Annotated in this window: 84 protein-coding genes and 2 pseudogenes (1 of these 86 running past the window's edge); 34 read left to right on the top strand and 52 right to left on the bottom strand. The window is 60.2% G+C overall.

What is annotated here, in order from left to right; translation table 11 throughout:
- Window positions 1-850 carry the final stretch of a pyruvate:ferredoxin (flavodoxin) oxidoreductase gene (nifJ, locus tag HB376_RS17330; RefSeq protein ID WP_213764894.1) on the top strand. The gene continues 2,741 nt to the left of window position 1, outside the view, so only the last 850 of its 3,591 coding nucleotides appear in the window; its start codon lies off the left edge, out of view; its stop codon occupies window positions 848-850.
- 73 nt (window positions 851-923) lie between these two features.
- Here nifJ and atpC read toward each other — a convergent pair whose 3' ends face one another.
- Together atpC and atpG are read right to left on the bottom strand one after the other, a co-directional pair.
- Window positions 924-1,358 (bottom strand): ATP synthase F1 subunit epsilon, encoded by a 435-nt coding sequence (atpC, locus tag HB376_RS17325; protein ID WP_213764893.1) that lies wholly within the window; start codon window positions 1,356-1,358, stop codon window positions 924-926.
- A 12-nt stretch (window positions 1,359-1,370) separates the two neighbouring features.
- Window positions 1,371-2,240: an ATP synthase F1 subunit gamma gene (gene atpG, locus HB376_RS17320; protein ID WP_213764986.1), complete on the bottom strand. Its 870-nt coding sequence runs from the start codon at window positions 2,238-2,240 to the stop codon at window positions 1,371-1,373.
- Window positions 2,241-2,683: 443 nt separating this feature from the next.
- On the opposite strand from atpG, the gene HB376_RS17315 reads away from it, so the two are divergent.
- Both HB376_RS17315 and HB376_RS17310 read left to right on the top strand, forming a co-directional pair.
- Window positions 2,684-2,977, top strand: coding sequence for a hypothetical protein (locus HB376_RS17315; RefSeq protein WP_213764892.1), 294 nt, complete (start codon window positions 2,684-2,686; stop codon window positions 2,975-2,977).
- A gap of 325 nt (window positions 2,978-3,302) precedes the next feature.
- A complete protein-coding gene (locus HB376_RS17310) occupies window positions 3,303-3,500 on the top strand; it encodes a DUF3562 domain-containing protein (protein ID WP_213764891.1) in 198 nt (65 codons plus the stop codon).
- Window positions 3,501-3,539: 39 nt separating this feature from the next.
- Here the strand turns inward: HB376_RS17310 and HB376_RS41730 are convergent, their stop codons facing one another.
- Window positions 3,540-3,665 (bottom strand): PEP-utilizing enzyme, encoded by a 126-nt coding sequence (locus HB376_RS41730; protein WP_213764890.1) that lies wholly within the window; start codon window positions 3,663-3,665, stop codon window positions 3,540-3,542.
- An 892-nt stretch (window positions 3,666-4,557) separates the two neighbouring features.
- Here HB376_RS41730 and HB376_RS17300 point away from each other — a divergent pair.
- Window positions 4,558-4,773 carry a hypothetical protein gene (locus tag HB376_RS17300; RefSeq protein WP_213764889.1) on the top strand — a complete coding sequence of 72 codons (216 nt, stop codon included), beginning with the start codon at window positions 4,558-4,560 and terminating at the stop codon, window positions 4,771-4,773.
- Window positions 4,774-4,843: 70 nt separating this feature from the next.
- The gene (locus tag HB376_RS17295) at window positions 4,844-6,226 is read left to right on the top strand and encodes an NAD-dependent succinate-semialdehyde dehydrogenase (protein WP_213764888.1); all 1,383 of its coding nucleotides are present in this window, start codon (window positions 4,844-4,846) and stop codon (window positions 6,224-6,226) included.
- A 16-nt stretch (window positions 6,227-6,242) separates the two neighbouring features.
- Here HB376_RS17295 and HB376_RS17290 read toward each other — a convergent pair whose 3' ends face one another.
- The 18 genes from HB376_RS17290 to HB376_RS17205 form a co-directional block, all read right to left on the bottom strand.
- Window positions 6,243-8,471 (bottom strand): copper-translocating P-type ATPase, encoded by a 2,229-nt coding sequence (locus HB376_RS17290; protein ID WP_255631401.1) that lies wholly within the window; start codon window positions 8,469-8,471, stop codon window positions 6,243-6,245.
- Between the two features lie 88 nt (window positions 8,472-8,559).
- On the bottom strand, window positions 8,560-9,960 hold the full coding sequence (zwf, locus tag HB376_RS17285; RefSeq protein ID WP_213764887.1) for a glucose-6-phosphate dehydrogenase: 1,401 nt from the start codon (window positions 9,958-9,960) through the stop codon (window positions 8,560-8,562).
- 339 nt (window positions 9,961-10,299) lie between these two features.
- The gene (gene hypE / locus HB376_RS17280) at window positions 10,300-11,358 is read right to left on the bottom strand and encodes a hydrogenase expression/formation protein HypE (RefSeq protein ID WP_213764886.1); all 1,059 of its coding nucleotides are present in this window, start codon (window positions 11,356-11,358) and stop codon (window positions 10,300-10,302) included.
- 47 nt (window positions 11,359-11,405) lie between these two features.
- Window positions 11,406-12,545 carry a hydrogenase formation protein HypD gene (hypD, locus tag HB376_RS17275; RefSeq protein WP_213764885.1) on the bottom strand — a complete coding sequence of 380 codons (1,140 nt, stop codon included), beginning with the start codon at window positions 12,543-12,545 and terminating at the stop codon, window positions 11,406-11,408.
- Window positions 12,542-12,757 carry a HypC/HybG/HupF family hydrogenase formation chaperone gene (locus HB376_RS17270; RefSeq protein WP_213764884.1) on the bottom strand — a complete coding sequence of 72 codons (216 nt, stop codon included), beginning with the start codon at window positions 12,755-12,757 and terminating at the stop codon, window positions 12,542-12,544. Before HB376_RS17270 ends, hypD begins: the two co-directional genes overlap by 4 nt.
- Window positions 12,748-13,908, bottom strand: a complete 1,161-nt coding sequence (locus HB376_RS17265; RefSeq protein ID WP_213764883.1) for a carbamoyltransferase HypF — start codon at window positions 13,906-13,908, stop codon at window positions 12,748-12,750. The genes HB376_RS17270 and HB376_RS17265 overlap by 10 nt, the downstream gene beginning before the upstream one ends.
- The gene (hypB, locus tag HB376_RS17260) at window positions 13,905-14,861 is read right to left on the bottom strand and encodes a hydrogenase nickel incorporation protein HypB (protein ID WP_213764882.1); all 957 of its coding nucleotides are present in this window, start codon (window positions 14,859-14,861) and stop codon (window positions 13,905-13,907) included. Before hypB ends, HB376_RS17265 begins: the two co-directional genes overlap by 4 nt.
- Window positions 14,862-14,879: 18 nt before the next feature.
- Window positions 14,880-15,227: a hydrogenase maturation nickel metallochaperone HypA gene (locus HB376_RS17255; RefSeq protein ID WP_213764881.1), complete on the bottom strand. Its 348-nt coding sequence runs from the start codon at window positions 15,225-15,227 to the stop codon at window positions 14,880-14,882.
- Entirely contained in the window at window positions 15,220-15,714 is a 495-nt protein-coding gene (locus HB376_RS17250; RefSeq protein ID WP_213764880.1) for a hydrogenase maturation protease, read from the bottom strand. Before HB376_RS17250 ends, HB376_RS17255 begins: the two co-directional genes overlap by 8 nt.
- Entirely contained in the window at window positions 15,711-17,225 is a 1,515-nt protein-coding gene (locus HB376_RS17245; RefSeq protein WP_213764879.1) for a Ni/Fe hydrogenase subunit alpha, read from the bottom strand. The genes HB376_RS17250 and HB376_RS17245 overlap by 4 nt, the downstream gene beginning before the upstream one ends.
- A 19-nt stretch (window positions 17,226-17,244) precedes the next feature.
- Window positions 17,245-17,832, bottom strand: coding sequence for an NADP oxidoreductase (locus tag HB376_RS17240; protein WP_255631400.1), 588 nt, complete (start codon window positions 17,830-17,832; stop codon window positions 17,245-17,247).
- Window positions 17,829-18,551: a 2Fe-2S iron-sulfur cluster-binding protein gene (locus HB376_RS17235; protein WP_213764878.1), complete on the bottom strand. Its 723-nt coding sequence runs from the start codon at window positions 18,549-18,551 to the stop codon at window positions 17,829-17,831. Before HB376_RS17235 ends, HB376_RS17240 begins: the two co-directional genes overlap by 4 nt.
- Window positions 18,548-20,371: an NAD(P)H-dependent oxidoreductase subunit E gene (locus HB376_RS17230; RefSeq protein WP_213764877.1), complete on the bottom strand. Its 1,824-nt coding sequence runs from the start codon at window positions 20,369-20,371 to the stop codon at window positions 18,548-18,550. The genes HB376_RS17235 and HB376_RS17230 overlap by 4 nt, the downstream gene beginning before the upstream one ends.
- Before the next feature lie 169 nt (window positions 20,372-20,540).
- Window positions 20,541-21,575 carry a zinc-dependent alcohol dehydrogenase gene (locus HB376_RS17225; RefSeq protein WP_213764876.1) on the bottom strand — a complete coding sequence of 345 codons (1,035 nt, stop codon included), beginning with the start codon at window positions 21,573-21,575 and terminating at the stop codon, window positions 20,541-20,543.
- Between the two features lie 33 nt (window positions 21,576-21,608).
- A complete protein-coding gene (locus HB376_RS17220) occupies window positions 21,609-23,060 on the bottom strand; it encodes an NAD(P)(+) transhydrogenase (Re/Si-specific) subunit beta (RefSeq protein WP_213764875.1) in 1,452 nt (483 codons plus the stop codon).
- A 10-nt stretch (window positions 23,061-23,070) separates the two neighbouring features.
- Entirely contained in the window at window positions 23,071-23,433 is a 363-nt protein-coding gene (locus tag HB376_RS17215; RefSeq protein WP_213764874.1) for an NAD(P) transhydrogenase subunit alpha, read from the bottom strand.
- A 28-nt stretch (window positions 23,434-23,461) separates the two neighbouring features.
- The gene (locus HB376_RS17210) at window positions 23,462-24,643 is read right to left on the bottom strand and encodes an NAD(P) transhydrogenase subunit alpha (protein WP_213764873.1); all 1,182 of its coding nucleotides are present in this window, start codon (window positions 24,641-24,643) and stop codon (window positions 23,462-23,464) included.
- Window positions 24,644-24,672: 29 nt separating this feature from the next.
- On the bottom strand, window positions 24,673-26,055 hold the full coding sequence (locus HB376_RS17205; protein ID WP_213764872.1) for an NAD-dependent succinate-semialdehyde dehydrogenase: 1,383 nt from the start codon (window positions 26,053-26,055) through the stop codon (window positions 24,673-24,675).
- Between the two features lie 1,216 nt (window positions 26,056-27,271).
- On the opposite strand from HB376_RS17205, the gene HB376_RS17200 reads away from it, so the two are divergent.
- The 3 genes and pseudogenes from HB376_RS17200 to HB376_RS17190 all read left to right on the top strand — a co-directional run.
- On the top strand, window positions 27,272-27,502 hold the full coding sequence (locus HB376_RS17200; RefSeq protein WP_255631399.1) for a hypothetical protein: 231 nt from the start codon (window positions 27,272-27,274) through the stop codon (window positions 27,500-27,502).
- A gap of 77 nt (window positions 27,503-27,579) precedes the next feature.
- Window positions 27,580-28,212 (top strand): annotated as a pseudogene (locus HB376_RS17195) (H-NS family nucleoid-associated regulatory protein); the annotation flags it as partial.
- Window positions 28,213-28,562: 350 nt separating this feature from the next.
- Window positions 28,563-28,664 (top strand): annotated as a pseudogene (locus HB376_RS17190) (IS6 family transposase); the annotation flags it as partial.
- A 30-nt stretch (window positions 28,665-28,694) separates the two neighbouring features.
- Here HB376_RS17190 and HB376_RS17185 read toward each other — a convergent pair.
- From HB376_RS17185 to HB376_RS17175, 3 genes are all read right to left on the bottom strand, one after another.
- Complete coding sequence (locus HB376_RS17185) at window positions 28,695-29,498, bottom strand: enoyl-CoA hydratase (protein ID WP_213764869.1); 804 nt, start codon at window positions 29,496-29,498, stop codon at window positions 28,695-28,697.
- Window positions 29,499-29,509: 11 nt separating this feature from the next.
- Window positions 29,510-31,153 carry an acyl-CoA synthetase gene (locus HB376_RS17180; protein WP_213764868.1) on the bottom strand — a complete coding sequence of 548 codons (1,644 nt, stop codon included), beginning with the start codon at window positions 31,151-31,153 and terminating at the stop codon, window positions 29,510-29,512.
- Window positions 31,154-31,346: 193 nt separating this feature from the next.
- On the bottom strand, window positions 31,347-32,483 hold the full coding sequence (locus HB376_RS17175; RefSeq protein ID WP_213764867.1) for an NAD(P)/FAD-dependent oxidoreductase: 1,137 nt from the start codon (window positions 32,481-32,483) through the stop codon (window positions 31,347-31,349).
- Between the two features lie 571 nt (window positions 32,484-33,054).
- Between HB376_RS17175 and HB376_RS17170 the strand changes: the two genes are divergently transcribed.
- Window positions 33,055-34,269 (top strand): O-antigen ligase family protein, encoded by a 1,215-nt coding sequence (locus HB376_RS17170; protein WP_213764866.1) that lies wholly within the window; start codon window positions 33,055-33,057, stop codon window positions 34,267-34,269.
- Between the two features lie 43 nt (window positions 34,270-34,312).
- Here HB376_RS17170 and HB376_RS17165 read toward each other — a convergent pair whose 3' ends face one another.
- On the bottom strand, window positions 34,313-35,209 hold the full coding sequence (locus HB376_RS17165) for a LysR family transcriptional regulator (protein WP_213764865.1): 897 nt from the start codon (window positions 35,207-35,209) through the stop codon (window positions 34,313-34,315).
- A gap of 90 nt (window positions 35,210-35,299) precedes the next feature.
- Here HB376_RS17165 and HB376_RS17160 point away from each other — a divergent pair, with 90 nt between their 5' ends.
- The 6 genes from HB376_RS17160 (at window position 35,300) to HB376_RS17135 (ending at window position 42,908) form a co-directional block, all read left to right on the top strand.
- Window positions 35,300-36,259: an SDR family oxidoreductase gene (locus HB376_RS17160; RefSeq protein ID WP_213764864.1), complete on the top strand. Its 960-nt coding sequence runs from the start codon at window positions 35,300-35,302 to the stop codon at window positions 36,257-36,259.
- A gap of 1,583 nt (window positions 36,260-37,842) precedes the next feature.
- Window positions 37,843-40,209: an ATP-binding protein gene (locus HB376_RS17155; RefSeq protein WP_213764863.1), complete on the top strand. Its 2,367-nt coding sequence runs from the start codon at window positions 37,843-37,845 to the stop codon at window positions 40,207-40,209.
- Window positions 40,210-40,264: 55 nt separating this feature from the next.
- Entirely contained in the window at window positions 40,265-40,987 is a 723-nt protein-coding gene (locus HB376_RS17150; protein WP_213764862.1) for a methyl-accepting chemotaxis protein, read from the top strand.
- 8 nt (window positions 40,988-40,995) lie between these two features.
- Window positions 40,996-41,535, top strand: a complete 540-nt coding sequence (locus HB376_RS17145) for a hypothetical protein (protein ID WP_213764861.1) — start codon at window positions 40,996-40,998, stop codon at window positions 41,533-41,535.
- Window positions 41,536-41,565: 30 nt separating this feature from the next.
- Window positions 41,566-42,525 carry a chemotaxis protein CheX gene (locus HB376_RS17140; RefSeq protein ID WP_213764983.1) on the top strand — a complete coding sequence of 320 codons (960 nt, stop codon included), beginning with the start codon at window positions 41,566-41,568 and terminating at the stop codon, window positions 42,523-42,525.
- A gap of 17 nt (window positions 42,526-42,542) precedes the next feature.
- Complete coding sequence (locus HB376_RS17135; RefSeq protein ID WP_213764860.1) at window positions 42,543-42,908, top strand: response regulator; 366 nt, start codon at window positions 42,543-42,545, stop codon at window positions 42,906-42,908.
- 19 nt (window positions 42,909-42,927) lie between these two features.
- Here HB376_RS17135 and HB376_RS17130 read toward each other — a convergent pair whose 3' ends face one another.
- On the bottom strand, window positions 42,928-43,581 hold the full coding sequence (locus HB376_RS17130; RefSeq protein WP_213764859.1) for a glutathione S-transferase family protein: 654 nt from the start codon (window positions 43,579-43,581) through the stop codon (window positions 42,928-42,930).
- 219 nt (window positions 43,582-43,800) lie between these two features.
- On the opposite strand from HB376_RS17130, the gene phaZ reads away from it, so the two are divergent.
- A complete protein-coding gene (gene phaZ / locus HB376_RS17125) occupies window positions 43,801-45,132 on the top strand; it encodes a polyhydroxyalkanoate depolymerase (protein WP_213764858.1) in 1,332 nt (443 codons plus the stop codon).
- A 34-nt stretch (window positions 45,133-45,166) separates the two neighbouring features.
- Here the strand turns inward: phaZ and HB376_RS17120 are convergent, their stop codons facing one another.
- Window positions 45,167-45,613 carry a cupin domain-containing protein gene (locus tag HB376_RS17120; protein WP_213764857.1) on the bottom strand — a complete coding sequence of 149 codons (447 nt, stop codon included), beginning with the start codon at window positions 45,611-45,613 and terminating at the stop codon, window positions 45,167-45,169.
- Window positions 45,614-45,933: 320 nt separating this feature from the next.
- Between HB376_RS17120 and HB376_RS17115 the strand changes: the two genes are divergently transcribed.
- The 6 genes from HB376_RS17115 to HB376_RS17090 all read left to right on the top strand — a co-directional run bounded on the left by HB376_RS17115 (window position 45,934) and on the right by HB376_RS17090 (window position 51,503).
- Window positions 45,934-46,218, top strand: a complete 285-nt coding sequence (locus HB376_RS17115) for a hypothetical protein (RefSeq protein ID WP_213764856.1) — start codon at window positions 45,934-45,936, stop codon at window positions 46,216-46,218.
- Window positions 46,219-46,395: 177 nt separating this feature from the next.
- Entirely contained in the window at window positions 46,396-47,238 is an 843-nt protein-coding gene (locus HB376_RS17110; RefSeq protein ID WP_213764855.1) for an oxidoreductase, read from the top strand.
- A gap of 383 nt (window positions 47,239-47,621) precedes the next feature.
- Entirely contained in the window at window positions 47,622-48,203 is a 582-nt protein-coding gene (locus HB376_RS17105) for a sigma-70 family RNA polymerase sigma factor (protein ID WP_213764854.1), read from the top strand.
- Window positions 48,204-48,215: 12 nt separating this feature from the next.
- The gene (locus tag HB376_RS17100) at window positions 48,216-48,548 is read left to right on the top strand and encodes a hypothetical protein (protein ID WP_255631398.1); all 333 of its coding nucleotides are present in this window, start codon (window positions 48,216-48,218) and stop codon (window positions 48,546-48,548) included.
- Entirely contained in the window at window positions 48,545-48,841 is a 297-nt protein-coding gene (locus HB376_RS17095) for a ferredoxin family protein (protein WP_213764853.1), read from the top strand. The genes HB376_RS17100 and HB376_RS17095 overlap by 4 nt, the downstream gene beginning before the upstream one ends.
- Before the next feature lie 409 nt (window positions 48,842-49,250).
- Entirely contained in the window at window positions 49,251-51,503 is a 2,253-nt protein-coding gene (locus tag HB376_RS17090; protein ID WP_213764852.1) for an NADP-dependent isocitrate dehydrogenase, read from the top strand.
- Between the two features lie 190 nt (window positions 51,504-51,693).
- Here HB376_RS17090 and HB376_RS17085 read toward each other — a convergent pair whose 3' ends face one another.
- Window positions 51,694-52,389 (bottom strand): mobilization protein, encoded by a 696-nt coding sequence (locus HB376_RS17085; RefSeq protein WP_213764851.1) that lies wholly within the window; start codon window positions 52,387-52,389, stop codon window positions 51,694-51,696.
- A 465-nt stretch (window positions 52,390-52,854) separates the two neighbouring features.
- Between HB376_RS17085 and HB376_RS17080 the strand changes: the two genes are divergently transcribed.
- Window positions 52,855-54,609 (top strand): GGDEF domain-containing protein, encoded by a 1,755-nt coding sequence (locus HB376_RS17080; protein WP_213764850.1) that lies wholly within the window; start codon window positions 52,855-52,857, stop codon window positions 54,607-54,609.
- A gap of 65 nt (window positions 54,610-54,674) precedes the next feature.
- Here the strand turns inward: HB376_RS17080 and HB376_RS17075 are convergent, their stop codons facing one another.
- Window positions 54,675-55,598 (bottom strand): LysR substrate-binding domain-containing protein, encoded by a 924-nt coding sequence (locus tag HB376_RS17075; RefSeq protein WP_213764849.1) that lies wholly within the window; start codon window positions 55,596-55,598, stop codon window positions 54,675-54,677.
- A gap of 118 nt (window positions 55,599-55,716) precedes the next feature.
- Between HB376_RS17075 and HB376_RS17070 the strand changes: the two genes are divergently transcribed.
- Together HB376_RS17070 and HB376_RS17065 are read left to right on the top strand one after the other, a co-directional pair.
- The gene (locus HB376_RS17070; RefSeq protein WP_213764848.1) at window positions 55,717-56,370 is read left to right on the top strand and encodes a DsbA family protein; all 654 of its coding nucleotides are present in this window, start codon (window positions 55,717-55,719) and stop codon (window positions 56,368-56,370) included.
- Window positions 56,371-56,415: 45 nt separating this feature from the next.
- A complete protein-coding gene (locus HB376_RS17065; protein ID WP_213764847.1) occupies window positions 56,416-57,630 on the top strand; it encodes an MFS transporter in 1,215 nt (404 codons plus the stop codon).
- 274 nt (window positions 57,631-57,904) lie between these two features.
- Here the strand turns inward: HB376_RS17065 and HB376_RS17060 are convergent, their stop codons facing one another.
- The 4 genes from HB376_RS17060 to HB376_RS17045 form a co-directional block, all read right to left on the bottom strand.
- Window positions 57,905-58,450, bottom strand: coding sequence for a glutathione peroxidase (locus tag HB376_RS17060; RefSeq protein ID WP_213764846.1), 546 nt, complete (start codon window positions 58,448-58,450; stop codon window positions 57,905-57,907).
- A 116-nt stretch (window positions 58,451-58,566) separates the two neighbouring features.
- Window positions 58,567-58,857 carry a hypothetical protein gene (locus HB376_RS17055; protein ID WP_213764845.1) on the bottom strand — a complete coding sequence of 97 codons (291 nt, stop codon included), beginning with the start codon at window positions 58,855-58,857 and terminating at the stop codon, window positions 58,567-58,569.
- Between the two features lie 364 nt (window positions 58,858-59,221).
- On the bottom strand, window positions 59,222-59,560 hold the full coding sequence (locus HB376_RS17050) for a serine hydrolase domain-containing protein (protein ID WP_255631397.1): 339 nt from the start codon (window positions 59,558-59,560) through the stop codon (window positions 59,222-59,224).
- A 330-nt stretch (window positions 59,561-59,890) separates the two neighbouring features.
- On the bottom strand, window positions 59,891-60,595 hold the full coding sequence (locus HB376_RS17045; protein ID WP_213764844.1) for a WHG domain-containing protein: 705 nt from the start codon (window positions 60,593-60,595) through the stop codon (window positions 59,891-59,893).
- Between the two features lie 97 nt (window positions 60,596-60,692).
- Here HB376_RS17045 and HB376_RS17040 point away from each other — a divergent pair, with 97 nt between their 5' ends.
- Window positions 60,693-61,268 carry an NnrU family protein gene (locus tag HB376_RS17040; protein ID WP_213764843.1) on the top strand — a complete coding sequence of 192 codons (576 nt, stop codon included), beginning with the start codon at window positions 60,693-60,695 and terminating at the stop codon, window positions 61,266-61,268.
- A 230-nt stretch (window positions 61,269-61,498) separates the two neighbouring features.
- On the opposite strand, the gene HB376_RS17035 is transcribed toward HB376_RS17040, so the two are convergent.
- Window positions 61,499-62,803, bottom strand: coding sequence for an MFS transporter (locus tag HB376_RS17035; RefSeq protein WP_213764842.1), 1,305 nt, complete (start codon window positions 62,801-62,803; stop codon window positions 61,499-61,501).
- A gap of 73 nt (window positions 62,804-62,876) precedes the next feature.
- On the bottom strand, window positions 62,877-64,256 hold the full coding sequence (locus HB376_RS17030; RefSeq protein ID WP_213764841.1) for an SAF domain-containing protein: 1,380 nt from the start codon (window positions 64,254-64,256) through the stop codon (window positions 62,877-62,879).
- A gap of 162 nt (window positions 64,257-64,418) precedes the next feature.
- On the opposite strand from HB376_RS17030, the gene HB376_RS17025 reads away from it, so the two are divergent.
- Entirely contained in the window at window positions 64,419-65,315 is an 897-nt protein-coding gene (locus HB376_RS17025; RefSeq protein ID WP_213764840.1) for a LysR family transcriptional regulator, read from the top strand.
- A 47-nt stretch (window positions 65,316-65,362) separates the two neighbouring features.
- Here HB376_RS17025 and HB376_RS17020 read toward each other — a convergent pair whose 3' ends face one another.
- Window positions 65,363-66,769, bottom strand: a complete 1,407-nt coding sequence (locus tag HB376_RS17020; protein ID WP_213764839.1) for a phosphatidylserine/phosphatidylglycerophosphate/cardiolipin synthase family protein — start codon at window positions 66,767-66,769, stop codon at window positions 65,363-65,365.
- Between the two features lie 475 nt (window positions 66,770-67,244).
- On the opposite strand from HB376_RS17020, the gene HB376_RS17015 reads away from it, so the two are divergent.
- Window positions 67,245-68,162 carry a flagellar brake protein gene (locus HB376_RS17015; RefSeq protein ID WP_255631396.1) on the top strand — a complete coding sequence of 306 codons (918 nt, stop codon included), beginning with the start codon at window positions 67,245-67,247 and terminating at the stop codon, window positions 68,160-68,162.
- A 150-nt stretch (window positions 68,163-68,312) separates the two neighbouring features.
- Window positions 68,313-68,927 carry an HAD family phosphatase gene (locus HB376_RS17010; RefSeq protein WP_213764837.1) on the top strand — a complete coding sequence of 205 codons (615 nt, stop codon included), beginning with the start codon at window positions 68,313-68,315 and terminating at the stop codon, window positions 68,925-68,927.
- A gap of 176 nt (window positions 68,928-69,103) precedes the next feature.
- Here the strand turns inward: HB376_RS17010 and HB376_RS17005 are convergent, their stop codons facing one another.
- On the bottom strand, window positions 69,104-69,961 hold the full coding sequence (locus HB376_RS17005; protein ID WP_213764836.1) for a LysR family transcriptional regulator: 858 nt from the start codon (window positions 69,959-69,961) through the stop codon (window positions 69,104-69,106).
- Between HB376_RS17005 and HB376_RS17000 the strand changes: the two genes are divergently transcribed.
- The 3 genes from HB376_RS17000 to HB376_RS16990 all read left to right on the top strand — a co-directional run bounded on the left by HB376_RS17000 (window position 69,897) and on the right by HB376_RS16990 (window position 72,236).
- The gene (locus HB376_RS17000; protein ID WP_346730510.1) at window positions 69,897-70,967 is read left to right on the top strand and encodes an NAD(P)-dependent oxidoreductase; all 1,071 of its coding nucleotides are present in this window, start codon (window positions 69,897-69,899) and stop codon (window positions 70,965-70,967) included. The genes HB376_RS17005 and HB376_RS17000 overlap by 65 nt on opposite strands.
- 21 nt (window positions 70,968-70,988) lie before the next feature.
- Window positions 70,989-71,213, top strand: a complete 225-nt coding sequence (locus HB376_RS16995; protein WP_213764835.1) for a hypothetical protein — start codon at window positions 70,989-70,991, stop codon at window positions 71,211-71,213.
- Between the two features lie 72 nt (window positions 71,214-71,285).
- Window positions 71,286-72,236, top strand: a complete 951-nt coding sequence (locus HB376_RS16990) for an alpha/beta fold hydrolase (RefSeq protein WP_213764834.1) — start codon at window positions 71,286-71,288, stop codon at window positions 72,234-72,236.
- A gap of 5 nt (window positions 72,237-72,241) precedes the next feature.
- On the opposite strand, the gene HB376_RS16985 is transcribed toward HB376_RS16990, so the two are convergent.
- The 15 genes from HB376_RS16985 to HB376_RS16915 form a co-directional block, all read right to left on the bottom strand.
- Window positions 72,242-72,769, bottom strand: a complete 528-nt coding sequence (locus HB376_RS16985) for a GAF domain-containing protein (protein ID WP_255631395.1) — start codon at window positions 72,767-72,769, stop codon at window positions 72,242-72,244.
- 86 nt (window positions 72,770-72,855) lie between these two features.
- Window positions 72,856-75,318, bottom strand: coding sequence for a penicillin acylase family protein (locus tag HB376_RS16980; RefSeq protein ID WP_213764833.1), 2,463 nt, complete (start codon window positions 75,316-75,318; stop codon window positions 72,856-72,858).
- A 17-nt stretch (window positions 75,319-75,335) separates the two neighbouring features.
- Window positions 75,336-76,103: an ATP-binding cassette domain-containing protein gene (locus tag HB376_RS16975; RefSeq protein ID WP_255631408.1), complete on the bottom strand. Its 768-nt coding sequence runs from the start codon at window positions 76,101-76,103 to the stop codon at window positions 75,336-75,338.
- Window positions 76,104-76,180: 77 nt separating this feature from the next.
- A complete protein-coding gene (locus HB376_RS16970; RefSeq protein ID WP_213764831.1) occupies window positions 76,181-77,869 on the bottom strand; it encodes a cyclic peptide export ABC transporter in 1,689 nt (562 codons plus the stop codon).
- 195 nt (window positions 77,870-78,064) lie between these two features.
- The gene (fhuB, locus tag HB376_RS16965) at window positions 78,065-80,095 is read right to left on the bottom strand and encodes a Fe(3+)-hydroxamate ABC transporter permease FhuB (RefSeq protein WP_213764830.1); all 2,031 of its coding nucleotides are present in this window, start codon (window positions 80,093-80,095) and stop codon (window positions 78,065-78,067) included.
- Window positions 80,092-81,033, bottom strand: coding sequence for an iron-siderophore ABC transporter substrate-binding protein (locus HB376_RS16960; RefSeq protein WP_213764829.1), 942 nt, complete (start codon window positions 81,031-81,033; stop codon window positions 80,092-80,094). The genes fhuB and HB376_RS16960 overlap by 4 nt, the downstream gene beginning before the upstream one ends.
- Entirely contained in the window at window positions 81,030-88,775 is a 7,746-nt protein-coding gene (locus HB376_RS16955; protein WP_213764828.1) for a non-ribosomal peptide synthetase, read from the bottom strand. Before HB376_RS16955 ends, HB376_RS16960 begins: the two co-directional genes overlap by 4 nt.
- A gap of 61 nt (window positions 88,776-88,836) precedes the next feature.
- Window positions 88,837-91,101, bottom strand: coding sequence for a TonB-dependent siderophore receptor (locus tag HB376_RS16950; RefSeq protein ID WP_213764827.1), 2,265 nt, complete (start codon window positions 91,099-91,101; stop codon window positions 88,837-88,839).
- Window positions 91,102-91,254: 153 nt separating this feature from the next.
- Window positions 91,255-91,509, bottom strand: coding sequence for a phosphopantetheine-binding protein (locus tag HB376_RS16945; RefSeq protein ID WP_213764826.1), 255 nt, complete (start codon window positions 91,507-91,509; stop codon window positions 91,255-91,257).
- A gap of 48 nt (window positions 91,510-91,557) precedes the next feature.
- A complete protein-coding gene (locus HB376_RS16940) occupies window positions 91,558-92,565 on the bottom strand; it encodes a TauD/TfdA family dioxygenase (RefSeq protein WP_255631394.1) in 1,008 nt (335 codons plus the stop codon).
- 28 nt (window positions 92,566-92,593) lie between these two features.
- On the bottom strand, window positions 92,594-99,271 hold the full coding sequence (locus HB376_RS16935) for a non-ribosomal peptide synthetase (RefSeq protein WP_213764824.1): 6,678 nt from the start codon (window positions 99,269-99,271) through the stop codon (window positions 92,594-92,596).
- Window positions 99,268-110,520: a non-ribosomal peptide synthetase gene (locus HB376_RS16930; RefSeq protein ID WP_213764823.1), complete on the bottom strand. Its 11,253-nt coding sequence runs from the start codon at window positions 110,518-110,520 to the stop codon at window positions 99,268-99,270. Before HB376_RS16930 ends, HB376_RS16935 begins: the two co-directional genes overlap by 4 nt.
- Before the next feature lie 223 nt (window positions 110,521-110,743).
- Window positions 110,744-112,180: a peptide synthetase gene (locus HB376_RS16925; protein WP_213764822.1), complete on the bottom strand. Its 1,437-nt coding sequence runs from the start codon at window positions 112,178-112,180 to the stop codon at window positions 110,744-110,746.
- Window positions 112,177-113,043, bottom strand: coding sequence for an alpha/beta fold hydrolase (locus HB376_RS16920; RefSeq protein WP_213764821.1), 867 nt, complete (start codon window positions 113,041-113,043; stop codon window positions 112,177-112,179). Before HB376_RS16920 ends, HB376_RS16925 begins: the two co-directional genes overlap by 4 nt.
- 12 nt (window positions 113,044-113,055) lie before the next feature.
- Window positions 113,056-113,292 carry an MbtH family NRPS accessory protein gene (locus HB376_RS16915; protein WP_213764820.1) on the bottom strand — a complete coding sequence of 79 codons (237 nt, stop codon included), beginning with the start codon at window positions 113,290-113,292 and terminating at the stop codon, window positions 113,056-113,058.
- A 394-nt stretch (window positions 113,293-113,686) separates the two neighbouring features.
- Here HB376_RS16915 and HB376_RS16910 point away from each other — a divergent pair, with 394 nt between their 5' ends.
- Entirely contained in the window at window positions 113,687-114,283 is a 597-nt protein-coding gene (locus HB376_RS16910) for a nitroreductase (protein ID WP_213764819.1), read from the top strand.
- Window positions 114,284-114,488: 205 nt separating this feature from the next.
- Entirely contained in the window at window positions 114,489-115,277 is a 789-nt protein-coding gene (locus HB376_RS16905; protein ID WP_213764818.1) for a hypothetical protein, read from the top strand.
- The last annotated feature ends 66 nt before the right edge of the window (window positions 115,278-115,343 follow it).

Raw genomic sequence — 115,343 nt, 5'->3', positions numbered from 1 at the left:
GGCGCTCGCACAAGCGATTATCGATGCGCCGCAGACGGAGGAATCAGATATCCGCGCCCAGCGCCAGCGCGTCGCTGAATTGAGGTCGAAGTTGCTCGCGCTGAAAACCGACTCCGCGCGCGATCTGCTGTCGCTGATCGATCACCTGGTTCGCCGTAGTATCTGGATCGTCGGGGGTGACGGCTGGGCCTACGATATCGACTATGGCGGTCTCGATCACGTGCTCGCGACGGGACGCAATGTGAATGTGCTCGTGCTCGACACAGAGGTCTATTCGAATACAGGTGGTCAGGCATCCAAAGCAACACCGCTCGGCGCGGTCGCCAAGTTCGCTGCCGCAGGCAAGCGCGTGGCACGCAAGGATCTGGCGCTGCAAGCGATCGCCTACGGCAATATCTACGTCGCGCAGGTGGCCATGGGTGCGAATCCTCAGCAAACGCTGCTCGCCTTTCGCGAGGCGGAAGCTTACGATGGCCCGTCCATGATTCTCGCTTACAGCCATTGCATCGCGCATGGCATTGACATGCGCCATGGTATGAAACAGCAAGAGCTTGCTGTCGCGAGCGGCTTCTGGCCTCTCTTGCGCTTTAACCCGGCGCTACGTGCCGTTGGGCAAAATCCTTTCTGCCTTGATTCACCCCGTCCGGCTATTCCCCTGCGGGACTATGCTTACAACGAAATCCGCTATAGCGGCCTGTCGAAGTCGGACCCGGATGAAGCGCGCGTACTGCTCGATGCTGCCCAGCGTGACGTGACGGCGAAGTATCGTGAGTACGAGTTGCTGTCCGAACTCGACGGTGCGCGGTTCTATCCAAAAGCTCAGGGCGCTCAGAGCAAACGTATTCCATGAGGGGATGTACACCGTTTCATGTTGGCGAATAGGGTGCTGCACCTATTCGCCAACAGTGCAGCCGTCACCGCACTCAACGAGTATTCTCGTGCAGGGCCAACAGAAAGAACCTTCTCAGTTCGTCCATCAGTTCCGATTTAGCCGCGGCGAAATCGAATTCTCCTCGGCTCTCGCCTGCGAACTGGTCGCGAAGTTCGCTTGCTTTAGCTCTCGCTTCATCTGCCTGTGCAGAATCAAGTTCCGGCGTGCGAATTGCATGGTCAGCCAGCACGATGACCGAGTCCCGCAACACTTCCAGCACGCCTCCTGCGACAAAAACATGCTGATCTTCAGCCGCCCCAGGCTGACGGATCTTTATAACCCCTGGTCGAATGCGCGTCATCAGGGACGCGTGGCCGGGATAAATGCCCAATTCACCTACCTCGCCCGGCAATACAACGAAAGTAGAGTCGCCTGTAAAAAGCAATTCTTCGACACTAAGAATGTCGACCCGCAAGAGATGGTCCATATTTACCTTGGCTTAAACGGCCGATGCGCCATTGACGATGTCACATAGCTCGGTGGTGATCGCCGCCTGGCGGGTCCTGTTATAAACGCGAACCAGGTTCTTGAGCATGCGGTCGGCATTGTCGGTCGCCGCTTGCATCGCCAGCATTCGGGCGCACTGCTCGCAGGCATTATTCTCGGCAACCGCCTGGTAGATGAATGATTCGACGTAGCGCAGCAGCAAGGTGTCGACCACGGGCTTGGGGTCCGGCTCGTAGATATACTCGGGCAAGGGCTCCGGCGGCCCGTCACGATTCGCCAGGAGCTCGTCTAGCGGCAGAACCTTCTCGAGCTTAGGCTCATAAGACAGGGCACTGGAAAGGTGGTTATACGCAATGTAGACTTCGTCCAGCTGTGCGTTGAGAAATCCGCTGAGCGGCACGGTAATCGTGCCGAAGAACGCATCAAAGTGCAGCTCCGCGGTCAATACGCCGGTACGCGCTACAACGTTGGCGCCATGACGATGCAATGGGCCGATACCCCGGGACCCGATCACGCTCACCTCGACCTTCACTCCCGCCTTTTGCCACTCGTCCAACGCCTCCGAGCACTTGAGCAGCAAGCGATTGTTTAGCGGCCCGCATAAACCCCGGTCGGTACTGACAACAATCAGGCCGACCCGGGCAACCGGCATGCGTCGAGCGAGGAAAGCCGACATGTAGTCCGGTTTGTCTTCGTGAAGACGTATTGCTATGGCGCGAATACGCTCCGCATACGGCCGGAACACGCGCGCGCGTCGCTGCGCTTTAGCCATTTTTGTACGCGCCATCATTTCCATCGCGCGGGTAATCTTGCGCGTATTGGTAACGCTCTTGATCTTTGATCGAATTTCTCGAATTTGCATAAGCCCGTCCTTTTGCGATGTCGTGATTTGCATTCGACTCGCGAGCGCAAGGCTTAACCAAGCACCGGTCACGAATTCGAGCTGCTGGTTCGCCGGTAGGTAACATGCTCCTCGCTGTCTTGCCGGCCGGTAATATCCAGAACAGCGGTAAGGCAATCGTCGGGGAAGCAAGGAGTGAAGCTGAGTGGCCGTGTTCCGCCCGTGTTTCGCGTTACTCCCACCGAAAGAGTGCTGACAGCATAGGCCGGCCAGTCTTGCGCACTATTTGATCCATATCAAACAGACATGGATGGCAACTACTGGACTAATGTTTTCCCCATTACGATGCATTCATACATCGTGCTAAGCGGTGCGTTAAGTCCGCTTTAAACCAAGCGCCTTAAAGAGGTTTGGTCGGCAGGGTCCCCCAACCGAATAACCCAACGGCACCGCCACGATAGAACATGCAAATACAATCCTCTCCGGAACTAAAGACGGGTGCTCACCATCATGCACCGCATCGGCGGCATGACCGTCCCGTCGATGCCTTCTACATCTGGATCTATTTCGCAGTGGTCTACTGTGCGGTCCAATATTTAACCCACCATTTTGTGGGCTTTGACGATCTGCGTGGACTAGCCCTGGGCGCTGCGGTGGTGTACTTTTCCGCCTATCTCATGGACCTCATTGCGAAAAAGCTGGGGCCGCCTTTCGCGCCGGCTTCGGCCATAACCAAAACTAAAGGCGAGCCGGGGTAAGTCGCGGGGCTAACGCATTCGGTTTGCAACCCGCCTGCCCTTCTCCCTTCCCCCTGCTCCGAACGACGCTATCTCTCTAGTGGCGGAGCAAAATTCCGGGTGAACGCCATTGTTCATTGGCATTCATGCCCGCGCTATTTCTCGAACAGATCTGCCTTGATCTGAGTCAACGGCGGCTCGTACAAAAATGCTAGTTTGAATTGTGCACGCGACACTTCGCGAAGCGCCGATCCAGACGAAGAACTCTTTGCTTTTGCGATCACCTCGTCATTCGTTTTTGGAAAATTCAGCTTTTCCCCTACTGCTTCCGAACGAGGAAATCAAAGTGAATAGACCCAGCGATGAGAGAGTTGTTGAGCAGATAGCCGAAGAAACGCATACATCGGTGCTAGCCGTCTCGAAGATGTATGAGGACACGATGGCCTCCTATCGAGATGGAGCACGCGTCCTTGACTATATGTCGCTTTTGGCAGCAAAAAGGGTTCGCGCAAACTTGAAGTCGCTACCCGCGAAGCGCCTTTGATAGAAGGGATTGTCGGACGATAAACCCAAGCGCAGATGCTTAAACCGTGGCTGAAGTTCCAGCGCGGTAACCGACGAGGCAATCCTTGCCAGGCTGCCGTGCAACAACCGCGGCGTGCGCCGTTCGCGAACCGCGTTGCGTAGCAAGCCACTGGCTAATTCCCACGCGGCTTTATCGCCCAATCACGTTGATCTGAGTAGATTCCGAGTCTTTCGCTTTGCCACGTCGAAAGCTATCCTGTAGTGAATTTTCAGGCGTTACCTTTTAGGCGCAATCGCATCTTCGATCAGAACGTTACTGGTCGCGTGGCAGCATCATCCACGAACGTGCCCTGCAAATGCTTAAGCTGCTAACGACTTAGGTGCCAGGCTCGGTGAAGCCCTTATTAAAGGCAAAACTCATGTACAGCCGATCCATATGAACCCGGACAGCAGCGGGCGCGTGTTGCCGAAACCCGGGCTGCTCCCGGTCGAATCGGGCGGTCGAGCCACGCGATACCTAGCCGCGGGCATGGATAGGTGGGCCACAATTTCAACCTGCTTTGTCGTGCTGTGGTCTTTAGTCGAACTTCCATGGGAAATAGATAGCGGAACGAGCGTTGAACAGTCTTCCGCGCTATTGACCTCGAAGCTCCTGTTTGTTGCGCTCGCTGTTCTTTCCTTTAAGGGAATTATCCTGGCGAGATATGCTCTTGCATTTCTGTGTCTGGTTAGCGTAGCCGTGATCGCGGTTGCAGTGTCATCCGAATACGCTCACTCACGTTCCCTTGCTTTTCTCTCGGCTATAGAACTCGCTGGAAAATTAGGCGTTTTTATAGCGGTTGCTTCTCAGCTCTGCGCTAAAACCCGTCGAGCGACTACCGACTCAAGCCTGTGACGGCCCGAAGTCAGCATCGAAGCCCGTCTCTCGTTTCATGGCGCCGATTGACTGTGCACGATGTTCGCGCCGGCTATTCCATTCTCCGTCGCAGTAAGAGCCATCAACTATCGCCCAGTGATAAAAATTGTATTTGATTAACGTCGTTCCCAATTGGCCGTAGCCAGCAAAGGAGTCTCCCATGACAACGCAAACATTTCTTGAGTCATTGCTTTCGCTTCCGCCCGGAGCGGAGGTAAGCGAAGGCGATCTTGCCAGCATGGTGGACCAGGAATTCGCACGTCTTTCTTCGAGCGTGCCGGCTCAAGACACGATGAGAGCCGGCGAAATGGCGCGTCGTCGCAGGAACAGACGGCTAGAGGCACGTTCATCCGCTCCGCCCGATACGGCGGACTGAAATTCAATTTTTCAAGTCGAGCGAAACTTGCTTTCGCTTCGATAGCCATCCTTACCAATGAGAGCCGGTCATGTCCTATCAAAGCGTGAACCCGTATGACGGTACGATTCTGAAAACATTCGAAGAGTTTGACAATAAGCGGCTTGAAATAGCAATCGAGCACGCACAAGCTTGCTTTGAAACCTGGCGGCATACCAGTTTCTACGAACGAGCGGCAATTGTCGCAAGAGCCGCAGCGCTGATGCGCGCGCGGGTCTATGAGTTTGCCCGGCCGGTAACCCTCGAGATGGGTAAGCTGGTCGCACAGGCTCGAGGTGAGGTGGAGCTGAGTGCAGATATCCTCGACTACTACGCGAGGAACGCGGAGTCGTTCCTGGCACCCCGGGTCCTGCAACCGCTCACAGGGGAAGCGCAAGTCGAAAGCAGCCCATTAGGCGTGCTCTTCGGCGTACAACCGTGGAATTTTCCGTACTATCAACTCGCACGCTTTGCCGCACCGAATCTGATGGCCGGTAATGTAGTGATGGTAAAGCACGCCGGCTGCGTGCCCCAGTGCGCCATCGCTTTCGAGCAGCTATGGCTTGACGCAGGTGCACCGGCAGGCGCCTATACCAACCTTCTGATTTCCTATGACCAGGTCAATCAGGTAATCGATGATCCGCGGATCAAGGGCGTAGCGTTGACTGGGAGTGTGGACGCCGGAAGAGTGGTGGCCGCCCGGGCTGGGATGAACCTCAAGAAGTCGACAATGGAACTGGGCGGCAGCGACGCATTCATCGTGCTCGAAGATGCGGACCTGGAAAAGACGGTCAAATGGGCTGTGTGGGGCAAGATGAACAACATGGGCCAGTGCTGCGTAGCTGCCAAGCGCTTTATCGTTGTCGAGGAAGTAGCGGGCCACTTTCTGCACAGGTTTCAAACGGCGCTTGAGGCGCTCAGGCCGGGCGACCCGATGGATCCCGTGACGACGCTGGGTCCGCTGTCGACCGAATCGGCTCTCGTCAAACTCCTCGATCAGGTAGAACAAGCGGTTGCTCACGGTGCGAAGCTCGTCATGGGCGGCAAGCGTCTTGATCGTCCAGGCGCATTCATGCAGCCCACGATTCTCACCCATATCCGGCCAGACAATCCCGCATTCCGCGATGAGTTTTTCGGACCGGTCGCCCTGCTTTTCACCGTAAAAAACGAAGACGAAGCGGTGGCGCTCGCCAACGATTCAGACTTCGGTCTTGGCGGTTCGGTCTTCACAAGGGATATCGCACGGGGCAAGCGCATGGCGAGCCGCATCGACACCGGCATGGTGTTTGTCAACCAACCGACCTGGACGACACCGGAGTTGCCGTTCGGTGGCGTCAAGCACTCAGGTTACGGCCGAGAACTGTCCGAGATGGGCATTCAGGAGTTCGTGAACAAGAAGCTGGTCAGGGTCGCTGACATCAATGCACCGGTGTAGGCGTCAATATGTGAAGTCAGGTTGGCGCGCCGTGGAACCTGACCGCCTTGAGGCGTAGGGCATTTCCGATTACCGACACGGAACTGAATGCCATGGCGGCACTTGCGATAACAGGGCTTAGCAGGATGCCTGACCACGGATAAAGAACGCCCGCCGCGATCGGTATCCCGATCAAGTTGTAGGCGAAGGCAAAGAACAGGTTTTGCCGGATGTTCTTCATCGTGGCGACGCTCAACTGCCTTGCGGTTGCGATACCCCGCAGGTCGCCTTTGACAAGGACGATGCGCGCACTATTCATCGCCACATCCGTTCCTGTCCCCATTGCTATGCCAACATTGGCTTGCGCCAGGGCCGGCGCATCGTTCACACCGTCTCCAGCCATCGCGACGACATGTCCTTGCTCCTGCAACTCTTGCACATACTTATGTTTGTCTTGCGGAAGCACCTCGGCTTTCACGCCGTCCAGAGCCAAAACCTTCGCAACGGCGTTAGCGGTCATCGCATTGTCGCCCGTTAGCATGATTATCTTGATTCCGGACGCTCTAAGCTGCTTGACTGCCTCGGGCGTCGTGGCTTTGACGGGATCCGACACACCAAGGTAGCCAGCTAGCTTGCTGTCGACCGAAAGATACATAACCATAACCGTTTGCGCGTCTGTCAGCAGTCGTTCCACGCCTGCTCTCGCGGCTAAGCAATCGACTTTCGCGTCATCCATCAGCCGCGCGTTACCGAGCAAGACGCTATGGCCATCGATCGTCCCGCTTATACCTTTGCCGGTCACGGAATTGAAGTCGGACACGGAGGGAAGCGTGACATTCCGTTCGCGCGCCTCACTGACAATAGCTTGCGCCAGCGGATGTTCGCTCTGCCCCTCGAGGCCGCCTGAATAAGCGAGCAGCAAAGTTTCGGTGAATCCGTCAAGCGCGATGACTGCACGCACCCGTGGCCGACCCTCCGTCAACGTCCCGGTTTTATCGACCAGCAGGGTATCCACCTTTTCCATCAGCTCCAGCGCTTGCGCATCTTTGATAAGGACACCTTGTTTCGCCCCTCGTCCGACACCCACGATGATCGAAACTGGCGTAGCCAGGCCGAGCGCGCACGGACACGCGATAATGAGTACGCTGATAGCCACGACAAGAGCGTTTCCGAGCACCGGCTGCGGTCCGAAGAGCATCCAGACCACGAACGAAACGGCCGCGACCACCAGCACCGCCGTGACGAACCATCCCGAAACCTCGTCGGCAATCTTCTGAATGGGCGCGCGAGAGCGCCCGGCCTCGGAGACCAATTGAACGATTCTCGCGAGCAGGGTCTCGCTCCCGACCTTCTCGGCCTTCATCAGAAAGGATCCGGTCTGATTCACGGTCGCCCCTGTGACGTTGCTGCCGGTTACCTTCTCTACCGGGATCGGTTCCCCGGAAATCATGGATTCATCGACGCTCGATCGCCCTTCCAAGACCACGCCATCGACAGGAATTTTTGAGCCGGGTTTGACGCGCAGAGTGTCACCCACGACAACCATCTCGAGCGCAACGGTTTCTTCCGTACCGTCGACGCGCACTCTATCCGCCGTTTGTGGCGCCAGCTTCAACAAGTCCTGTATCGCGCCGGTGGTCCGCGAGCGCGCACGCAGTTCAAGCACCTGCCCTAGCAAAATAAGCGCCACGATTACGGAAGAAGCTTCGAAATACGAAGGCAGTTCACCCCCGCGTCGAAACGCATCGGGAACACTGGCAGGAAAGAACAAGACGAAAAGACTGAAGAAATACGCTGCCCCAACCCCTATGGCGATAAGGCTGAACATGTTCAACTGCCACGTGGCGAAGGATCTCCATCCCCGCGCGAGGAACGGCCATCCAGCCCATAGAACGACCGGTGTCGCCAGCAAGCCCTGCAAGCATTGCGACCACGAGACGGACAGGAGATGCGGAAGCTTGAACGCTTGCGCCATGCGATTGATCGCGTCGTTCGGATCCGGAAGCCCGACGTCATGTCCCATGGTCAGCCACAGCAGGGGCACCGAGAAGACCACCGCCATCCAGAAGCGGCGAGTCATATCCCTAAGCTCAATAGAAGACTGCTCCGTCAAGACGGGGGCAACCAACTCCAGCGTCATGCCGCAGATCGGGCACGCGCCGGGGTTCGGCAACCTTATCTGGGGATGCATGGCGCAGGTGTAGACCGCTGCGGGCTTTGGCCCATAGGCGGGCGCGGCGGATACTGCTGGGGCGACAGACTTCATGGCTCACTCCGATAGCTAAACCTGCGATTCGTGTACACGCTGCCTAGCGTATCACCGTGGAATCGCCGTTGCCGGTGTGAAAGCCACATCATCCGGCATCGCCCTCGTTCGTGGCGTTCGCAACCGGGCTATGCCAGCCGCCATCACGCGAGATAAGCTGTTCGCTTTCTGCCGGTCCCCAGCTCGACGATTCGTAGTACCTGATTGGAACGGTGTTCCCAAGAATGGGGGCAACGGTGCGCCAGGCTGCCTCAATGCTGTCATAGCGAGCGAATAGCGACGCGTCCCCCAGAATCGCGTCGCCAAACAAGCGTTCGTATGGGGCCATTTCGCCGCCAGGATGACGATGTGCGAGGAGTTCCACCGTTTCGCCTGCCATGACCTCGCCAGGGACCTTGACGCGCGCGCCCACCGAGATCAGCACGTCGGGGCTGATCCGGAAGCGGAAGTAGTTTGATTGGCCCGATGCCGCGGTATCGAAGACTGCGTGCGACGGCGATTTAAGTTTCACCATGATCTCGGTACCGGTCACGGGCAAGTGTTTGCCGGCCCGAATATAGAACGGCACGCCGGCCCACCGTTCGTTCTCGATATGCAGACGCAACGCAACGAAGGTCTCAACCTGGGAATCAGGGGCGACACCGGGCTCATCCCGGTATCCACGGAACTGTCCTCGCACTGTCTCGTCCACAGAGATTGGCCGCATCGCCTCGAATACGCTCAGTTTCGCATCGCGCATTGCATCGGGATGATCGGCGACCGGGGGCTCGGCCGCCAGCAATGAAACCACTTGCAGCAAATGATTCTGCACGACATCCCGGATAGCCCCGACGCCTTCGTACATACTCCCACGGCCTTGTACCCCGAATGACTCGGCCATGGTGACCTGAACGCTCGCTACATAGCGACGATTCCATACCGGTTCAACGAGCGCATTCGCAAAGCGGAAGTACAACAAGTTCTGGATCGGTTCCTTGCCCAGGTAATGATCGACGCGGAACACGGCCGATGGCGCGAAGGATTTCATGAGCAACGCGTTCAGGGCCTGTGCCGAAGCGAGATCGCTCCCAAACGGTTTTTCAACCATCACGCGGGCATTTTTGGCGCAGCCCGACCGGGACAGGCCATCTACCACGACCCCGAATATTTCCGGGGGAAGGGCAAGATAGTACAAGGGCTGTCCGGAGTTGCCCAAGGCCTCGCGCAAGTGCCGATAGGTCTGCTCGTCGCGGCAGTCGCCTACGACGTATTGCAGTCGGGAAGCGAGTTTTTCGAAAGCCGCAGCGTCCAGCGTGGCGTGCTTTTCGATGCTGTCTCGCGCCCGCGCGATGAAACGATCGTTGTCCCATGGCGATCTGCCTACGCCAATTATCGGCATGTCGAGGCGACCATGTCGAATCATGGCTTGTAACGCCGGGAAGATCTGCTTGTATGCCAGATCGCCGGTAGCGCCGAAAAAAACAAATGCGTCCGACCGGGGTGCGACCATCTCAAGCCCCTGCTTTCGGGGTCGATCTTTCCGGATGGCCTTCGAATTCGTTTCGCATGACTGATAATATTTTGTCAGAAAACAATGCTTCACCGCGCGAGGTAAACCGCTCGAAGAGCGCAGCGTTCAATCCAGTCATTCCTGCTTGCATCGTGAATCTCCGTGGAGGTCAGTTGAAACAAACGAGAGCGTTTTTCATCTCTGCATCTCGCGTTGTTTGTTTCGATGGACGCCGACTTGGAACGCAATCGCATCATCATCGACTTTGATGATAGTCGTCACCTGGTCGACTGTGCAGGCTCGGAAACTACTCACTTTCTGGTGGTAATACACACGAGATCAACAGATGCGCGGCAGCGGCTCGCCGCTCAGCCAGTCGACAACGCGCCGTCCACCAACACATGTGTTCATCTGGATAAAACAATTCTCGTCTTCTGTGACGCTGCCTATACACGCGGCTGCGTGGCCCAAAGAGTGTGCATGCATTGCCGCCAGCACCGCCGCTGCAGCCTCCGGCGCGACGATCGCCACCAGCTTGCCTTCGTTGGCGATATACAGCGGATCCAGGCCGAGCAATTCGCAGGCAGCATCGACCTGAGGCAGTATGGGAATAGCAGATTCCTCCAGCATCATGCCCACGTTCGACTGCCCCGCGATCTCATTGAGCGTGGTCGCGAGCCCGCCGCGAGTGGGGTCACGAAGCACATGTATCGCGCCAACGGGGGCAGCCGCCAACATCGCCGCGACCAGCGTGTGTAATGCAGCTGTGTCGGATTTGATCGTGGTCTCAAACTCCAGCGAAGCGCGTTGAGACAACACCGCGACGCCGTGCTCGCCGATCGTTCCCGACAGCAACACCGCGTCGCCGGGCCGCGCACAAGCCCCGCCGATGACGCATCCCTCAGGCACTGTGCCGATCCCCGTTGTGCTGATGAAAACGCCGTCACCCTTACCGCGCTCGACTACCTTCGTGTCCCCGGTGACAATAGGCACGCCTGCATCAAGCGCGGCACTGGCCATCGACTGCACGATGCGTTTGAGCTCCGCCAACGGCAAGCCTTCTTCCAGGATGAAGCACGCGCTCAGGTAGAGCGGCGTCGCTCCCAGCATCGCTACATCATTGAGCGTGCCGTGCACCGCAAGGCAGCCGATGTCGCCGCCGGGAAAGAACAGAGGTGAAATGACATGCGCGTCGGTAGCCATGACCAACCGTTGGCCGGCAGGCACCGGCAAGAGCGCCCCGTCATTGCCCTGCCGCAGAAATTCATTGTCGAAAGCGCGAGCGAATATCTCCTCGATCAACTGCGCCGACAAGCGGCCGCCCGCACCATGGTTCATGTCAATGCGGCCATGCTTCATATCCAGAGGACGTGTGTAGTGTCTTTTCGGTGTATCCATAGATCGGGGATCTCGATCAAAAGTGCGTCACGCTGAATACTGCAACTTCATGCGGCCACCACCGGGATGTCCCGGAACCTTCCATATGAGTAGTGCGCCGCACACGAGCCTTCGCTCGACACCATGCAGGATCCCATCGGATTGTCCGGCGTGCAGACCGTGCCAAAGAGCTTGCAGTCGATGGGCTTCTTGACCCCGCGCAGGATTGCACCGCATTCGCATTGCTTATGGTCGGGCACCGCACGGTAGTTCAGATCGAAGCGGCGCTCGGCGTCGAAGAGCGCATATTCCGGGCGAATCCTGAGTGCACTCATCGGCACCTCACCCAGTCCGCGCCACTCGAACGTAGCGCGCACTTCGAGCACCTGCGCCGTCACAGCCTGGGCGCGAGCATTGCCTTCGCGATTCACCGCACGCGTAAATTCATTCTCGATCTCGGCGCGGCCATCATTGACCTGGCGCACCAGCATCAGGATGGCCTGCATCACGTCCAGGGGCTCGAACCCGGCGATTACCACCGGCTTGCGATGGGTCTTGGCAAACCCCTCGTAGGGACCCGATCCAATCACGATACTCACGTGGGCCGGCCCGACAAAACCGTCGATCTCGACCGTGCCGTATTGACGCACTTCCGGGGATTCAAGGATGTGGGTAATGGCGGCCGGCGTCAGCACGTGGCAGCACAGCACGCTGAAGTTTTTCAGCCCTTCACGCGCTGCTTGCTGAATAGCCAGCGCGGTCGGCGGCGTGGTGGTCTCGAAACCGATGGCAAGGAACACCACTTCGCGTCGTGGGTTGTCGACGGCGAGCTTCAACGCATCGAGCGGGGAATACACCATGCGGATGTCGGCGCCGCGTGCCTTGGCGCGCATCAGGGACAAGCCGGCCGACGCCGGTACCCGCATCACATCGCCGTAGGTGCACAGCATCACACCGGCATCGAGCGCGAGGCGCAAGCCCATGTCCACACGCCCAATGGGAAGCACGCACACAGGGCAACCGGGGCCGTGGATCATGCGTACATTTGGAGGCAGCAGATCCGCGACGCCATAGCGGGCTAGAGCATGTGTGTGGCCGCCGCAAAACTCCATGAAACTGTATCGCCGGGACGCTTCAGCTTCTCCCGCGATGTTGGCGGCAATGTTGCGGGCGAGCGCGCCATCACGGAATTCATCGACGTATTTCACGTGGCCAGCTCCGCGAACAGTTTAAGCGTTGCTTCCGCTTCCTCTATGTCGAGCATGCCGATGGCATAACCCACATGAACGATCACATAGTCGCCGACCTGAACCTCGGGCACCAGCGCAATCGAAATTCGTTTCCGCACGCCACCAAGGTCGACGACGGCCATGTCCGTGCCGTCGAGCGCTATAACACGAGCAGGCAACGCTAGGCACATGATAAGGTTTCCTCAGCAGATAGCATTCCTTGACTGGCATTGATGGTGCAGCCCGCCACCCACGCCTGACCTAGCGCGAGGCCCGCATCGCCACAACTCACGCTTTGTGGTCGCAACACCACCAGGCTCGCGCCTTGCAGCGCTGCGCTCAGACGTTCGCTAAGGACCTGGTTGAGGAAACAGCCGCCCCCCAGAATGACGGTTCGGGTGCCATGTGCGCGCGCAGCCTCGGTGGCCGTGTGTGCCAGACCAGCGGCCAGACCCAGGTGAAAAATCGCCGCACCGTGCGCGCTCGACGCGACGCCCTGGCCGGCCATCGCGAACAATTCGGCTACGAGCGGCGCCAGATCGAGCGAGGTCCATTGCACGCTGAATTCGGGGTGGGCCTCCAGCCACATTCTGGCCTGCTGCTCCAGTGCAATGGCCGCTTCTGCTTCGACTGTTTGGTGAACGCACAGTCCCAACGCGCCAGCGGCAGCGTCGAACCAGCGGCCGGCACTTGTCGTGGAGGGACTGTTGACCTGACGCTCCAGCAGGCTGCGCACGACGCGCGCCGCAACCACGCCAACCACCGGAGCGAACCTTGCTTCGATTTCGTCGGTACGGCCCAGGCGGTGCAGTACGGCAGCGGCCATGCGCCAGGGTTCGCGCGCAGCCACGTCGCCGCCGGGCAATAACAAGGGCACCAAATGATCCAGTCGACGCCACCGATGGGCGGCCGAATCCACCCAAAGTACTTCGCCACCCCATGCGCTGCCGTCGTCGCCCAAGCCCACACCATCCAGCGCGAGGCCGATGACAGGACCGGCTACTCCTTGCTCGGCCTGGACCACCGCAATGTGCGCATGATGGTGCTGGACAGCGATCGCCGGAACGCCCAGACGGCCCGCCAGCGCCTGTGCAACGTGAGTACTGTAAATATCCGGATGCAGGTCATGTGCCACAGCCTGCACCGGCCCCGATGCGGCACGCAGCAGTTCCTCGACCGAGTCGTCCAGCGCCTCGCGGTTGGCCGCGCCGACGAGATCTCCGTGCGCGGCGGACCACAGCACTCGCTGGCCATCGATCAGGCAGGCAGTATTCTTCAGGTATGCACCGCAGGCCAGCACGCGCGCGGGTGCCGCTTTTGGCAAGCGGACTGAATGGATCATGGCGTCACGCCGGTTGACGCCGTGATCCGTTGCGCAGCAGTGTCGTGCCCGAACGGTTCGGCCACCGGACGATGATCCGGGTCATCGCACTGCGGCAACAGCCAGTCCAGCCAGCGGTCCATGCCATCGCCGGTCGTGGCCGACACGAGCAGCACCTCGATGCCGGGGTTGACTTGTCGGGCGTACCCGATGCATCTGGACACATCGAAACTGACGTAAGGCATGAGGTCGATCTTGTTGATCACCATCAGCGTTGCAGCGGCGAACATGTCCGGATACTTGAGAGGCTTGTCCTCGCCTTCAGTCACCGACAACACCACGACCTTGGCGGCCTCGCCCAGATCCCACAGCGCCGGGCAAACCAGGTTGCCGACGTTTTCGATGAACAGCAGCGCATCAGCACCATGAGCACCGTGGCCGTGATGCGCGCTTGCGTGCAGATCGAGACGCGCGAAAGCGTCGCCCACCATTTGCGCATCCAGATGGCAACCGCGGCCAGTGTTGACCTGGATCGCCGATACGCCGGTGGCGCGAATGCGATCCGCGTCGACACTGGTTTGCTGGTCGCCCTCGATCACCGCCACGCTCAAGGCCGGCCTGCGGATCTTGAGCGCGTTGATGCTCGCGCAAAGCAGCGTTGTCTTGCCCGAGCCGGGGCTGGAGACAAGGTTGAACGCGCTCACGCCATGCGCCGCGAAATGCGCTCGATTGCGGTTTGCCAGGCGCTTGTTCTCGCCCAGCACATCGGCTTCCATATGGATGACGCGTGCCTGGCTGATACCGGGCACCGACAATCGGGCGGCGCCAACGCCATAGTGAAGATCGCCGTCACCCGTCTCCATAGGTACATGGAAAGCGCTGGAGGTTGTTTCCCGCGCATCGGTGCGCTGGGAGTTTGAGTCGGAGTTTGACTCGGAGCTTGATTCGGCGTTACAGCCGCAGACGACACACATGACCCTCTCCTTCAAAGTTCAATCGTCGAACACCACGAGGTCGACCACGCGTAGCTCGGAGCCTCCAGTGGCCTGCAAGGTGAAGCTGCCGCATCGCGGGCAGGGTTCAAGATAGCTTTCAATCTCCACGCTGGCGGCGCAGTGCAGGCACCGGGCCGTGCCGGGAATCTCGTCGATGGTGATCTTTCCCCCTTCCAGACAGGTGCCGGGCATCATGGCAGTGAGCGCGAAACGCAGGGCCTGCGCTTCGACACCGGCCAACGCGCCGACCTCAAGACGCAGTTGTGAAACCCGCCAGAAGTGCTCGCGCGCGGCAACCTCTTCGACCATGCGCAGGATGCCGCCAGCCAGGCTGATTTCATGCATGCATGGCCTCAGGCGCGATGGCGGGCGGCGGTACGCTATTTCCTAACCAGGCTTGCCCCCAGGCCAGCGCTAGCGCCAGGTGTTCGAGCGCGAGCGGTCCGGGCGGCTCCCCGAGTTCGAAACGCATGCCTCGAATTGCCAGCAGCGTGCATGGCGGCGGATTGACGCGGTACAGGTCGCGGTACACCTGCATCACTGACGGCGCAGACATGGCGTGCGTGGTGAAGGTCGCGTCACGCGCCGGACTCAGCGATGTAACCTCGAACGGGGCTGTGCAAGTCAGGCTGGCATCGACGAACAGCACGCGCTCACGACACACGAGGTCCAGTGCGTGCTCGATTTGAAGCTGATAGTCTTCGAGAAACTCCACACGGCTGTCGTTCGCTGACCCGGCCCACGTGCACAATTGCTGCACGAACAACGGGCCTAGCGCGTCATCGCCACGGCTCAGATTGCCCCACCCGCACACCAGCATGGGAGCAATCATGGGAGCGGCTCCCCGAACGCCTGGGCGTTGCGCACCATCTCGCCATGCGGCGACTTCACGACGTGATCGACTAGTTCACCGCCAGCCCCGAGCAGTACAACATCTAGCGGCATCTGACCCAGCGCATGCGTGGCGCACGACAGGCAGGGGTCAAACGCACGGATGGCCACTTCAATACGATTGAGGAGCCCTTCGGTCAGCTCGCGGCCATCCAGATACTGACGTGCGACCGACCGCACGGCTTCGTTCATCGCCTGGTTGTTGTGCGTGGTCGAGACGATCAGATTGCACATGCTCACCAGGTCGTCGGAACCTACTTGATAGTCGTGAATGAGGGTTCCGCGTGGCGCTTCGATGATACCCACGCCCCCTCCCCGGCGCTCGCCGCTGGCCATCAATTCCCCTTGCAGGATGTCCGGGTCGTTGAGCAGATCCTTGATGACCTCCACCGTATGCAGCACCTCGATCATCCGCGCCCAGTGGTAGGCAAGTGTGGCGTGAACCGGCGCGCCCTTGCCCCAGGCGACGAACTCCTGACGCTGCACTTCCGCAAGCGGGCTAGGAATGAAGTCGCAATTTTGAACTCTCGCCAAAGGTCCGACCCGGTACCACCCGGCATCACGGCCGAGGCTTCGCAGGTGGGGAAACTTCATGTACGTCCAGGGCCGGGCCTCTTCTTCTATCAGGTCCATGTAGCACTGGTCGCTCGCGCCATCGAGAATGATCTTGCCATCGGCGTCGCGCGCACGCAGCACGCCATCGTAGAGATCCATCGCGCCATCGGCTCGAACGAGTGACAGCATGTTGGAGCGAAAGCTCCCGAAACCGTCGTACAGGATGGGGTTTTGCGCGTGCAACTGTTTGGCGATGTCCACGGCATCGGCAGCCCACGCGATCATCTGGTCCACATCGCGATAGAGCAGATCGCGTTCAGCCTGGCTCACGTGCTTGTTCATTCCGCCGGGTATCGCGCCAGTGCCGTGGATGCGCTTGCCCGACGTGACGCGGATCAGCTCCTGCCCGAATTTGCGCAAGAGGATGCCCTTCTTCGCGATGTCCGGGTGTGCCTGCGCCACGCCAACGATGTTGCGCAGGTCGGCTTCCGAGTCAAAGCCAAACAGCAGGTCGGGCGACGCGAGATAAAAGAAGTGCAGCGCATGCGATTGCATGACCTGGCCGTAGTGCATCAGCCGACGGATCTTCTCCGCACTGCGCGTAATCGGCTGTGCGCCGACCACGAGATCCATCGCCTTGGCCGCCGCGAGTTGATGCGAGACCGGACAGATGCCGCACAAACGCTGCACCATCACCGGGACTTCCCAATAGGGACGCCCTTCGATAAATTTCTCGAAGCCGCGGAACTCGACGATATGCAGGCGCACCTGCTTCACGCGATTCTGCTCGTCGAGCAGGATCGTCACCTTGCCGTGCCCTTCGACGCGCGACACCGGGTCGATAGCCACGCGGCGCAGGCCTTTCGGTTCTGCGGCGGTTTCGAGGTCGAAGCTCATTGCGTTTTGGTCCTCGCTCTCAGTCGTAGTGCATCAACGCGTGACCGAGTTGCGGTGTGCGTCCGGCCATCAGGTCGTTCAGGAAACTCCAGAATGCATCCGCCGACGGCGGGCAACCGGGCAAGAAGTAGTCGACATGCACGACTGCATGGATCGGACGCACCTGCCGAAGCAACAGCGGCAGTTCGGGGTCGTTTGGAATCTCGCTGCCTTCGCTCAGGCCCGGGCGGTCGTGATAAACCTCGCTGAGCAAGACGCCCAGCTCGAAGCGATTGCGCTCGGCCGGCAAGCCGCCATTAATGGCACAAGCACCCATGGCCACCAGCGTCTTGCAGTGGGCACGAAACGCGCGCAGCACGAGCACGTTCTCGGAATTGCACACACCCCCTTCAATCAGTCCGATGTCGCACTGGCCGACTTCCTTGATATCGGTTAGCGGCGAGCGGTCAAACTCAATGTGCTGGATCAGCTCCAGCAGACGTTCATCGATGTCGAGGAAGGATGTGTGGCAGCCGAAGCAACCCGCAAGCGAAACGGTGGCGACCTTCAACTTGGCGGGCCGGGGGGCTACGTCGACGTTCATGGCCGGATTCATGACAGGGCTCATGACGCCTCCTGCGTGTCCGCATCGGCCGCCGTGTGCGGGTCGTACCGGCGCTCGCCGATCGGGATCACGAAGCCGCGCCGCTTGGGCAGGATCGCGCCGACAGGGCAAACGCTCGCAGCCCGGTCGGTGAGCGCCATATCGGTATCGACCAGCTTTCCGCTCATGCTGTTGACCACCAGATGCGTTCTGATCCCGTGACCCGCGATGGCGAAAACGTCTTTGCCATCGACATCATGACTCGCGCGCACGCACAGCTCGCACAGGATGCAGCGGTTGAAGTCAATCATGACTTCGGCGTGGCTTGCGTCGATCGGGCGTCGCGGGTAGAACTCATCGAACAGTACGCCCTCCATGTTCATCTCGTAGGCCGTGGCCTGCAGCAGGCAATTGCCGCTCTTTTCGCAAGAGGGACAAAAGTGATTGCCTTCGATGAACAACATCTGAATGAGCATCTTGCGATCGGCGTTCAGCTCATCTGTATTGCTTTCGACCTCCTCGCCTGCGGCGGCGTGCAAGGTACATGCCGAGCCGGCGCGGCCCTTGACCTTCACAGTGCAAACGCGGCATGAGCCCTGCGCAGGAAAGTCCGGATGCCAGCATAAGTGCGGGATGTAACGCCCCGCTCGCCGTACTGCCTGCAGAATGGTGTCGCCTGGCTCAAAGGGCACGTCGTCACCGTCAAGCAAGAACGTAGCGCCGGTCTCGGCGAGCGTAGTCATGGGGTGCTCTCCAGATGCGCCGCCGCGTCGTCTCGACCGGTCACGCGGCGTGCGTCCGCAAGCTCGGCGTCGAGATCGAATGCCGGTTCGAAGTGCAGCGACTTCAGCCGTCGCTCGTAGGCGGGCCGAAACTTGACGATGGTGTCGTGAAGGGCGTTGCAGGCCGAGCCGCCCAGGCCGCAATGCGTGGTGCCGTGCATCAGCTTGTCGATACTGCAGAGTAAATCGACGTCATGGCGCGAGCCTCGGCCGGCGGCGAGTTTGTCCATGCTCTTGACGACCAGCGCCGTGCCCACCCGGCACGGCGTGCAAAAACCGCAACTCTCTTCAGCGAAAAATCCCGCATAGTTGCGTGCCACTTCGAACATGTCTCGCGACCGGTCGAACACCATGAATGCACCCGCCGTAGGTACGTCTTCGAACCCTATGCGACGACCAAACTCCGTCGCCGGGAGGCACTTCCCCGACGGGCCGCCGACCTGCACCGCCTGGGTATCGTGCGCGCCGCAATCTTCGAGGATGCGATCGATGCTCGTGCCCATCGGATACTCATAAATACCCGGCCGATCGCAATCGCCCGATACGGAATGGATGTTGGTGCCGGTTGACTTGGGCGTGCCGATAGCCGCCCACCAGGCGCTGCCTTGCAACGCAATGTGCGTCGCGGCGCACAAGGTTTCAACGTTGTCCACCGCAGTAGGTTGCCCGAGATAACCGTGCTCCGCGGGAAACGGCGGACGGATGCGAGGCGTGCCACGCTTGCCCTCAAGGGACTCGATCAGCGACGATTCCTCGCCACATACATACGCGCCGGCGCCGACGTGAATCTCAATGTCAAAATCAAATCCAGCGTGTCCCTGAATGGCAGTCCCCAGCAAATGGGCATTGCGGCGGCGTTGCAGCACATCGCGCAATGGCTCCAGCAGGTAGCGATATTCACCGCGCAAATACATCAATCCGTGCCGGGCTCCGATCGCGAGTGCACCAATCGTCATGCCTTCAAACACCATGTCGGGGTGACTGGTCAGCAGCACGCGGTCCTTGAAGGTTCCGGGCTCGCCTTCGTCGGCGTTACACACCATGTAGTGGTCGCTGCCTGCCGCATCGCGGCAGAGTTCCCATTTCTTGCCTGTGACAAAGCCTGCGCCGCCGCGTCCGCGCAGGTTCGAGATCGTCATCTCGTCTACCAAAGCGCGTGCTCCGCGCGCCAACGCGGCGGCAATGGCTGCGCCGGGCGGTAACGGAGTGCCTAGCAGGACATCGGCGCGTCGGATGTGATCATCCACGCGAGACCAATGCGCCGGCCAGTCAGAGACGGCCACCCTTGCTTCGATCAGGACGGCGATCGCAGCAACGCGCTCGGCGTCGAGCCGGGTGACAACCTGATGGTGATTGATCAGTAACGACGGCCCCTGATCGCAAAGGCCGGTGCAAGAACAGAAATCCACACTGACCCGGCCGTCGGCGCGCATGTAACCCGGCTCAACCGCCAGGCGCTGGCACAAGTCGGCCAGCAATGCAGCGTTACCTTGCATACGGTCGGTAATGTTGTCGCTGAAGAGTATGCGGTACTCGCCCACCGGTTCAGTATGAAAGAAACGGTAGAACGTCGCGACGCCCTCAACATGGGCAAGTGTCAGTCCCAGCGCGTTCGCCACATAACGCAGCATGTCGCGCGGCAGCCAGGTATGCAGCGCCTGTGCCTCACGGAGAATCTGCACCAGCGCGTGCGGATCACACGCGTGGCGCGAGACGAGCGACTCGATGGCCTCGTTTTGGAAGCTGGCGGCCTTCGCCAGAAAACCGTGTGCATTAGTCACGACAGATCGCTCCCATGTCTGGACCGATGCGCTGATTGCGTCGGGCGGTGAAGTTCAAGCCAACGATAAAGCACCCTCTTTCATCGCTCGATTTGCATGCACAGAGTAGCCCGCATCCGCCGCTGGGCGATAGCCTCGGAAAATACTCAGGTCTCGTCGATTACGCCGCTCAATGACTCGTGAACTCCAGCACCACGCGGGAAGGCACGTCGCCATGCGCCAGCCGATGGAACACGTCGTTGATCGCCGATAGCGGCTGCAACTCGATATCCGCCTTCACCTTCCCGTCCGCGGCAAAGGCAAGCGCTTCGGCCATGTCGCGGCGATTGCCGACGAACGAGCCCTTGATCGTGATGCAGTTGGCTACCACGTCGAACAACGGGGTCGGGAACTCACCCGGCGGCAGGCCCACCAAAACGCAGGTTCCGTGCTTGCGGGTCATGCCTACACCCTGCTTGAACGCCCCGAGCGATGGCGCGGTAATCAGCACACCATGAGCGCCGCCACCGGTGGCCTTCTTGACGGCGGCGATCGGGTCTTCGTCCCGGGCGTTGACCATCACGTCAGCGCCCAGACGTTTGGCGTGGGCGAGCTTGCCGTCGTCGATGTCGACCGCGCAAACGTGCAGACCCATGGCCTTGGCGTACTGGATACCCAGATGTCCCAGGCCTCCGACGCCTGAAATGACGACCCATTCGCCCGGGCGGGCCAGCGTTTCCTTGATGCCCTTGTAAGACGTGATGCCGGCGCAGATAAGCGGCGCTGCATCGCGGGCGGCCAGGTGCGCCGGAATGTGCGCTACATAGTTGGGGTCCGCGAGGATGTACTCGGCGAAGCCGCCGTTCTTTGTGTAGCCGCCGAACTGAGCTTCCGGACACACGGGCTCGTGCGCCGCGAGGCAATATTCGCAATGTCCACAGGCGGAATAGAGCCAGGGCACGCCAACGCGGTCGCCCTCTTTCACGGCCGTGACACCCGCACCGATTGCAGTGACAATGCCAATCCCCTCGTGGCCCGGGATGAACGGTAGCGAAGGCTTCAAGGGCCAGTCTCCATTCGCGGCATGCAGGTCGGTATGACAGACGCCACAGGCCTCGGTCTTGACCAGCACCTGCCCTGTTCCTGGCGCTGGAATGTCGACTTCCTTCAGCACGAGCGGCTTGCCGAACGCTTCGACAATAGCGGCTTGCATCTTCGTTTTCATGATCTTTCCCTCGGTTAATATATGTCAGCCGCTTTACGCCACGGCGGGCAAATTCAGGCCTCTGACTGCCTCGATCATCTTGACCAGCACGGTCTGCGCATCGCCATACACCATGTCGCAGTTATCGGCGTAGAAAAGGGCATTGACGATACCGGCGTAGCCCTTGCCTTCCCCACGCTTGATCACGAATACTTTCTTGGCGTAATCAGCGTTGAGGATCGGCATGCCGTAAATAGCGGAGGATTTATCAGTGCGCGCGGCCGGATTCACCACGTCGTTGGCGCCAATCACAAGGGCCACATCGGTACTGGCGAACTGGTCGTTGATGTCCTCCAGTTGAACAATCAGGTCGTAGGGCACACCCGCCTCGGCCAGCAGCACGTCCATCTGACCCGGCATCCGGCCTGCAACCGGATGGATCGCGAACTTCACCGACACGCCGCCCGCCTGCAGCAGTTTGACGAACTCGAAGAGCTTGCCCTGGCCTTGCGACACGGCGAGGCCGTAGCCCGGCACGATGATGACCGACGCCGCATAGCGCATCGCGATACCTGCGTCGCCCGGCTGTATGGGCTTCAGGCTGCCTTTTATCTTCCCCTGCTTGTGCTTCGCCACTTCTCCGAAGTTCGTGAAGACCACGTTGCTGACGGAGCGGTTCATCGCCTTCGCCATCAGCAACGTCAGCAGCATGCCGGCAGCACCCACCACCATCCCCGCGATCATCAGCGCCGGGTTCTGAAGCACGTAGCCCTCAAGCCCCACCGCCAGGCCCGTGAAGGCATTGAAAATGGAGATCACGACAGGCATGTCGGCGCCGCCGATCGGCAACGTCATCAGGATGCCGAGCGCCAACGCGCAACCAAAGAACAGGTAGATCGTGGTCGGCATGGCCAGTACCAGTGCGGCCTTGTCCGCGCTCGCCACGACAATGTATGCGCCGACCGCGACGGTCACGAGCATCACCAGCGCGTTGAAGGCTTGCTGGCCCTTCACCCGGACCGGCTTGTTGATGACCCCGTCGAGCTTGGCCCAGGCGATCAGCGAGCCCGACAGCGACACCGCGCCGATCAACGCTCCCAGCAAGGTCACGATGAGCTCCGTCTCGCCTTGCGCCTTGTTGCCGAACAACTCCACGGCGGCGATAGCGCCGGCCGCACCGCCGCCCATGCCGTTGTAGATCGCGACCATTTGCGGCATGGCCGTCATTGCCACCTTACGGCCGCTCCACCAGGCCGCGCCTCCCCCAAGCACGAGGGCGACGACAGCCAGGCTGATGTTCACCGGCAGGTTCGACCGCGCAGCAGTATCGACACCGAAGGCGTAGAGAAAGCTCGCGAGCACGGCCACCGCCATCCCTATACCAGCGACGAAGATGCCCGAAGGCGCCGTCACGGGCGATGACATGCGGTGCAGTCCATACAGGAAAAGAAAGGCGGCAGCCAGATCAGCCGCACCGATGCCGAGTTGTTCAATGAGGATCAGCATGGCGGCGTCCTCAATGCTTCTTTGCGTGGATCGACTTCACGCGAGCCGTCTTGCCGTGGGCGCCCCGCTTCGCGGGAGGGCCGCTGGTCTTGAACATCGCGAGCATGCGGTCGGTAACGGCATAGCCTCCTGCGGCATTGCCTGCGCCGAGCAGCACGGCGAAGAAGCCGATCACCTGCTCCTGCACCGTCGATGCGTTCAGAAGCGCATAGATTCCACCCACCACCACGATACCGTGCACGAAGTTCGAACCGGACATCAAGGGCGTATGAAGGATCGCCGGCACGTGTCCGATGATGACCCATCCCGCGAAAGCGGCGAGCATGAAGATGTAAAGGGCAACGAAGCCGGAGATGCTGATCTGGAAGTCCATGCGTGTGTCCTCTGTCGGCTCGTGATATCTAACTGGATGTGGCCGGTGTCGCTTTCTCAGGCGGCACGGCGGGCGTGTCCGATCTTGCTGCTTTGTCGCCTTTGTCACTCTTGGCAGCTTTGTTCTCACCCGCATGCGTGAGAACCGTGTTGGCGAGTATTTCGTCGCTCCAGTCGATCTCGATCACGTTGTCTTTCATGATCAATGCGAGCAGGTTGTACTGATTCTTCGCATACAGTTCGCTCGCGTCCTCGCCAAGCATTGAAGGTACGTTCAACGGAGCAACGATCGTCACGCCACCCAGTTTTACCGTCTCACCGGGGCGCGTGTCCTCGCAATTACCGCCTCCCTCGGCTGACAAATCCACAATGACGGCGCCGGCCTTCATGCCCGCAACCTGCGCGTGGCTGATCAGCTTGGGCGATGCCTTGCCTGGGATAGCGGCCGTCGTGATGATCAGGTCGGCTGCCTGAATATGCTGTGTGAGTACTGCCGCAACCTTGGTCTTTTCCTCTGCGCTTAGCTCGCGGGCATAACCGCCTTTGCCACGCGCATCGACGCCGGTCTTCACGAAGGTCGCACCTAATGACAACGCCTGCTCCTCCGTTTCGGGACGCACGTCGTAGCCTTCTACAATCGCGCCAAGCCGGTGAGCCGTGGCGATAGCTTCAAGTCCCGCGACCCCCATTCCCATCACGAGTACATGGGCCGGCCCGAGGGAGCCCGCCGCACTCGTGATCTTCGGCAGCACGCGCGCCAGATGCGTCGAGCCAAGCTGTACGGCGTAATATCCGGCGAGCGCCGCCTGGCTTGAAAGCGCGTCCATTGCTTGCGCGCGGGTAATGCGCGGCACCCGCTCCATCGCGAAGCAGGTAATCTTTTTCTCGATCAAACGCTTCACCAGTGCAGGCTCGTTGTGCTCATAAATGAAGGAAACCAGGATCGAACCCTCCTTCATCGCATTGATTACATCGAGCGCGGGTGGTTGAACGGCAAGTACGACATCTGCATTCCTAACCAATTCGCTTCGATCCGCCATGAAGACCACGTTCTCGAAGGCCGCGTCGTTCAGGTCGATGGCCACCCCTGCGCCGGTTTGCATGTGCAGTTTCGCACCCAGCTTGATGAGTTTAGGAATGACAGCGGGCACGAGCGCCACCCGGCGCTCGTGTGCCTGTGTTTCCTTTAGCACGGCAACGTTGATATACATGTCGGAGTTTCCGTGGCGAGTCGTGACAGTCAGGTCGGAGCGTTCAGGTTAGCGGTGCGAACCAGCTTCTTATTGACGAACTCCTGAATGCCCATGTTGCCAAGCTCCCGCCCGTAGCCGGAATACTTGATGCCTCCGAACGGCAGTTCGGCGTCGGACCAGTCGATGTTATTGATGAACATCATCCCGGTGTCGATCTGGCTGGCCACGCGCTTGCCACGCGCCTCGTCCCTGGTGAAAACGGAGCCGCCCAGTCCGAAGTCCGAGTCATTCGCCAGAGCAATCGCGGCGGCCTCGTCCTTGACGCGGAAGAACGAGACGACCGGGCCAAAGAACTCGTCACGGAACGCCGGGTTGTCGGGCTTGATGTCCGTGAGGATTGTCGTTTCCATGAACGAGCCAGGCCGGTCGATGCGCTTGCCACCCATAACCAGTTTGGCGCCCTTGGCCACTGCGTCGTCGACCTGCTTGAGCAGTTGCACCAGAGCCGCCTCGGTGGACAAGGGACCATGCGTGGTCTTCTCGTCCATCGGGTCGCCAGGCGTAAGCGCCGTCAGAGCGAGCTTGAACTTCTCGAGAAACTTGTCGGCGATGGAATCGAGAACGATGAATCGCTTCGCGGCGCAGCAAGTCTGGCCGGCGTTGTACATCCGCCCCCATACCGCCCATGGAATGGTCTTTTCGAGGTCCGCATCGTCGAGCACGATAAACGCGTCGCTGCCGCCGAGTTCCATCGACGTCTTCTTGAGATTCTGCCCGGCCCGCGCCGCAATACTTTTGCCGGCCGCGACGCTGCCCGTCAACGCCACGCCCTTGATTCGCGGGTCGTCGATAATTTTCTCTGACTGTTCATGCGAGATCAGCAGGTTGGTGTAAGCGCCCTTCGGTGCGCCTGCGTCAATCCAGAGCTTTTCGAATGCAATCGCGCATTGCGGTACGCAGCCCGCGTGCTTGACCACTAACGTGTTGCCCGCCATCAATTGCGGTCCGGCGACGCGCGCAAGCTGATAGAACGGAAAGTTCCACGGCTCCACGCAGAAGAGCACGCCGAACGGGCTGCTTTCCATGTGGGCTGCGCCTACTTTAGGATGGAGCTTGGTTGGCGCCAGGAATTTTTCAGCGTGCTCGGCGTAGTAAGTCAGGATGTCGGCGCTGAACTTCACTTCGCCACGCGCTTCGTCAATCCGCTTGCCCATCTCCAGCGTCGCCAGCTTCGCGAAATCATCAACGTGGGCGCGCATCAGTGAGGCGGCCTTCCCTACGATCGCAGCACGCTCCGCGTATGTGGTGTGCTTCCAGGTCTGGAAGCAGGACTCGGCGGCGGCGAGAGACTTTTCCAGCTGTGAGTTGTTCAGTTGATCGAAGCTCTTAAGGATTTCGCCGGTGCCAGGGTTGACGCTTTGGTAGGCCATTGTCTTGCCCTCTTCAGGTAGAAGTTTTCCGGAGGTCAGGGAGACGACCTCAAGTGTGTTGAATCAACTTTTATAACTGCATTAGTTATACTGACTAGTAACTTTGGAAACGTTAAATTTCAGCTTAGTTAAGCCACGCATACTGAAGCCGCGCATGCGCATTGACTGAAGCCGCGCATGCGCATTGCGTGCCCGCAGAACCCGCTTCAACAAAACGGTATCTGACGTTGACCTTTGAGTTGATGCCCCATCATAGACTGTGTCCACACTAAAACCAGCCTCGGAAACTACTCAGTGCTTATTCGGCTTACCGGCCATGCGCCATGACACAAATCGGACACGACACCACTTAAGCCGCAGACCTTGTTTAAAAGAGCATCCACCTGTACAAGCCCCACTTTGAGGGAAGGAGTCTCCTGATATTCCGTCCCGTTCGGCGAAATTGGATAATAAAAAGTCTCGTCTATTCTCCTTAGCATCGGGCGAATGAGTCGTTAGCAACGGGACGAAAATTTCCGAACTATCCCGGGCCCGGGAGCACCTTGACTTGGATCAAGCGTCCAAGCATTTCCTCACGAATTTATTCGGCAGTAGACCGAGGCATTATGATTTTCGTCACAACTCGGATTCGGCAAACTAAGTAGTTTCCGATCCCACCCAGTCAATGTTTTGCGGATTACATTGATCAGGTAGGACCGAGATGGCTTCGCTATTTCATCGCCGGAGGTGCTGTCCCGCAAAGTGAAAATACGTCTCCCTATAGTCATGAAGCCAAGAGTATGGTCATGGCGCTGCCAAAAAATAAGACTGACTATGCGGAGCATGAGATTCCCGCGTTCTCCTAAAGCGAAGTCGTACCCTGGATGGTCCGCGAACTTACTGTTGTGAAGAACACGGACGGTTCGATCGATGTGTACTTCACTCCAACGGCACAGCAGGACATGATGCAAACTGGATGTACACTGCGGCGAGCAAGAGGTGGTTCGGGAGGGTCCTGCTATACAGCTCGGACAAACCACGCCTCAACGAGACATGACGGTCCGCCGACATTGAGCCAGTTTGAGCATGCGGGAAAAGTATGGCGGCCCCTCGATGGTTGTATGCCAGCGGCAAATCGACTACGGGGTTTGGAAGGTCGAGATGTCCGTCGAGGGTCGACTCACTGAGCATCCGGGGGAGCGCCCGTGCTCACAAACGCACGATGAGGATATATCAAATGGAACCGAAGTCTTCTAACCCGGATAAGCCGCCGCGCCGAAAATTATTGCTCAGCAAAGTACACATCGCTCTCGCTGCCATTGGTACGTTATCCTCGGTAGTCGGCATCGGAGTCGCGATAGATGGCGGGCTTGAATTCAACAGGACGAAGGTCTTTGTCGGTGTTGGAATCATAGTCGTTTCGACGATTCTCTATATTTCCATGCTCTTCGTCCCGGACGCTGAATAGCACGAAGACGCTATCAGCGCTTTCACAGTTTTAACGCTCATGGCATAGTGCGGCCACGTCCATTAACGGAGGCCAACATGCCAACGCTCGAACAACTTCATGAAAAGATGAAAAAACTGCAGGCGCAGGCCGATGCATTGATTGCAAAAAAGGCGCAAGCAGCGGTCGACCAAATCCGAAAAATTATGCTCACGCACGGCTTGACTACTGCGGACATCGAGGCGAAAGCAAAGGCAAGACGAGAAGCGAAAGCAGCCAACGGCAGTGCTTCGAACGTCCAGGCGAAGGTTGCCGGCACTCTAAAGAACGGGGCTCTACCGAAATATCGTCACGCCAAAACAGGCGCGACATGGACTGGCCATGGCCGCGCCCCGGCCTGGATTGCCAACGTCAAGGACCGCACCAGGTTTTTGATTTCAAGTGGTACTGATGCTGCTCATGCAGCGAGCGTCGGTGCTGCGGGTAAAGCGAAGACTGCACCCGGGAAAGCAGCGGATGTTGCCGGCGCTCGTGCTCATAAGGGACAGCGCAAAGGTCCGCAACCCGCGAAATATCTTGATCCCAAGACCGGCGCAACATGGAGTGGGCGTGGTCCGGCGCCCGCGTGGCTTGCGGCAGCAAAAGACCGGACGAAGTTTTTGATTGCTGACGCCGTCGCGACGAAGACGAGTACTGCAAACAAAGCTGTTAGACCGAAGTCCCCGGCAAGAAGGAAGTGACAGAGAAGGCCGCGACGGTCGCTGAGTCGACGACCTGAGCACTGCCGTCAGTTTCCCGGTGGGGCAGCGAAGCGCCCGGCCCACCGGGAACCGAGTGACGCGATGTTTTATTGAGCTTGTGGCATTTAATGCTCGACAGCGTAGCCTCCAACCGCCGTAACGACCGTATGTATTCGGCACAGTAGCCTGCTCCTGCAGTCTGGACACACGTCGCAATTTTTGGGTCTCGGCGGGTACATGGGCTACGCAATTCTGAACGAGACGCCCCGCTAAATCCATTCGCAAAATATGTCGCTAACTGCCATTGTCAAGTTGCAGGATCGGTGGCGTAAATTGGCACACTGACGAAATCGCTCTATGACGATCACCATTTCCCAGCAGTGGTCATTAGTTGGGCTGTGCGTTGGCTCTTCCGCTTTCAGTTAAGCTTGCGCGACATTAAGACCAACGCGTGAACAACTGCGTTCGCCACCTTACGTTTCGCGCCACCGCGGCGTGCGTTTCTGAATGAACGCCTCCGTTCCCTCAAGCGCTGCGTCGTCGAGCATGTTTCGCGCCATCGTGTCTCCGGCCAGTTGGTACGCCGTATCGATGCCTGCCTCCAGTTGCCGGTAGAAAAGACTTTTGCCAGCGGCGATCGCTACACGCGGCTTCTCGCTGATACTTACCACGAGTGCATGAACTGCATCGTCCAGCCGCTCGGGCGTGGCGACTCGATTCACAAGTCCGCGCTCACACGCGGTTTGTGCATCGATATAGTCGCCGGTCACAAGCATTTCGAATGCGGCCTTGCGAGACAGATTACGCGACAGCGCCACACTGGGCGTCGAGCAGAACAATCCCAGATTAACCCCCGACACGGCGAAGCGAGCAGTGCTTGCGGCTACCGCCAGATCGCACATCGCGACCAGTTGGCAGCCCGCCGCGGTCGCGACTCCGTGCACGCGTGCGATCACGGGCTGCGGCATGCGCTGGATGGTCAACATCATCTGCGAGCATCGAGCAAACAGAGCCTGGTAATACTCGAACGACGGTTTGGCGCGCATCTCTTTCAGATCGTGGCCCGCGCAAAACGCTCGCCCCGCGCCCGCAAGCACGACGACGCGCGCATCTGATGCAGCCACTTCATCCAGACTTCTCTGCAGCGCGTCGATCAATGCTTCGGATAACGCATTAAATGATTCGGGCCGGTTCAGCGTTATCCGCACTGCGCCGGGCACCCCGTAGATATCCTGTTCGATTACCACCTGCGGGTCTGGATTTACGCTTTCGTTCATGTTCGCCTCCGTCATACGTCGATGGCCGCGACCGATCCGGCGCGCTTACGCAGCTCGAACTTCTGTATCTTGCCGGTCGATGTCTTCGGCAACTCGCAGAACTCCACCGCGCGCGGTACCTTGAAACTGGCAAGATGGGCCCTGCAATGCGCGACTAATTCGGCGGCGCTTGCCGTTGCGCCCGCCTTTAACTCGACGAAAGCGCAAGGCGTCTCACCCCAACGAAGGTCCGGCTTCGCAACCACGGCGACCGCAAGTACCGCTGGATGGCGATACAGCACATCTTCAATTTCGATGCTTGAAATATTCTCGCCGCCCGAAATGATGATGTCCTTGCTGCGATCCTTGATCCGGACATAGCCGTCCGGATCAGCGACCGCCAGGTCTCCGGTATGAAACCAGCCGCCGCCAAGCGCTTCCTGCGTGGCGGCCGGGTTCTTCAGGTAGCCCTTCATCATGATGTTGCCGCGAAACATGATCTCGCCGATTGTCTCTCCATCCGCCGGCACCTCCTGCATCGTCAGAGGATCGCGTACCGTCACGGCATCCTGCAAGTGATAGCGCACGCCCTGCCGCGCATCCAGGCGCGCGCGTTCACTTATGTCGAGCGTGCTCCATTGAGCTTGCTGCGCACAGACCGTCGCCGGGCCATAAACCTCCGTCAAGCCGTACACATGCGTCAGCTCGAAGCCGAGCCGCTCCATTCCTTCGATCATTGCCGCAGGCGGCGCCGCGCCGGCGACCATGGCGTGAACACGGTGCGTTATCCCGGTTTTCATCTCGTCGGGGGCATTGACCAGCAGGTTCTGTACGATCGGCGCGCCGCAATAGTGCGTCACTCGCTCGCGGCGAATCAGATCGAAGATCGTTTTCGCATCGACCTTGCGCAAGCATACGTTGACGCCCGCCCGCGCGGCCACGGTCCAGGGAAAGCACCAGCCGTTGCAATGGAACATCGGCAGCGTCCACAGGTACACCGCGTGCTTTGGCATATCCCATTCCAGTATGTTGCTGACTGCGTTGGTGTACGCCCCGCGATGGTGATAGACCACGCCCTTAGGATGTCCTGTTGTCCCCGAGGTGTAGTTCAGGCAGATCGCATTCCACTCATCGGATGGAGGTGCCCACTCGAATGCAGGATCGCCGCTTGCCAGCAGCGCTTCATAATCGAGTTCACCGATAAGCTCGCCAGGTCCCGTATATTCGGAATCGTCGACATCGATGACGAGAATCGGCCGGTCTGCATTCGCGATCGCCTCGCGCATCACGGCGGAGAATTCGCGGTCGACCAGCACCACTTTCGCTTCGCCATGATTCAGCATGAACGCGAGCGTGTTTGCATCGAGTCGGGTGTTGAGCGTATTGAGGACTGCGCCAATCATCGGGATACCGAAATGAGCTTCTATCATCTCGGGAATATTCGGCAGCATCGCGGCGACCGTATCGCCGACACCGATACCTCTGGCGTTCAGCGCGGAGGCTAGACGCCGCGTGCGCGCATAGGTCTGCGCCCAGTCACGTCGCACCGCACCGTGCGAAATGGCGGGCATGGTTGGATACACCGACGCCGCGCGTTCGATGAAGGTCAAAGGTGTCAGCGCCGCGAAGTTGGCTGCGGTCTTGTTCAATCCCTCTTCGTACATGTCGTTGCTCATCGCATCTCCCTTATCCCGTTCGGCCTTCGGTTTTTCGCAGGACTGTTCGGACGGCGAAGTTCGCCCCTGCCCCTTGGCACTCGATATTACGCGCGATAGATCGTAGTAGCGGTGATTACGCTTGTGATTGCCGAAACCACCGCATTTCGCGAGACGCGCGAGCTTGCACCCGGAACCTCGAAGCCTCGAATCCTCAAGACGCCGGGCGCTGCTCAAGGCGCGTGATTTCGTCTGCAAGCCGTTGCGCCTCAATTCCGATGTCGCGCAACATACCGGTCGGCGAGACGATAAACCCACAGTAATGCAGCCCGGATTTTTCCTCCCCGCCGTTCGGCGGCTGCAACGGCTTTCCCTCGAGGATATCGCTCTGTGGCCTCAGAAAACCCTCGCCCTGTGGGCGAAATCCCGTCGCGGCAACGATTGCATCAAAGCTCCGCGAACGCCCGTCCTCAAACATCACTTCAGTCTCGCCTATCTCGCGAATGTCTCCGAGTACCTCGATGTGACCCTCGCGGACCAGTTTGATTGTGCCGACGTCGATGAGCGGGATTCGTGTCCTTGCCTTGATTTGCGCAAAGGGACCCATTGGGGGTTTGCGGAAACCCAGCTTGGTGATGTCTCCGATAGTAAGCCGCACGAGTGGTGCGGCCAGCGCGTCAGCGAATCGGGCAGGAAGGCGGTTCAACGCAATAGAGATAGCGAGCACGGGGACACCGAGGACCTCGCGAGGGACAATGTTCACCGGCCCGCGCACCGCCATTGCCACTCGCGCGCCGTGTTCGTGGAGATCGATCGCAATCTCTCCACCACTGTTGCCCAAGCCGACGACCAGAACCCTCTGGCCGCGGAATGACTCGCCGCTGCGGTACTCGCTGCTGTGCAATATGCGGCCGCCGAAGCGCTCCTGGCCGCGCCATCGTGGCAGGTAGGGAACGGCGTTGTAGCCGGTGGCTACGACCACCTGGCGCGAATGATAGACGCTGGCTGTCGTGGTCACAATCCATCCGGGGTTGCGTGGCCGTACCGTCCTGACCTCCTCGTTGAAGCGCAGTACCAGTTCGAAATGCCGCGCATACAGTTCGAGATACTCAATCACCTGTTCGCGCGACGGATAACGTGGCGTTCCAGCGGGAAACGAAAGATAAGGCAGCGCCGAACGGTCCCGGTCCGAGTGAAGGTGCAGCCGGTCGTAGTGATGGCGCCAGCTCGAACCGACCTCGGACGCCCGGTCCACAATGATGCAGGATGCACCCCGCTTCTTCAGGCACGCAGCAACCGCGAGGCCCGCAGGCCCAGCACCTATCACGAGCGTATCTATTTGCTGTTCCATCTGCGCCCCCACGAGGCCTGATTATCGCAATGCGTTGAATTCGGCTCACAAAACCAGGCGTATCAGCGAGCAGGCGCTAATGAGCTGCACGAGCCGGGGCACGTTGCTGTCAAGTACCCGCGCATGACCCGCCCTTGCGACGTTGCAGCCGCGCCAAGCGCCAAGGCTAAAGTTAGGGCCAAATCTAAACCCGGAAAAGGAAATCCATTCCGCACTCAGGGTCGGTCTTTACGGCAACATTATTCAATTACACCGCGTCACAATCAGCCCATCAAATAAGCGCTTATCGTACAATTCGCGGCCACCAGATCGTTTATCAAACTCCGGAATCGCAATGATTAACCTGAGATTGCAATCTCGGGCCGGGGAAGCCCTGTCCGTTGTATGCGCGGTGCTGTTATTCGTGGGGATGTTCGACCATCTGACAGCCATTAAATACATTGGGATCGGCGTCCTCATAGCCATTGTCTCGTGGCTTGCCATTAAGTCTTTGCTAACAAATTCCCGCGAGGGAGCATTCCCTGCATCTTCCTTGCTAATAGCGCTTGGCGTCTGGTCGCTTTGGACCTTGATGTCCGCAACATGGTCAATCGACGCAGGCGCGACCTTGCATGCATGGCTTGACGAAGTGGCTTATCCGCTAGCGGCGTTCTACGCCTTCTGGCTCGTTGGACAATCACCGCTCAAGCAGCAGCGCCGATTACAAAACGTGGCGTGGACCACATGCCTGATTCTGGCGGTGATGAGCGTCGTCTACTTCCACTATCTTGACCCGGGCGCACCCAAGCCGGGGCTGATGCATTTCTACGCGCGGGTCGGGCATTCCAGCACGCTGGCGCTAATGGCCATTCCCCTCTTTGCGACAATGGCCGCCAAGACCGAAACGAAAATACGCGGCCTGACGGGCGTGCTATTTTGCGTGGTGATTGGCGGCGCTACATTGAACCGCTTCTTCTGGATTGCGCTGGCGGTGGTTGCCGTGGTGTTGTTATGGCCCCGTTCGTCACGCGAGCGTGTGCGGGCGTGGACCGCGCTGGGCGCGTTGCTTGTAGTGACGCTGGTAGCTGTAGGGTTCAGCAACAAGCTCCGGCTAATGGGCTCGGCCGTCAGCAGCGTGGCCGCTCCCGCCGTGCACGTGTCCGGCGCAACGCCGGGCATTCTGCGGGTTGTTGCTCGCGCCCCTGATATGCAACTTACGACTATAGAAAGCGCACCAGAGCCCAGGCCCGCAACGTTGATCGAGCGGCTGCGTGTTGTCAGCGGCATGAACCGGGCAATGAGTTCGGATGCGCGGCCAAGAATCTGGGCGTTCTATGGAAGCCAGGTCGCGAAGCACCCCTGGATAGGCATTGGCTTTGGCAAACCCTTACCCTCGCTGGCTTACGGAAGCCTTATTCCCGACGACCTGTTCAAGCTGGACGGTAATGTGCGCACGCATGCGCACAACCTCTTTCTCAATACGCTGCTTCAGGTCGGGATTGTTGGGCTGGTGCTCCAGCTTGCAGCTTTGGGTTGCCTCGCTTATCAGTTTTTCAAGGTGCGCCTGATTTATCCTCAGTTGTATCGAGCAGGCATTGCGCTGATTCTAGGTATGCTCGCCAAGAACCTGACCGATGACTTCATGTGGCAATCGACCATGCTGATGTTCTGGTCTTATTGCGGCTGGTTGTTAGGTCAATCCACCATTCGCTCGAATACGCTTGGCGCACCAGCCAGTGGACATTGCGCGGCGCCGCATCCTGTCGACGCCAAGCCAGCAGAGCGTGAGTTGGAAACTATCGGCTGACGGTTTTAGGGGACGTTCACAGCTTAGGGAATATGACGTTTTCCTAGGCTCCCTGAACGTATCGATCCAGTCCTTCAGCCAGGGCTGCAAACGCGACCTTACAACTAGGGTTGTCGCGCAGGTCTTCATGCATGGCAAGCCAGGTATCCAGTCGAAGCGATATCTTCTCGGGGAAAAGACGAATCAGATCGGGGTCGCGGCGAGCAAGCCCCACCTGACACATTCCAATACCAAAACCCGCCCGTAACATCGCAAGTGAAGCCAGGTCGCTGTCGGTGCGTAACGCCATCAGCTCCCGGCGCAATTCGGGTAGCTGGGTCTTCATGCTACGAATAAAGGCGGTTTCCTTGTCGAAGCCTATGAGCGCGTGGTTAGCCAGTTCGTCGATATTCGCTGGCTTGCCGCGTCGTTCCAGATAACGCTTGTGCGCATGAAGGCCAAGCTCGACATTTCCTATCCGGCGCGCAATCAACACGCCCTGGCTTGGCCTCTGCATCCGCACTGCTATGTCCGCTTCGCGCTGCAACAGGTCTTCAATCCGGTTGGACGGCATCAGTTCTATGACCAGCTCAGGGTAAGCGGCGTGCAGCGCAGTGATGATAGGCGGCAGCACCTCCACGCTAATGACGTCGCTTGCAGTAATACGGAGGGTGCCGCGCACCCCCACGCCCTGACTCGACGCGGCACGCAACAGCGCCGCACTATTCGATTCCAGCGCCTCGGCAAACGGCTTCAGCGCCAGCGCTTCCTGCGTAGGGCTAAGGCCCTGTTGCGTACGGATAAATAGCGCATAGCCCATGGCCAGTTCGAGTGCATCCACATGGCGCCCTACCGTAGGCTGCGTCAGTCCTAGCGCACGCGCCGCCCCCGAGAGCGAACCCTCACGCAACACGCCAAGGAAAGTCCGGTAGAGGTCCCAGCCAGGTTCAGTGTCAGTCATACAAAAATGTATATCAGCTCTATTGGTATCGATAATTTCATTTAACCGCCGCCTGCGCAAGAATAATCACCATTACTTCAGGAGGCAAAGATGACAGACACTCGTACGGCATTGGTTCTGGGGGCTACCGGCAGCATCGGTGGTGAAGTAGCGTGGCAACTCGCGGCGCGTGGCTGGAAGGTGCGCGCGTTGCATCGCGACCCCGCTTCGCTGACCGATCGCGACGATCGATTCGAATGGATCAAGGGAGACGCAATGAATCGTCAGGACGTTGTCAAAGCCGCGGACGGCGTTCAGCTTATTCTTCACGCGGTCAATCCACCGGGATATCGCAACTGGGCGCGGCTGGTGCTGCCCATGATCGACAACACCATTGCCGCAGCGCGCGCTTCGGGCGCAAGGATCGTGTTGCCCGGCACGGTTTATAACTACGGCCCGAACGCGTTCCCTGTTTTACACGAATCGTCGTCCCAAGAACCGCTCACGCATAAAGGTGCGATCCGCGTCGAGTTGGAGCGTCGCCTGCAAGCGGCGAGCTCGGAGGGTGTACGCAGCCTTATCGTCCGGGCAGGCGATTTTTTTGGTCCCGGCAGTAATGGTAATAGCTGGTTTTCAGGCGGCCTCGTCAAACCGGGCAAACCCGTTCGCGCCATGTTTTATCCGGGCAAGGCCGGTATCGGACATCAGTGGGCTTATGTACCCGACGTCGCGCAAACCATGGTGCAACTGATCGAGCAGGAACGCCAGCTACCCGCCTTCGCGACCTTTCACATGCGGGGCCACTGGGACGCCGACGGCACGCAAATGACCGGTGCAATCAAACGCTCGGTCGACCAGGCCAGCGTCAAGGTACGTGCGTTCCCCTGGTGGGTGCTTCCACTCATGTCGCCCTTCTCCGAGCTATTCCGTGAGATGCGGGAGATGCGCTATTTGTGGAAGGAGCCCATCCGTATGGAGAATGCCTCGCTGCTGGCTACGCTGGGTGAGGAACCGCACACGCCGTGGGACGAAGCAGTCAAGACTACGCTGACTTCGCTGCAGTGCATCTAAGCGTCATGTTTGTCCGCACGGCATGTGGAGCGTGCGGCATATCTTCCAGCCAGGCAATCGCGTTGAAAGAATTCAGGTCCCGTTGCTTGGCGTCAACGCTTCGGCTGTATGAATCGTTTAACTGCAATCGCTGCCTGGAGGTGGCGCTTGTTATCCGGTGAAAATCTTGCCGTAAGACTCGTCACAAAACCCGCAAGACAATAAGGAGCAGGATCGTGCGTATAGGCGGTCCGCCGGTTTGGTTTGTGGCGAGGTTTATCGGCGTGGGGCCTTTATTCGGCGGTATTGCTCGGTTCTTAGTGGACGGGGGCGGGCGGTTTTTTGGTTGGCGGGGGCTATGCTGGGGTGTTTGGTTCTGGGTTAGTGGTCGGGGTCAATGCCGGGTTGGTGCTTTCAGTGTTAGTGGTCTGCAAGAGTCGGATTTTCTCTTTACCACTATTAGCCACTGTGCGTGGCGGCACGTCATTTCTTTGTCCAAAGCGACAAAGAAACGAAGCAAAGAAAACGCTTTAACCGCTCTACCCTAAGTGTCCACAGCGTGCCGTTTTCATTCATAGGTGCCCCAAAAGCACGGTGCTCGCCAGAGCGAAGGATGTGTGAACCCCTCCTTCTCGCGAATCCTGACACGAACACGCTTCGCCACCAGTGCTCTCGGGCAAGCACTATTGTCAAGGAATCCGTACGGTATCACGCGTTCCGGCAGTTGCGGTCTTCGCGTGTTAGCTACGTGGTCTGACGGTTATGTCCATAGGTCACGGCCTCGCGCGTATTTACTGCTTCACTTCTTGGCGGGTTGTCTGCGTGGTCCGCACAGTTATTTTCGTGGGTACGGCCTTACGCATCTTCGCGACCTCGTTTCCAGCAGGGTTGGCGACATGGTCGAGGCGCGTACACATTGAAGGGAGGTCGTCCGCGGATAGCGCGGGGTGTCCCTTGGCAGGTTCAATCACTGGTGGCGAAGCGTGTGGGTATCCGTGTTCGGAGAAGGAGGGGTTCACACATCCGTGGCTCTGGCGAGCACCGTGCTTTTAGGGCACCTATGAATGAAAACTGCACGCTGTGGACACTTAGGGTAGAGCGGTTAAAGCGTTTTCTTTGCTTCGTTTCTTTGTCGCTTTGGACAAAGAAATGACGTGCCGCCACGCACAGTGGCTAATAGTGATAAAGAGAAAATCCGACTCACGCAGACCGCCACGGCCGAAAGCACCAACCCGGCATCAACCCCGACCGCTAACCCAGAACCGCCCCCCCAACCACTAACCCAGAACCAAACACCCCAGCATATCCCCCGCCAACCAAAAAACCACCCCCCCCGTCCACCGGCGCGAGCGAACAATTAACGGCAATATTTAAGAAAACTTTAGGGCTATTTTCGTATTAATTATATTGCTCAAAGAAGAATAACCCACCTCCCAATCCCAGCAAGGCCCACCCCTACGTACCACGTTATTTCTCTTCACCGGTCACGTATTAGTAACATTAAATCAACACTATTCGAGTCTCTTAAAGAATCGCCAAATTCGCAACACCGACCTGTTCTTAGTCAGGGCTCGATACACCAGTTTAGCCCGGGGAGTTCTCAAATGACTATCCGTCATCGCATCACGTTATTGGTCATCCTGATGTTCGTCGCTTTATCGGCGATAGGCGGTTACGCCGTCTACCAGACGCGGCGCAGCGCATCGGAGGTCAGGCAAGTCACGGAAGGCGTGGTGCCCAGCGCGCTGGCTTCCGCCGACCTGGTTTCCCAGGTCAAGGACGTGCAACTCGCCACCATGACGCTCGTGTATTCACCCGACGGTAACGTGCTCGCCCAAGCGCAAGACGCACTGAAAGCGAAGAAGGCCTCCCTGCAGCAAGCACTCGCCTTCCAGGCACGCAACGCACACAGCCACGCGCAAGTCGGGCTGGTAAGCCAAGCCAACGACAGCCTCGAGAACTATTTCTCGGCCATCACCGACACCGCAAAGATGAAAGCCGCAGGCAAGAACGAACTCGCGCAAGCGTATTTGTTCGCTAACGTGGCCCAGTATCGTGACGAACTTGAAGGGATTGTCGAGACGCTTCGTATAGAGAAGAACCGCGAGAAGGACGAGGCAATCACAGCGCTGAACCACACGCTCGCAACAACCACGACCGCCATCGCCATTGTCACAGGTATTGCTATCGTGCTCCTGAGCCTGATCGGTTCCCTGCTCTACCGCCAGATCACGCGACCGCTAAGCCGCATGCAGGCGATGATGAGCGAGATTGCTTCCAGCCAGGACTTCACGCGCCGCGTGCCGGTGGGACGAATGGACGAGATCGGCCACTCTATCGTCGCGTTCAACGGGATGATAGAGAAGATCCAGGAGAACTCGGCCTTGCTCAAACAGAAGACCGCGGACATCCAGGCCATGCTGCAAAACATGCAGCAAGGCATCCTGACGGTCGTATCGGGTGCCGTTGTCCATGCCGAATACTCGGCGCATCTTGAAGCGATCTTCGAGACCCGCGACATTGCCGGCCGCAGTCTCATGGACCTGGTGTTTTCCAATACCGATCTTGGCGCCGACGCGTTCTCGCAAGTGGACGCGGCCAGCCACGCATGCCTGGGCGAAGACAGCATCAACTTCGAATTCAATCAGCACCTGCTGGTCCGCGAAACCGCAAAGCGCATGCCGGATGGTCGCGTGAAAATACTCGACCTGAGCTGGTCCGCCATCACCGACGAAACCGATACCATCGTGCGCCTGATGCTCTGCGTGCGCGACGTTACCGAGCTACGCGCACTCGCTGCCGAAACCAGCGAGCAAAAACGCAGGCTGGAAATGATCGGTGAAATCCTCGCGATCAACCAGGAAAAGTTCCACCACTTCATCGAGAGTTCAACCCGCTTTATCAGCGAGAACGAACGGATCATTCGCGAGCATCGCCAAGCAAACGGTGCGGCCATTGCCGAGCTGTTCCGCAACATGCACACGATCAAGGGCAACGCGCGCACCTACAGCCTCCAGTACCTGACCGACATCGTTCACGAGACCGAGCAAAGCTACGACGACCTGCGCAAGCCCGACCCGCAACGGACCTGGGATCAGGAAGGCCTGGTGCAGGAACTCGCTCGCGTGCGTGAAGTGGTCGAGAGCTACGCCGAGATCAACGAGGTCAGCCTGGGACGCAAGGGACCGGGCCAAGGCGGGAACGCGGAACGGTACCTGACGATCGATATCGAGCATATCCAGGAAAGCCTGCGTCAACTGGAAGCCATGAACGTAGGGAACCCCGGCGACCTCATCGAGATGCGCGACGCGGTGCATCAGACCTTGCGCCTGCTCGGGACTGAAAGCATCGGCCAGGTCCTCTCCGGCGTGCTCGACTCGCTCCCCTCGCTCGCAAGGGAACTCGGCAAGGACGCGCCTCTAGTACGCATTAGTGACAACAACACCCGCCTGCGCAGTCACGCCAGCGGTGCGTTGAAAAACGTGTTCATGCACCTGCTGCGAAATTCGATGGACCACGGCATCGAGACACCCGAGGTGCGTACGGCCCAAGGAAAGACGTCGGGCGGCACCATTGATATCAACGTGGCCCTCGAAGAAGATGCGGTTCGTATTACGCTGAAAGACGACGGCCGCGGCCTCGCTTTAGGGCGGATTCGCAATATTGCAGTTGAACGGGGTTGGATGCGCACTGACGAAAAGACCAGTGACGAGGAGATCGCCGATCTCATCTTCCGCCCGGGCTTCTCGACTGCAGAGCAGGTCACGGACGTGTCGGGCCGTGGCGTGGGCATGGACGCTGTGAGCGACTTCCTCAAGCGTGAGAACGGCAGCATCAGACTGCGTTTTACCGACGATCGTCAAGGTGCGGAATTCCGGCAGTTCGAAACGGTTGTTTGTTTGCCGGACGACGTCGCCGTGGAAAGTACCGGTGCACGGCCGCAACGCGAGGCCGCCGAAGTTTCGGCCTAGTACTCACCAAGAACATAAGCAGCACCGCATTGATTGAAACCCGGAAGGATTGATTGTGATTGAACAGTATCTGTTGGCAGCATTGGCAGCGGCCGTGGCGACGGCCATGCTGGCCTTGCTTTTGCACAAGTTGCATAGCGCACAAGCGTTGGCCCGGCTTCAATCGGAAACGAACAACCGCATCAAAACACTGATGCAAACCAACGCAGAGCAAAGCGCCCTGATCGATCAGGGGCAGCAAAAGATCGAGCAACTGGAATCTTCCATCGCTCAATTGCACGATGACCTTGCCAGGCAGTTGAAGATCGCCGGCGAGGATCGCGCGGCGCTGGCAGCGGCCGTTGAAGACAAAGAAAATTTACTCGATCAGGCCAGACGGATTGCCGGCGAAGCATCGCGGCTCAAGAGCCTCGCGGCAACGTTCGAACGGTGGCACGAGCAGATGATCTCGCTGATGACGCAGAACCAGGACATGCACGCGAAGAATCACGAGCTGTCGTCCATCGTCAAGCATGTAGTCATCGTCTCGCTGAACGCGTCCATAGAGGCCGCGCGTGCAGGAAACGCCGGCCGCGGATTTGCGGTGGTCGCGGGAGAAGTGCGGGCACTCGCGGCACGCTCGGAAGAACTCTCGCGGAGCTACCGGGACAGTCTGCATCGCAATGACCTGACCACAACCGCCACGTTCCAGGACATCCAGGCGGGCGGGAAGATGATCACTGCATCGCTTAGCAGCGTTGAGGTGCTTGCCGATCAATTTCAAGCAAGGCTCCACTAGGCGTCGAAATGATCAGTAACAACGCACAAGCCAGTATTGAAGGCATCCTGCTTAAAGCCGTGCGCTCGAGACTGCCGCAACAGCCGGACGATGCGTGCGAGATCGTCCCGCTGGCCCAAGCCTATGACCGCGCGCGCTCCGAAGCTAACGTGATCATCCTGACCATCTCCTCCATTCTGTTCCGGCTTCTGCTGGTTTTTCATTTCGATGACGACGCGAACACGCGCGACTACTTCGCAAAGGAAACCGGAGACGTTTCACTTGAGGACATGCTTCTTGAAATCTGCAATCTTTGCTGCGGCGCCGTGAATCAGGACCTGCTCCCGTATTTCCAGGATCTTGGCATGTCGACACCGTATGTGCTTAGCACCCGCTGCCTGCCCTACCTTGAAGGCTTGAGGCCAGACTATCTCTCGTCATACGCGATCACGATCAACGGTTCAGTCAAACTGGCCGCAACGGTCTGCGTGTGCGCCCATGCGCCCATCGACTTCGTGGCGGACATGACTGCTGTTGAAGAAACCAGCGGCGAGCTCGAGTTGTTCTAATTTGGCGTTAATACCATGATGACAAGCGATATGAACGAGAACAAGCCGGTCAGCAAAGTACTGGTCCTCGATGACTCCCCGGCGCATGCCAATGCGATCAAGCGCTTCTGCGACGAACACAACCTGGTCGGCCTGAAGGTCCGCAAGAATCGCTTGCTGTCCGTCCTGCGATCGAACATAGACCTGGGCGCCATCCTCTTTTCCGAAAGCTACGGCGGCTCCCTGGAAGAGAGCACCGAGATCGCAATCAAGATCAACACCGTGCGTCCCGAACTGCCGATCATCATCCGCCGCGACTCGAACCCCACGTTCGACGGTCTGCCGGACGGCCTGCGCCGGGTCTTGTGCGCCGCCTACCTGGCCGAAGACATGGCGCCGTTGCGCAAGGTCATCGACGAATATATCTTCAGCCTGGATTATCCGAACGCGTTGGTACGCGGCATATTGGAGATCACGGAGTCGATACTGAGCAGCCTGTTCAAGAACGTCAGCATTACCTGGGACACGCCCTGCATCGTGCGGGACCGTATTATCTTCGGCGAAGTATTCAGCCTGATTCCGCTCGAGAGCACCTGGTGCCGCGGTTACATGATGATGCAGGCCGAAGAGCAACCCATTCTCGAGCTGCTCGACCGGCACGGGATGTGTGACGGTCCCGCTGACTTCCGCGACCTCAACAGCCTGCTGGGCGAGATCACCAACCTGATCTGGGGTTCATTCAAAAACCGCTACATGGGCGACGCCGACGCGCTCGCACGCAGTCAGGTGCAAGTACCGCTGCTGGTCAATCACAAGCAGAAGTACATCTCGTTCGGCACCGCGAACCCGCAGTTATGTTTCATGTATCACCTGACCGACGAACTGTCGGGCCACACGGTAAAACTTCATCAACGCTTCATCTTCAACCTGAGCTGGTCGCCCGAGGACTTCAGTGAAGTCACGAAAGACATCGGCGCGGTGGTTGAAGCAGGCGAACTGGATCTGTTCTGATTTCTCAGGGAAAAATCATGTCGAAAATTCTTGTTGTCGATGACTCCAGCACGGTGCGCGACGAGGTCGCCGGTTTCTTGCGAAAGAACGGGCTGGACGTGGAGACTGCTATCGATGGAAAAGATGGCCTCTCCAAAATGAAGTCGAATCCCGGGATCAAGCTGGTGATCAGCGACGTCAACATGCCCAACATGGACGGCCTGACCATGGTCGAAAAAATCCGGGGCGAGCTCGTGAATACCACGGTCAATATCATCATGCTGACGACAGAAAGCAGCCCGGCCATGAAAGAGCGCGGCAAGGCCGCCGGCGTCAAGGGCTGGATCGTCAAGCCGTTCAAAGGCGACGCCGTGCTGGAAACCTTCAGGAAGCTGGCAAGCTAAGCGGACTTAAAACCTGGCCTTAAAATTCAGCATCAAGTTCGTCGATCTCCTCGACCTCCTGCTGTGCATCCGCTATCCACTGCTGCATCTCGGGCAGTGCGAGAATGCGCTGCGCATACGCGACAATCTCCGGTTCGAGCTTGACGTCGTAAGTCACAAAGCGGGTGACGACCGGGGCGAACATTGCATCGGCAGCGCTAAGCGTCCCGAACAGATAAGGGCCGTCGTATTGCTTGAGACAGTCGAGCCAGATTGCCGTAATTCGCTCGATATCCGTCTGCGCGCGTGCCCAGATCGTGAAGTTCGGGAAGTGCGCTTTTATGTTCATCGGCAATGCCGAGCGCAAGGAAGCGAAGCCCGAATGCATTTCACCGCAAATTGAACGGCAGTGCGCGCGCAGGCGCCGGTCAGCAGGCAACAGCCCTGCTTTCGGCCGCACTTCGTTCAAATACTCCGCAATTGCAAGCGTGTCCCAGACCTTGGTGCCGTCGTGAACCAGGCAGGGAACGAGAATGGACGGCGACAGCAGCAGCAGTTCGGCGCGCGCGCCGGGGTCGTCCATGGGCATCACGAACTCGTCGAACGGCAGCCCGCTGAACTTGGTGAGCAACCAGCCTCGTAACGACCACGACGAATAGTTCTTGCTGCTGATCGTAAGCGTAGCATTCGTCATCTGAAGCTCCTCGGCGGTTCAAACGAAACACGCACGCCAGATGCGCGGCGCAGTGCACACACGCACCAAAAGACAGCATATTCAGTGCGTGTTCAGGAATGCTGCAAGGGATGTGCCACTTTCAACCGCCCTCATGTTGACGCTTCAGGTTGGCATTCGGTTGGCATATGTATTGCGTGCTTTTTCACGACTCGACAATACGCGCTCAAGCGAAAGGCGATGAACCCATTCGCATACTCCGGCTATCAGGCCATGGCAGATCTCACGCTGCCGGTACGCCACGGCGCAGCACTGATGAATCACGCGCTCGACGCGTGGCCGTTTCTCGCCGAGACGCCTCAAGGCCGGTCAATGCGAGCCACATGCGAACTGCTGGCGCTATCAGCACTTACGCATAGCCGGCGTCCATTTGCTATCGACTCAGTGCAGATGGACGGCAAAAGCTTGCCCGTGGTCGAGGAGATTATGCTCACCACGCCGTTCTGTTCGTTGCTGCATTTTGCGAAGGAAGGCGGACCCAAACAGCCGCGCGTCCTGGTGATCGCGCCCATGTCCGGCCACTTCGCCACGCTCCTGCGGGGCACGGTACGCACCCTGCTGCCCGACCACGACGTCTACATCACCGACTGGATCAACCCTCGCGACGTCTCGCTGGCGCAGGGCCGCTTCGGCTTTGACGAATACGTCCAGCATGTAATCGACTTTATCGTCGCGCTGGGACCCAACACCCACTTGCTGGCTGTCTGCCAGCCGACTGTTGCCGCCCTCGTGGCAGTGTCCCTGATGGCCGCAGACGATCATCCGCTGCAACCCGCCAGCATGACGCTGATGGCCGGGCCTATCGACACGCGTATCAATCCGACCTCGGTGAACGTGCTGGCCAAGAGCAAGCCGATCGAATGGTTCGAACAGAACCTGATCAGTGCCGTGCCATGGGGTTTCGCGGGCGCAGGCCGGCGCGTTTATCCGGGCCACACACAACTGATGGCGTTCATGTCGATGAATCCGGCGCGTCATTTCGATGCGTTCGAAGACATGGTGTATCAGCGCGCCAAGGGCGACCCTGCGAAGGCCGAGGCCATCCGCGTATTCTATGAAGAATACTTCGCGACCATGGATTTGACGGCCGAGTTTTATCTCGAGACCGTCGACACCATCTTTCAACGGCACGCATTGCCGCTCCAGGAACTCGAAGTACGCGGACGCAAGGTCGATCCGTCATTGATCCGGCGAACCGCGCTGCTCACCGTTGAAGGCGAGCGCGACGATATCTGCGCGGTCGGCCAGACGCTTGCCGCGCAGGAACTATGCAGCAAATTGCGCCCGTACATGAAGACCCACCACGTGCAAACGGGTGTCGGCCACTATGGCGTATTCAACGGCAAGCGTTGGGAACGCCATATCTATCCGCGCGTGCGCGCAATGATCCACGACAACGAGCCAAACCCGGTTGTCATCAATGCGCGCGCCCAGCCTTTGCAGTCATTGGCGCCGCTAGCACGCCCTGTCGCACCGCGCATGGATGTGAATGTGCAGTCCGAAGGGCCTTGATAAGGTTTGTTGAGGGCGCCACCTCAGCCGCGTTTCATGCGGGTTGCTGGCTCGTCCATGGCGTGAAAGCGGGAACGTCACATGGACCCTTTGCGTCGATGGTAGTGAAGTTGGCAGGGCCAACTATCTCCAGATACTCCATGTCCTCGGAGTAATCGAAGAGGTAATGCACGATTCCCGGCGCCTGATGAACGCAGTCACCGGTTGCAACCAGCGTCTCCTTGTCGCCGTACATGAAGCGCGCCCAGCCCTTGAGCATGATCACAATGTGGAATTCAGCCTCATGACGGTGCCAACCTGTGCCTTGCTCTGGTGCATTGTTAGCTTTCACGAGCTGCGCAATCACCTTGCCGCCGGTCGCGTCTGCGATCCCTAAATCACGATAAAGAAAAAAATCGCGCAACCCTTGATCCTCATAAGGGGTGTCTTGTGGCCGGATATGCGAAAAGCGAGTGGCAAGTTCGAACGTTTCAGATGACATGGGCACGCTCCGGTTAGGCAGCAAAACTGTCGAATGAAAAGGGCTGGCTACTTTGCTATGCATCAAGCGTTCCAACTTGAAGGGCCTAAAGGAAACTGCAATCAAGCGACTGCTTGCGGTCTTCCCTGGACAAAAGCCAAGGCGTACGCTCGATTAAAAGTGGCATTTAAAAGCACATTCACTCGCGAGCAATTCGCGCTCAAACTCCGTTAAAGACATTGCACATAAACAGGTGTGTGTTGCTAAACTTGGTTCCGTAGCGTTTCGTGGCGGTTGCAGCGCGAGCCATCCTGGGTACGTTCACTGGAGAGATCGACACCATGTCCTACATCAGCGTCGAGATCAGAGCCTACGATGAAGCGCGAAAAATAGTCACCGTCGCATTCAGTGAAAAATGGCCCGTCAAACTCTCCTCTGCCGTCATAGCGGAGTTGACCCTTGAAGATTGCGACACCATCGGGCGCGACGGGGAATTGATCGAAGCAGGGCTGACCGATGACGAAGCATGCGTCCTCAAGATGCTGTTCGAGGACGAGGGCACCATTGAAGACTTCCTCGCTAATCCGTCCAGGCTAATTGGTTGCACAAGCGAGCTTGACGAATAAGCCAGTAACGCTTGCGAGGAGCAAGCGCTTGTAGTGCTCAACTATCTCTTCCGCAAAAGACCTGACAAACCTTCGCCTCATGTTTTGCACGTTCAGGCAAGAACGCGCGAGGATCGGTCTATCGTGCGGGCATCGCATCATGGTTCCATGAAGGCTCAACCAGCAAAGGAGCCGATGATGCAGAAAACATGGTTTATCACGGGCGCAAGCCGCGGCCTTGGCGCGCTTATCGCCAAGGCCGCGATCCAGGCAGGTGATCGAGTCGTCGCCACGGGACGCAAGCGCGAAGATATCGCCAAGAGCCTGGGGCCGGACAACGACCAGTTGCTTAGTGTCGCGCTGGACGTCACCGACGCAGCCCAGGCGCACGCCGCCATCAAGGACGCTGTGTCGCGATTCGGCGGGATAGACGTTCTGGTGAACAACGCGGGATACGGCCACCTGGGATTCTTCGAAGAGAACACGATGGAGGACGCGCAAGCTCAGTTCGCCACTAACCTGTTCGGTGTTTTCAACGTGACGTGGGCCGCGCTGCCTGTCATGCGCTCCGCTCGCCACGGACACATCTTCAACATTTCATCGCTTGCCGGCATCCTCGGTGCGGAACTGGGCTCGCTTTACTGCGCCAGCAAGTTTGCGCTCGAAGGTTTCTCCGAGTCCCTGGCGAAGGAAATTGCACCGTTCGGTCTCTTCGTGACGATTGTGGAGCCCGGTCCTTTCCGTACTGACTTCCTCACCAGCGAATCGCTTCGCTTCGGGGAAACGGTGGTGGCCGACTACGATGACCGGCGCGATCGCCTGCGCTCGTCCTTCGAACAACGTAACGGCCATCAACCGGGCGATCCTGTGAAGCTCGCACAAGCACTGATCAAGCTGGCAAACGAGGCCGAGCCGCCGATGCGTTTTATCGCCGGCTCGATTGCAGTGAATGCCGCGGATACGAAACTCGCTGGCATGCAAGCCGAACTCGACCGCTGGCGCCTGCTCTCCGTCGGCACTGACGGCGACTACGCCGCCTAGCGAGTTCATCTGCAGGGATCGCGTCAGCGCCGCATTGGGCGGGCGCTGAGCGGCCGGTGCCGGCGTCGTCTCCATTGACCCGGCACGGCGATTCATCTCGCCTGCTGCCACCGTCCACATCGCCCTGTTCCGGCTTCGAGTAAATTCGGAAATACCAGCCGGTAAACCGGCACTCGCGCATACTTCTGCGGTCCTTCCCTGGCCCCCGCCAAACATCAGATCCACCGCCGCGGACAAAATCGTGGTCTCCTGTCGTTTCGCGTCACGGGCGCCCATGCCTATGCGTCCATCGACCCTCACGCCAGATTTTTTCGTGCCGGCCACAATATTCCCGATCGTGAAACGTCTTCACCTGTATGGAACAGCCGCCGCCCACGAACCCGATGATCGATAGAGACAGCGACATCACCGCGACTGTCTTGCGTGAGCGTACCAAGCTCGGAAACTTCATCCGGCGTCGCGTGCGTGATCCAGGCGATGCCGAAGACATCCTGCAAGACGTGCTTCACGAGTTCGTTCAGGCGTACCGGCTTCCCGAACCTATTGAACAAGTCAGCGCATGGCTGTTTCGCGTGGCGCGCAACCGCATCATCGACCGCTTTCGCAAGAAGAAAGAGCAGCCTCTGAGCGAGACAGCCGGGGCCAGCGCGGCCAGCGCAACCAACGACAACGCCGATGCCGTCGACGACGAATACCGGCTTGATCTGACGCTCCCCGCACACGATGCCGGACCGGAAGCCGCCTATGCCCGGTCGGTGCTCCTGGCGGCCCTGCAACACGCGCTCGACGAATTGCCGGAAAACCAGCGCGACGTTTTCATTGCCCACGAGATCGAGGGCCGCAGCTTCAAGGAACTGGCTTTGGAAACTGGCGTGGCTCTTAACACGCTGCTGGCGCGCAAGCGTTATGCGGTGCTGCATCTGCGCGCCCGCTTGCAAGCCGTCTACGACGAACTGGATATTTAAAGGAGAAGGCAGATGAGTTTCAGACTGAGATTCCTAAGCAAGGCATTGCTGGTGATCGTGGGCATTGCGGTGCTGGGATGGATGGTGATGACCCTATGGAACTGGGTTGTCCCGGCGCTGTTCGTCGGGGCTCGCGCAATCGATTTTGCCCATGCGCTGGGGCTGTTGATACTGAGCCGGATCCTGTTCGGCGGATTCCGGGGGCATGGCGGCTGGCGTGGACGTCAGCACTGGCGCAAGTGGGAACAGATGACACCGGAGGAGCGCGAGAAGTTTCAGAAGGGCATGCGCTGCGGGCGCCGCAAGCCGCAAGAGCCGCAAGAGCCGCAAGGGGATACGGTATGAGCAATACGCCGGCATCCGCATGCAAACAGGCGCCGGGCGTGATCGTGCCCGTTGTGAACTTCAACCGCTGCGAGGGCAAGGCCGAGTGCGCGGTCGTGTGTCCGGAGAACGTCTTCGACATCCGCCGGATCGATACCGCCGACTATCAGCGCCTCGCGCCATTGCAGAAGTTCAAGCTGCGTGTGCACGGCATGAAGGTCGCGTACACACCGAACGCCGATGCATGCCGGGCATGCGGCTTATGCGTGACCGCGTGTCCCGAACGGGCCATTACCTTGGCCCGGATAAGTTAAATGCGGTTAAAAGCGCCGCGCTGAAGCGGGCAAACCAATTGTCCTGATCGCGCCGGCGCCGGGCATTTTCCGGTCTTGCGGACCCGGCGCCATGCCAGGCCCCAAGCTTTTCGCTGATTTTTTTGCGCGTGCCGTCATTAGCGTTCCAAGGCGGCCGCAAACGGCGGCTCAAGCAATCGGCTTAGCAATTTAGTCTTTAAATTTAGGCGCTTAAGCGCGTCAGCGGGGTGACCCGGAACGCTCCACAACCCTTCGCGACAGCATTAAAAACCCTCAATTTGCGGGTTGCAATGCGAAACGCAGGGTCGGTTCAGCCCTCTTGAAAGCAAAATCAGGCAAAATTCGATGGTTAACCCCGGTCGTTGACGCAGCCGGCGGCGCCCCCAACCCATTTTTCTTGAGACTAGCGATGAGTACCGAGCAACCTACGATCATCTACACCCTCACCGACGAGGCCCCGCTGCTGGCGACGAGCGCCTTCCTTCCGATCATCCGCACGTTCACCGCGCCGGCCGGAATCCGTGTCACCACCAGCGACATCTCGGTCGCTGGCCGTATCCTGGGCGAATTCCCGGAATTCCTGACCGAAGAGCAACGAGTGCCGGACAACCTGGCCGAACTCGGCCGCCTGACGCTGCTGCCTGACACCAACATCATCAAGCTGCCCAACATCAGCGCATCCCAGCATCAGTTGATCAGCGCGATCAAGGAACTGCAAGGCAAGGGCTACAAGGTCCCGGATTTCCCTGAGGAACCGAAGACCGACGCCGAGAAGGCGATCCGCCTGCGTTATTCCAAGTGCCTGGGCAGCGCCGTGAACCCGGTGCTTCGCGAAGGCAACTCGGACCGCCGCGCGCCCGCGGCCGTCAAGAATTACGCCCGTAAGAACCCGCATAGCATGGGCGAGTGGAGCATGGCTTCGCGCACCCACGTGGCGCACATGAAGCATGGCGACTTCTATCATGGCGAAAAGTCCATGACTGTTGCGAAGGCTCGCGACGTGAAGATGGAACTGGTTACGCAAAGCGGCAAGACCATTGTGCTCAAGCCGAAGGTGTCGTTGCTGGACGGCGAGATCATCGACAGCATGTTCATGAGCAAGAAGGCGCTGTGCGACTTCTACGAAGAACAGATGGAAGACGCCCGCAAGACCGGCGTGATGTTCTCGCTGCACGTGAAGGCCACGATGATGAAGGTCTCGCACCCCATCGTCTTCGGTCATGCCGTGAAGATCTTCTACAAGGAAGCCTTTGAGAAACACGGCAAGCTGTTCGACGAGCTGGGCGTGAACGTCAACAACGGCCTCGTCAACCTGTACGACAAGCTGGAAAGCCTGCCGGCTTCCAAGCACGAAGAAATCATCCGCGACATGCATGCGTGCCATGAGCATCGTCCTGAACTGGCGATGGTGGATTCCGCCAAGGGCATCTCGAACCTGCATGCGCCCAACGACATCATCGTGGATGCATCGATGCCGGCCATGATCCGTATTGGCGGCAAGATGTGGGGCGCCGACGGTCGTCCGAAGGACACGAAAGCCGTGATTCCAGAGAGCACGTTTGCGCGGATCTATCAGGAAATCATCAACTTCTGCAAGACCAACGGCAACTTCGACCCGGTCACGATGGGCACGGTGCCCAACGTCGGGCTGATGGCTCAGCAGGCCGAGGAATACGGCTCGCACGACAAGACCTTCGAAATACCGGAAGCGGGCGAGGCGCGCATTGTCGACATCGCCACGGGTGAAGTGCTGCTGACGCAAAACGTGGAAGAAGGCGACATCTGGCGCATGTGCCAGGCCAAGGACGCGCCGATCCGCGACTGGGTGAAGCTGGCGGTCACGCGTGCCCGCAACTCCGGCATGCCGGCCATTTTCTGGCTGGACCCGTACCGTCCGCACGAAGCCGAAGTGATCAAGAAGGTCGAGACCTACTTGAAGGATCACGACACCAGCGGCCTGGACATCCAGATCATGTCGCAAGTGCGCGCGATGCGTTACACGCTGGAGCGCGTCATTCGCGGGCTGGACACGATCTCGGTCACGGGCAACATCCTGCGTGACTACCTGACCGACCTGTTCCCGATCATGGAACTAGGCACCAGCGCCAAGATGCTTTCCATTGTCCCGTTGATGGCGGGTGGCGGCATGTATGAAACCGGCGCAGGCGGTTCGGCGCCGAAGCACGTCAAGCAACTGGTGGAAGAAAACCATTTGCGCTGGGATTCGCTGGGTGAATTCCTGGCACTGGCGGTGTCGCTGGAAGACTTGGGCCTGAAGACCGGCAATGCGCAGGCCAAGGTCCTGGCCAAGACACTCGATGCCGCCACGGGGCAACTGCTGGAGAACAACAAGAACCCGTCGCCCAAGACTGGACAACTGGACAACCGCGGCAGCCAGTTCTATCTCGCGATGTACTGGGCGCAGGAACTGGCGGCGCAAACGGAAGATGCAGGCCTGGCGGCTCAGTTCGCGCCGTTGGCGAAGCAATTGACGGCGGACGAGAAGACCATCGTGGGTGAGTTGTCGGCGGTCCAGGGTCAAGCGGCGGACATTGGCGGCTACTACAAGCCTGACTTTGAAAAGCTGGAGTCGGTCATGCGTCCGAGCAAGACGCTCAACGCTGTACTGGCGGCAGCTCAGGCTGAAGCGTTGAAGGGCTGATTGGTGTATGGCCGTTGATCGCTTTCTTCCGGCATCGACCGGAAGAAAGCGTGAACGGTGTGGTTTCTTGCGGGTATCGGCGCGGATCGTTCAACAGGATTCTCCGCGCTGGTTTTTGTCCCATTTAGTTCGTATAACTATCTATTGTTTGGCGGCCGGGCTGCTTTCCGTTCCCGGCCGTTCTCCTCCACTACAACGCCAGACTGCCCATTTCCGCGTAAGCGCGATTCAACCACACCTTGACGCGCTGCCGCTCCAGCAAACCGAGCCCGGAAGCTGCTCGATCCGGATGATTAACGGCCGCCCAAAAACTAACGCCATGCTGATCGATTTTCTGCATGGTGGTATCGGGCAGGCGCCGCAGGCTGATCACACTGGCACCCAGCGCTTTGGCCCGGGCGAGTTCCCCTGACGCTTCGAGAATCTCGAACCGGTCCCCACGAACCTCATTCAGCACGATGACCAGCTTGATCCGTCCGCCGAACTGATCGAGCCACTGTCGCAGCAGGTCGACCGAATCGCGCCCGGCGTCCATCACGTGCCACCAGGTCAGCGTCAGGCCATGCTCTTGCGCGAGATCAATAACGTCCGCGTCGTCAAGCCATTTCCCGAGAGACTGCTGCGTCTGCGCGGCAAGATCGACCAGGATGCGCCGCTGAGGATCCTCAAGCGCATGTTCAATGATGGGGTCCAGGCTATCGTGACGATCAAGCACGGCCGGTGCAGCAAAATCCGCATAGAAGCGCAATAACGCGCCGTGCGATTTGTCTGTGTCGAAACCCGTGAACGGGATGTTCCGATCAACAAAATACTGGGCTAATACGCGGGCGACGAGCGATTTGCCGACGCCTCCTTTTTCGCCACCGATGAAGTGGATGTAGCTCATTTATGCGAATCCTTTGTCGAGGAGCGGGCTGGGTGAAAACAAGAATATCGAGTTTCGATGACGTAATAGCGACTTGGGTAACGGCGACTCAGGCTACACGGAAAAGAAATGCGTGACAGCAGCATGCGGTGCTCTCGCATGGAATTGTTAAATCAGACGGAAGCTGGACTTAGAGCGATCCGCATGAATGATACGACCGCACATGACCCATGCCCGCACCGCTAAATAAAGGGGCTAACGTGCCGTTAACCAAGAGAAAGCATCCACGATCAAATTTCCTCCGACAACAGCTCCGCGGTTCCCGATAGATAATTCACCGGTTTTTCCGAAAGAAAACAGTCTAATGATCGTGTTTTGTCCGAGTAGACGATTCCGGCGGGCTGCGGTATGTTGAATCACCGGCTGCAATAAGTCGCCCTGTTTTAAGAATGTGCCAGGCAAGCGACCTGCTGCGAATTAACAAAAATGCCCTCAACCCGGATCTTGCTTGCCAAGCGACTCAAGCTGACAACAGCCGCCCTGTGCGTGCTGGTCTTGAGCCTTGCGACGCCTTTGCTCCTGCATCAATTACGCGCCTATTCACTGGCGGAGAATGGGGCTCAATCGTTAGACCTCTTTCGCGCCGCGTTGCTCGCCATGGAAAGCGTATCGGCAGAACGCGGCCCCACTAACGGCGCGCTCGGCGCAGACGCGCGCAGTGCGCCGTCTCTGCGACTTCCCTTAATCAACGCGCGTGCCGAAAGCGACCACCGCCTGGCAGTGTTGCGCTCACTGATCACAAGTCAGGCGTGTCCCGGCTGCAAGATTGAACGCGCGTCCGTAGATATAGTGCAAACGCAGCTTGTCGCTGCCCGCAAGCAAGTCGACGGACTCATCGCTCAGCCCATCGACCAACGTGGCCATGATGCCGTCCTAAGCGCGGTCAACCAGATGGTCGCCGTCATTCCCAATTTCGGGCCGCTGGCTAATGCCAGCGCGGCGGGCATTGTGCGGGGCGACCCCAACGCACTGAATTGCATATTGATCGCCCGGTTGTCCGCTCAACTTCGTGAACAGGCGGGGCTTCTGGGGTCGACCTTCACTGCGGCGCTGACCGCTCACCGGCCCTTGAGTGAAACTGAATTATTCGCACAAGAACGGGCTAAAGGACGTATAGATGAATTGCGCGGCCTGATAGCGGCGCGCGTAGAACATACACCGATCAGCGCCGCTACCTATCAGCGCCTCACCAGCGTCTATTACGACACTGGCCTGAGCTACATTGCGCGCGTCCGCGCAATGGCAACGCGCCCGGAAGGAGTCAATCTCACGGCTGCCGAACTGGCCGCTGATTATGTGCCGACCATGCAGCCCATCGCGCAGTTTCGCGACTACGTGCTGGACCTGGCGGGAAACGAAGTCAAAGGACATCGTAATGATTCGCTGATGTTGCTGGTTGCGAGCACAACGGGCACCGCGGGCGTTCTCTACCTGTTGCTGATTGCGTCCGTGTACTTCAGGCGGCGGTTCGTCCAACCGTTCATTGAAGCTGCGGACATCATCATGGCGATCGCCGATGGAAAGCTCGAGACGCCCATCCCTCACGGTGAACACCCGTTTGAGATCCGCAACCTGTTTCACGCGATCCTGGTGTTGAAGGAAAACAGCATCGAAAAAATGCGGCTGGAGCACGAGCGCAATATCCTGCTGCGCGAACTCGAGACCGTTGCCGACACCGACTTCCTGACCCGCTTGCTCAACCGCCGCGCGTTCGAACGCAAGGCGACCGCAACGCTAAGCAAGCGCACGGGAACGCAAGCCAAGCAGGTCCTGATCACGTTCGACGCGGACCGCTTCAAGGAGATCAACGACACCCTGGGCCACGCCGCCGGTGATCTCGCGCTGCAGACGATTGGAAGACTATGCAGCGAGATATGGCATCAGCCGGACATCGTGGCACGCCTCGGCGGCGAGGAGTTCGCGGTGCTGACAAAGGTCGATGATGCCGGCGAAGCCATTGGCGCGGCCAACGAACTGCGGCGGCGTCTGGCGTCCACGGCGCTGGAACTGGATGGTGTCCGCTTTACAGTCACGTTGAGCTTCGGGATCTCGCTGGCTTCGCAAACCGAGCGTGAGACGCTCGACGCCCTTCTGCTACGCGCCGACAAGCTGCTTTACAGCGCCAAGCTGGGCGGCCGTAACTGTATTGTGTCGGACATCGAAAACTCGACAAGCCACTAGCATCGACTGCGAGGAGCGTGCAGCGGTCGCGGACGCCCATGCAGCGGGAGAGTGCCTGCTGCCGATCATTCCACCATGGTTGTTCGCACGCGTACAGCGAGGAACTGTACGAAGGTGCGCACCTTGCTCGAATGGCGGCGATTCGGCAGGTAAGCGGCGTAGACCACCGAATCGCCCGCATGCGGATTGACCTCGGTGTTTTCAAAGAGGCGCAGCAGGTGACCGGCACCGATCTCCCCTGCCACCAGCCACTCGGGCAGCAGTGCAATGCCCCTGCCCGCGAGGACAGCTTCGAACAGCACGTCAGGGTTATTGGCAATCAGGTTTCCCCGCACTTCGACCCGTTCTTCTTCGGCTCCGTGCCGAAACGTCCACACCTGCCTTGTAGCCCGATGGGGTCCGCCATACGAGAAGCGCAGGCATTCGTGGTTAGCCAGCGCCTGCGGTTCAGCAGGTATGCCGTGCCGCTCCAGGTACTCATGGCTCGCCACGACAAAACGCTTGTTGTCGGCCAGCTTCCTGACGACCAGGTTTTCATCGCGTGAGGGCAAGCCGATTCGAATCGCGACATCGATACGTTCTGCGGCCAGGTCTACATAGTGGTCAGCGACCACCACGTCGAGAACCACACGGGGATACTCACTCAGGAAAGTAGTAAGGTGCGGCGCCAGGCACAGGCGGCTATATGCCGTAGGCACGGAGATGCGCAGCGCGCCAACGGGCGCCGCGCCGCTGTCGAAGATGCTGTCGTCGGCTTCAGCGAGGTCGTCCAGCACCTTGCTGATTTGCTCGACGTACGCGGTGCCGGCGTCGGTAAGGCTGACGCGCCGCGTGGTGCGCGTAAGCAACGCTGTGCCCAGCGACGCTTCGAGCGCATCCATCAGGCGCGTCACCGACGAAGTGGCCACACCGAGGCGCTGGGCGGCCTTGGAAAAGCCGCCGGCCTCGGCCACTTCCAGCAAGGTAGTCAATGCAACCAGTTTGTCCACTTTGATGGCTCCGCTGTCTTGGCGTTGCGTGGCACGCAACGCGAGATTGCTCTGCGAACGTATTCTACTAACGAATCGCAATCGATATCCTGTGCGTAATCTTCCTCAGGAGCGCACCGTGCAAGCCATCGAGATCTCTGTCTACTACGACTTCATTTGTCCGTGGTGCTGGATCGGCCACCTGAATCTTGCATCCGGAATTCGCAGCGCCAACCTGCCGGTGCCCGTCTCAATCGAATATGTGCCGTTCGAACTGAACCCGGCGATGCCTCCCGACGGAATGGACCGGCGCGAATACCGGACGGCCAAGTTCGGCAGTTGGGTGCGCTCGCAAGGCATGGACGCGCAGGTCGCGGCGACGGGCCTGGCTGTCGGCGCGCAGTTCAACTATGACAAACTCAGTAGAACGCCGAACACACGCCTCGCCCATCAGTTGATGCAGTACGCGTTGAGTACCGGCGACGCACACAAGACCGAAGCGCTCTACCAGTCGATTTTCGTCGCGTACTTCTCGGAGGGACGCGATATTGGCCTGCCCGGCACGTTGGTCGAGATTGCAGCGAAAACCGGCTTCGATGCTAAGGCGGCAGAGGACTACCTGACGCAAGGTCGAGGTCTTGCAAAGGTTGGCGACGCGCAGCGGCTCACGCAACAGCACGGCATTCGTTCGGTGCCGACCGTGTTCATCGCGGGCGAAGCGATAAGCGGTGCGCAACCGCCAGCGGTATTCGCCGGCGCGCTGCGGGCGGCGCTCGAACGGAGCGCCGCATGAACATCGAACATCAGTACCAATTTCAGCCACTGAAGGATCCATCACATGACGCCTAACGCACCTGCTGCCGACCAGAACGGCGGCACAGTCAAGCTAACCCAGGGCATGATCGCGCTATTCGCGTTCTGCTGCGGCGCGATTGTCGCCAATCTCTACTATGCGCAACCGATCACCGAGCTCATCGCACCGGACATCCACTTGTCGGGCGGTGCGGCAAGCCTGATCGTCTCCCTCACGCAGATCGGCTACGCATTCGGACTGTTCTTCTTGGTGCCGCTCGGCGATCTGCTGGAGAACCGCAAGCTGATGATCACGACAGCCATTGTCTCGATCTTCAGTCTCGCGCTGGCAGCCGTCACGCGTCAGCCGAACGCGTTCCTGGCGGTCTCGTTGCTGGTCGGTTTCAGTTCGGTTGCGGTGCAGATCCTGATCCCGCTGGCCGCGCATCTTGCGCCCGACGAATCGCGTGGCCGCGTGGTCGGCAACATCATGAGCGGGCTTCTGCTCGGCATATTGTTGTCACGTCCGATCTCAAGCGTGGTGGCCGGTCATTTCGGCTGGCGCGCCGTATTCGGCTCGGCGGCGGTGTTGATGGCGATAGTGACGACGGTCCTGGCGTTGACAATCCCACGCCGCCAACCCTCGCATCAGGCAACCTATTTTCAGTTGATCCATTCACTTGGCGAACTGGTTGTGACGTTACCCATACTGCGTCATCGCGCGCTGTATCAAGGGCTGATGTTTGCCACGTTCAGCCTCTTCTGGACTGCGGTCCCGATCGAGCTGACACGTCATTACGGCCTGTCGCAGAATGCGATCGCCGTGTTCGCGCTGGTCGGCGCGATAGGCGCGACGTCCGCACCCGTGGCAGGACGGCTTGCCGACGCCGGGCACTCAGTCCGGGCTACGTTGATTGCCCTTGTGGTCGCCGCGCTCGCGTTCACGCCGTCGCTGATTCATCCTGCGTGGGGCGTGGGCGGACTGGTTGTGACCGGCGTTGTGCTGGACTTCGCCGTGCAGATGAACATGGTGCTCGGCCAGCGCGAGATCTATGCGTTGCATGCGGCCAGCCGGAACCGTCTGAATGCGCTTTATATGACCAGCATCTTCATTGGCGGCGCAATTGGATCAGCGCTTGCCAGCAGTTTGTATGACCATGGTGGATGGACGTTGACCGCGACGGTTGCGAGCGTTTTCCCGATCATCGCCCTGATCCATTACCTGACGGTCGGCAGGTCGGTTGCAGTGGCAACGGCTTGAACGGAGTTGAACGCTCCTCGCAATGGCGGGGGCGCTGGCGTGATAATGTAAGCACGCCACAAGCGATGCAGGACCGCGCGTTGTATGGCAATCAACTCGTGGACTGCGAGCTTGGCATGATGAAGCAAAGCTAAGCGCTATTCGCGCTTACAGATCCTGCTTGTTGCGTGTGCTCTCAATCCGTTCGAACGTCAGTCGCTGTGCGGTGAGATCGCCGGCCCTGCCGGCGATCTCACCGCACAGCCGCAATAGCGCGGCTGAACCGCCGCTTAGCTTAGTTCGACAATGCGGTTTGAATCGCCTCAAGCAGACGCGGATCATCTGCCGTGACATCCGGAGAGAAACGGCCCACTACATGGCCGTCCTTGCCAATCAAGAATTTCTCGAAGTTCCACAACACATCAGGCGCCGGGTTGGGCTCAATGCCGTAGCCTTTGAGCCGCTCGCGAAACGGGCCGTCGCCGGTCGTGTCCGGCTGCGTGCTGGTCAGCGTCTTGTACAGCGGATGCTGGTCGGCGCCGACCACTGATACTTTCGAAAACATCGGGAATTTCACGTCGTAGGTCAGGCTGCAAAATTCCTTGATCTCGGCGTCACTGCCTGGCTCCTGACCCTTGAAGTTGTTCGCCGGGAAGCCCAGTACTTCCAGGCCTTCGGCCTGCTTGTCCTCATAGAGTTTCTCCAGGGCTTCATATTGCGGCGTGAGCCCGCACTTGGAAGCTACGTTTACGATCAACAAGACCTTGCCCTTGAACGGCTCAAGCGTAAGCGCCGCGCCGTCGATGGATTTCACGGGAATATCGTAGATTGTCTGGCTCATGTTTTGACTCAGTGGAGAAAGGGAACAATCAGGGATCAGGCGCATCCGGGAATTTGGTTAAGCGCGATCTATCCTACTCCGGAACCGTCAGTGGCTGCAGAGGTCGCCCATTCTCTTCAATGCGCCGTGCCGTTGATGGCCAATCCCGCTGGACGCGCTTCAAAGCGGTATTGAAGATGCGTGGGGTATTGCGCGTCGACCTCGCGTACCAGACGATCGATTTCATGCTTGAGTTCATCGGCCCGCTCGACTCCCAGCAAGTACCCCGCCTTTACCAGACCTTCACCGAATTTCTCGATCATCAGTGCAGCCAGCGCCGGCGTTTCCGCGCCACGCATCACGTCCTGCGCGCGGTTTCCCGCGTAGCGTCGAATTTCTTCGATCAAAGCCTGAACATCGCCGGTCATAGCACTCCCGCTTTTTATAGTTTCGATCTTGCGAAAACCGTACTGTCTTCGGATCGCTTGGTATGGTTGTATTGTTGACCTTACGCGGTAATTGCCGTGTTGAAAGAACGCTTCCCACCGTATACGTTCTGTAAAAACGACGCCCGGCAAAACGATAACAGCCCGACGGCGATGAAAGCGTAATCGCCATCGGGAGATGCCGCAAGAAGCCCGAGTTGAGGAATGAAACCCGCTCTAATCGTAGATCGACCCGTCATCCTCCATGGCACCGATCATTTCGTTATCCTCCATACGCGTCAGAATCATCTCGGCGTGTGAATTCCAGTGTCTCAATGCAGTCACGCGGCCTCCATCCATCGCAAACTCAAACGTGGTTTTCGGACTTAGGCGGCTTCATGAACCGGATCCGCTCGAACAATTGCTTCGGCGACAGGTGCGCTTCGTACCAGATCATGTCGTGTCGCGGCAGGCCAGTCCGGTGACCCAGCATGTCGCGCAGAGTGACCGCTTCATCGAGTGATTTATCGTAGAAGCTCAAACTGGGGACGAAATCGCGGATCGGCCGGTCGAAGCTCAGCAGACCGCGATCGACCAGCAGGCCCGCCGCCACGGCGGTGAACAGCTTTGTGTTCGACGCAATCGGGAAGCCGGTAGCCGGTAGCCGGCGTAAATGGCAGCTTCTGAGCGTGATCGCGATACCCATATCCCTTGGCGAGCAGGACCTCTTCGTCCTTCAGAATACTTACGCCAATACCCGGAACGTTCCAGTCACGGACCAGCGTCTCCATGAAAGCATCAAAATCACTCAATTCTTTCAGCATCGTTGGTCCTTTAATGGCGAGTTAACTGTCAGAGAAGCGTATTGGGCCGTATTGGGTCGCGGCGTTTCTTGAAGAGTCGGGTAAGCACTGGCGCAATGAAGTTAAAGGGAATCGCGATGCGGGTCAACGAAGTACGATCGAATTTCCTGACACTGGATTTTCATTCCAATGCTAACGATAAATCGACCCGGAAGAAGTGCGGTCGGTTCCCTTTATCTTTCCTGGCACGCGAGAGGGTCGCTACTTCTAAGCTGGCCACCGCCCGCATTAAGAATGACATCGAGCAGCGCCATTGCGTCCATGCCTTCCGGCAAACTACGGACTATGCCGTCGAGACGCCCGTCGATCTGTAGCAAGGCGAACCCATGGACAAGTGCCCAGGCCGCGACTACCCGCGCGGCGCCGTCCGTGGGCAAGGGAGCCTCGGGCCCTTGTGACGCCCCGACCGTTGCGCGCAACACCGACAACGCGTCGCTCATCGCTTCGCGCAAACCCGGCCGTCCGAGGTCGAGCCGTTCGCTGCGAAACATCAGCATGAAGAGACCCGGAAACTGCGTCGCGAACTCAACGTAGGCGCGTCCCTGGGCGGCAAGCCGCGCCTCGGGAGTGGCGGCCGCGGCGGTCGCTTCCAGCAGGCGGCGCTCGAAGCGGCGAAACCCTACGGCGGCCAGCTCGCTGAGCAGTCCCGTCACGTTGTCGAAGTGGTTCTTGGGCGCGGCGTGAGAAGCGCCGGCGTCGCGGGCGGCGGCCCGCAGCGTGAGCCCGCCAATGCCCTCGCGAGCGAGGATGCGCTCGGCTGCCTCCAGCATTGCCTCACGCAATGCGCCATGGTGATACGGACGCCTGGCTGCGTCGGTTAATGCCCCTTTGGCTTGCTTGGCTTGTCTGGCTTGTTTGCTGATCTTCTTGATGGTCATCCGTTTTCACCGATGTTGACGGCGTCAATTTTAACTTGACGAATGCGGATACAGCATTTATTTTAAATGTTGTCATCGTCAACATTCAAGCGAACCTATGACACTCTTCGTTGCAGGTCTCCTGGTTTTCCTCGGTATTCACTCCGTCTCCATCGTCGCGCCACGCTGGCGAGACGCGCAAGCCAGGCGGATGGGCGAGAACGGGTGGAAAGGACTGTATTCGCTGGCGTCGATCGCGAGTTTCGTTGCGATGCTCTACGGTTACGGCATCGCGCGACAGATACCGGTCATGGTCTACATGCCGTCGATGGTGCTGCGGCACCTCGCGCTGCTACTCATGGTGCCGGTGTTTCCTCTGCTGATTGCAGCTTATCTGCCGGGCCGCATTAAACGCCTGTCGCGCAATCCGATGTTGCTCGCCGTGATCTTGTGGGCGGTGTCGCATTTACTCGCCAACGGTACGCTGAACGATCTGCTGCTGTTCGGCGGTTTCCTCGGCTGGGCGGTGGCAGACCTGATCTCGGTCAGCCGGCGCGCCCACGTCCGCCCGGTGCCGTCCGCGCCAGCTTCGGCGGTGAACGATGTGATCGTGGTCGTCGTGGGGTTGGGGCTGTACGCGTTCGTGCTGCTGTGGGCCCATGCACGTGTGATCGGCGTGTCGCCGCTCGGCTGAATGCGGCGGGGTTTCAACGTTCACTGCGCGTAACGCGTCGGCAATTGGCGTCACTCAGAGGACTCATGCTTCAGATGCACGATGGATTCGTAGCGGAGGGAAAGCCGCCACCCCGAAAGCCGCTAAGCCAATAAGCCAATAAGCCGCTATTAAGCTTGCGCGCGGTGGGTTCGCGTAGAAGTGAGGCATCCAACCTTGGCAACGGTAACTGACGGACTCCTGTGTATCGATCAACGATCCGCGAGTTTCCCCGAGATAGTTCGCACCAGCAATGCGCCCAGCACAAGGCACGCGGCCACAAAATACAAGCCCATACGATTGTCGTGCGTCGTCACGTTGAGCCATCCCACCGCATAAGGCGAGACAAAACCGGCGAGGTTGCCCACGCAGTTGATTCCAGCAATTCCGACAGCCACGGAAGTGCCGGCAAGGAACGACGATGGAATGCTCCAGAACAGCGATAGCGCCGACAATATGCCCGCAGCCGCCACGCTCAACCAGATCACCGCGAGCGTCGGGTGGTGACCCACGTAGCCACTCGCAGCGAATCCTATTGCGCCGATCACGGCCAGCACGGAAAAATGCATCCGGCGCGAGCGGAAGCGATCCGAGCTCATTCCAGTGAGCACGATCGCGGGAATGGCGACAAGGTATGGAATGGCCGATAACCAGCCTATCGTCGATACATCACTCAGGCCGGAGTCCTTGATGATCGACGGCAACCAGAAGCTGATGCCGTACAAGCCGATGATCTGGCAGAAGTAGACAGCGCAGAGTTTCCAGATGTGGCGATCGGAAAGAATGGCGCCAAGGTTGTGATGCGTCGTCTTCTCTGAGTCCTCCCGGTCGATCTCCCCTGTGACCAACGCTTTCTCATCGTCGGTCAACCACTTCGCCTGCGTGGGACGATCGACCATCAAGGCTAACACCGCAATGCCGCAAAGCAGAGCCGGAATCGCTTCGATCAGGAACAGCCACTGCCATCCCGCCATGACGGTTGAATGGCTGAAGTTGCTGAGTACCCAGCCCGACAACGGTCCGCCGACCACACCCGACAGCGGGATCGCGATGTAATACACGCCAAGCGCGAAGCCCCGTTTTCTCGCGGGAAACCAATAAGTCAGGTACAACATGATGCCCGGCGAGAAACCCGCTTCGGCCACGCCCAGAAAAAAACGGGCGGTGTAAAACTGCATCGGCGTTTTCACCAGCAGCGTGAGCGCGGAAATAATGGCCCACGTAATCATGATGCGCGCAATCCAGAGACGAGCGCCAACCCGATGCAGGATCAGGTTGCTGGGTACTTCGAAAATAAAATAGCCGATGAAGAAGATGCCCGCGCCCAAGCCATAGACGGCATCGCTCATGTGCAGCGCATTGAGCATCTGCAACTTGGCAAAACCGACGTTCACCCGGTCGAGATAACCGCACAAATAACACAGCACGATGAACGGCATGATGCGCCAGCCGATCTTGCGGTACACGTCGGTACGCGCCGCCGGCGCTACCAAAAGGGTTTCGCTGATATGGCTCATGTCTCCTCCGTCGTCCTTTGCCGGACGTTATCGAGTACGGCCGGGCGGACGCCAGACCATCGATCAGGAATGCCTAAGATGCGAGCTTTTCAACTGCCACCTCTACGCCCAACTCCTTGCGGAACAGCGCCTCCATCTCCAGACGCACGCGCACGGCTTCCTTGCTGGCGTCGAAAGCTACGTCGCTCCAGCGAACCGCTTGCCCTGCCGCAACCGGGCGCTGCAGCACCATGTTGTGTGCGAGGCCAATGGGCAACGCGCCCTGCAGCAGCGAGTCCACCGCGGGCATCAGCTTGCCGTAGACGGTGTGACCACCCTCGCCATCCAGCCGTTCGCCTGCTCGCAGGTCACGCTTCGCGGTGGCCGCAACGTCTCCGTGGAAGCCCGTGGTCGCCCCCGTTGCCTCACCGCGCACCGCAATGCTCGCAATCGATACCCCGAGTTCCAGACCAATCAGGTGATACGGCTTGTACATGGCGGCGAAACGCCCGCTCTTGTCAGTCTTGAGACCGTATTGCGCGAAACAGTCGCGAACGTAATCGGAGGGCGCTTCGAAAACGGCATAGACGCCCCAGCGCAAGTCCCGGAACACGGGACGGCCATCGCGTTCAAGCGACGACACCACTTCTACGCTGCCCCGATGCGGAAGGATTCCGCCCTCGGAGGCCGGGCGCAGCAACTCAGGCAGGTCGTCGACGCCACAGGCGGGAAACGCCAGGCCGTCAGGGGGCGGACGCAGATCACATGCGTTCGATACCGCCGCCATTTCCAGGGCCGACTTTGTGCCGTCGAGGAAGGAGTTGAACATCTGCGCGTTGAAGTCGCCGGAAGCAACCTGCTGTTCCGTGAAGCCGTAATAGCTCCAGACGGTGTCAGGGGTCGACTGATGATAGACCGGCAAATACTTAGTGCCCTTGCCCGCGCAGATGACGTCAAAGCCGATCGTGCGAGCCCAGTCCACCAGTTCCGCAATCAATGCCGGCTGATCGCCCGAGGCCATCGAATAGATGATGCCAGCCTCCGCCGCACGCCGTGCAAGTAGCGGACCGGCGAGCACATCGGCTTCAACGTTGACCATCACGATGTGTTTCTTGTGCTTGCAGCACAGCAGCGCGTGATGGATGCCCGCCGCTGGGCTGCCGGTTGCATCTATGACAATATCGACGTGATCGCTTGCGATCATTGCATCGGCGTCGTCGGTGATGAAAGTGGAGCCGCTGCGCAAAGCCTCTGCCCACGAACTCGCCGAATAGCGCGCTTCTTCCCAGCCGACACGTTGCATCGCGCTGCGTGCTCGTGCCGGCGAAAGATCGGCGATGCCGACCAGGTGAATGCCCGGCGTACGCGGTGCCTGCGACAGATACATCGAACCAAATTTGCCGGCACCGATCAGTCCTACTCTGACGGGACGCCCTGCTTGGGCGCGGGCTTCAAGCTTCGCGATAAGCGCCATGCTGTCTCCTTTATTCATACGGTTGAATCGCGGTTCGTCATGGTTCGTGATGCCGGGATCGAGCCGCGCGCCTTCATCGGGGAAGGACATGAGGTCAAAGATAGCAGCCCGCTTTTTGCAATAGAATGGGCAATTCCACAACTGCGCTGTGCAAAAATCCCCATGCGAAGATTTGATTGGGATTCCCTGCAAGCCTTCCTAGCGGTCGCTCGCGCGGGGCGTCTCACTGTCGCAGCGCAGCAAATGGGCGTAGACCATTCCACGCTAAGCCGGCGTGTTGCTTCACTTGAGGCAAGCATCGGCGTGCAGTTGTTCGAGCGGCGTTCAGTCGGCTTTCTGCTGACGCCCGAAGGAGAACGGCTGATGACCGATGCCGAGGCAATGGAGAGCCTGGCCCTGCGCATCAACGCGCGGTTGGGCGATCCGTCAGTTGGATTAACGGGAACGGTAAGAGTCGGCACACCCGAAGGATTCGGGACCTACTTTCTTGCGCCGAGGCTTGCAAAGCTCACGGCCATGCACCCGGACCTGGAGATAGAACTGGTTGCCAATCCGCGCATGTTCAGCCTGTCCAAACGCGAAGCCGATATTGCGGTAACCATGACGCGCCCAAGTCAGGGGCGAGTTTATGCACACCCGCTCAACGACTATTCCCTTGGGGTTTATGCAGCGCCTCATTATCTCGATACCCATGCGCCCATCGCCACGTTTCAGGATATCTTCAATCATCCGTGGATTGGCTACGTCGAAGATTTGATGTGGAGCGCGGAGCTCGATTACCTGTCGCAGATCTCCACGTCGCTCACGCCGTCCGTGCGTATTTCGAATGTGATCAGTCAGGCGGCGGCCGTTAGCGGCGGCGCGGGGATCGGTGTGTTGCCATGCTTTATCGCACGCATCGATCCCACCCTCGTGCGTATTCTCCCCGATGAAATCTCGCTCAGCCGCTCCTACTGGCTGGTCACGCATGCGGACTCGCACGATGTAGCGCGAGTCAAGCTCATAGCGGATTTCATTCGCGCCGAGTGCAGCGCATCCGGATTATTCTGGGTGGGATAACGTCGCTTGGACAAACCAGGTCCCGTGAAGCACAGCGCTTTCGTCATCTAACGCGCCTGAGATTCACCATACATCGCGGGATTCAGGCTGCATGCAAGACCTTGCCAGTCGACATCGCCGGCCTTCCATCGGGCGGCATTTTCATGGGCGATACGTTGGTAAAGCTGCATCGCCATCTGGTCGTCCAGATGCTCGGTATCCTGCCCCAGATGCTCAAGTAGAAGCTGACAGCGCAGCGCTCGCACCACGTCACGATCCCACACCGCTGCATTCATCTCGCTGTGCCCGAACAGGGAATTCGCATGCAGGTTGCACGAGCCAATCGTCGCCCACGCGTCATCGACCAGCATGATCTTCGCGTGAACGTAGACGTATTTCCGGCTACCGGATTGCGTTTGCCCCGCGATGCCCGTCACCGTGAAATGCTCGTATCTGCCAAGTGCTTCCAGCCGCTCGAAAAATGGCTTGCGCTCAGGACGTTGTCGCCACAAGGCCAGATATTCCTCCGGCTCGCCCGGCACGAGAAGGACGACATGCACGCCTCGTTTGAGCGCGTCCTCGAGCGCATACGCAATCTCCGGCACAGGCAACGCCTGATTTTCCAGATAGATTGAGCGGCAAGCCGTGTTGATCGCCAGCAAGTATTGATCCGTGATCGATCGCTCGCCGTCGACGATGTGATAGGCAGACCCTCCGGGCGTTGCATGAGGGTCGCGATAACAGCCCGCATGCACGTTGCGTTGAATCTGGACGACGCTGTTGCCTCGTGCATCGGATAGGTCCGTTGGGAAGGGCAAACGCTCGTCGCTGTCATGGCCCCAACCTCCCAATGCCACGTTCCGCTCGCTGGCCTCGTTCCATCGCTGGACGAAATTGTGATGCACGTCGGTAGCGGACGGGCCCGTGATCTCAGCATAGATATCGTGGCGTTGCCCCTCGCCCGTATGTCCCGGCTCGACCACTGCAAAAGTTGGATTGATCCCGCCGACAAAAGCTGTTTCCGATGACCGCCCTGCGTCGATCAACCAGCTTTTCTGATGATGACAATAGGCGAGAGGAGCACGGTCCCAGCGTGCGAGAAAACGCGAGCCGCGTGCGGCAAGCAGATCGAAGTCCGCCCTCGTGCCAGCGAACGCCTGCCCGTATCCGCTGCTCTCGGGGTTGGGCCGCCAGAACATCACACGGACGTCCAGACCTCGTTCGACCGCACGGTCCAGGACATCGAAAATCGAGCCGCGGCCATCCGGCATCTGGAAATCCGTGGCGATGAAAGTGACCGTGATCCAGACGCTGTGCTGCGCCTGCTCCACCGCTTCGCAAATCCGGCGAAAAGCGGGGCCGCTGTCAACCAAGGGACTGAAAAGATTCCCTCCCCGCCTCGGATAGGAACCATGCGTTATGAACGGAATGTGTTGCGCGGTTTCAATGGTTGCCGGCGCATTGTGCTGACCCATCAGGCGCTCTCAGATTAACAATGGATACATCAAGCTGAACGACAAAGTAACCCAGCGAAGTCGCCGCCATGAACAGGGCAAGTTTCCACCAACCCATCCTGTCGATCGCGCGGGCATTCGGGACCGCAGCAGGAGTTTCAATCATTTTTATACGCACGAGTAAATGGGGTGACGCAATCCCGCTGACCGGTCATTCGATGGAACGGATCATCAGTTGTCGCCGGGAAAGTCGGCCGACGCAAGAATGCGATGCTCCGAGGCACGTGGCCAATATATTATTAGTGGCTTATTAGGTCGAAGAATATATTAATATGTATGCGTCAGTGCCGGGTTGCATCGGTTTCCGCCACCAGGATCCAAGCGGCTGACCGCCCTGGTTTTGTGCGCCCCTCGATATCTGGATAGCCTCACCAGTAAGACGATTATCGCTGCTTCGACCCTCCCCACCCAGACCATGACCGACGAGGTTTCCGTTTTGCCATCACCTTCAGCGTCCAGCCGTCTCTCGCCCAACGAAGTTCCGGTGGGCGAACCGCTCGTGTGGTCTATCGTTGGTGTCGATGGCGCGCTCTTGTTCGAAGCCGGCACCACAGTAACGAACCTGGCCGCGCGAAGTTTCCTGTTCGAGAACTTCGAACCCTACAAGTTTGAAGAGGCAGGCGCAGATAACGCGAATGATTCGACGCAGACCGCAAACGCAAACGCAAACGCAGGGTCGCCCGGCGATGAGTCCTCCGGGCATCTCACACTCGACAATATCGGCCTGAAGATCGGTGCACGCCTGGGCTTGCGTGCGGCCCCGGGGTCCGCCATGTATTCGAGCCGTGTCATTGGTTTCTCCACGCCGGGAGCGCGCCGCGCCCGCGCGGTATTTATCACGCAACCCGTCATTTCAGGCCACCAGCCGCTGGACCTCGCACGTGGCGAGCAGGTCGAGCTTGTCGCGCTGACAACGCGGTCCGTGTTCCAATTCGCGTGCACTGTCGACGCCGTATGCCACGAACCGTTTCGCTACCTCGTGTTGTCGGAACCGGGAAATATTCGCCGCTTGCGTGCCCGCAAATTCGTGCGCATGACCACGCGAATGCCCGCGCATTTTTTCAACGCGAGCTGCGAGGAGCGCACCCCTCAACTCGGCCTGATTCGCGACATCAGCCCTTTCGGCATGTCGTTAGCCGTCGCTGAGCCGACTGCAAGTCTCGACGACCGGCTCCGCTTGTCGTTTCGTTTCCACACGGACGACACCGACGTCAACATCGACTGCGACGCAATAGTTCGGCATGTCCATGAGGTCGACGCACAGGGTATCAACGGCGCGTATGGCCTGGAGTTCGAGAAAATTGAACCGTCCCAGCGCATTGCGTTGAAGTCGCTCATGGCTGAACAAGTTTGATTCGGCATTGTTCAAGGACGTCCAAAAACCGGATGCCTGTCTAGCCACGGTGTTTTTCGTCGAGACACAATAGAAGCTTCCAGCGGCATCAAGGCATATTGCCCGATGAATGCTTCGCCTTCTGGAACCTTTTTCCGCGAGGCCGACAACATGACAGCATCCCCCGCGCTGGTCCTGTTCGACATGGAAGGCGTACTGTCTCACTACGACCGTTCCGCACGCGTCGATCATCTGTCGGCCGTGTCAGGTCAGCCGCCCGACGCCGTGCGTCACGCCATCTGGGGGTCCGGACTCGAAGCGCGCGCCGATGCCGGACAGATCAGCGACGACGAGTATCTGAGCGCATTGGGCGACCTGCTAGGCTGCCCCATCAGCCGCGACGACTGGCTGGCTGCCCGGCATGCATCGATCACGCCTTATACGGAAGTGCTCGCACTCGCCGCAAAAGTGGCCGAACGCTGCCGGATTGCGGTGCTGACAAACAATTGCCGCCTGGTCACTGATTACATCGGCTATCTGAATCCTGCCGTCGCGCAACTCTTCGGTCCTCACGTATATGCATCCGCATCGTTCGGTGCAGCGAAGCCGGCAGCTCAAGCCTATCTTCGTTGCCTCGAGCAACTCGGCGTGGGCGCGGACCAAACTCTTTTCATCGATGACACGGACACCAACGTAGCCGGCGCGATCAATGCCGGTCTGCACGGATACAAGTTCGTCAGCGCCGAAGCGTTGGCAGAAGAACTGGAACGTTGGCAGTTGCTTTAGCGCGTGCGTTGCCAATCCTGATCGGCTTCAAACGCAGACAACCCCGCGTCACTATTTCCCAAATCAATCGTCCGCGCGCCGCCGATGGAAGCTGTAGATGCCGCACATCGAGCAGGAATAGCGGCGTGCCTTCGTGGTCTTCGTCTATAGGTGTATTGCAATGCCGTTGCACATGCTCAAGACCATCGCAACACACCGTCGCGAACATATTGCGCGAATGCTCGCGCCGCCGGCCCGCCGTTGGCCGGCAAATGCAGACTGATCGCAAAGTTCGGCAGCGCCGGCATGCCGGTATCTGTATTGAGGATATCCATGTCGGCGGGGACGGTAGACGCCAACCATGCCGTGATCGCGAGGTCGCTTCTCACCGTCGCCGTTGTCGCCTCGATGTTGCCGCTCTCGAACACGCTTCGCCATTCGAGATTCTTCTCGCGAAGTGCTTGTAGAACCACCGGCCTGAACGCGCAGGACTCCGCCACGATCGAGACCGGCAACGGCCGCTTCAGATGCGCCATTCCCCCTCTTGCACCCACCCACACAAGTCGTTCGACCCGCAGGCATTCGCCCGCCGCTTCGTCCGTGGCGGCTTCTATGACAGCCAGGTCGAGTGAACCGCTGGCAAGCGCCCTGGAGAGCTCAGGCGACGTTGCGCACATGAGCGATATCTCCACGTAAGGACAGGCCTCCGCGAACGCCTTGAAGATGGGCGGGAAGCACGTTCCGACGAGGTCATACGGCACGCCGATCCGCAGCGGTCCCTGTAGCGGACGCGTTGCCATATCCGCCCAGATTTCGTCGTTCATTCCAAGCAGGCGTTTGGCCTTGCCCAGAAAACGTTCGCCGATCCGGGTCAGCTCAAGGCGACGTCCCTCTCGTTCGAACAGACTGCAATCGAACGATTCTTCGAGCCGCTTGATCTGCTGGCTCACCGCCCCTTGCGTCAGATGAAGGCTGTTCGCGGCCACGGTCATGCTGCCGTGGTCCGCCACAGCGACGAAGGTCCGCACGAGATTGATGTCGAGATTCTGGGTCATGGACATATTATGGATCGTAATGCGTTGCATCAATAAGTATCGATTCTCTAATGCGAACTGGCGGAATACAGTGCGATTCACGCTTTGTCACGCCAGGGGACCCATCATGAGCAACGCCATGACAACACGGACAGTCGGTTTCATCGGACTCGGCGCGATGGGGGAAGCGATGGCGCTGAACCTCGCGAAAGCCGGCACGCCGCTCGTGGTCTGGAACCGCACGCCTGCGAAAACCGGGACCCTCGTCGCTGCCGGCGCAGAGCTCGCACAAGATGCGGCTGAGGTGTTCGCGCGTGCCCCGACCGTCATCCTGATGCTGGTCGATGGCGCCGCCATTGACGCGGTCCTCGAACGTGGCTGCCCCGCCTTCGTGTCCCGCGTACAGGGCCGTACGATCGTCCACATGGGCACCACCTCCCCGGCCTACTCGCGTGGTCTGGAAGCCGATATCCACTCGGCTGGCGGACATTACGTCGAGGCTCCCGTGTCAGGATCGCGCAAGCCCGCCGAAGCGGGCCAGCTTGTCGCCATGGTGGCGGGCGATGCAGATGCCGTAGAAGCCGTCCGCCCGCTGCTCGCCCCGATGTGCCGCGAGACCATGGTGTGCGGGCCTGTTCCGAACGCTCTGCTGATGAAACTATCGGTCAACCTGTTTCTGATTGCACTCGTCACGGGGCTGGCCGAAGCCGTGCATTTCGCCCAGCGCAACGGCCTCGATCTCAGCCAGTTCCTGGCCGTGCTGAATGCCGGCCCCATGGCGAGCGATGTATCACGCGTGAAGGCGCCGAAACTCATCGACCGGGATTTCGCGGTGCAGGCCGCAATCTCCAACGTGCTGGAAAACAACCGCCTGATCGCTGAGGCGGCGCGTGAAAACGGTATCGCTTCCCCGCTGCTGGACGTCTGCCACGCGCTCTATGGCGAAGCGCTTGGACTGGGCCTCGGGGAAGCAGACATGGTCGCCGTGCTCAAGGCAATCGAAGCGCGCAGCGGCCTGCAACAATGATTGGTTTCTTCCTGACTGGTCTTGTACCCGCTGCTCACATGGTTTGTTCTCGGGTACGTGATGGCGCTCGATCCGTTCTGGGTGCAAGCAGGCGTTCTGATTGCGTGCTTGCCCTCAGCCGGGAATATCTACATGCTCGCGCAGCGGTATGACGCCGATCGGCAACGAGTGTCGGCGGCCATTCTTTTGTCCACGATCGCCAGCGTGATGACCTTTCCGTGCGCCGCATGGCTCGTCCTTCGGTAAGACTTCCGTGCCCCACCGATGAACGACTGTATATTCAAGCTATCGACGAACTCCCCGACGAGAAAAACAACTATGAGTGATGTCCAGCCTACGCCGGTCACGATACATGCCGATGACGGCTACGCGCTGAAGGGCCAGATATGGCGCCATCACGATGCCCCCGATGCGGGCGGACCCAGGCCCGTGGTCATCATCAACCCGGCCACATCGGTCCGATGCAGCTACTACTCGCGCTTCGCCGCGTTCCTGCACACACACGGATTCGATGTCATCACCTACGATTATCGAGGCATCGGCGGGTCTCGCCCGGCGTCGCTTCGCAGTTTGCAAGCAGGATGGCTGGACTGGGGACGTCTCGATTTCGAAGCCGTATTGCGCATGGCATCCAGCACGTTTGCTCGCCAGCCTGTACAGGTCGTCGCCCATAGCATAGGCGGCGTCCTGGTGGGACTGGCTCCGTCGAATCATCTGATTGACCGCGTTTTCACCATGGGCGCGCAATTCGCCCATTGGCGCGACTACGCCAGTCATAAACGATTCGGCATGCTGATCAAATGGCACGTAATCATGCCGGCGCTCACGGCTGCACTCGGCTATTTTCCCGGTGGCACGCTAGGCTGGATGGAAGACACCCCGCGCGGCGTGGTGCGCGACTGGACCGCGCCGCAACCCAGGTTCGAGGATGCATTCCGGCACGGTCCGCACGCCCTGACGGAAGCAGAGCGCGCGACGCTGGTCAAAGGTTTCGCCGCATTGCATGCGCCAATACTCGCATTCAGCGTAACCGATGACGAATTTGGCACGGTATCGGCCATCGAACGTTTGCTTGCTTACTTCAGGAACAGCCCGATCACCCATCTGCGTATTCCGCCCGAAGCGATGGGGTATCACGAGATCGGCCACTTTGCGTTTTTCCATAGCCGCTTTGAAACGTCGCTATGGCAGATCCCGCTCGAATGGCTGAAGGCTCGCTCAGTGCGTGCCGACCTTGCAGGGTTTGTCGTCAAGACTAACGCTCGATGAGAGCCTTACGCCGATGTCCGCGGCTCCCACGCCAGTTCCATGAATACCTGGCATAGCGCTTCCATTCCTTTGGCATCGTCCGCATCGAAGCGGCCGACCGAAGGGCTGTCGACATCCCAGACGCCGGCCAGGCTGCCGTCCTTGGCAACGAGAGGCACGACAATCTCCGATTGCGAAGCCGAGTCGCACGCAATGTGTCCGGGAAACGCGTGAACGTCCTGCACAACCTGTGTGAGCCGGGTTTGCGCGGCCGTGCCGCATACGCCTTTTCCCAGCGCGATGCGAACGCACGCCGGTTTTCCCTGGAAGGGACCCACAACGAGTTCGATGCCATCGAAGAAATAAAAACCGCTCCAGTTCAGGTCGGGCAGCGTGTGATACACCAGCGCCGAGAAGTTGGCGGCATTGGCGATGCGATCGGTTTCATCGCTGAGAAGCGAGCGCGCCTGAGCAATAAGCTCGTCATATTGCGCTGCTTTTGAACCGGTGGATTGTTGAACGGTGAAGGACATGATGGCGATGGTGTGCGCCATGACCGGTTAGGTCATGGCTGTTGGAGAAGGAAGTCATTCGACCATAGCACAGCGCGCTAAATCGAGCACGCATGCACCTTCTACGTCTATCTCGGCGCTTGCAGCGTCACTGTCGTCATGCCCGGATCGGCGGTTATGGCCTCTTCGGTGAACGGAAAGCGCAGCCATTGCTTACCGGCGAAGCGCCGGGTTGCATCGGCGAAATGGGGCGAGGCGGGGTCATCGGATTCCGAATGCGCCAGCATCGTGTCCGCTTGCACGCCATTCGCATCGAACGAAACCACTTGCAGGTAACTCGCACCGTGGCCGCTGCGATCGACGGCGTAGCCGTTTGCATCGACGGGATGAAGTGCACACATCACCGTGAAATAACCCGCTTCGTCGCAACCGCCAAAGAGCGGCACGCGCTCACCGTTCCGGTCGGCGTGCAGCAGTTCGCCACGCGTGGAGTCGAGCGCAAAACCGTAACGCTGCATAGCGAGCACCGCGCCGCCGAGCGCCTGCTGAAGAGCGGGTTTAAGCGCGGGATTGGAGGCGTCGAGACCGCGGGGCGTCGCAAGCGGCGCGGCCGGATCGAACGGCACGCGGTAGAAATGCGCCAACCCTGTCCCGTTCAGGCGACGCCAGAATTCGTCCCAAAGATTGGCGCCACGCGCCTGGGTGTTGGCGGTGCCGTCCCACTCACGCAGTACCTTGCACGCTTGCGCCAGATCCACCGTTTGCGGCTTGCCGCCGGGCGTGCCTTGCGTGACTGAAACCACCGAAGCCGATGCATCCGGCACATCGGTGCAGACCGCGTGAAGAATAGGCTTGCGGAACAATTGCTCCGACATCGACCGGCTATCGAGCACCTTCGCCTCCAGTGCAAGCCGTGTCACGCCACCCTTCTGCGCCTGTAACTCGGCCGCGAGCATGTGGCCAAAACGCGTGCGCAGCGACTGCTCCGTGCCGGTAATGCCGGCCACATGCGGGTAGCCGGTCATTGGCGCGTTGGCGTTGGTCAGCCAGTAACTGCCGTTGAAGTTACCCACATAATCGCCGCGCGCCATGCCCGGCATCTCGGAGACCGGCAATGCTCCTGCTTGCACACTCGACACTTCCACGCGCCATTCACAGGCGCTTTTCGAACCATCGAGAAACGGCACGCCGGGCGCTTTCGCAGCGAACGCCCGGCCAAGCGGCGGCGTGCAGGCCGCCGCCAGCGAATCGGGCACGTCCGGCACAGCGCCAAAGTCGGCGAACCATGCACGCGGGTCATCGCGGCCGATCGCCAGGGTGTTGACCCACGGCGTGGCTGCGAAGCGCTTCTGGATCGCGATGAAATCGTTGAGGGAGCGCGCCTGATCCCACGCCAGGAAGTTCTCGAAGGCGCGTGTGTTATCGGTATTCACGTCGCGCAACGCGAACGCGTGTTGCGCATTCCATGCGAGCGCCGGTGACATCGACGACAAATCCACGAGCGGACCAAACCGCGAGCGATACAGCGTGCGCGTGATCGGTGTCAGGCTGCCGTCGGCGTCACGAGTTTCGACCGTGACGGGCACGGGTGTCATCGGCTCGCTGACGCCATCGAAGAAATAACGCGTGGGATCGGCGGGATCGAGCGACAACTGGAAAATGCCGAAGCGCCGCGCACTCGACACGGTATGGGTCCACGCGATGTCGTTGTTAAAGCCGATCATCACGAGTGGCACGCCAAGAAACGACACGCCCGCTACATTCAACTGACCCGGGATGGTTAGCTGTGCTTCATAGAAGCGGTCAGGCCCGCGCCAGAACCAGTGCGGGTTGCCGAACAGGAGGCTTCGGCCTTCCTGCGTGACCGGCGCGCCGAACGCAAGCGCATTGCTGCCAATGCCGCGCTGCCCGCCTATGTCGAGTTGCGAAGGCGCGATATCGACGGCGCCAGTCTGCACGGACGGCGCCCGTGGCGCGGCTTTCGCGGGCGGCTGCGCGCTCGCTATCTGTGGCAAAAACCGTACAGCGCCACCGGCGAGATTGGCAGCCACGAGCCGGCGGATCATATCGTCGGAACTGATCTTGCCGACCCACGGCTTGCCTCTGCACGCCGCGTTCGCCCCGCCCATGCGTCCCGCGTCCAACTCGTCGACGTAACGGTTATAGCCTGCCACGAAACCGTCTATCAACTCGCGAATGGGCGCGGATTGAGCGGATCGATAACGTTCGACAGCGCTCGCGTCGTCAACAAAACGAAAGAAGAAATCGGCTTCAAGATTGCGCGGTTGTCCGAAGGAAGCGGCCGTTGGCGGCCGCGCATCGGCACCGAAATTCGCCGAGCGCTCGCCGCGAAACGTGACGAAGCCGTCTGCGAGCGTGCACAGGTTGTCTTGCGCCTGCACGTAGCCATAGCCATAACCGAGGCTCGCCCAATCGTCGGCCTTGATATGCGGGATACCATCTTGCGTGCGGCGAATCTCGACGCTAAAGGGCGGCTCGGCGCTCGCCACGTTTCGGGGGACTTGCACACAACCGCTCAATGTGGCTGCGGCGAACACCACCGCCGCCACGAGCCTGACAACTTGCTTCATGAGATCGAAACCTTGAATCAGTGGGCGAAACTGATGGGTGAACCGCCGTGAGGGTGCGGGACCGTGCCCATCGGAATACCATAAATCGCGCCGAGTGTGTCAGCGTGCATCAGCTCCGCGGGCGTGCCCGATGCCAGCAGGCGGCCGCCCTTGAGCGCCAGGAGATCGTCGCAGAAACGCGCAGCCATGTTGACGTCGTGCAGCACCACCACCACACCGAGCCCGCGCTCGGCACTCAAGGTCCGCACCAGTTGCAAAACCTCGATCTGATGCGCAATGTCCAGCGCCGAAATAGGTTCGTCAAGCAGCAGGCATTCGCTGTCCTGCGCGACCAGCATGGCGAGCCACACGCGCTGGCGTTCGCCGCCGGAAAGACTGTCCACCGTGCGGTCCGCAAAACGCTCGACGTCAGTCAGCCGCATGGCGTCTTCCACCTTCGCGCCGTCTTGTGCGCTGAAGCGCCCGAGCGCACCGTGCCACGGATAACGCCCCAGCGCGACGAGTTCGCGCACGGTCATGCCGTCGGCGGCGGGCGGTTGTTGCGGCAGATAGGCAACCTTGCGCGCAAACGCGCGGCCTTCCCAGTCGTCAAGCGGCTTGCCCGCGAAGCGCAGCGTGCCGCTGCCGGGCGCTTGCTGGCGCGCGAGCAGCTTCAGCAGCGTGGATTTGCCAGAACCATTGTGCCCAATGAGCCCGCATACGCGACGCTTGGGCAATTCGAGCGACAGCGGATGCAGCAGCACCCGCTCGCCGATGCTGAACGAGACCTCTTCGAGCGAATACATGGACTCGGAATCGGACTCACGAGTGGCCACGCGCTCTGCGTTCCGATCGAGAAATGCGGGGTTGGCGTTCATATCCGTTATGCCGATGCAACCGGCGCAGGTGCCTGCCCTTGCGTCTGCGGATGAATGGCGTTCGGATGATCGACGCGCAAGTCTGCGCCACGGCCGAGTTCAACGACCTGACCGTAGTCGAGCTTGATATAGCGATCGGCGAGATGGTAATAACGGTCGTCATGCGTGATGACCACGATGGTCTTGCCCTTCGCCTGAAGCTCCGGCAGCAACTGCTTGTAGAACACTTCCTTGAAGGTCGGGTCCTGGTCAGCGGCCCATTCGTCGAAGACGTAGAACGGCCGGTCTTCCAGATACGTGACCAGCAACGCAAGACGCTTGCGCTGACCTTGCGACAGGTCGGTCGTGGAAAACGCGCCGTCCTTGATCGTGACCTTGTGATCGAGTTGCAGGTGTTCAAGCAGCAACTTCGCCTGACGGTCGAGTCCTTCCACCTTCATGCCGAGCAGCGTGTCGAACAGGTAGAAGTCGTTGAAGACTACCGAGAAATGCTGGCGATAAATATCGCGGTGCGCTTCATCGACCGGTTTGCCGTTAAGCAGGATCTGGCCGCCTTCGGGCGCGTAAAGTCCCACGAGCATTTTTGCGAGCGTCGTCTTGCCGCTGCCGTTACCGCCGATCAGATAAATCAGTTCACCCGGCTTGAACGTCAGGTCGATGGGGCCCAGCGTGAAGACTTCGTTCTCTTTCTCGCGGAAGTATCGATGCGTGACCTTGTCGAACACGATGCTGTCGAAGGACTTGGCCGGTGTTTCGCGCAAGGTATCTTCGAGCGGCAGTTCGGCGTTGACCTGTTCAATGCGCTCCATCGCAACCTTCGCCGAACTGATGTTCGGGATGGCGGACAGCAGGCCTTCAATTGGCATGATCATGTACAGAAAGATCATCGCGTAGCCGGACATCACGTGCGTGCTCACCGGAAACGTACGCGCCAGCACGAACAGCGTAATGCCGATGAACGCAAAGAGAATGAAGCTGCCCCAGCTCGCGGCCGCAGCGTACAGGATGTACCCACGCGTGCGCTGGACGCGTACTGCTTCTACGTTGGTTTCCAGCGTGTCCGTCACGAACGCATTCTTGCGCTCACGATGTAGCTTGAGCTCCTTGGCGCCGTCGAAGAGCGCGCGGAAATGCTTGACGAGATCGTCCTCCTTGCGCCGCGACCCGCGCAGATGAAACAGCGCTTTCGTGTTGGCAATATGAAACCCGAGCGAGCCGATGAAAATGGTCACGACAGCGAAGAGCAGGATCTGCCATGACAGATAACCGAGATACGCGAGGCAACCTGCGATCACCGCGCCGTGCATCGCGAGCGCGGGCAGGCTGACGAACAGGATGACGATCGTATCCAGGTCTTGCGTCAGCACGGTGAGCGCTTTGGACGCGCCCTGCTTTTCCAGATGCTGATACGACGCTTCGGCAATGCGCCGGATGGTGCGCATGCGCAACGTGGCCTTGGCGCGCTGGCCGAGCTGCATGAACAAGGTTTGCGACAACGTTCGTGTGCCGAGCACGACCACGCCCACGATCAGGAATTGCCAGCCGAGTTCGACGAGCTTCGTATTCGACGCCCCAAGCGCCTGGTTAATCAGTGCGATGAGCGCCGCGTTGCCGAACCCGCTGACGAGGCTCGCCACCACCGCGACAGCCAGCACCCAGCGTGAGTTGCGGACAAGATACAGGAACAGCGACATGAAACTCCTTGTGGGGCGACGCGTGAAAACCGGGCTCAATCCCGCCAGTGAAAGGACGTAAAAAGGACGACCCGGCCGCGTCACAGAATAATTAATTTGACAAGTGAAGTCAATTAAATGCGAATCATTTGCATTATGCTACTTCACCGATAAAGCGGCCGTTTGGGTGCCTCGAGAGGGTGATCGAAACAGGCATCACGAACCGGACGCATCCCGTGGGCTGCGCTTGAACATCGTGACAATCAGGTACACGCCGCCCAGCAGCGTCGCCATCACGCCCGCCGGCATTTCCTGCGGGAACAGGACCCAGCGGCCGAGCCAGTCGGACGCGACCATCAGCGCCGCGCCCAGAGCCGCCGAAATGAACAGGAGCGGCACAGCCCGCCGGATACCGAGCATGCGTGTCATGTGCGGCGCCATGAGACCGATAAATGACAGCGGGCCGATCACGAGTGTCGCCGCCGCCGTCAGCAGCGCGCTCAGCAGCAGCAGCGCAAAACGCGCGACGGTAATGTTCACTCCCAGGCCGCGAGAGACGGCCGCGCCCAACGGCAGGATCTCAAGCCAGCGCCGGCAAAACGGCACCGCGCACAGTGCCGCCAGCGCGACCACGGCCACGACACCCGCTGCGCCCGCGCTGACGTTATAAGTCGACCCTGCGAGCAGGTTGTAGAGGACGATCACGCGGGGATCGTCGCTGGCAACGGCAATAGTCGACACTGCCTGGAACACGGCGCTGATCGTCACGCCGGCGAGTATCAGCGTGTCGGGGGCATAGGACGATTTGCGTGCAAAGAGCAGCAGCGCGCCCAGCGTAATCACCGACCCGGATGCACACCAGACAAGAAACGTCGGCAGCCCCGGACTGGCTGTCAGGAAAAGTGCGCCGGTAAGCCCCATCGCGCCGCCGGCGGTGATGCCGAGCAGGTCGGGGCTCGCCATCGGATTGCCCGTCATGCGCTGGACGATACCGCCCGCGAGCGCGAGCAACACGCCTACGCCCATCGCCGCGATTACATGGGGCAAGCGCAGGAACAGCAACGCAGCGATCTCGTCTGGGCGGCTGACGTGCCAGCCTGCAAGACCTCTCCCCACGCCAAGCGACAAGCCGATGACCACCAGCAAAAACAGTATGCAGACGCCCGTCGTCAAAGCCAGTGCACGCGATGACAGCGGAGCCGACTGGATCGCGGGCGCGTGGGTCAGGTCGGGCCGTCCTCGCAGGCGCCGCAACATGACCAGCAGCAGCGGTGCGCCCAGCAACGTGGTGATCGCGCCCGTTGGAATCGTGGTTCCGTAACGTCCCGCGAATTCTTGCGCGATCTGGTCGGCCAGCCACAGCAATGCCGCGCCGAACAACGGCGACCACAACATCCGGTCGCGCAAGCGGCGCGCGCCGGCGAGACGCGCAAGCGTAGGTGCGGCAAGTCCAATGAAGCCGATCACGCCCACGGCGCTCACCACGAACGCGGTCACGAGCAGGGTCAGGAAGAGCGCGGCGCCGCGCGTCATTCGCAACGAGACGCCCAGGCTGCTGGCGACGGTGTCTCCAAGATCGAATACGGCCATGGGACGCACGCACAGCAGCAGCAACGCCACGCACGGCGCGAGCCGCACGAGCAGTGCCAGCGCCACGCTCCAGTCGTGCTGGCCGAGCGAACCGCCGCCCCAGATCATCAGCGCGCTCAACAGGTCGTAGTGGGAGATCGCGAGCGCAAAACTCAGCGCGCCGCAGCACAGGTTGACGATCATGCCGCCGAGGATCAGCGCGAGCGGCGAGATGCCGCGTCGCGCGGCCAGCGCAAAAACAATCGCCAATGCCGCTGCGCCACCGCCCAGCGCGACCCCATCGCGGCCGGATACCAGCAAGCCGGGTGCGTAGACGGTCGCAATCGAAAGCCCCAGATAAGAGCCGGAGAAGATGCCAAGCGTCATCGGTTCGGCGAGCGGATTGCGCAGCACTTGCTGGGTCGCCGCACCAGCAAGCCCGAGCGCCGCGCCGCACAGCCACGCGACCGCGATGCGCGGCAGGTAGCCGTAATGGACAAGCAGCTGGCGCAGATCCGCCGGCGATGGAGCCACCAGCGCTTGCCACCACAACGACGCCGGCAACCGGTCCTCCAGCCTGTGCAGCGATAACACCGTGGCCAGCACGATCACAAGGCAAACCGGCAGGAGTGGCCAGCGTCGTGAGGGAATCACAGGTACGGTCGCGACGCTTTTCATGCGTGCTCCTTCGCGGCATTGGCCTGCTTACTGGCCTGCCCGAAGGCATCGACGAGCACGCGGGCGAAGAGCATCGCGGAGAGGACGCAGCCGCCGTCGGGAGGAACGCGCGGCAGGCCGATAATGCGGCCCTCGTTCGTGAATGGCATGGCCTGCCACACGGGACTGGTTTTCATCATGTTCGCAACGGATGACGCAAGCGGCTTCATGTATAGCAGGGTCGCATCAGGCACACCGCCCAGCACGTCGAAACCAGTTGTGGAGAAGGCGCCCGAGTGGACCGCGTTTTGCAGTCCTAGCGTTGTCATCAGTTCGCCATAGAAGCTGTTGGGGCCGAACACGCGCACGTGCGCTTCATCGATAAAATTCACCATGTAAAGCGGGCTGCCTTTCGCACCACCTGCACCGCTCACACCTGGAAGCGCGGCAAGCGCCGTGCGCGCGTGGCCGAGTACCGTGTCCGCTTGTGCGAGAACGGCTTCGGCGCGCGCTTCGCAGCCCAGCAAACGCGCGAGCTGCAGCGTCTCGGCACACGCTGCGGAATAAGGCGTTTTACTCGACCGGTAACGCCCGAGCGTGAGGGTCGGCGCAACCCGTTCGAGCGCGGCCCGCAACGTCGCATGGGCCGGCGAGATGATGATCAGGTCAGGCTTCAGCGCGAACAGCAATTCCATGTTCGGCTGGAACATCAGGCCGAGATTCACCACCGACGCGGGCACATCGCAGACCGTGAAATTCCTGAGGAAGTCCCGGGTATTCGCTATCCCGACCGGCACCACGCCGATCGACAACACCATCTCGGTCAGTCCCCAGTCGAGCACGACAATACGGCGCGGTGGAGCTGCGGGAACGTCGCCGGCCAGTGCAATATCGGAGAGTGCGGTTGCGGCAAGTGCGCCGGCGCCCAGCAGCGCGGAAAGCATGGCGCGTCGGTTCATCGCATGAGTTCGGAAAGGATGGATTGCATGTCGTCGGTCAAGCGGTCTTGTCCTGCCCCTGTGCTCGCGCGCGCGGTCGACACGACAGCGGCGAATGCCGCGAGCGTCGGTGCCGCGAACAATGCCGCGAGTTCGATTTCGACTGATAACTGCCGCGAAACTCGGCGCTGAACCTGGAGGCTGAAAATAGAGTCACCGCCGAGTTCGAAGAAGTTGTCGCGGCGGCCTACTCGTTCAATCTGTTCTATTCCAAGCACGTCGGACCAGATCTGCGCGATGACCGTTTCTACTTCGCCTTGCGGTGGTTCGTAGTGCCCCGTGACGGCAAGCTCCGGTGCCGGCAGCGCGTGCCGGTCCACCTTGCCATTGGGCGTTAGTGGCAACGCGTCGAGCACGACTATCGAACCGGGAACCATGTAGTCGGGCAGGACGCTGTGCAATGCTGTTTTTAACGTTGCCCCGTCGATCACCGTCCCCGTCTGCGCGCTCACGTATGCAACAAGACGGGCGCTGCCGGTGATGTCGTAAAGGATTGCTACCGCGTCCCGCACACCGGGTAGCGCAAGCAGCGCCGTCTCGATCTCGCCCAGTTCAATACGAAAACCGCGCAGCTTCACTTGATGATCGATGCGTCCAAGAAACTCAAGTTCGCCCAAGCTGTTCCAGCGCACAAGATCACCGGTCCGGTACAAGCGGCCACCCTCGTTCGCGCCGAACGAGTCCGGTATGAACTGTTCCGCCGTCAGCGCTGCACGGTTCAGATAACCCCGCGCCAGTCCCGCGCCGCCCACGTACAGTTCGCCCGCCATGCCCTGCGGCACGAGACACAACGCTGAGTCCAACACGTACGCTGTGCGCTCGCCCACCGGCGTGCCGATCGGTGCGTAGGCGCTGTCAAATTCCGATGCTCCATCCGCGCGCCACACAGTCGACGTGATCACCGTTTCCGACGGCCCATACGCGTTGAAAATCCGCTCGGGTCTCAGGTATTTCTTCACAGTTTCAAAGCCGCTTCGCGACCAGCCTTCCCCGCCGACAATGCACGTCCTGACCGATACCGCGCCTGGCTCGATCTCCTGAGCGAACGCATTGATATAGGCAGGCGGCAAGTCCAGTATCGATATTTTTTGCGCCTTTATCTCGGCCGCGAGGCGCTGCGCCGGCCAGACGGTGTCGTCGCGCAACACGATCGCCGCGCCGCTGAGCAAGGGGGCCAACCACTGTTCGGCGGCAGCGTCGAAGCTGATGGAAGCGAAGTGCAGTTGCCGGTCTTCCGGTGTGATGCCATAGCGAGTTGCAATGGCCTGACAATGCATCGACAGCGCGTCGTGCGCCACCGCCACGCCCTTGGGCTTGCCGGTCGAGCCCGATGTATAGATCACATACGCCAGGTTCCCGCCAGCGAGCTTCACGGACGGATTGCTTACCGGTTCCGCCGATACATCCAACGTGTCCAGATCCAGGCGCGTCAGCCCGGCTTCTGCAGGCAACCGTCCGTGCAAATGCGACTGCGTGATCAGCAACGTGATGCCACTATCCGCCACCATATGAGCGAGACGTTCGACCGGATACGCCGGGTCCAGCGGTACGTATGCGCCACCCGCTTTCAGGACGGCCAGCAGGCCCACGATCATCTCGACCGAGCGCGCCACTGCAAACCCGACTCGCACTTCCGGCCCTACGGCTTCCCGCATCAAACGATGCGCAAGGCGGTTTGCCCGTGCGTTCAGTTCGCCGTAACTCAAGCTGACGTGACCGAACACGAGCGCGAGCGCATTGTGTTGCTGCTGTTCGCGTGCCTCGATCAGCTTGTGTATCGGCTGTGCGTTGTCTGCTGACGCGCTGGTATGACCCAACGTCATCAGCGCTTGCCGCTGCGCGCCATCGAGCAAGTCGAAGTCAGCAAGCAGCCGGGCGGATGCGCCAGCAAACGCGTTCAGCAGGCCACCCGTTTGCTGGGCGATGTCGGCAATGTCCTGATCCGAAAACGCCTCGTGCGCAAACCGGTAGTCCAGCTTCAGAGTGTCGCCCAGCATCACGCCCAAGGTCAGCGGGTAGCTGGTTTCATCGCAGGCGCGTACGTTGTTGATCGTCAGGCCACCGGGCGATGCATCTTTCAGCGCGGTATCGACAGGATAGTTCTCGAAGACCACGACGGTATCGAACAGACCTTGCGTGCTTGCACCTGCCCAGCGCTGGATCTCATACAGCGGCGTGTGCGCGTGTTCCTGCGCCGTCATGCCTTGCTGCTGCAATTCGCGCAGCCAGTCGCCCAGCCGTTTGCGAGCATGCGGCTGCGCGATCACCGGCAGCGTATTGATGAAGAGCCCGAGCAACTGCGACGCGCCGGCGAGGCCGGCAGGCCGGCCGGCCAGAGTTGCGCCGAAGGTCACTGTCGGCTGGTTGGTGTATCGGTGCAAGAGCAACGCCCATGCGGCTTGAACCAGCGTGTTCACGGTCACTCGTTCCTGACGGGCAAATGCGACGAGGCGCGCGGTCGATGCCCGGTCCAGTTCAAACGTATGTTGGCCGTAACCGGCGACCGCCGCAGTGCCGGTCCGCTCGTAGCGGCTCGCGACTGCTGTGGCCAGCCGCGTTGGTTCCTCGATCCGTTTTACTTGCTCGCACCAGTGCGCGGCGCTCGCCTGCGCATCGTGCTTCTGTAACCAGCCGATATAGTCGCGATACCGGCCACCATGCGCGGGCAGGCTCTGTCCGCTGTAGTGGCGCAGCACCTCGCCGAGCAGCTGCGCGACACTCCAGCCGTCCATCAGCACGTGATGGTGCGTCCAGATGAAGTGATAGCGATGGGTATCGACACGCACCAGCGCCAGCCTTTGCAAAGGCGCCTGCGTTACGTCGAAACCCTGCTTGAGATCGGCTGCGGCCAGATCGTCCAGCGCAGCGGCAAGGTCGTGCCGGCCGCGCAAGTCGTGGTGGTTCAGCGGCAGTTCCACGGACCGCGCCACCCACTGCAGCCAGCCCTCGCCTTGCGGCACAAAGCCTGTGCGCAAAATATCGTGTCGAGCCGTTACCGCGGCCCACGCCGCACTGAAACGCGCGACATCCAGTCCATCAATATCCGCGCGCAACTGATTCAAGTACACGTTGCTGCCGGGTGCATACAAGGTGTGGAACAACATGCCCGATTGCATGGGCGACAGCGGATAAATATCCGCGACGTTGTTCAACGTCAGTGGCAATCGATCAAGCTCATCCTGCGTCAGATAAATTAATTCGAAGTCCGAAGGTGTTACGCCCGTTGCACCGCTCGTGCAGTGCTCGATCACGCGTTCCAGTTCCACGCGGATCCCGTCGATCAGCCCTTCAACCGTGCTCGCCCGATAACGCTCGCCGCTATAACCCACGCTCAACGTGAGTGCACCGTCCAGCACCTTGGCGCTGACGGACAGGTCATGCGGCAACGGCGCACCTTGGTCTTGCGAACGCCCAGCCGCTTCGGGCGCGGGTTGCCATGCCGACGTTGCATCAAAGCTCTGGTCGAACTGGCCGAGATAGTTGAACACCACCCGCGATGGTTCGATGCTGCCCAGCGCGTGCCGGTCCGCGTCGTCACCGAGGTACTTGAGCACGCCAAACCCGAGGCCCCGATCCGGTATCCCGCGCAGCGCTTCCTTGACGCGCCCAAGCGCCGTGCCCACATCACCCTGCGGTTCGAGAGAGATGGGATACAGGCTAGTGAACCAGCCAACCGTGCGGCTCAGGTCGAGGTCATCGAAAATATCTTCACGGCCGTGTCCTTCAAGGTCGATGCGAATGCGCTCCCTTCCGGTCCAGTTGCAAAGCGCGCGGCCCAACGCGGTCAGCAGCAGATCGTTGACGTGCGTGCGGTACGCAGCAGGTGCTTCCTGCAACAGCCGTTGCGTCCGGGCGCGGTCGAGCTTGAGGGTGACGTGTTGCTGATGAGCCACGATGTTCGCGCCGTCCGGAAAGTCGCAGGGCAGGCGGGCCGGCGTACGCGCAATGCCAAGCCAGTAATCGAGTTGCGCACGCAGCTTGGGGCTCCTCGCGTGGTCTGCGAGGCGTGTCGCCCACTCATTGCATGACGTTGTCTTCGGCGGCAATGCGACAGCTTCATCGGCCTGCAACTGCGCATACGCCGTTCGCAAATCTGCCAGCAGGATCCGCCATGACACGCCGTCCACAGCCAGATGGTGGATCACCAGCAAGAGCCGGCAGCTACCGTCGCTGACCTGTATCGTCAGCGCTCTCAGCAGTGGTCCGTGGGCGAGATCAAGGCTGCGTTGAGCTTCGTCGCAGAGCGCCGCTATATCAGCCGGCGTAGCCGCCTCGCGTACCCATAGCAAGTCAGTCGACGGTTGCTCACTACCCAACAACCATTGGCTGGCTGCGTCTTGTGTAAGGCGTAGCCGCAGCGCGTCGTGGTGCTGCACCAGCGCATGCAACGCGTGCTCCAGCAGCGCCGTGTCCAACGGCTCATTGCTCTTCAGCAACACCGCCTGGTTCCAATGATGCCGGCGCTCCATCGGCAGGTCGAGGAACCACGTTTGCATCGGCAAAAATGCCTTGGTTGTGTCCTGCACGACCGCGTTAGTGGTGACAGCGGTTGCAACAACCGGCTCCGCTACGGCAGCAAGCTGAACCACGGTCTGACGCTCGAACAATTGCCGCGGAGTCACCTTCCACCCGGCCAGCCGTACACGCTCCACAATCAGCAAGCTAAGGATCGAATCGCCGCCCAGCTCGAAGAAGTTATCGTCGCGGCCAACGCGTTCGACGCCCAGCACCTCCTGCCAGATACGCGCCAGTACCAATTCGATGTCGCCTTGCGGCGGTTCCCAGACTCGTTCCGTCTGAGAAGGCGGGGGCAGCGCACGGCGATCCACCTTGCCGTTCGGCGACAGCGGCAGCCGCTCGAGTTCGACCCACACGGACGGCACCATGTATTCGGGCAGGACGTCGTGCAGACCGGTGGCCAACGCTTCACGCTGCAGCGAATGACCCGCACGCGCCGTCACATACGCGACCAGCCGCTTACCGCCCGGCCCATCCTGCGCCACGACTACCGCTTCATCCACGCCCGGCAAGGTCTGCAATACCGCTTCGATCTCACCGGGTTCAATGCGAAAGCCCCGGATCTTGACCTGATGATCGAGCCGTCCGATATAGTCGAGTGCACCATCCTCGCGCCAGCGCGCAAGATCACCGGTGCGATACAGCCGCCCACCATCCTTGAACGGATCGGGCACGAAACGCTCGGCCGTCAGCCCCGGCCGGTTGAGATACCCGCGAGCGATTCCCGCGCCGCCCAAATAGAGTTCACCTGCGACACCCACAGGCAAACGATTCATCGACTGATCGAGCACATGCGTGCTTACATTCGCAATCGGCCGGCCGATCGGCACGACCGGATCACCTGCCTGACAAGTCCAGTGCGTGACGTCGATGGCCGCTTCGGTCGGACCGTACAGGTTATGCAATTGAACCTGTGGCAGACGTTGCAGCGCACGATCCTGCAGCGTCGCCGGCAACGCTTCACCGCTGCAGATAATCTGGCGCAGGCTCCCGCAAACGGCGCTGTCGCCGTCGAGTGAAGCGATGAAGGCTTGCAACATCGGCGGCACGAAATGGAGCGTGGTCACCTTGAAGCGGTCGATCAGTTCAACCAGCCTCGCAGGGTCCCGATGATCGCCCGGCCCGGCCACCGCCAGACGCGCGCCGGTCATGAGTGGCCAGAAGAACTCCCAGACCGACACATCGAAACTGAACGGGGTCTTTTGTAAAACAGTATCAGTGGCGTCGAGCGGGTATGCGGCCTGCATCCAGGCCAGCCGATTGAACAATGCGCCGTGACGATTGGCAGCGCCCTTCGGACGTCCTGTCGAACCCGACGTATAGATCACATAGGCCAGGTTTTCCGCGTGGAGAGGAACGTCCGGGCAATGCAGCGATTCACCTGATGTATCCAGCACGTCGAGTTCGAGCACCGTGCATGCATCGCCCGACGGTAAGAGCGCGTGCAAGCGTTCGCTAATGGCGCGCTGCGTAAGCAACAGCTCTACGCCACTGTCGCCGATCATGTAGGCCAGCCGCTCGGGCGGATAGTCGGGATCGAGCGGAACGTACGCGCCGCCAGCCTTCAATATGGCCAGCAAGCCGACCACCATCTCTATTGATCGTTCGAGGCCGATACCGACCTTTACTTCCGGTCCCACGCCAAGCTTCACTAGCCGATGCGCGAGTTGATTGGCGCGTTGGTCGAGTTCGCGGTACGACAGTACCTCATCGCCGAACAAGAGCGCGGGCGCATCGGGTGTCTTTATCGCGTGGCGTTCGAATAAACGGTGAACAGGCTCTGCTTCGCCAAACTCCGCAGCTTGCGTGCTCCAGGCCGAGAGACGGGCTAGTTCCTCGTCATCGATAAACGCAATCTCCGCCACCGGCCGATCTGGGTCTTCGCAGAGGCCGATTAGCATTGCTTCGTAATGGCGTCCAAGCCGCGCGATAGTTTCAGCGCGATATAACGCGCCGTCGTAACGTGCGGTACACGTAACGGCGTTGGCACTCACGCGGATATCCAGGCTCAGGTCGAATCGGGCAACCTGACTTTCCGTGTCGACCATATCGACCTCGAGACCGGCCAGTTCCAACTTCCCCGAAGCGGCAGCGCCCTGCACGTTGAAGAGCGTCTGGAACAGCGGGTGACGATCGGCCTCTCGCCGCACGCCTAACGCATCGACGAGCGCGGCCAGCGTGACGCTGCCATGATCGAGCGCGGCGCGGGTGTCGTTGCGTACCGCCTGCAACAGCGAACGTCCGGTCATCGAAGGCTGAACGCGCGCGCGATACACCTGCGTATCGACAAAAAGACCAATCAGGTCTTCGCCTTCTTCACGAGTTCGTCCGCTGGTCGGCACGCCGATGCAGAAATCGTCGCTGCCGGCATGGCGCGACAACACTAACTGCCACGCCGCCATTAACACGGCAAACGGCGTGCAGCGCTCGGCTTTGCAGCGCGAGCGCAGCGCGTTAGCTGTTGAGCAAGTCAGCGCGAAGGTGTGGGTGCGCGCAAGACGTCCGTGAGTCGGCGCTCGTATGAAATCGACGGGCAGTTCGAAACCTGCATGGGTCGAGCCGATGTATTCGGTCCACCGCGCCAAGTCGGCGCGAGCCTTGTCGCTTGCGAGCAGGTCCCGTTGCCTCGCGGCGAAATCGGCGTACTGCCATGTCAAGTCTGGTAGCTCAGGAACCGCTTCGTCACGCACGATCCTGCCGTACGCGTGAGCAAGTTCACGCGCGAAGATCGCAGTAGACGTTCCATCGGAGACGAGATGATGGGCCACGACAGACAGCACATTCCATTGCGCCGACATTACGAATACCCGCACGCGGATCGCACCTTCTGTGGCGAGGTCGAACGGCTGCTGCGCCTCGTGAGCAAGCGCTTCTGCCAGCGCTTCGTCACGTGCATCGGCTTGAAGCGAGGAAAGATCGGTCAATGGCAACGACACATCGGCCGGAGCATCGACGATCTGAAAAGGCTTGCCATCCCGTTCAGAAAAACGGGTACGTAATGCAGCCTGCCGTGTGCGCACGACATTCAGCGCCTGCTCAAGCGCGCCGATATCGGCCTGCCCGCGCAAGTGAAAAACGCGCGCCAGATGGTAGGCAGTGGACAGTGGCGCGAGCCGCTGCATGAACCAGAGCCCTTCCTGCGCGGGAGACAGTGGCCGTGGTCCGGCTTGCTCGCCGGGCGTCATTAAGGTCGCCGTTAAGGCTCTTGCCGCAAAAGACCGCATTGGCGCCCTGCCTCCTGATGAATTACCACTGATACTTCAATCCCGCGAGTACGAGTCGACCTTGTCCCCAGTAGCAGGAACCGTTGCTGCACGACGCCATGTAAGTGCGATTGAGCAGGTTGCTTGCATTGAGCGAGCCGGTCCAGCCATGCATGGAGGGGAACGCGCGGCCGAGGTCATAGCGCAGCGCGAGGTCGACGAGTGTTGCCGACGAGGTCAGGAGCGTGTTCGCCGTATCGCCGTAGGAACCGCCGATAAACCGCAGGCCCGCGCCCGCTTGCACACCGTTGAGCAGCCCGCTGGTCACCGTATAGTCCGCCCACAGCGAGGCGGTATTACGCGGAATACCGAGCGGCGCCTTGTCGAGGTTCGACGAATTGCTCTTCGTGTTGAGCAGGTTCGTGTACGTGTAGCTGAAGATCAGCGCGAGGTTATTGGTCAGGCTCGCATGCGCTTCGACTTCGAAACCCTGGGACCGCACTTCGCCGGTCTGCACCTGGAAGTTGATGTTGTTCGGGTCCGTCGTCAGCACGTTTTGCTGCGTCAGGTGAAACGCCGATACCGTAACAAAACTGTTGTAACCCTTCGGCTGGTACTTCACGCCGACCTCGTACTGCTGGGCGGTAGTCGGTGAGAACGATGTACCCGAGAAGGTCGAACCGACCTGCGGCTGGAACGACGTCGTGTAGCTGGCGTAAGGCGCAAAACCATTGTCGAACTTGTACACACCACCCGCACGCCAGGTGAACGCGCGGTTGAACTGTTTCGTCTGCGCACCGTTCACATACGACTGGCTATCTTCGTTCGTCCAGTCTTCGCGCACGCCCAGCAGGAACGACCACCGGTCGATGTCGAACTGGTCCTGAGCATACGTGCCAAGCTGCTTGACCGACTGCTTGTTCGACGTGCCCAACTCGAAGGTCGGATATGGAATGTACTGGCCGTATTGCGGATTCGTAATGCTGAGCGACGGCACATTGTTGTCCGCCGATGCGAAGAAAACGTGGTCGAACTGGGTATTCTGGTAGTCGACACCCACGGTCGCCGTATGCGACACCGGTCCCGTGTTGAACCGCGCGGTCGCCTGGTTGTCGAGCGTGTGCGAGTTCAACCGGCCGCTGTTCAGATACGCCTCGCGCGCCAGCTCCGTACCGTTGTTTATATAGCCCAGATCGTCGGCCACATATTGAACGGTCTGGCTGTTATGCAGGAAACGATAGCTCTGCTTGAAGGACCAGATGTCGTTCAAGCGATGATCCAACTGGTATCCGATCGACTCCTGCGTCTTGCGGAAACTGTCGAAGTCCGGCTCGCCCGGATAGAAACTGCGCGGCAACTGCGACACACCGGTCTGAATCGTGCCCACCACCGGCACGCTGTTATAGATACCCGCTTCGGGATCGGCCTGGTAGTTGGCAAAGACCGTGAACGTGGTGTCTTTCGTCGGTTTCCACGTGATGGTCGGCGAAATCGCGAAGCGCTGCTGGTTCACGTAGTCCGTTTGCGTGCCGGTATTGAAACCGTCCGCCGTCAAACGGTAAAGCACTTTGCCATCCTGATCAATAGGACCACTGAAGTCGAAGAACCCTTGCAAGCGTCCATAACTGCCGGTCTGGATTCCGACTTCGTGCAGCGGCTCGGCTGTCGGCATCTTGCTCACAAGGTTCACCGTGCCACCCGGCGAACCTTGTCCGTACAACACCGACGCCGGTCCGTGCAGCAGCTCGATACGCTCAAACATATACGGATCGAAGCTCGTCACGTTGAAGCCGAAACCGCCGGCGGGACCGGGCGTGCGCAAACCGTTCCAGAACTCATCGACGAGAAAACCACGCGCGTACAGGTACTCGAGCGAATCCGTATTGGTGCCGCGCTGCTCCGGGTTGACGCCGGACGTGTAGCGCAGCGCCTGCGCCACGCTCTGCACGTCCTGGATGTCCATCTGGTCGCGCGTCACCACCGAGATCGCCTGCGGTGTCTTGATGATCGGCGTGTCGGTCTTGGTGCCCGCTGTGCTCTGCTTCGCCACGTAACCCTTCACCGGCCCCGTACCCGTTTCAGCATCGCGTTGACCCTTCACCACCACAGCCGGCAACTGTTGCCCCGGGCTGGCGGATGCGGCCGGCTGGCCAGATCCGTCCGTAGGCACAACAGCGTCACTTTGCGCAAACGCAGACGTCGCCAGGAACACGCCCGCTGCGATCGGCGCGAGCCGCCAGGGATTCCTTGCGCGCCCGCGCGCGCCGATACGGTCTGCGCCGCGTCGTTCTGATTGTTGTCGTGCCATGGTCTCTTGCGGTTGGTGTGGTTAGGTTTCTGAACGATAATGCGAATGCGAATGATTACTAATACGATATTATATCGAGGACAGATTTTTTGTGTGAAATTTCCCTGACTATCGTGCGGGTGTGTCGCGCGGCTGCGTCGATCGGTCGGTCAGTCAGGCGTGGTCGAGAAAGCGGGCGAGACTGGCTACGGTCGGGTGATCGAAGACGTCGCCGGGTGAGAGTTCACGGCTCAGCGTGCGCCGGATACGGGCGACCAGCTTGATGACCAGCAGCGAGTCTCCACCTAGTTCGAAGAAGTCGTCATCGTCGCCGATGGCGCCGGGATCGACCTCCAGCAGCGTGGCGAAGAGCGTGCGCAGGGCGGCGTCGAGGGCGGATTCCTGGAGTTGGGGAGTGTGTTGGTCCATGTTCTTTGGGTCTGCTTTCTGTAGGGGAATCGGAAAAACGCGCGTGCGTCAGGCGCCGGCGGAACGTGCGAATTGCGAGCGTTCAACCAGCTCGCTCATCGCCACGACAATCTTGCGCGGCCCCTGATAGGGATCGCGAGCGTGCGCGACGAGCATGTTGTCGAGCATCAGCACGTCGCCGGCGCGCCAGTCGAAACGCACCGCACAGCGCTCGTACGCCTCACCGATCAACGCGATATCGTCGTCGCTGATCGCGCTGCCATCGCCGAAATACGCGTGCCGTGGCATGCGATCGAGCCCGACCATATCGAGCAGATCCATCCGGACATCCGGCGCGAGACACGCGATGTGATGCAACTGCACCTGGTTGAAGAACGACCGCTCGCCGGTCAGCGGATGCACGATCACCGCCGGGCACACGGTGCGTGTCTGGAGCTCGTCGTTCGGCAGCCATTCGTACTGGACACCCGCCGCGTCGCAGCGTGATTCCACCGCGCGCCGGTCGTTGGTATCGAAGAATTCGCGCCATGGCACATCCAGGCCGCGTGTAAAGGTGCGTACGTACATCAACTGCTTGCGCTCGAAGGTATCCACCAGTTGCGCCGGCAACTGCCGCAGCATCTCGCGACAATCGACAATCGGTGTAGCGCCCCCCAACACAGACGCCAGCTCGCAGAAGAAAAACTGCCGACGCGGCCAGCGCGACAGGTGCGAACTTTCGTTGTGGTAGAGGATCATCTGCCGCTCGGGGTACGGCGTGGAACGATATGTATTGCGACCGCCCTCCTTCTTTGGCAGGTCGCCGTATTCGCCGTACAGCGCCGGTGAAATGGCTTCGGCGAAGGCTTCGAACGCAGCAGGCCCGGGCACGCCAAAATCGCGGAACAAAATGGCGCCATGGAGGGTGAGCCACGTCTCCAGTTCGTCTCGATGCGTGTCGATCCAGCCGGGCAAATCGTTGATCGGAACGGTCGGTGTCAGGACGATGGGCAGGCGCGTACTGGCGTTGAAAAAAGAGGTGTCGACGCGTGCGTCAGTGATCGGGGTCGCGTTCATAAATGAGGGGCTCTCGTTCATTGCGAGGTCATTGCGGAATGGCTTCAGGTACGCGCTGGAGCACGGCGTCGGGCGAGTCGTCGGGAAGCGTCCGGTTGAGATCGAGCCGCGCATCCGGATCGGTCGATACCTGGTCGAGCAAGTCACGCCACAACCGGAACCATCGCTCAACCGTGGACCGCGCAAATAGCGACGATGCGTAGACCCATTCGACTTCGTAACCACCATCGACCGGTTCCACGAACAGAGCCATGTCGAATTTCGACTGGGTCGTCTGCACTCGCAGCAATTCGATCGCAAGACCCGGCACGCTCGTGTTCTTGCGCGGCAGGTCACGCAGCACGAACAACATTTGCAGCAGCGGATTCGCATCACGCCGGCGCGATACGGCAAGCGCATCGACGATCCGGTCGAACGGCAATGCCCGGTGTTCAAGCGCTTCCCAAGCCGAATGCTTCGCGGTATCGAGCCATGCGTTGAAGCTCGCCGTGTTCGCACCATCGACGCTGATGCGCGAGCGGACCGGCAACACGTTGATGAAAAAACCGACCAGCCCTTCGAGCTCGGTCCGGTCGCGCCCTGCTACGTCGGTGCCGATCAGAAGATCGGTCTGGCCTGTCAGTTTGTGCAGGAACAACTGGAAACTCGCGAGCAACACTGCGAACGGCGTCATGCCGCGTGCGCTTGCGAGCGTCGTGACCCGCGCACCGGTTTCACGAGACAACCTCAGACGCACCGTGCCACCATCGTGAGAAGCGACTGGCGGACGAGGCCGGTCGGCAGGCAAGGCCAGGAAGTGCGGTGCGTTCGCCAGATACGTGCGCCAGAAGTCCTGCTCGTCACGCAGCTTCACAGCGGTCAGTTCTTCGCGCTGCCACGCCGCATAGTCGGCGTACTGAATCGGCAAGGCCGGCAACGCGCTCGGCAGGCCACCGCGCCGCGCACGATATTGCGCACACAGTTCATCGATAAGGATATGCACCGACGCGCCATCCGCCACGATGTGATGCAGCACAAGAATCAGCACGTGATGCGACGCATCGAACTTCAAGAGCAACGCGCGCACCAGCGGCGGCGCAGCGAGATCGAATGGACGGTTCGCTGCATCGGTCAGGTAACGAGCGACGGTCTGCTCGCGTTGTGTATCTGGCAATGCGCTGCAGTCGACGAGCGGCATTGGTACGTCAAGATGATCTGCAATCGTCAGGACAGGATCGCCGTCGTGCTCGCCAAACGACGAGCGCAGGACTTCATGACGCTCGACGAGTGCGGCGAGGCTCGCATGCAGCAGATTCGCATCGAGGTCACCGCGCAAGTCCAGCCCCGCCGCCATGTTGTACGACGCGAGGCTGCCACCCGCCAGCTGGTCCACGACCCAGATGCGCTGCTGCGTGAGCGATAACGGCATCTCCCGCTGCCGTTCGATGACCCGGATCGTTGGCGTCTCGCTGCCGGCCGCGTGTGCCTCGATGGATAGTTCATCGATACGCACAGCAAGCGCCTGGAGCGTCGGCGCGCTGAACACTGCACGCAGCGGCAACTCGATTGACCACTCGGCCCGCACGCGCGACAACATTCGCATTGCAGCGAGCGAATGACCGCCGAGCGCGAAGAAATTGTCGTCGCGGAGGATGCTGCTTTCCGGTTTGCTTTCGGCCAGTCCCAGCACGTCGGACCAGATACGCGCGAGCGTGATTTCGGTCGCGCCATGCGGTATACGATGAACGCTCCCACCAGTTCTTGTCGCCTTGCGCGCCAGTTCGCCCAGCGCCTGCCGGTCGAGCTTGCCGTTGCGATTAAGCGGCAACGCGTCGAGCACGCGCAAGCTGGACGGCACCATGTAGTCCGGCAGGACGGCCGCTAGTTGCTTCTTTAGCGAGGCTGTATCGAGCGTGCGTCCGGGCTTCGCTGTTGCAAACCCGGCCAGACGCCCCGCTGCCGAGACGATCACCGCTGCATCGAGCACGCCATCAAGCGCACGCAACCGTGCCGCGATCTCGCCGGGCTCCACGCGATAACCGCGGATCTTGACCTGATCATCGATACGGCCGAGATATTCGATCGCACCGTCCACCAGCCGACGTGCCCGGTCACCACTGCGATACAACCGCGCCCCCGCTGTGAAGGGATCTGGAACAAAGCGCTCCGCCGTCATTCCCGGACGGCCCAGATAGCCCCGGGCGACACCCGCGCCGCCCAGATACAGTTCGCCGGTTTCGCCTGCACCGACGGGGTTCATGTGTGTATCGAGTACCCATGTGGAGGTATTGGCTAACGGCAAGCCAAGAGGCAAGGTAGCCGCGCGTGAGTCTGCATGCGCCGCGTCTTGCGTCAGGATGCCGACGGTCGTCTCGGTCGGACCATAGTGATTGATCACGCGGCACGACGGTTTGAGCGCGCGGATATTCTCGAGCAATGGCCATGCCGTCGCCTCACCGCCTAATATCAACGTATGAGCTGGCAAGACATCGGCGGCATTCTGCACCTGCAGCAATGCGTTCAGATGTCCTGGAACGATCTTCAGTACATCTATTCTGTTTTCAGTCATATACCGCGCGAAGCAATCAGCGTCCAGTGTCGTGTCGCGGTCGATCAGATGCAGCGTGCCGCCTGACGCGAGTGCCCCGAACAACATGGTATGGCCAAGATCCGCAGCCACGGTCGATACCATAGCGAACGTCGAGCGCGGCGGTAACGCGAGACGGTCAAGCACCGCTTCCACGTAATTGCTCAAGGCGGCATGCGGTATCACTACCCCCTTCGGCGTGCCGCTAGAGCCCGACGTGTAGATCACGTAAGCCGCTTCCCGCGAGTCGACCGTCGGCAGCTCGCGGGTGAGCGCATGCGTGTGTTGTTGCGCGTTATCGATCGTTGTTTGCTGCAGACCATCAAGCGCGAATTCGGCCTTTTCCTTTTCCCACAACACAAACTGCGCTCCGCAACCGCGCAAGGTCTGTTCAAGCCTTTGCGGCGGATTACCCGCATCGAGGGGAACATAAGCACCGCCCGCTTTCAACACTCCGAGCATCGCAACGACAAACGCCGCCGAACGGTCCGCGACGATCGCAACATGTTGCCCAACCCCAAGCCCGTGATCGAGCAACCAGCATGCGATGCGTTGCGTGCGTTGGTCGACTTCACGGTAGCTCAGGCGCTCCTCTCGATCGATCAGCGCCGGCGCCTCGGGCTGGGCTTGTGCGTGGCTCGCGACTCGCACATGCACCGGTTCGTCGGAGAGGTTTGCAACCCTGCCGCGGCTTGCGGCTGCCACGCGTGCCTGCTCTTCAAGATCGAGCAGGTCGAGCGCTGCCAGGGTCGGGGCAGCAGCGGGATCATCAGAGAGCAACGCGGCGGCAAACGCTTCAACTACACGTTGGTATTGCGCGGCCATACGCTCAACGCTCGTTGCGTCGAACAGATCGCTTGCGTAGGTCAGGTAAGCACGCATTCCACCGTCCCGTGATTCGCGCAGATCGAGTGCAAGCGGAACTTTCACGTGTGCTTCTTCGATTTCATAACGCGATGCAGTGAGACCAGGCAGTCGCTCGAGTGCAGGATAGTCATCGGCGAGATAGTTGAACGTTGTCTCGAAGAGCGGCAGACCCTGCGCGTCGCGTGCCGGGTTCAGACGCTCGACAAGTACATCGAACGGCAGCGCCTGATGCGCCTGCCCCTCGATTGCCGCGCGACGAAGCGCGGCCACAAGAGCGGATACGCGCAGCGATGCCGTGCAGACGCTGCGCAGCACAATGGTATTGGTGAAAAAACCCACCACGCCATGCGTTTCAGGCCGCTGGCGATTCGCTACCGGCACACCGGTGCGGATATCGGCCTGCCCAGTCACGCGATACAACCATGCGTGATAGGCCGCGAGCAGCAGGATGAACGGCGTGGCACCATGCCGGCTTGCTGCATCGCGGACCCGGCGTGCGAGGCTTGCGGGAAGCGCGAACGGCATGCGCGAGGCAGCGAGGCTTCCGGGACCGGCGGCAGGCGAACGATCGAATGACAAGGCCAATGCAGGTACTTCGTCGCCAAGTTCGTTGCGCCAGTAGTCGAGCTGGCGCTGCGCTTCGCCGCCATTAAGCCAACGGTTTTGCCACGCGGCGTAGTCGGTATAACCGACCAGCGGCGCGGCAATCGTGACCGGAGTGTTCGTTACCGTGGCGCGAAAGTACGCGACAAATTCATCGACGATGATCTGCATCGACCATCCGTCGGTAGCGATGTGATGCAGTGCCAGCAGCAACAAGTGTTCGTCGTCGCCGTAGCGTACGAGGCCCACGCGCAACACAGGTCCTTGCGCAAGATCGAACGGCTCGGCGGCGAAGCGCTGCGCGAGCTTGCCAAGCGCGTCTTCGCTGAAGTCTTTATCGAGCAGATCGGCGCGCATCCAGTTAAGTGGTTTTTCCGGATGGATTCGTGGCACGTAGACATACGCCGCACCCGGTGTCTCGACAAAGCTTGTGCGCAACGCGGCATGACGTTCGACGAGGCTGTCGAAGCTGCGGCGCAGCGCGTCGATGTCGAGTTGGCCACGCAACCGTATGCCGGTAGCGATGTGATAAGCGCGGCTCTGTGGATCGAGTTGCCACGCGAACAGTTGCCGCTGCTGCGCGTGCGATGCAACAAGCTCGTCGCTACGCTCCAATGGGAAGGTATCGACTGGCTCGCACTCTGGCTTTTCAAGTGCATGAGACAGCGCTTGAGCCATGGTCGCGAGTGTCGGGAATTCGAAGACTTGCCCGATCTCGAACGGCCGGCGCCAACGTTCGCCAATGCGTGCCGCTAAGCGCGCCGCCGTCAGCGAACTGCCACCGGACGCGAAAAAATGCGCATCGCGTGTCGCGATCTCTAAGTCGAGCACTTCGCTCCATAGTGCCGCGAGTTCTTTTTCGAGGCCGTCGAGTGGAGCTTGCTGCGGCGTATCGCTTGCGTCCGCACCCACCACGAAGTGCCCATGCTCCCATAGCGCATACGCATCGAGCGTGCGGTCCTGCCAGCCTTGCCGCGTAGCCGACCGCTGTAATTTCCCACTCGATGTCTTCGGCAACGCCGCAGGATTCAGCAGCACAACAGCGATGGGAACCTCACCGCACGCGTCGAACACACAGCGGTTCAACTGCGCCACGACGTCAGCCGCCGTGAAGCGCTTTTTCATCATCGGCGCGACTTCGAGTGCGAGCGCGGGACCTTCGGCGCCATCGATATCGGCGGCAAACGCGATAACCCGACCTTTGCGCACGAACTCGCAGCGCGCTTCAACCGCCTGCTCGATATCCTGCGGATACAGGTTCTTGCCGCGCACGATGATCAGGTCCTTGCAGCGGCCGGCGATATAGAGCTGCCCGTCATGGACGAAACCCAGGTCGCCGGTGCGCAGCCATCGCGTGATGCCGTCGGTACGAAACGTCGATGCGCTGGCGTCGGCGCGTTGCCAATAACCGTGCGCCACGCTCGGCCCGCTTACATGGATTTCTCCAATCTTGCCGCTGGTTAGCGTTTGCCCATTCACCGGATCGACGATCACAACAGCGTGGCCCGGTTGCGTCGCACCGCATGCGACCAGCACCGTGCCCGGTTCACCCTCCGACGTGACGGCCACGCGAGCGGCAGACAAAGCATCGCTCTCAAACCTGGCCGATATCAAACCCGCGCCGCGCCGGCCGCCCGTCACGAAGAGCGTTGCTTCGGCAAGGCCGTAACACGGATAGAGCGCGGCGGCATCGAAGCCGGCAGGCGCGAAGCGCGCGACAAACGTATCGAGAGTGTCGCGCCGCACGGGTTCAGAGCCGGAGAAAGCGAGCCGCCAACTCGACAGGTCGAGTTGCGCGATGGCGTTGTCGCGCAGGCGTTCGGCACACAGTCGATACGCGAAATCAGGTGCCCCGGAAATCGTGCCTCGATGCCGGGCGATAGCCTGAAGCCAGCGCATTGGACGTTCAAGAAAATAATGCGGCGACATCAGCACGAGAGGAATGCCGCTGAAGACCGGCTGCAACAAGCTGCCGATCAACCCCATGTCGTGATAGAGCGGTAGCCAGCTCACGAACACGTCGTCGCTCTGCACGCCGAGGGCCGCCTTGATCGCTATTTCGTTCGCGATGAGATTACCGTGGCTGACCATCACGCCTTTGGGCGTTCCCGTGGAACCTGACGTGTATTGCAGGAACGCGATGTCGGACGAGCGCACGTCATGCAGCGCGAAGGCGCCGGTATCGTTAGATACAGTCGTCGCGCACAGCGTATCCACCGCGATGATCTCAGCGTCCGGCGCCAGTTCACCGTACTGGTCCGCAAAGCGCTCTTGCAACACCGACGTGGTCAGCACGTAACGCACGCCCGCATCCTGCGCGATCCCGCGTAGCCGCGCCAGATGCTGCTCGCGTTTCGATTCCGGCGGATACACCGGGACCGCGACGACCCCGGCATACAGGCAGCCAAAAAGCGCACTCACGTAGTCGATACCGCTGTCCATCAGAAGCAGCGCACGTTTACCCGCCGCGCATTGATCACCGAAGCGCGCGGCCACGCACGCCGCCCGGCGATCGAGCTCAGCGTAGTCGTACTGCGTTTCACCTGCGGCATCGATCGTGATCAACGCGGTCGCGCCTGGACGTTCGAATGCCAGCGTACGGAGGCGGCTGGCCATTCCTGCCTCACCGGATTGCCACATGCTCATCAGATCGTGCACACTCAAGCTCATGACAAGTGCTCCGGCCGATGGTCGTGGTCACCCGACACACTGGAGGCAAGCGCACGCGCGAGGTCATCGAAAAGATCGCTGTGCTGCACGATGTGCGTATGGTCCGCATCGATCTCGTTGGCCACCGACACGCGGCCCGTCGAGCGAGCCGACCACATAGCCGTCGCTTCGCGTGCAGGGCGGTAAGGACGGCGCCGTGCCCACCACAGCTTCAGGTCAACCGGCAATGGCGCGCGCTCCGTGTAACGGACGATATGACCCAGGTGCCGCTGGAACAACATGACCTTGCTGAGGAGCGCGCGAGTGCCGGCATCGGACAATTCGCCTTGCATCGACGGCCATTTTTTGCCAGCGTCGTCGAGCACTTTCTGCAGCTCATGATCCGTTGCGCGATACGTGCGCATTTGCTCGTAAGTCACCGCGGCTTCATCGCTAATTTCGTGAGCGTCCCCCGCCCTCAGTACGTGTGCGTCGATCAAGCCGACGAACGGCACTTCACCGCCGTCGCGCGCCAGCACTCGGGCCACTTCGGTCGCGATCACCCCGCCCACCGACCAGCCGATCAACCGGTATGGCCCGACCGGTTGCACCGTGCGAATACGCGCGGCGTAGTCGGCGGCAAGCGCCGACAAATCACCGGGCCACCAGTCTTCCGTATAAAACGGCGCCTGCACGCCATACACGTTCGCGACACCATCAAGCGCTGCGGCAAGCGGCCGATAGTCCGCGACCAGACCCGACGCCGGATGGATTGCAAAGACGATAGGCGCGTCAGTGCGCTCGTTCATCGATACAACATTCGCTGCGGGTCCTGCTTCCTCCGCGCCAAGATGCGCCGCAAGCGTGCGAACCGTGGCGTGCTGGAACAACGCTTCGAGCGTCAGGCTGACCAAGCCGGACTGAGCACCCTTGGCGAGCACCTTGAGCGCGAGCAGCGAATGTCCGCCTGCTTCGAAGAAGTTATCGGTGACGCCTATGTCATCGCGCCCGAGCACTTCTTGCCAGATACCAAGCAACCGCGTCTCAAGCGGCGTACGTGGGGCGGTTTTTTCAGCGCTCGTCGGATTGCCCGGTTCGGGCAGCGCGGCACGATCGAGCTTGCCGTTCTGCATGAGAGGCAAACGCTCGAGCCACACCAGCGCCGACGGCACCATGTAGCCCGGCAAACGGCTTTCCAGCACGCCGCGTATGGCTGCTTCATCGAACCCGTCATGATCCCCGACCACATAGCCGACGATCCGCTTAGCATCACCTTCACCGTGCAGCGTGGCGACCGCTGCCTGCACACCGGGCGCTTCGCGCAACACCGCTTCGATCTCACCCAGTTCAATGCGGAAACCGCGCAGCTTTACTTGGCTGTCCAGCCGCCCGAGAAAGTCGATGCTGCCGTCCACGCGCCGCCTGCACAGATCGCCACTGCGATACAAACGCGCCCCCGGCATACGCGGGTCCGGCGCGAACCGTTCCGCCGTCAGGCCGGGACGATCCAGATAACCGCGTGCGAGCGTCAGCCCGCCAATGCACAACTCGCCCAGCGCGCCGACCGGGGCCTCGTTACCGTGCCGGTCCATCACGTACACACATCGTGATCCATACGGCTCGCCGATCGACACGATCGCCTGCGCCGTATCCGCTGCGCGCGTTTCGCGATACATGCACGCCACCGTCGTCTCCGTCGGGCCATACAGGTTATCCAGGCGGATGCGTGCGAGCGGCCCGTTACGCCACTGCGCGAGCGCATCACCGGGAAGTCCCTCGCCGCCCACGGTGATTTGCCGCAGCGAAGCGAGGTCGTCCAAAGGCGGCGGCGTGCGCAACCATTGTTGCCAGTACGCCGTGGGAATCCGCGCGAACGTGACGCGGCCGTCCTTCAGGTGGCGGCTGGTCGTCTGGATGTCCCATAGCTGTGGACCACGCATCTCGACCTGACCGCCCTGCATCAGCGCCGGCAGCATTTCATGCAGCGCCACGTCGAAGTTGATCGTCGACGATTGCAGTTGGACGTCGGCTGCATTGATTCCGTATGTACCGATGAAATCGTCCAGATGGCGGCTCAGCGCAACATGACTGATCGCCACGCCTTTGGGCCGTCCCGTCGAGCCCGATGTGTAGATCACATAGGCCAGTTGCTCGAGATGAATGGGAACATCGAGCGGATCGCCGGGCAGTGTATCGAGCGCATTTATATCGATGACCTCGCGGCCCGCGAAAAGCGGCCCGCATGTCGCGAACGTGGCTGCATCGCCGAGTACGCACGACAGTTGCGCGTCGTCCATCATGGCGCGCAGACGCTCGGCCGGATAAGCGGGATCGAGCGGCACGAAAGCAGCGCCCGACCGGAGCACGGCGACAACCGCCGCGACCAATCCCACCGAGCGCGTCAGACATAGCCCTACGTGAGTCTCCGCACCCATCCCTCGCGCATGCAACGCTCGCGCAATGCGGTTCGACCAGACATCGAGTTCGCCGTACGACAGGCGCGCGCCCTCGCAATGCACGGCGGCCGCGTGAGGCTGGCGCCGCGCCTGCGCAGCGATGCGTTCGCCGACCGGCATGAACGCGTGAGCGCTAAGCGCAGGTTGGTCCACTTCGGCATCGAGCATGAGCTCGGCCAGATACGCGTGGTCCTTCGTCGTAATCTGCTCCAACAGCGAGACGTAGTGGCCCAGCATCCGTTCGACGGTTTGAGCGTCGAACACATCGCGGGCATAGTTCAACGAAAGTGTGATCCCCTCGTGCCGCTCGCGGACCGACAGCACAAGATCAAAACGCGCAGTACCCGTCGATGTTTCTATCGGCGAGACCCGCAGGCCAGGCAAGCTGAGCCCCTCGCCCTCCGTGCCGTGATCGTAGTTGAACATGACGCTGAAAAGCGGCGTCTGCGTCAGGCTTCGGCCAGGATTCAGCGTATCGACAACGCGGGCGAACGGTACGTCCTGATGCGCCTGCGCTTCGAGCACGCGTTCGCGAACATGGCGCAGCAGCGTTTCGACGGTATCGAGTCCCGCCATCTCCGTGCGGATCACCAGCGTGTTGACAAAGAAGCCGATCAACGATTGCGTCTCAAGCCGGTCTCGCCCTGCTACAGGCACGCCAACGCGGATATCAGCTTGGCCGCTATAACGCGCGAGCAGCACATCGAATGCCGCCAGCAGCACCATGAACGGCGTTGCCTGATGCCGACGCGACAGCGCTCGCACTGCATTGATGAGCGGCGCCGCGAGCCTGACATCGATCCGTGCACCTGCCTGATTGCGCGAAGCCGGCGGCGGGCGGTCAAACGGGAGTTCAAGCACCGTCAACTCGCCTCCGAGCCGCTCACGCCAGAACGCAAGTTCCGCGTCGGCGCGTGCTTGCTGTTGCGCATCGTTCTGCCACAGCGCGTAGTCGGCGTACTGGACCGGCAGCGGTGCAAGCCGATGCGCGCGACCTTGACGGATCGCCGTGTAAAGACGCGAGAATTCGTCGAGGATGATCCGGTTCGACCATGCATCCGAGATGATGTGATGCGTCACGAAATGAAGCACGTGTTCGCAGTCACCAAGCCGGATCAGCGTGACGCGAAACAGCGGCCCTTGTTCCAGAGAGAAGGGCGCACGGGAGATCGCATGCACGGTGTCCGCCACGCGCTGGGCTTTGCTTTCCTGCGGAACGTATTCAAGATCGAGCACCGACCAACCCGGCTCGACGACATCGACTTGCTGCATCGCCACGCCATCGACTTCAATGAAACGCGTGCGCAAGCTCTCATGACGTGCGACGAGAGCCGCGACTGCTTCACGCAGGATGTCGCGGTCGAGCGCGCCTTCCAGCTTCACCGCGCCCGTCAGGTTATATGCAGCACTCTGCGGACTCAGGCGCGAGAAAAACCACAGCCGTTCCTGCGCGGGCGAAAGCGGGATACTTAGCATTCCTTCTGGTCTTGTTGAGATCACGCCGGACAACGTAGCGGGGGTCCCGAGCATCACATCCGGTGCGTCCCTCTCGATCGCACGCGCCAGATCTGCCAGTACCGGATAGGCGAACAACTTCTGCACCGGCAACTCGACGTTCAACGCCTCACGCAGCGCCGCGACCGCGCGCAATGCCAACAACGACTGCCCGCCCATCTCGAAGAAATTATCGTGACGACCAATACGTTCGACGCGTAACACGTCCTGCCAGACTCCTGCGAGCACCGCTTCTATCTCGCCTTTCGGCGCTTCCCAGATCCGTTCGGTTTGCTCAGGCAACGGCAGCGCGTGGCGATCAACCTTGCCGTTCGTGTTCAACGGCAAGCGATCCATGACCACGATCAGACCGGGCACCATATAGTCCGGCAGCACCGCGACCAGCTTTTCTCTTAACTCGGCGGCATCCGCCGGCTGCCCCGCCATAGGCGACACATAAGCCACCAGCCGCGCGCCGCCGGTACCTTCGTGCGCCACAACAACGGCTTCACGCACCTCAGGTTGCGCCAGCAACTGCGCCTCGACCTCCCCCAGTTCGATACGAAAGCCCCTGATCTTCACCTGATGGTCCATACGCCCCAGATACTCAAGGCGGCCGTCGCCCCGCCACTTCACGAGATCGCCTGTCCGATACAGGCGCGCACCGCTGCCGTTGAACGGGTCCGCCACGAATCGCTCCGACGTCAGCCCGCCCTGCCCGATATAACCACGCGCCAGCCCGACACCACCGAGATACAACTCGCCCGGCACGTTGGGTGGAACGAGCGCCATGCTCGAATCGAGGACGTAGAGCTGCGTTCCCGCGATAGGACTGCCCAGACCCGGCGCGGCATCGAGCACGCGCCCGGCCGCGGACCAGATCGTGGTCTCGGTCGGGCCGTACATGTTCCATAGCTCGACACCCTGTTCGTTCAGGTCGCGTGCCAGATCGGGCTGCAATGCTTCGCCCCCGCATAGCCCCTTGAAGCCCACAAGCGGCGCCTGCGGCCAACCGCCGGCCCGCAACAACCGCCATCCGGCAGGGGTCGACTGCAACACTGTGGCCTTCGAGTCCTGCACCAGTCTTGCGAGCGCCGCTCCGTCCCGGGCGACCTCTCGCGTAGCCAAGACGATTCGCGCACCGACGACAAGCGGCAAGTACAACTCGAGCGCGGCGATATCGAACGAAAGCGACGTCACGGCGACCAGCACATCGTCTGCTGCAAGGCCAGGCTTTGCCTGCATGCCATGAATGAAGTGGCTAAGCGCGTGGTGATGAACCATCACGCCCTTGGGCTGACCGGTGGAACCGGACGTATAGATGACATACGCCAGGTTGTGTCCACGCACATCCACGTGCGGCTTGTGCGACGATTCATCGTCAAGGTTCAGCGTGTCGAGTTCCAGCATCGGCAGGGGCTGATCGTTCGCGCTGAAGCGTTGTGTAACTGCTCTTTGCGTGAGTAACAAGCGCACGCCGCTATGGGCCGCCATGTACGCCAGACGTTCCGCCGGATACTGCGGGTCGAGCGGCACATAGGCACCCCCCGCCTTCAATACGGCCAGCAAACCGACCACCATCTCCACGGAACGCTCCACGCCAATACCGACCTTCACCTCAGGTCGTACACCTAGCCGCGCCAGTTTGTGCGCGAGCCGGTTGGCCCGTTCGTCAAGTTCGCGGTAGGTGGGTGTCTGGTCGCCGAACACCAGTGCGATCGCATCCGGCGTCTTCATCGCCTGACGTTCGAACAAGCGGTGCACCGGCTCAGCCTGTGCAAACGTCTGATCGTTACGGCCCCACGCCAGGAGTTGCTGCTGCTCGCGATCTCCCAGCAGGGGTACCGCACGCGTGTCCGGCTCGCTCGCGATTGTCTCCAGCACCGCGACGTAACTGTCGAGCAGACGCGTAGCCGTCGCCGGGTCGAAGAGATCGGTTGCGTAGTTCAAAGCGACCCTTAGGCCGTCGCCATTAACCGATACATCCAGCGAAAGGTCGAACTGCACTGTCCCCGTTCCGCCGGTCAGCGTGCTCACTTCGATACCGGGTAGTTCAACTTGCGAGCGCGGTTCTGCGCTGTAGTTAAACATCACCTGGAACAGCGGCGTATGGCTGATGCTGCGTCGCGGCTGCAGCAGTTCAACCAGCTTCGCAAACGGCACGTCCGCATGCGCCTGCCCGCCGGCCATCCGGTCACGCACCTCGGCCAGCAATGCGCTGAACGGTTCACCACGGCGCGTTGCCATGCGAATCACCAACGTGTTGACGAAGAAGCCTATTAGCGGCTCGGTCTCCATCCGATCACGGCCCGCTACCGGCACGCCCACACGAACGTCGTCCTGTGCGCTATAGCCTTGCAGCAGCGTCCCGAATGCAGCAAGCATGGTCATGAAACGTGTGGCGCCATGCTCCCGCGAACGTTGTTCGAGGGCAGCGGCCAGTTCAGTACCGAGCGATCGTGCAATGACCGCGCCCGCACTGCTGCGCGCCTCATGACATATCCGGTCGACAGGCAACGCAAGCAGCGGTTGCTCGCCGCCGAGTTCGCGCTGCCAGTACGCATAGTGGGTATCGAGTGCGGCTTCGTTCCGGGGGTTGCGCTGCCACAATGCATAGTCGCCGTACTGGATCGGCAGCGGCGCGAGATCGGCTGCTTCGTTGCGGCTCGCCGCGCGATACAGGTGCGAGAATTCGCGCAACAGGATGACTTGCGACCACGCATCCGACACCATGTGCGGCATCGCGAAATGAAGGATGGTCTCGTTCTGCGCGCGTGCCAGCAACGTAACGCGCAGCATTGGCCCATGTTCGAGATCGAAGGGCTCGCGGCCCAGTTCAAGCAAGCGCGCGTCGAGTTCATCCTGACCGAAAACGCTTTCCTCGCGCCAGCCGTAGAGCGCATGACGTCCGTCATGCGCTGCGTTATCGACTACCTGCCACGGCTGCCCGCCCTCTTCGACAAAACGCGTACGCAGGCTTTCATGCCGCTCGATCAAGCAGTCCAATGCGACGCGCACCGCTTGCCGGTTCAGCGCACCGCTCAGGTTGACGGCACCGGTAATGGTGTAAGCGGCACTGTCCGGTTCGAGCTTCCATAGGAACCACAAACGCTCCTGCTCGTGCGTCAGCGGAATGCGAGCCGCGGGATCGCGCGGCGAGATAACGTCTGCCGCGCATGCCTCGCGCAACGCCAGTTCCGCCGCCAGACTTTCAAGCACAGGATGCAGGAACAGCGTCTGCAGCGAGATATCGCGGCCGAGTTCCTGACGAATGCGCGAGGCCACTCGCATCAGCAGCAAAGAGTGACCGCCGACCTCGAAGAAGTTATCGGTCATGCTCAGACCGTCACGGCCCAGCACCGACTGCCAGATCGCCAGCAACGCCGCCTCCAATTCGGTGCGCGGCGCCATGCGCTGGCGCGCCGCTTCCACGCCCGGTTCTGGCAACGCCGCGCGATCCACCTTGCCGTTCTGCATCAGCGGCAAGTGCTCCATCCACACCAGCGCCGACGGCACCATGTAACCCGGCAGACGACTCTGCAGAATGCGGCGGACCGTGGCATCGTCGGCGTCACCAACCACGTAGCCCACGAGCCGCTTCGCATCGCCTTCTCCGCGCAGCGCGGCTGCCGCTGCCTGCACGCCGGGCGCTTCGCGTAGCACCGCCTCGATCTCGCCCAACTCGATGCGATAACCGCGCAGTTTCACTTGCTGGTCCATCCGCCCGAGGAAGTCGATACTGCCGTCCGCACGGCGGCGGCACAGATCCCCCGTCCGATAAAGCCGGCTGCCCGAAGGACCATCGGGATCGGGAATAAAACGCTCGGCGGTCAGCGCGGCACGTCCGAGATAACCGCGCGCCAGCGTATGCCCGCCGATGCACAACTCGCCCAGCGCACCGGCCGGCGCCTCGTTGCCATCGACATCGCAGACGTGAACCGAGCGCGACGGATAAGGACCGCCAATCGATACGATCGCCTGATCCTCGTCCTGAGCACGTGTTTCGCGATACATGCAGGCAATAGTCGTCTCGGTCGGACCGTACAGGTTGTCGAGCCGGATAGACCCGAGCGGACCGTTGCGCCATTGCCGCAACGCATCGCCGGGCAACCCCTCGCCGCCCACCGTGATCTGCCGCAATGCTTCCAACGAAGCGGCCGGCGGCGGCTCACGCAACCATTGCTGCCAGTACGCGGTCGGGATGCGCGCGAACGTCACCTTCTCCTCGATCAGATGACGGCTCGTGGTCTCAGGGTCCCAGAGCTGCGGACCACGCATCTCGACCTGACCGCCGCTCAGCAGCGCGGGCAGGAGTTCATGCAGAGCGACGTCGAAGTTGATCGTCGATGATTGCAGCACCTTGTCGGCCGCACCAATGCGATACGTGCCGATGAAGTCGTCCAGATGCTGGCTCAAGGTGCCATGATTGATCGCGACGCCCTTCGGACGACCCGTCGAGCCCGAGGTGTAGATCACATAGGCGAGTTGTTCCGGGTGAAGCGGTGCTGCGAACGCGGCATCTGCTTCGGGATCGACTGGCAGCGGCCTGTCATCGGCCACATGGATCGGCTCGCGGCCGCGCAGCAATTCGCCTAGCCGCTCAAAACCCGTGCGATCGACCAGCACTCGCACGATCCCGGCGTCGTCGAGCATCGCGGCGAGTCGTTCGAGCGGATAAGCCGGATCGAGCGGCACGAACGCAGCGCCCGATTTCAGCACGCCGAGCACACCCGCGGCCAGCGCAGCCGAGCGTTCCACGCACAGGCCAATGCATTCATCGGGACGAACGCCTAGCCGGTTCAGGCGGCGTGCAATACGATTCGTCCAGCGCTCTAGTTCGCTGTACGAAAGCCGGTCACCTTCACAATGCAACGCAGGCGCCAGCGGATGTTTCGCCGCTTGCTGACTGAAACGCAGACCGACCGGTTCGAATGTTGTGCTTGCCACGGGCTGATCCGCAGTGTCATGGATACCATGACGGCTCAGTGAAATCTGCGCCAGCGGCTGGTCCGCTACTGTACTCACTTGCCCCAGGATCTCGACGTAGTGCTCAAGCATCTGCCTGACGATGGTTTCGTCGAACAGGTCCGCCGCGTAGTTGAACGAGAGGCGCAACTCGTCGTCGCGCTCGACAGCATTCAGCACCAGGTCGAAGCGAGCCGTGGGCACGTCGTTGACCACTTCCGACACGCGCAATCCCGCCACGCTGATGTCCGTATGCTGCGCTCGGGTGTGATTGAACATCACCTGGAATAGCGGCGTCTGCCCGATGCTGCGTTCAGGCTGCAACGCCTCGACAAGTTGGGCGAACGGCAATGCATCGTGACGATGCGCTTCAAGCACACGCTCATGAAGCTGGCTCAGCAAGGTCCCGAACGACGCAACGCCGGCGAGGTCTGCGCGAATCACCAGTGTGTTGACGAAGAAGCCGATCAGCCGTTCCGTTTCCAGCCGGTTGCGTCCTGCATCCGGTACGCCGATGCGCATATCCTTCTGACCGCTGTAACGCGCGAGCAAGACCGCATAGGCCGAGAGCAACAACGTGAACAGGGTAGTTCGGTGACTAGCTGCCGCTTGCCTGAGCGACCGGGCAAGCACCGCGTCGAGCGTGACACTCACGCGCGCGCCTCGGGCGTTGCGCGTGGTCTGCATACCCGCGCGATTCTTCGCGACCGGCAGTTCGAGCACCGGCTGCGTTCCGCCCAGTTGCTTCACCCAATACGCAAGATGCGAGTTGTTCTCGCCATCGACCGCCCATTCCTTCTGCCAGGCAGCGTAGTCACCGTACTGCACAGGCAACGGCTCGGCCGTCAGCGCCGCTGCGTTGCATAGCTGTTCGTACGCCGCGATGAACTCATCGAGCAACAGCTTGACCGATGCGTGGTCAGAGATGATGTGATGCATCGATACGTGCAGCACGCGCGACCCTGCCGCTTCGTGCAACAGCGCGGCGCGCAGGAGCGGCCCGCGCGTGAGATCGAAAGGTTCCAGCGACAACGCTTGCAAGCGTCCTTCGAGCGGACTCGCTTCCGCCGGATCTATTTCAGTCCAGCCGTATCCAGCTTCGCCCACAACCTGCCACGCCTGCCCATTGGATTCGACAAAACGCGTGCGCAATACTTCGTGCCGTTGCACGACGTAAGCGAGCGCCACACGCAGCTTGTCTATGTGCAGCGACCCTTCAAGCCTCAGTGCGCCCGACAGGTTATAGCTCGCGTCATCCGGATCGAGTTGCCACAGGAACCACAACCGCTCCTGTGCGGACGACAGCGGAAAATGTTCCGAACGCCCGCCAAGCGCAACGATGGGCAACTGCTCGCCCGACATGCCGCGCTCAAGCAAACGCAGGCGAAACGCCGCGCGCTTTTCCGGCGGCAAACTCGCATACGTTTGAGCGACGGCTTGCAGGCCACTGGGCGCTGGCGTTGCGACTTGCGCATTAGGTACCGCGCCTTCCGGCTTCGCGGCAACCGCCTCAGGTACATTCTTGCGAGCCCGCCGTTTCAGGAACGGGCAAGCATCCCGCGCGGCGACATTATGGTCGTCGAGGAAATACTGCTTCCACTCGAGATTGCCTGCATCGCCGTAGAAACCCAGGTCAGGATGTGCCGGGGTTTCGTCCCAGGTCTCCAGGCGCTTGCGAACCTGGTTGCGAGCCTCGCGGCCGATGACCTTGTTGGTGATCGTATCGACAAACACGCTGCGCGGCTGGAACAGCAGCACCATGCCCGGGCCGAGGTTGCGGCTATGACGCAAACGGAACGAAGGACACGCGCAGACCACGAACATCTGCACGCCGGCAAACGAAAATTCCCACTCTTCATGCGATGGCTCGGGCTGCTGGTCCGCAGCCGGATCGGGGTCGACATCGTGAAGATGCTGAAGCGTCTTCCAGAATAGTTCGTGATACTCATCGTGTGAAAGCGGCACGGTGTCGGGCTCGAAGAACACCGCGATGTTGTTCTTGCGATACTGCGGCAACGTTGCGAGTTCCGCGAAAGTCTGCATGGTCGCGGGCAGATCGCGAATGTCCTTGGTCTTCCCGTTGACGAACGAGTAGAACATCTCACCGCGCCGTTCCGCCGTCGTACCGAAGAAGCATGGATAGGCCGGGTGCATCACCTGTTCGCGCAAGGTCTCATACGACGCGTCAAGCCATTCGGGCAGATCGATCTCAGCGCCGATCAACCGGCCCGCAATGATGCGGCTTTTCCAGTCGCCCGGATCGAATTCGGGCACGGAAATCGCGGACGCTGCGGCATCAAGCGATTTCGCCGGCTTGGCGGGATTTTTCTGCGTCGTCTCTTCGTTTGTCAGCATCTTCATTCCTCTCGTTCATCGCCCAGGTTCGCCCTTGCGTTCTCATAGCCGCGCACTGCGCGACACGTTCGGCGGGCGAGCCGATACCGGCCCTGTCATGGGCGCTTGCCATATCCGTGTTTTTGTGGGGAGAACCGGCGCCTTCGAGAGAGGTGCCTGGACAGCGAAGTGCAACGCACTCCGCCGGATGCTGCTTGATATCGCTTGATACTAGCCAGCGCGGCTAGTGTGTCGCTGGGGTCTTCGCGTTCAGCTCGGCGACCAGTGCCTGCACCCAGTCGTCAGGGATGATCGGCTGGTGGTACGTGCATTCACCCGACACAACCGTCGAGCCGTGCAGGCGGCCGTCGGGAATCAGGACCATGTCGCCTTCATGCATCTTGAGCTGCATGCCGACGTTGCCCCAGAACAGCATGTCGCCTTCCTGAATCGTGACGAGTCGATGGTCGTTATGCACATGCGTCGTCGAGCACATTTCATGCGGCTCGATGAACGTCTCGCGGTCAATATCAGCGCACTCGGCGTCAATCCGTTTGCTGATGCGGCGCGCGAACTCACAGTATTGAGGAATCGCGCCAAGCCATTGCAATTGCTCGCCGAGATCCCACCGGCCACGTTCCGCGAGACGTTCACCCGCTGCCGCACCCGATACGCATTGCTCGAACGCGGCATCGCCAAAGCGGTCTGACATGGTTTGCAGCGCGGTCGCGAAACGGCCGACCAGCGCAGCCTTGCGCGCCTCGGCTTCACCGGCGCGACGGCCCGCCGGCTGCAACCACGCGCACGCACGCTCAAGTGCAAGACCGAAAGCCAGCCACTCGGCTTCGGCCGCAAACACCGCGCCGGTCAGCGCAAATGCGCGATCCGGGCGCCGTGCAAGCGCATACAGCAGATTGGTTTTCGCCATGCTCGTCGGCAGATAGAACTGCCAGTACGCGTGCTGCTGACGCGTCACGCCGCAAGTAGCGGCTACGCGCAGCATCAAGGCGTCGTCGGGAAGATCGCCTTCGAGTGTCGGCCACGCGTCCTGCGGCAACGCGTCGAAATATCCGTTCGCCGCCGCCCGGGCCACCGCGCGCCGCTTCGACGGCGCGAGCGCCCAGCGCTGGACCATGATGAAACGCAGTCCTTCTTCCAGATAGTCGTTGCGCATCAGGCGCGCAAACGTTGTCTCCCAGAACGCGCTCTCATCGTCGATGATGCGTGCAAGCCGTGCACTCGCAGCCGCCACACTTTCGCCTTCCGACGACTCGCTGCTCAGGTAGGAGAACGCATACGCTTCGAGGAACGGGGCCAGTTGTGCGCCCAGCGTCCTGACGTCGTCACGATAGAACTCCGTGAAGCGTTGCCAGTCCGCCGCTTCGCCGCTGTGCGGCATGCGTGCGGCTTCCAGCTCGTAGATCGACAGCAGCGTGCGGTTCGATGCCAGCGACGGAAGCCGGCTGACATTGTCGGCACGCACTGGCTTCATGAATTTGAGGAATTCGAAATCTTCCGGGCGCAACGGCCGGCGATGATAGTCGTCGTCGAGCAGTAATTCATCGACAGTGGCGCTGCGAAACGGATGCGCGGCTGCGAACTGCCTGATCAGCGCCACGAACTCTTCACTTCGTCCGGCAAAGGGTTCGAAGTCGAACAGCGCAGGATAAGAAAACGTCATGAATGAAAGCTCCTTGGACCGGCCGCGCCGGCGGAATCAGTGGATGCAGTGCGGGAAATTGCACTTGAAGCGCCAGAGGCAACGTCCCGTAAATGTGCGACGCTGGCACGGGAAAGCGGACTCGCGGGGGCAGCGCTTTTTGATGTGGGCGCTAAAGTTGACGCCAGCGAAGTCACGATCGCCTCGATCAGTTCAGCGCGCGCCGTATCGATGAAAAAATGGCCACCGTCGAATACGCGTTGAGTGAAACTCCCCGACGTCTCGTGTGCCCAGGCCAACAAGTTCTCCGGTGGTTCGGATAACTTATCATCTCGGCCGCCAAGCGCCAGCAAGGGACAAGCGAGCGGCGCGCGCAATGCGTTGCCAGTACGCACGTATGTCGCGCACAGATGGAAATCGGCGCGAAGCACGGGAAGCGCAATATCGAGGAATCCGCGATCGCCGAGCAGTTCTTCGGGCGTTGCGCCGAGACGCCGTAATTCATCGATCATCGCTTCGTCGGTGCAATCCAGCCATGTCGCGTCGAGCGCCCGGCAGGCCGGCGCCGCGCACGCTGCTGCACCGAACCACACGGGCATGAGACCGTGGGCGCGGCGCAACCAGTGCGCCAGTTCGAGACCGGCCAGCGCGCCCATGCTGTAGCCGAAGATAGCGAAAGGTCCGTCGATCGCCGGCAAGGCTTCGCGTCCCAGAGCGTCCGCCACGTCCGGCCAGCGATGCGGCGCAGGCTGCGCGCGTTTCGCACCGTGGCCGGGAAGGTCGAGGGCGTGAACACGTATCCACGATGGCAGCAATGCGCCCCACTCCCGATAAACCGCCGCACTTGCTCCGGCGAACGGCAGACAGATCAGCGTGACGTTCATCCGCGACCTGTCTCAGGCCGCTTTGACGCTGGCATCGGCCGTCGCATCGGCTGCCATCGCCTGACGCAGGCTGAGCGGGCGCATGTCGGTCCACACAGCGTCGATGTACGCAAGGCATTCGTCCTTCTTGCCGGTCTTGCCAACAGCAGTCCATCCGGCGGGCAGCGCCTTGTAATCCGGCCAGATCGAATACTGTTCCTCGTGGTTCATCACAACATTGAAGATCGTGTTTTCGTCGCCCCAGCTCATCGAAATCTCCTTAATACGAATGAGAATGATTATTATTTCATATTAAATCGTCTGATGCAAAGACTGCTTCAAAGCTCGTTCTCCAGCGTTGCGGCAGCAGGCTCAGAGTCCGAATGCCAGCGCGCCCGAGCAACCGTCCAAGTCGTCCAGAGACGTGAAAGAGACGTGAAACGCAACGCCATCGGGGCTTGCGCGTTGGTCACATCATCGGCGGGCCAGCGCCCGGCTGTCGGAATCGGGATCGGCGCGGGGGTCATCGACGGACAATCTCAAAAATTGCGAACAGCACCGAAGCATAGGCATCTACCATGACAAAATCAAGTTATTGCGAATCATTTGCAATACGATGCATTTTTCGCGATCATGGATGCCTTGAGAGAGCTTGGACCTATCCATGGAAACGATGAGCCCCGGCGTCAGTGCCGAAGCCCTGAACGTGTTGATGACGCGTCAGTCGCACTGGCCGCTAGCCGAACCCGCGCCCGACGATTCCCAGCTTCAACAGATTTTCGATGCCGCCCTGCGCGCGCCCGATCACGGCGCGTTGCGGCCGTGGCGCTTTGTGCTGATTCGCGGGAACGCGCGGCTGAAACTCGGCGAGTTGCTGGTCGATCTCGCCTGCACCCGGGCTCCCGAAGAGCCGCGTTCGGCGCATGAACATCGCGGGCGCCGCGCGCTGGCGGCGCCCGTTGTGATAGCGCTTGTCGCGTCCCTGACACGCGAGACGAAGGTCCCTGAAGTCGAGCAGTTACTGTCCGTTGGGGCAGCGGCCATGAACATGTTGAACGCTATTCATGCGCTCGGTTTTGGTGGTTTCTGGGCGACCGGACCGGATAGTTACGAGCCGCAAATGCATCGCGCGCTTGGGCTGACCGAGCGTGATCGTTTGCTTGGATTTTTGTTTGTCGGCACGCCGCCTGACGGCGTGCGCGCGGTGGAGCGCCCCTCCAGCGACCGCTACGTGACCGAATGGCTCGAAGCCCACGCTTAAGCGGTGGCAGACAGAACTGGTGCGAAAGGAACGGCGACATCAACGCCATTTTCGTTCGTGCTCCTATCCCTCATCGGCTTGAGAGGAACGCCCGGCGGTTCGCCAGATCGATCCGGCGTGGTCGTGTCCGGTCTCCCGGCACATGCCCTCTCGATCTGAAACGGTACTTAACATGCCTATGGGTTTATTGATTGAGCGCTCATTGATGCAGACATCGACGCGGGATTTTATCGATAACCTCGATGCGCCGATCCGACTCGCCGATAGCGAAACGCAACCGCAGTTCTTACCGCTTCGCATGAACGAAACGCTTTCGCTGAGTCAATGCACGCCGGCACCGGGCGAGATCTTCATGTTCCGGTTCCGCAGTCAATGGCAACGCGTGAGCGCACACGATTCGGCGCAGTGGCTGACGCAGGACGAAACCCGGCGTGCAGCGTTATTGCCCAGTCCTGCGCTACGGTACCGGTATATATCGAGCCGTGCGGTGTTGCGGCTGGCCGCGGCCCGGATGCTCGGATGCCAGCCCGATGCGGTTGATCTGCGCGATGACGCCAGGGGTCGGATGTTCGCACAAGACGCCACGGGGGACGCCGTTTTATGCGCTGATATAGCTTACGCCGGTGTCTGGATCATGCTTGGCATCAGCGCCAGTTATCTGGGTTTGGGAACGTCGCTGCCTTCGTACAAGATGGCGTCCGACGACGAATCATTGCTGCCGGGCCGGGTATCGCCGCCATCGGATGGTTTGCTCTTTAGCAGGCAGCGAGCGCGCGATAACAGTTTGCTTAGTGCCGCCGGACATCGATCGGCTATCGATCATTCGAACCTTGCGTTAAGCGAATCTGCCCCGGCTTTGGCTAGCATGTCAGGGGGCGAGTCTTGGTTTGTCTTTGACTTGCCTATGCCAGGGCAACTTTGCGCGTCGGTGTGTAGTTCAACGCCGCTAAGCACCGTTTTCGCTTTTGGGTGGAGTAAGCGTAATGAGGCTTGATTTTTGTTCGCGGGGGGGCGGGGTAAGGGTTGGGTTGGTCGGTTCCGGGGTTAGTGGTCGGGGTCA

The organism is Caballeronia sp. dw_19 (assembly GCF_018449515.1).
Lineage (GTDB): Bacteria > Pseudomonadota > Gammaproteobacteria > Burkholderiales > Burkholderiaceae > Caballeronia.
Note: the sequence above shows the minus strand (reverse complement) of the source record. Positions and strands in the feature narration are given on the sequence as shown.

Bases quoted from the DNA above. Each gene is read 5' to 3' on its own strand.
- atpC (WP_213764893.1), bottom strand. From the start codon at position 1,358: ATGGACCATCTCTTGCGGGTCGACATTCTTAGTGTCGAAGAATTGCTT.
- atpG (WP_213764986.1), bottom strand. From the start codon at position 2,240: ATGCAAATTCGAGAAATTCGATCAAAGATCAAGAGCGTTACCAATACG.
- HB376_RS17315 (WP_213764892.1), top strand. From the start codon at position 2,684: ATGCAAATACAATCCTCTCCGGAACTAAAGACGGGTGCTCACCATCAT.
- HB376_RS17300 (WP_213764889.1), top strand. From the start codon at position 4,558: ATGACAACGCAAACATTTCTTGAGTCATTGCTTTCGCTTCCGCCCGGA.
- HB376_RS17295 (WP_213764888.1), top strand. From the start codon at position 4,844: ATGTCCTATCAAAGCGTGAACCCGTATGACGGTACGATTCTGAAAACA.
- HB376_RS17290 (WP_255631401.1), bottom strand. From the start codon at position 8,471: ATGAAGTCTGTCGCCCCAGCAGTATCCGCCGCGCCCGCCTATGGGCCA.
- zwf (WP_213764887.1), bottom strand. From the start codon at position 9,960: ATGGTCGCACCCCGGTCGGACGCATTTGTTTTTTTCGGCGCTACCGGC.
- hypE (WP_213764886.1), bottom strand. From the start codon at position 11,358: ATGGATACACCGAAAAGACACTACACACGTCCTCTGGATATGAAGCAT.
- HB376_RS17270 (WP_213764884.1), bottom strand. From the start codon at position 12,757: ATGTGCCTAGCGTTGCCTGCTCGTGTTATAGCGCTCGACGGCACGGAC.
- HB376_RS17265 (WP_213764883.1), bottom strand. From the start codon at position 13,908: ATGATCCATTCAGTCCGCTTGCCAAAAGCGGCACCCGCGCGCGTGCTG.
- hypB (WP_213764882.1), bottom strand. From the start codon at position 14,861: ATGTGTGTCGTCTGCGGCTGTAACGCCGAATCAAGCTCCGAGTCAAAC.
- HB376_RS17255 (WP_213764881.1), bottom strand. From the start codon at position 15,227: ATGCATGAAATCAGCCTGGCTGGCGGCATCCTGCGCATGGTCGAAGAG.
- HB376_RS17250 (WP_213764880.1), bottom strand. From the start codon at position 15,714: ATGATTGCTCCCATGCTGGTGTGCGGGTGGGGCAATCTGAGCCGTGGC.
- HB376_RS17245 (WP_213764879.1), bottom strand. From the start codon at position 17,225: ATGAGCTTCGACCTCGAAACCGCCGCAGAACCGAAAGGCCTGCGCCGC.
- HB376_RS17240 (WP_255631400.1), bottom strand. From the start codon at position 17,832: ATGAGCCCTGTCATGAATCCGGCCATGAACGTCGACGTAGCCCCCCGG.
- HB376_RS17235 (WP_213764878.1), bottom strand. From the start codon at position 18,551: ATGACTACGCTCGCCGAGACCGGCGCTACGTTCTTGCTTGACGGTGAC.
- HB376_RS17225 (WP_213764876.1), bottom strand. From the start codon at position 21,575: ATGAAAACGAAGATGCAAGCCGCTATTGTCGAAGCGTTCGGCAAGCCG.
- HB376_RS17220 (WP_213764875.1), bottom strand. From the start codon at position 23,060: ATGCTGATCCTCATTGAACAACTCGGCATCGGTGCGGCTGATCTGGCT.
- HB376_RS17215 (WP_213764874.1), bottom strand. From the start codon at position 23,433: ATGGACTTCCAGATCAGCATCTCCGGCTTCGTTGCCCTTTACATCTTC.
- HB376_RS17210 (WP_213764873.1), bottom strand. From the start codon at position 24,643: ATGTATATCAACGTTGCCGTGCTAAAGGAAACACAGGCACACGAGCGC.
- HB376_RS17205 (WP_213764872.1), bottom strand. From the start codon at position 26,055: ATGGCCTACCAAAGCGTCAACCCTGGCACCGGCGAAATCCTTAAGAGC.
- HB376_RS17200 (WP_255631399.1), top strand. From the start codon at position 27,272: ATGGAACCGAAGTCTTCTAACCCGGATAAGCCGCCGCGCCGAAAATTA.
- HB376_RS17185 (WP_213764869.1), bottom strand. From the start codon at position 29,498: ATGAACGAAAGCGTAAATCCAGACCCGCAGGTGGTAATCGAACAGGAT.
- HB376_RS17180 (WP_213764868.1), bottom strand. From the start codon at position 31,153: ATGAGCAACGACATGTACGAAGAGGGATTGAACAAGACCGCAGCCAAC.
- HB376_RS17175 (WP_213764867.1), bottom strand. From the start codon at position 32,483: ATGGAACAGCAAATAGATACGCTCGTGATAGGTGCTGGGCCTGCGGGC.
- HB376_RS17170 (WP_213764866.1), top strand. From the start codon at position 33,055: ATGTCCGCAACATGGTCAATCGACGCAGGCGCGACCTTGCATGCATGG.
- HB376_RS17165 (WP_213764865.1), bottom strand. From the start codon at position 35,209: ATGACTGACACTGAACCTGGCTGGGACCTCTACCGGACTTTCCTTGGC.
- HB376_RS17160 (WP_213764864.1), top strand. From the start codon at position 35,300: ATGACAGACACTCGTACGGCATTGGTTCTGGGGGCTACCGGCAGCATC.
- HB376_RS17155 (WP_213764863.1), top strand. From the start codon at position 37,843: ATGACTATCCGTCATCGCATCACGTTATTGGTCATCCTGATGTTCGTC.
- HB376_RS17145 (WP_213764861.1), top strand. From the start codon at position 40,996: ATGATCAGTAACAACGCACAAGCCAGTATTGAAGGCATCCTGCTTAAA.
- HB376_RS17140 (WP_213764983.1), top strand. From the start codon at position 41,566: ATGAACGAGAACAAGCCGGTCAGCAAAGTACTGGTCCTCGATGACTCC.
- HB376_RS17135 (WP_213764860.1), top strand. From the start codon at position 42,543: ATGTCGAAAATTCTTGTTGTCGATGACTCCAGCACGGTGCGCGACGAG.
- HB376_RS17130 (WP_213764859.1), bottom strand. From the start codon at position 43,581: ATGACGAATGCTACGCTTACGATCAGCAGCAAGAACTATTCGTCGTGG.
- phaZ (WP_213764858.1), top strand. From the start codon at position 43,801: ATGAACCCATTCGCATACTCCGGCTATCAGGCCATGGCAGATCTCACG.
- HB376_RS17120 (WP_213764857.1), bottom strand. From the start codon at position 45,613: ATGTCATCTGAAACGTTCGAACTTGCCACTCGCTTTTCGCATATCCGG.
- HB376_RS17115 (WP_213764856.1), top strand. From the start codon at position 45,934: ATGTCCTACATCAGCGTCGAGATCAGAGCCTACGATGAAGCGCGAAAA.
- HB376_RS17110 (WP_213764855.1), top strand. From the start codon at position 46,396: ATGCAGAAAACATGGTTTATCACGGGCGCAAGCCGCGGCCTTGGCGCG.
- HB376_RS17105 (WP_213764854.1), top strand. From the start codon at position 47,622: ATGATCGATAGAGACAGCGACATCACCGCGACTGTCTTGCGTGAGCGT.
- HB376_RS17100 (WP_255631398.1), top strand. From the start codon at position 48,216: ATGAGTTTCAGACTGAGATTCCTAAGCAAGGCATTGCTGGTGATCGTG.
- HB376_RS17095 (WP_213764853.1), top strand. From the start codon at position 48,545: ATGAGCAATACGCCGGCATCCGCATGCAAACAGGCGCCGGGCGTGATC.
- HB376_RS17090 (WP_213764852.1), top strand. From the start codon at position 49,251: ATGAGTACCGAGCAACCTACGATCATCTACACCCTCACCGACGAGGCC.
- HB376_RS17085 (WP_213764851.1), bottom strand. From the start codon at position 52,389: ATGAGCTACATCCACTTCATCGGTGGCGAAAAAGGAGGCGTCGGCAAA.
- HB376_RS17080 (WP_213764850.1), top strand. From the start codon at position 52,855: ATGCCCTCAACCCGGATCTTGCTTGCCAAGCGACTCAAGCTGACAACA.
- HB376_RS17065 (WP_213764847.1), top strand. From the start codon at position 56,416: ATGACGCCTAACGCACCTGCTGCCGACCAGAACGGCGGCACAGTCAAG.
- HB376_RS17060 (WP_213764846.1), bottom strand. From the start codon at position 58,450: ATGAGCCAGACAATCTACGATATTCCCGTGAAATCCATCGACGGCGCG.
- HB376_RS17055 (WP_213764845.1), bottom strand. From the start codon at position 58,857: ATGACCGGCGATGTTCAGGCTTTGATCGAAGAAATTCGACGCTACGCG.
- HB376_RS17050 (WP_255631397.1), bottom strand. From the start codon at position 59,560: ATGGGTATCGCGATCACGCTCAGAAGCTGCCATTTACGCCGGCTACCG.
- HB376_RS17045 (WP_213764844.1), bottom strand. From the start codon at position 60,595: ATGACCATCAAGAAGATCAGCAAACAAGCCAGACAAGCCAAGCAAGCC.
- HB376_RS17040 (WP_213764843.1), top strand. From the start codon at position 60,693: ATGACACTCTTCGTTGCAGGTCTCCTGGTTTTCCTCGGTATTCACTCC.
- HB376_RS17035 (WP_213764842.1), bottom strand. From the start codon at position 62,803: ATGAGCCATATCAGCGAAACCCTTTTGGTAGCGCCGGCGGCGCGTACC.
- HB376_RS17030 (WP_213764841.1), bottom strand. From the start codon at position 64,256: ATGGCGCTTATCGCGAAGCTTGAAGCCCGCGCCCAAGCAGGGCGTCCC.
- HB376_RS17025 (WP_213764840.1), top strand. From the start codon at position 64,419: ATGCGAAGATTTGATTGGGATTCCCTGCAAGCCTTCCTAGCGGTCGCT.
- HB376_RS17020 (WP_213764839.1), bottom strand. From the start codon at position 66,769: ATGGGTCAGCACAATGCGCCGGCAACCATTGAAACCGCGCAACACATT.
- HB376_RS17010 (WP_213764837.1), top strand. From the start codon at position 68,313: ATGACAGCATCCCCCGCGCTGGTCCTGTTCGACATGGAAGGCGTACTG.
- HB376_RS17000 (WP_346730510.1), top strand. From the start codon at position 69,897: ATGCTGCCGTGGTCCGCCACAGCGACGAAGGTCCGCACGAGATTGATG.
- HB376_RS17005 (WP_213764836.1), bottom strand. From the start codon at position 69,961: ATGACCCAGAATCTCGACATCAATCTCGTGCGGACCTTCGTCGCTGTG.
- HB376_RS16990 (WP_213764834.1), top strand. From the start codon at position 71,286: ATGAGTGATGTCCAGCCTACGCCGGTCACGATACATGCCGATGACGGC.
- HB376_RS16985 (WP_255631395.1), bottom strand. From the start codon at position 72,769: ATGGCGCACACCATCGCCATCATGTCCTTCACCGTTCAACAATCCACC.
- HB376_RS16980 (WP_213764833.1), bottom strand. From the start codon at position 75,318: ATGAAGCAAGTTGTCAGGCTCGTGGCGGCGGTGGTGTTCGCCGCAGCC.
- HB376_RS16975 (WP_255631408.1), bottom strand. From the start codon at position 76,103: ATGTATTCGCTCGAAGAGGTCTCGTTCAGCATCGGCGAGCGGGTGCTG.
- HB376_RS16970 (WP_213764831.1), bottom strand. From the start codon at position 77,869: ATGTCGCTGTTCCTGTATCTTGTCCGCAACTCACGCTGGGTGCTGGCT.
- fhuB (WP_213764830.1), bottom strand. From the start codon at position 80,095: ATGAAAAGCGTCGCGACCGTACCTGTGATTCCCTCACGACGCTGGCCA.
- HB376_RS16960 (WP_213764829.1), bottom strand. From the start codon at position 81,033: ATGAACCGACGCGCCATGCTTTCCGCGCTGCTGGGCGCCGGCGCACTT.
- HB376_RS16955 (WP_213764828.1), bottom strand. From the start codon at position 88,775: ATGACGCCCGGCGAGCAAGCCGGACCACGGCCACTGTCTCCCGCGCAG.
- HB376_RS16950 (WP_213764827.1), bottom strand. From the start codon at position 91,101: ATGGCACGACAACAATCAGAACGACGCGGCGCAGACCGTATCGGCGCG.
- HB376_RS16945 (WP_213764826.1), bottom strand. From the start codon at position 91,509: ATGGACCAACACACTCCCCAACTCCAGGAATCCGCCCTCGACGCCGCC.
- HB376_RS16940 (WP_255631394.1), bottom strand. From the start codon at position 92,565: ATGAACGCGACCCCGATCACTGACGCACGCGTCGACACCTCTTTTTTC.
- HB376_RS16935 (WP_213764824.1), bottom strand. From the start codon at position 99,271: ATGAGCTTGAGTGTGCACGATCTGATGAGCATGTGGCAATCCGGTGAG.
- HB376_RS16930 (WP_213764823.1), bottom strand. From the start codon at position 110,520: ATGCTGACAAACGAAGAGACGACGCAGAAAAATCCCGCCAAGCCGGCG.
- HB376_RS16925 (WP_213764822.1), bottom strand. From the start codon at position 112,180: ATGACGTTTTCTTATCCTGCGCTGTTCGACTTCGAACCCTTTGCCGGA.
- HB376_RS16920 (WP_213764821.1), bottom strand. From the start codon at position 113,043: ATGAACGTCACGCTGATCTGTCTGCCGTTCGCCGGAGCAAGTGCGGCG.
- HB376_RS16915 (WP_213764820.1), bottom strand. From the start codon at position 113,292: ATGAGCTGGGGCGACGAAAACACGATCTTCAATGTTGTGATGAACCAC.
- HB376_RS16910 (WP_213764819.1), top strand. From the start codon at position 113,687: ATGGAAACGATGAGCCCCGGCGTCAGTGCCGAAGCCCTGAACGTGTTG.
- HB376_RS16905 (WP_213764818.1), top strand. From the start codon at position 114,489: ATGCAGACATCGACGCGGGATTTTATCGATAACCTCGATGCGCCGATC.